Origin of the sequence: Pseudoalteromonas nigrifaciens (assembly GCF_002221505.1) — a bacterium.
In the GTDB taxonomy this organism is placed as follows: Bacteria; Pseudomonadota; Gammaproteobacteria; order Enterobacterales; family Alteromonadaceae; genus Pseudoalteromonas; species Pseudoalteromonas nigrifaciens.
The window spans coordinates 2,359,775-2,475,117 of sequence record NZ_CP011036.1 but is presented as its reverse complement, the minus strand read 5'-3'; the positions used below and the strand labels follow the sequence as shown (position 1 = coordinate 2,475,117).

101 protein-coding genes, 7 tRNA genes, 1 other RNA gene and 4 pseudogenes (2 of these 113 running past the window's edge) are annotated in these 115,343 nt (G+C 40.4%); 66 read left to right on the top strand and 47 right to left on the bottom strand.

Features of this window, described 5'->3' with window-relative positions; translation table 11 throughout:
* From PNIG_RS11840 to PNIG_RS11830, 3 genes and pseudogenes are all read left to right on the top strand, one after another.
* A protein-coding gene (locus PNIG_RS11840) for a SurA N-terminal domain-containing protein (protein WP_089368565.1) crosses the window boundary here: on the top strand, positions 1-498 show its 3' end. It extends 1,404 nt beyond the left edge of the window; the window shows 498 of its 1,902 coding nt (coding positions 1,405-1,902); its start codon lies beyond the left edge, outside the window; its stop codon occupies positions 496-498.
* Between the two features lie 257 nt (positions 499-755).
* Positions 756-881 (top strand): annotated as a pseudogene (locus PNIG_RS11835) (transposase); the annotation flags it as partial.
* A gap of 90 nt (positions 882-971) precedes the next feature.
* Positions 972-1,946, top strand: a complete 975-nt coding sequence (locus tag PNIG_RS11830; RefSeq protein WP_089368564.1) for a transposase — start codon at positions 972-974, stop codon at positions 1,944-1,946.
* 314 nt (positions 1,947-2,260) lie between these two features.
* On the opposite strand, the gene PNIG_RS11825 is transcribed toward PNIG_RS11830, so the two are convergent.
* Genes PNIG_RS11825 through pspF form a run of 6 tightly spaced genes read right to left on the bottom strand, consistent with a single transcriptional unit; the run spans position 2,261 to position 8,670 of the window.
* Complete coding sequence (locus tag PNIG_RS11825) at positions 2,261-3,022, bottom strand: ATP-binding cassette domain-containing protein (protein ID WP_011328713.1); 762 nt, start codon at positions 3,020-3,022, stop codon at positions 2,261-2,263.
* Positions 3,022-4,014, bottom strand: coding sequence for a peptide ABC transporter ATP-binding protein (locus PNIG_RS11820; protein ID WP_089368563.1), 993 nt, complete (start codon positions 4,012-4,014; stop codon positions 3,022-3,024). The genes PNIG_RS11825 and PNIG_RS11820 overlap by 1 nt, the downstream gene beginning before the upstream one ends.
* Positions 4,015-4,908 (bottom strand): ABC transporter permease subunit, encoded by an 894-nt coding sequence (locus PNIG_RS11815; protein ID WP_011328711.1) that lies wholly within the window; start codon positions 4,906-4,908, stop codon positions 4,015-4,017.
* Positions 4,895-5,929 (bottom strand): ABC transporter permease, encoded by a 1,035-nt coding sequence (locus tag PNIG_RS11810; RefSeq protein ID WP_089368562.1) that lies wholly within the window; start codon positions 5,927-5,929, stop codon positions 4,895-4,897. The genes PNIG_RS11815 and PNIG_RS11810 overlap by 14 nt, the downstream gene beginning before the upstream one ends.
* Positions 5,929-7,536: an ABC transporter substrate-binding protein gene (locus PNIG_RS11805; RefSeq protein ID WP_011328709.1), complete on the bottom strand. Its 1,608-nt coding sequence runs from the start codon at positions 7,534-7,536 to the stop codon at positions 5,929-5,931. Before PNIG_RS11805 ends, PNIG_RS11810 begins: the two co-directional genes overlap by 1 nt.
* 48 nt (positions 7,537-7,584) lie before the next feature.
* Positions 7,585-8,670, bottom strand: a complete 1,086-nt coding sequence (gene pspF, locus PNIG_RS11800) for a phage shock protein operon transcriptional activator (protein ID WP_086997934.1) — start codon at positions 8,668-8,670, stop codon at positions 7,585-7,587.
* A gap of 185 nt (positions 8,671-8,855) precedes the next feature.
* On the opposite strand from pspF, the gene pspA reads away from it, so the two are divergent.
* The 8 genes and pseudogenes from pspA to PNIG_RS11760 all read left to right on the top strand — a co-directional run bounded on the left by pspA (position 8,856) and on the right by PNIG_RS11760 (position 15,491).
* Entirely contained in the window at positions 8,856-9,515 is a 660-nt protein-coding gene (gene pspA / locus PNIG_RS11795; RefSeq protein ID WP_041454499.1) for a phage shock protein PspA, read from the top strand.
* Positions 9,516-9,600: 85 nt separating this feature from the next.
* Positions 9,601-9,834: an envelope stress response membrane protein PspB gene (gene pspB, locus PNIG_RS11790; RefSeq protein WP_089368561.1), complete on the top strand. Its 234-nt coding sequence runs from the start codon at positions 9,601-9,603 to the stop codon at positions 9,832-9,834.
* Positions 9,831-10,232: pseudogene (pspC, locus tag PNIG_RS11785) on the top strand (envelope stress response membrane protein PspC). Before pspB ends, pspC begins: the two are co-directional and overlap by 4 nt.
* A gap of 56 nt (positions 10,233-10,288) precedes the next feature.
* Entirely contained in the window at positions 10,289-11,710 is a 1,422-nt protein-coding gene (locus PNIG_RS11780; protein ID WP_086997937.1) for a YcjX family GTP-binding protein, read from the top strand.
* Complete coding sequence (locus PNIG_RS11775) at positions 11,707-12,732, top strand: YcjF family protein (protein ID WP_011328703.1); 1,026 nt, start codon at positions 11,707-11,709, stop codon at positions 12,730-12,732. Before PNIG_RS11780 ends, PNIG_RS11775 begins: the two co-directional genes overlap by 4 nt.
* 157 nt (positions 12,733-12,889) lie before the next feature.
* The gene (gene megL / locus PNIG_RS11770; protein WP_089368560.1) at positions 12,890-14,071 is read left to right on the top strand and encodes a methionine gamma-lyase; all 1,182 of its coding nucleotides are present in this window, start codon (positions 12,890-12,892) and stop codon (positions 14,069-14,071) included.
* Positions 14,072-14,309: 238 nt separating this feature from the next.
* Positions 14,310-15,107, top strand: coding sequence for a phenylalanine 4-monooxygenase (phhA, locus tag PNIG_RS11765; protein WP_011328701.1), 798 nt, complete (start codon positions 14,310-14,312; stop codon positions 15,105-15,107).
* A gap of 39 nt (positions 15,108-15,146) precedes the next feature.
* A complete protein-coding gene (locus PNIG_RS11760; protein WP_011328700.1) occupies positions 15,147-15,491 on the top strand; it encodes a 4a-hydroxytetrahydrobiopterin dehydratase in 345 nt (114 codons plus the stop codon).
* 168 nt (positions 15,492-15,659) lie between these two features.
* Here PNIG_RS11760 and PNIG_RS11755 read toward each other — a convergent pair whose 3' ends face one another.
* Positions 15,660-17,687 carry a BCCT family transporter gene (locus PNIG_RS11755; protein WP_089368559.1) on the bottom strand — a complete coding sequence of 676 codons (2,028 nt, stop codon included), beginning with the start codon at positions 17,685-17,687 and terminating at the stop codon, positions 15,660-15,662.
* A 32-nt stretch (positions 17,688-17,719) separates the two neighbouring features.
* Complete coding sequence (locus PNIG_RS11750) at positions 17,720-18,481, bottom strand: IS5 family transposase (protein WP_089367531.1); 762 nt, start codon at positions 18,479-18,481, stop codon at positions 17,720-17,722.
* Between the two features lie 285 nt (positions 18,482-18,766).
* Between PNIG_RS11750 and PNIG_RS11745 the strand changes: the two genes are divergently transcribed.
* Entirely contained in the window at positions 18,767-19,342 is a 576-nt protein-coding gene (locus PNIG_RS11745) for a hypothetical protein (protein ID WP_147207655.1), read from the top strand.
* 141 nt (positions 19,343-19,483) lie between these two features.
* On the opposite strand, the gene dapD is transcribed toward PNIG_RS11745, so the two are convergent.
* From dapD to map, 3 genes are all read right to left on the bottom strand, one after another.
* Positions 19,484-20,314 carry a 2,3,4,5-tetrahydropyridine-2,6-dicarboxylate N-succinyltransferase gene (dapD, locus tag PNIG_RS11740; RefSeq protein WP_011328697.1) on the bottom strand — a complete coding sequence of 277 codons (831 nt, stop codon included), beginning with the start codon at positions 20,312-20,314 and terminating at the stop codon, positions 19,484-19,486.
* Between the two features lie 9 nt (positions 20,315-20,323).
* Entirely contained in the window at positions 20,324-22,942 is a 2,619-nt protein-coding gene (gene glnD / locus PNIG_RS11735) for a [protein-PII] uridylyltransferase (protein ID WP_089368557.1), read from the bottom strand.
* A 68-nt stretch (positions 22,943-23,010) separates the two neighbouring features.
* The gene (gene map, locus PNIG_RS11730) at positions 23,011-23,796 is read right to left on the bottom strand and encodes a type I methionyl aminopeptidase (RefSeq protein WP_089368556.1); all 786 of its coding nucleotides are present in this window, start codon (positions 23,794-23,796) and stop codon (positions 23,011-23,013) included.
* Between the two features lie 271 nt (positions 23,797-24,067).
* Between map and rpsB the strand changes: the two genes are divergently transcribed.
* From rpsB to PNIG_RS11660, 14 genes are all read left to right on the top strand, one after another.
* Positions 24,068-24,796: a 30S ribosomal protein S2 gene (gene rpsB, locus PNIG_RS11725; protein WP_011328694.1), complete on the top strand. Its 729-nt coding sequence runs from the start codon at positions 24,068-24,070 to the stop codon at positions 24,794-24,796.
* A 103-nt stretch (positions 24,797-24,899) separates the two neighbouring features.
* Entirely contained in the window at positions 24,900-25,751 is an 852-nt protein-coding gene (tsf, locus tag PNIG_RS11720) for a translation elongation factor Ts (protein WP_011328693.1), read from the top strand.
* 157 nt (positions 25,752-25,908) lie between these two features.
* Positions 25,909-26,658, top strand: coding sequence for a UMP kinase (gene pyrH / locus PNIG_RS11715; protein ID WP_011328692.1), 750 nt, complete (start codon positions 25,909-25,911; stop codon positions 26,656-26,658).
* Positions 26,659-26,708: 50 nt separating this feature from the next.
* The gene (frr, locus tag PNIG_RS11710) at positions 26,709-27,230 is read left to right on the top strand and encodes a ribosome recycling factor (RefSeq protein WP_011328691.1); all 522 of its coding nucleotides are present in this window, start codon (positions 26,709-26,711) and stop codon (positions 27,228-27,230) included.
* Positions 27,231-27,395: 165 nt separating this feature from the next.
* On the top strand, positions 27,396-28,175 hold the full coding sequence (locus PNIG_RS11705) for an isoprenyl transferase (protein WP_011328690.1): 780 nt from the start codon (positions 27,396-27,398) through the stop codon (positions 28,173-28,175).
* Between the two features lie 20 nt (positions 28,176-28,195).
* Positions 28,196-29,062, top strand: a complete 867-nt coding sequence (locus tag PNIG_RS11700; protein ID WP_011328689.1) for a phosphatidate cytidylyltransferase — start codon at positions 28,196-28,198, stop codon at positions 29,060-29,062.
* On the top strand, positions 29,059-30,264 hold the full coding sequence (gene ispC, locus PNIG_RS11695; protein WP_011328688.1) for a 1-deoxy-D-xylulose-5-phosphate reductoisomerase: 1,206 nt from the start codon (positions 29,059-29,061) through the stop codon (positions 30,262-30,264). The genes PNIG_RS11700 and ispC overlap by 4 nt, the downstream gene beginning before the upstream one ends.
* A gap of 1 nt (position 30,265) precedes the next feature.
* Complete coding sequence (gene rseP / locus PNIG_RS11690; RefSeq protein ID WP_011328687.1) at positions 30,266-31,624, top strand: sigma E protease regulator RseP; 1,359 nt, start codon at positions 30,266-30,268, stop codon at positions 31,622-31,624.
* A 96-nt stretch (positions 31,625-31,720) separates the two neighbouring features.
* Entirely contained in the window at positions 31,721-34,192 is a 2,472-nt protein-coding gene (gene bamA / locus PNIG_RS11685; RefSeq protein WP_011328686.1) for an outer membrane protein assembly factor BamA, read from the top strand.
* A gap of 11 nt (positions 34,193-34,203) precedes the next feature.
* Entirely contained in the window at positions 34,204-34,722 is a 519-nt protein-coding gene (locus PNIG_RS11680) for an OmpH/Skp family outer membrane protein (protein ID WP_041454497.1), read from the top strand.
* A gap of 7 nt (positions 34,723-34,729) precedes the next feature.
* Positions 34,730-35,752, top strand: coding sequence for a UDP-3-O-(3-hydroxymyristoyl)glucosamine N-acyltransferase (gene lpxD / locus PNIG_RS11675; RefSeq protein WP_011328684.1), 1,023 nt, complete (start codon positions 34,730-34,732; stop codon positions 35,750-35,752).
* 27 nt (positions 35,753-35,779) lie between these two features.
* Complete coding sequence (gene fabZ / locus PNIG_RS11670) at positions 35,780-36,232, top strand: 3-hydroxyacyl-ACP dehydratase FabZ (protein ID WP_089368973.1); 453 nt, start codon at positions 35,780-35,782, stop codon at positions 36,230-36,232.
* A 2-nt stretch (positions 36,233-36,234) separates the two neighbouring features.
* Entirely contained in the window at positions 36,235-37,005 is a 771-nt protein-coding gene (gene lpxA / locus PNIG_RS11665) for an acyl-ACP--UDP-N-acetylglucosamine O-acyltransferase (protein ID WP_011328682.1), read from the top strand.
* Between the two features lie 153 nt (positions 37,006-37,158).
* Positions 37,159-37,548 (top strand): septal ring lytic transglycosylase RlpA family protein, encoded by a 390-nt coding sequence (locus PNIG_RS11660; RefSeq protein WP_089368555.1) that lies wholly within the window; start codon positions 37,159-37,161, stop codon positions 37,546-37,548.
* On the opposite strand, the gene cydC is transcribed toward PNIG_RS11660, so the two are convergent.
* The 5 genes from cydC to PNIG_RS11635 are packed head-to-tail and all read right to left on the bottom strand — an operon-like array spanning position 37,545 to position 43,938.
* Positions 37,545-39,284 (bottom strand): thiol reductant ABC exporter subunit CydC, encoded by a 1,740-nt coding sequence (cydC, locus tag PNIG_RS11655; RefSeq protein WP_089368554.1) that lies wholly within the window; start codon positions 39,282-39,284, stop codon positions 37,545-37,547. The genes PNIG_RS11660 and cydC overlap by 4 nt on opposite strands.
* A complete protein-coding gene (cydD, locus tag PNIG_RS11650) occupies positions 39,277-41,052 on the bottom strand; it encodes a thiol reductant ABC exporter subunit CydD (RefSeq protein WP_089368553.1) in 1,776 nt (591 codons plus the stop codon). Before cydD ends, cydC begins: the two co-directional genes overlap by 8 nt.
* On the bottom strand, positions 41,042-41,206 hold the full coding sequence (gene cydX, locus PNIG_RS11645; protein ID WP_011328678.1) for a cytochrome bd-I oxidase subunit CydX: 165 nt from the start codon (positions 41,204-41,206) through the stop codon (positions 41,042-41,044). The genes cydD and cydX overlap by 11 nt, the downstream gene beginning before the upstream one ends.
* 12 nt (positions 41,207-41,218) lie before the next feature.
* The gene (gene cydB / locus PNIG_RS11640) at positions 41,219-42,358 is read right to left on the bottom strand and encodes a cytochrome d ubiquinol oxidase subunit II (protein WP_089368552.1); all 1,140 of its coding nucleotides are present in this window, start codon (positions 42,356-42,358) and stop codon (positions 41,219-41,221) included.
* The gene (locus PNIG_RS11635) at positions 42,355-43,938 is read right to left on the bottom strand and encodes a cytochrome ubiquinol oxidase subunit I (protein ID WP_011328676.1); all 1,584 of its coding nucleotides are present in this window, start codon (positions 43,936-43,938) and stop codon (positions 42,355-42,357) included. Before PNIG_RS11635 ends, cydB begins: the two co-directional genes overlap by 4 nt.
* Positions 43,939-44,272: 334 nt before the next feature.
* Here PNIG_RS11635 and lpxB point away from each other — a divergent pair, with 334 nt between their 5' ends.
* The 6 genes from lpxB (at position 44,273) to PNIG_RS11605 (ending at position 52,300) form a co-directional block, all read left to right on the top strand.
* Positions 44,273-45,430, top strand: a complete 1,158-nt coding sequence (gene lpxB / locus PNIG_RS11630; RefSeq protein WP_089368551.1) for a lipid-A-disaccharide synthase — start codon at positions 44,273-44,275, stop codon at positions 45,428-45,430.
* A complete protein-coding gene (gene rnhB, locus PNIG_RS11625) occupies positions 45,420-46,022 on the top strand; it encodes a ribonuclease HII (protein ID WP_011328674.1) in 603 nt (200 codons plus the stop codon). The genes lpxB and rnhB overlap by 11 nt, the downstream gene beginning before the upstream one ends.
* 2 nt (positions 46,023-46,024) lie before the next feature.
* Complete coding sequence (dnaE, locus tag PNIG_RS11620) at positions 46,025-49,516, top strand: DNA polymerase III subunit alpha (protein WP_089368550.1); 3,492 nt, start codon at positions 46,025-46,027, stop codon at positions 49,514-49,516.
* Positions 49,517-49,532: 16 nt separating this feature from the next.
* Positions 49,533-50,492, top strand: a complete 960-nt coding sequence (accA, locus tag PNIG_RS11615; RefSeq protein ID WP_011328672.1) for an acetyl-CoA carboxylase carboxyl transferase subunit alpha — start codon at positions 49,533-49,535, stop codon at positions 50,490-50,492.
* A 138-nt stretch (positions 50,493-50,630) separates the two neighbouring features.
* Entirely contained in the window at positions 50,631-51,938 is a 1,308-nt protein-coding gene (tilS, locus tag PNIG_RS11610; protein ID WP_089368972.1) for a tRNA lysidine(34) synthetase TilS, read from the top strand.
* The gene (locus PNIG_RS11605) at positions 51,938-52,300 is read left to right on the top strand and encodes a hypothetical protein (RefSeq protein ID WP_089368549.1); all 363 of its coding nucleotides are present in this window, start codon (positions 51,938-51,940) and stop codon (positions 52,298-52,300) included. Before tilS ends, PNIG_RS11605 begins: the two co-directional genes overlap by 1 nt.
* 90 nt (positions 52,301-52,390) lie before the next feature.
* On the opposite strand, the gene PNIG_RS11600 is transcribed toward PNIG_RS11605, so the two are convergent.
* A complete protein-coding gene (locus tag PNIG_RS11600; protein WP_089368548.1) occupies positions 52,391-53,287 on the bottom strand; it encodes a GGDEF domain-containing protein in 897 nt (298 codons plus the stop codon).
* A gap of 128 nt (positions 53,288-53,415) precedes the next feature.
* Between PNIG_RS11600 and PNIG_RS11595 the strand changes: the two genes are divergently transcribed.
* Entirely contained in the window at positions 53,416-55,389 is a 1,974-nt protein-coding gene (locus tag PNIG_RS11595; RefSeq protein WP_089368547.1) for a monovalent cation:proton antiporter family protein, read from the top strand.
* A 38-nt stretch (positions 55,390-55,427) separates the two neighbouring features.
* Here PNIG_RS11595 and PNIG_RS11590 read toward each other — a convergent pair whose 3' ends face one another.
* Positions 55,428-56,573 carry a patatin-like phospholipase family protein gene (locus PNIG_RS11590; RefSeq protein ID WP_011328667.1) on the bottom strand — a complete coding sequence of 382 codons (1,146 nt, stop codon included), beginning with the start codon at positions 56,571-56,573 and terminating at the stop codon, positions 55,428-55,430.
* Between the two features lie 172 nt (positions 56,574-56,745).
* On the opposite strand from PNIG_RS11590, the gene PNIG_RS11585 reads away from it, so the two are divergent.
* The 3 genes from PNIG_RS11585 (at position 56,746) to PNIG_RS11575 (ending at position 59,671) form a co-directional block, all read left to right on the top strand.
* Positions 56,746-57,615 (top strand): DUF3014 domain-containing protein, encoded by an 870-nt coding sequence (locus PNIG_RS11585; protein ID WP_089368546.1) that lies wholly within the window; start codon positions 56,746-56,748, stop codon positions 57,613-57,615.
* Between the two features lie 138 nt (positions 57,616-57,753).
* Positions 57,754-57,850: signal recognition particle sRNA small type (gene ffs / locus PNIG_RS11580), an RNA gene on the top strand.
* Between the two features lie 327 nt (positions 57,851-58,177).
* On the top strand, positions 58,178-59,671 hold the full coding sequence (locus tag PNIG_RS11575) for an acetyl-CoA hydrolase/transferase family protein (RefSeq protein ID WP_011328660.1): 1,494 nt from the start codon (positions 58,178-58,180) through the stop codon (positions 59,669-59,671).
* Between the two features lie 227 nt (positions 59,672-59,898).
* On the opposite strand, the gene PNIG_RS11570 is transcribed toward PNIG_RS11575, so the two are convergent.
* The 6 genes and pseudogenes from PNIG_RS11570 to PNIG_RS11555 all read right to left on the bottom strand — a co-directional run.
* Complete coding sequence (locus tag PNIG_RS11570; protein ID WP_089368545.1) at positions 59,899-60,303, bottom strand: DUF6691 family protein; 405 nt, start codon at positions 60,301-60,303, stop codon at positions 59,899-59,901.
* A 3-nt stretch (positions 60,304-60,306) separates the two neighbouring features.
* Positions 60,307-60,720, bottom strand: coding sequence for a YeeE/YedE family protein (locus PNIG_RS11565; RefSeq protein ID WP_089368544.1), 414 nt, complete (start codon positions 60,718-60,720; stop codon positions 60,307-60,309).
* Between the two features lie 3 nt (positions 60,721-60,723).
* On the bottom strand, positions 60,724-61,263 hold the full coding sequence (locus PNIG_RS20195; protein WP_244181036.1) for an OmpP1/FadL family transporter: 540 nt from the start codon (positions 61,261-61,263) through the stop codon (positions 60,724-60,726).
* A 26-nt stretch (positions 61,264-61,289) separates the two neighbouring features.
* Entirely contained in the window at positions 61,290-61,586 is a 297-nt protein-coding gene (locus PNIG_RS20190) for a hypothetical protein (RefSeq protein ID WP_244181035.1), read from the bottom strand.
* A 124-nt stretch (positions 61,587-61,710) separates the two neighbouring features.
* A complete protein-coding gene (locus PNIG_RS20185; RefSeq protein WP_244181034.1) occupies positions 61,711-61,962 on the bottom strand; it encodes a hypothetical protein in 252 nt (83 codons plus the stop codon).
* A 229-nt stretch (positions 61,963-62,191) separates the two neighbouring features.
* Positions 62,192-62,383 (bottom strand): annotated as a pseudogene (locus PNIG_RS11555) (MFS transporter); the annotation flags it as partial.
* A 126-nt stretch (positions 62,384-62,509) separates the two neighbouring features.
* Between PNIG_RS11555 and PNIG_RS11550 the strand changes: the two are divergent.
* Positions 62,510-64,702, top strand: coding sequence for an exonuclease domain-containing protein (locus PNIG_RS11550; RefSeq protein WP_089368543.1), 2,193 nt, complete (start codon positions 62,510-62,512; stop codon positions 64,700-64,702).
* Here PNIG_RS11550 and PNIG_RS11545 read toward each other — a convergent pair.
* The 5 genes from PNIG_RS11545 to dinG form a co-directional block, all read right to left on the bottom strand.
* On the bottom strand, positions 64,691-64,852 hold the full coding sequence (locus PNIG_RS11545) for a YbaM family protein (RefSeq protein WP_086999303.1): 162 nt from the start codon (positions 64,850-64,852) through the stop codon (positions 64,691-64,693). The genes PNIG_RS11550 and PNIG_RS11545 overlap by 12 nt on opposite strands.
* On the bottom strand, positions 64,842-65,117 hold the full coding sequence (locus tag PNIG_RS11540) for a late competence development ComFB family protein (protein WP_089368542.1): 276 nt from the start codon (positions 65,115-65,117) through the stop codon (positions 64,842-64,844). The genes PNIG_RS11545 and PNIG_RS11540 overlap by 11 nt, the downstream gene beginning before the upstream one ends.
* Positions 65,118-65,257: 140 nt before the next feature.
* Positions 65,258-65,866, bottom strand: a complete 609-nt coding sequence (locus PNIG_RS11535) for a primosomal replication protein (RefSeq protein ID WP_011328651.1) — start codon at positions 65,864-65,866, stop codon at positions 65,258-65,260.
* Position 65,867: 1 nt separating this feature from the next.
* Positions 65,868-66,644, bottom strand: a complete 777-nt coding sequence (locus tag PNIG_RS11530) for a TSUP family transporter (protein WP_011328650.1) — start codon at positions 66,642-66,644, stop codon at positions 65,868-65,870.
* A 2-nt stretch (positions 66,645-66,646) separates the two neighbouring features.
* Positions 66,647-68,722 (bottom strand): ATP-dependent DNA helicase DinG, encoded by a 2,076-nt coding sequence (gene dinG / locus PNIG_RS11525; RefSeq protein WP_011328649.1) that lies wholly within the window; start codon positions 68,720-68,722, stop codon positions 66,647-66,649.
* A 59-nt stretch (positions 68,723-68,781) separates the two neighbouring features.
* Between dinG and PNIG_RS11520 the strand changes: the two genes are divergently transcribed.
* The 5 genes and pseudogenes from PNIG_RS11520 to radD all read left to right on the top strand — a co-directional run bounded on the left by PNIG_RS11520 (position 68,782) and on the right by radD (position 78,031).
* Positions 68,782-71,127 carry a DNA polymerase II gene (locus PNIG_RS11520; RefSeq protein WP_089368541.1) on the top strand — a complete coding sequence of 782 codons (2,346 nt, stop codon included), beginning with the start codon at positions 68,782-68,784 and terminating at the stop codon, positions 71,125-71,127.
* 370 nt (positions 71,128-71,497) lie between these two features.
* Entirely contained in the window at positions 71,498-74,140 is a 2,643-nt protein-coding gene (locus PNIG_RS11515; protein WP_089368540.1) for a TonB-dependent receptor, read from the top strand.
* A 61-nt stretch (positions 74,141-74,201) separates the two neighbouring features.
* Positions 74,202-75,149 (top strand): class I SAM-dependent methyltransferase, encoded by a 948-nt coding sequence (locus PNIG_RS11510; RefSeq protein ID WP_089368539.1) that lies wholly within the window; start codon positions 74,202-74,204, stop codon positions 75,147-75,149.
* A 798-nt stretch (positions 75,150-75,947) separates the two neighbouring features.
* Positions 75,948-76,139: pseudogene (locus PNIG_RS11505) on the top strand (hypothetical protein); the annotation flags it as partial.
* A gap of 140 nt (positions 76,140-76,279) precedes the next feature.
* The gene (radD, locus tag PNIG_RS11500; protein ID WP_089368537.1) at positions 76,280-78,031 is read left to right on the top strand and encodes a DNA repair helicase RadD; all 1,752 of its coding nucleotides are present in this window, start codon (positions 76,280-76,282) and stop codon (positions 78,029-78,031) included.
* A 36-nt stretch (positions 78,032-78,067) separates the two neighbouring features.
* Here radD and PNIG_RS11495 read toward each other — a convergent pair whose 3' ends face one another.
* The gene (locus PNIG_RS11495) at positions 78,068-78,403 is read right to left on the bottom strand and encodes a ribonuclease E inhibitor RraB (protein WP_011328642.1); all 336 of its coding nucleotides are present in this window, start codon (positions 78,401-78,403) and stop codon (positions 78,068-78,070) included.
* 201 nt (positions 78,404-78,604) lie between these two features.
* On the opposite strand from PNIG_RS11495, the gene PNIG_RS11490 reads away from it, so the two are divergent.
* The 3 genes from PNIG_RS11490 (at position 78,605) to PNIG_RS11480 (ending at position 84,996) form a co-directional block, all read left to right on the top strand.
* Entirely contained in the window at positions 78,605-80,332 is a 1,728-nt protein-coding gene (locus PNIG_RS11490) for an autotransporter assembly complex protein TamA (RefSeq protein WP_089368971.1), read from the top strand.
* A complete protein-coding gene (tamB, locus tag PNIG_RS11485) occupies positions 80,332-84,009 on the top strand; it encodes an autotransporter assembly complex protein TamB (protein WP_089368536.1) in 3,678 nt (1,225 codons plus the stop codon). Before PNIG_RS11490 ends, tamB begins: the two co-directional genes overlap by 1 nt.
* 90 nt (positions 84,010-84,099) lie before the next feature.
* Positions 84,100-84,996, top strand: coding sequence for a peptidylprolyl isomerase (locus PNIG_RS11480; RefSeq protein WP_089368535.1), 897 nt, complete (start codon positions 84,100-84,102; stop codon positions 84,994-84,996).
* A 38-nt stretch (positions 84,997-85,034) separates the two neighbouring features.
* On the opposite strand, the gene queF is transcribed toward PNIG_RS11480, so the two are convergent.
* Positions 85,035-85,880: an NADPH-dependent 7-cyano-7-deazaguanine reductase QueF gene (gene queF / locus PNIG_RS11475; RefSeq protein WP_011328638.1), complete on the bottom strand. Its 846-nt coding sequence runs from the start codon at positions 85,878-85,880 to the stop codon at positions 85,035-85,037.
* 59 nt (positions 85,881-85,939) lie between these two features.
* Between queF and syd the strand changes: the two genes are divergently transcribed.
* Positions 85,940-86,479: a SecY-interacting protein gene (syd, locus tag PNIG_RS11470; protein WP_089368970.1), complete on the top strand. Its 540-nt coding sequence runs from the start codon at positions 85,940-85,942 to the stop codon at positions 86,477-86,479.
* Positions 86,480-86,576: 97 nt separating this feature from the next.
* Here syd and PNIG_RS11465 read toward each other — a convergent pair whose 3' ends face one another.
* The 3 genes from PNIG_RS11465 to PNIG_RS11455 form a co-directional block, all read right to left on the bottom strand.
* Positions 86,577-87,350, bottom strand: coding sequence for a Zn-ribbon-containing protein (locus PNIG_RS11465; RefSeq protein WP_011328636.1), 774 nt, complete (start codon positions 87,348-87,350; stop codon positions 86,577-86,579).
* Positions 87,351-87,366: 16 nt separating this feature from the next.
* Positions 87,367-87,630 (bottom strand): hypothetical protein, encoded by a 264-nt coding sequence (locus tag PNIG_RS11460; protein ID WP_011328635.1) that lies wholly within the window; start codon positions 87,628-87,630, stop codon positions 87,367-87,369.
* Between the two features lie 121 nt (positions 87,631-87,751).
* Complete coding sequence (locus PNIG_RS11455; RefSeq protein ID WP_011328634.1) at positions 87,752-87,988, bottom strand: DUF2789 domain-containing protein; 237 nt, start codon at positions 87,986-87,988, stop codon at positions 87,752-87,754.
* 278 nt (positions 87,989-88,266) lie between these two features.
* Here PNIG_RS11455 and PNIG_RS11450 point away from each other — a divergent pair, with 278 nt between their 5' ends.
* Positions 88,267-88,908, top strand: coding sequence for a GNAT family N-acetyltransferase (locus PNIG_RS11450; RefSeq protein ID WP_089368534.1), 642 nt, complete (start codon positions 88,267-88,269; stop codon positions 88,906-88,908).
* A gap of 673 nt (positions 88,909-89,581) precedes the next feature.
* Here PNIG_RS11450 and PNIG_RS11445 read toward each other — a convergent pair.
* Both PNIG_RS11445 and PNIG_RS11440 read right to left on the bottom strand, forming a co-directional pair.
* Positions 89,582-89,881 (bottom strand): DUF3301 domain-containing protein, encoded by a 300-nt coding sequence (locus PNIG_RS11445; RefSeq protein WP_011328632.1) that lies wholly within the window; start codon positions 89,879-89,881, stop codon positions 89,582-89,584.
* Entirely contained in the window at positions 89,882-90,910 is a 1,029-nt protein-coding gene (locus PNIG_RS11440) for a DUF3549 family protein (RefSeq protein ID WP_089368533.1), read from the bottom strand.
* A gap of 210 nt (positions 90,911-91,120) precedes the next feature.
* Between PNIG_RS11440 and PNIG_RS11435 the strand changes: the two genes are divergently transcribed.
* The 4 genes from PNIG_RS11435 to PNIG_RS11420 all read left to right on the top strand — a co-directional run bounded on the left by PNIG_RS11435 (position 91,121) and on the right by PNIG_RS11420 (position 93,796).
* A complete protein-coding gene (locus tag PNIG_RS11435) occupies positions 91,121-91,441 on the top strand; it encodes a YqcC family protein (RefSeq protein ID WP_089368532.1) in 321 nt (106 codons plus the stop codon).
* On the top strand, positions 91,434-92,198 hold the full coding sequence (gene truC, locus PNIG_RS11430; RefSeq protein ID WP_011328629.1) for a tRNA pseudouridine(65) synthase TruC: 765 nt from the start codon (positions 91,434-91,436) through the stop codon (positions 92,196-92,198). Before PNIG_RS11435 ends, truC begins: the two co-directional genes overlap by 8 nt.
* Before the next feature lie 3 nt (positions 92,199-92,201).
* Positions 92,202-92,645, top strand: coding sequence for a flavodoxin (locus PNIG_RS11425; RefSeq protein WP_011328628.1), 444 nt, complete (start codon positions 92,202-92,204; stop codon positions 92,643-92,645).
* A 77-nt stretch (positions 92,646-92,722) separates the two neighbouring features.
* Entirely contained in the window at positions 92,723-93,796 is a 1,074-nt protein-coding gene (locus PNIG_RS11420) for a phosphotransferase enzyme family protein (protein ID WP_011328627.1), read from the top strand.
* Positions 93,797-93,840: 44 nt separating this feature from the next.
* Here the strand turns inward: PNIG_RS11420 and PNIG_RS11415 are convergent, their stop codons facing one another.
* Both PNIG_RS11415 and gloB read right to left on the bottom strand, forming a co-directional pair.
* Positions 93,841-95,424 carry a LysM peptidoglycan-binding domain-containing protein gene (locus PNIG_RS11415; RefSeq protein WP_089368531.1) on the bottom strand — a complete coding sequence of 528 codons (1,584 nt, stop codon included), beginning with the start codon at positions 95,422-95,424 and terminating at the stop codon, positions 93,841-93,843.
* Positions 95,425-95,580: 156 nt separating this feature from the next.
* Positions 95,581-96,354, bottom strand: a complete 774-nt coding sequence (gene gloB, locus PNIG_RS11410; RefSeq protein ID WP_011328625.1) for a hydroxyacylglutathione hydrolase — start codon at positions 96,352-96,354, stop codon at positions 95,581-95,583.
* Positions 96,355-96,407: 53 nt separating this feature from the next.
* Here gloB and PNIG_RS11405 point away from each other — a divergent pair, with 53 nt between their 5' ends.
* Positions 96,408-97,175, top strand: a complete 768-nt coding sequence (locus tag PNIG_RS11405; RefSeq protein WP_089368530.1) for a class I SAM-dependent methyltransferase — start codon at positions 96,408-96,410, stop codon at positions 97,173-97,175.
* A 21-nt stretch (positions 97,176-97,196) separates the two neighbouring features.
* Here the strand turns inward: PNIG_RS11405 and rnhA are convergent, their stop codons facing one another.
* Positions 97,197-97,661 (bottom strand): ribonuclease HI, encoded by a 465-nt coding sequence (gene rnhA, locus PNIG_RS11400; RefSeq protein WP_011328623.1) that lies wholly within the window; start codon positions 97,659-97,661, stop codon positions 97,197-97,199.
* A 68-nt stretch (positions 97,662-97,729) separates the two neighbouring features.
* Between rnhA and dnaQ the strand changes: the two genes are divergently transcribed.
* The 9 genes from dnaQ (at position 97,730) to PNIG_RS11355 (ending at position 100,699) form a co-directional block, all read left to right on the top strand.
* On the top strand, positions 97,730-98,443 hold the full coding sequence (gene dnaQ, locus PNIG_RS11395; protein ID WP_011328622.1) for a DNA polymerase III subunit epsilon: 714 nt from the start codon (positions 97,730-97,732) through the stop codon (positions 98,441-98,443).
* A 9-nt stretch (positions 98,444-98,452) separates the two neighbouring features.
* The gene (locus PNIG_RS11390) at positions 98,453-99,823 is read left to right on the top strand and encodes a TIGR03503 family protein (RefSeq protein WP_089368529.1); all 1,371 of its coding nucleotides are present in this window, start codon (positions 98,453-98,455) and stop codon (positions 99,821-99,823) included.
* Positions 99,824-99,921: 98 nt separating this feature from the next.
* Positions 99,922-99,998 (top strand) — tRNA-Asp (locus tag PNIG_RS11385).
* Between the two features lie 26 nt (positions 99,999-100,024).
* Positions 100,025-100,101: transfer RNA gene (locus PNIG_RS11380), tRNA-Asp, on the top strand.
* Between the two features lie 41 nt (positions 100,102-100,142).
* A tRNA-Asp gene (locus PNIG_RS11375) sits at positions 100,143-100,219 on the top strand.
* Positions 100,220-100,252: 33 nt separating this feature from the next.
* Positions 100,253-100,329 (top strand) — tRNA-Asp (locus tag PNIG_RS11370).
* A 38-nt stretch (positions 100,330-100,367) separates the two neighbouring features.
* Positions 100,368-100,444 (top strand) — tRNA-Asp (locus PNIG_RS11365).
* A gap of 47 nt (positions 100,445-100,491) precedes the next feature.
* A tRNA-Asp gene (locus PNIG_RS11360) sits at positions 100,492-100,568 on the top strand.
* Positions 100,569-100,622: 54 nt separating this feature from the next.
* A tRNA-Asp gene (locus PNIG_RS11355) sits at positions 100,623-100,699 on the top strand.
* Positions 100,700-100,807: 108 nt separating this feature from the next.
* On the opposite strand, the gene PNIG_RS11350 is transcribed toward PNIG_RS11355, so the two are convergent.
* Positions 100,808-102,748 carry a S9 family peptidase gene (locus PNIG_RS11350; protein WP_089368528.1) on the bottom strand — a complete coding sequence of 647 codons (1,941 nt, stop codon included), beginning with the start codon at positions 102,746-102,748 and terminating at the stop codon, positions 100,808-100,810.
* A gap of 191 nt (positions 102,749-102,939) precedes the next feature.
* Positions 102,940-105,399 carry an acyl-CoA dehydrogenase FadE gene (fadE, locus tag PNIG_RS11345; protein ID WP_011328618.1) on the bottom strand — a complete coding sequence of 820 codons (2,460 nt, stop codon included), beginning with the start codon at positions 105,397-105,399 and terminating at the stop codon, positions 102,940-102,942.
* Positions 105,400-105,712: 313 nt separating this feature from the next.
* Between fadE and PNIG_RS11340 the strand changes: the two genes are divergently transcribed.
* Positions 105,713-106,477, top strand: coding sequence for a class II glutamine amidotransferase (locus tag PNIG_RS11340; RefSeq protein WP_058373720.1), 765 nt, complete (start codon positions 105,713-105,715; stop codon positions 106,475-106,477).
* 115 nt (positions 106,478-106,592) lie between these two features.
* Positions 106,593-107,027, top strand: coding sequence for a PACE efflux transporter (locus tag PNIG_RS11335; protein WP_089368527.1), 435 nt, complete (start codon positions 106,593-106,595; stop codon positions 107,025-107,027).
* Between the two features lie 115 nt (positions 107,028-107,142).
* Here the strand turns inward: PNIG_RS11335 and PNIG_RS11330 are convergent, their stop codons facing one another.
* The 5 genes from PNIG_RS11330 to cmoA form a co-directional block, all read right to left on the bottom strand.
* The gene (locus PNIG_RS11330; RefSeq protein WP_370446719.1) at positions 107,143-107,949 is read right to left on the bottom strand and encodes a DUF3108 domain-containing protein; all 807 of its coding nucleotides are present in this window, start codon (positions 107,947-107,949) and stop codon (positions 107,143-107,145) included.
* Positions 107,894-108,541, bottom strand: a complete 648-nt coding sequence (purN, locus tag PNIG_RS11325) for a phosphoribosylglycinamide formyltransferase (protein WP_011328614.1) — start codon at positions 108,539-108,541, stop codon at positions 107,894-107,896. The genes PNIG_RS11330 and purN overlap by 56 nt, the downstream gene beginning before the upstream one ends.
* Positions 108,541-109,593 (bottom strand): phosphoribosylformylglycinamidine cyclo-ligase, encoded by a 1,053-nt coding sequence (gene purM, locus PNIG_RS11320; protein ID WP_089368526.1) that lies wholly within the window; start codon positions 109,591-109,593, stop codon positions 108,541-108,543. Before purM ends, purN begins: the two co-directional genes overlap by 1 nt.
* Before the next feature lie 189 nt (positions 109,594-109,782).
* The gene (gene cmoB, locus PNIG_RS11315; RefSeq protein ID WP_089368525.1) at positions 109,783-110,751 is read right to left on the bottom strand and encodes a tRNA 5-methoxyuridine(34)/uridine 5-oxyacetic acid(34) synthase CmoB; all 969 of its coding nucleotides are present in this window, start codon (positions 110,749-110,751) and stop codon (positions 109,783-109,785) included.
* Between the two features lie 16 nt (positions 110,752-110,767).
* A complete protein-coding gene (cmoA, locus tag PNIG_RS11310) occupies positions 110,768-111,493 on the bottom strand; it encodes a carboxy-S-adenosyl-L-methionine synthase CmoA (protein ID WP_011328611.1) in 726 nt (241 codons plus the stop codon).
* A gap of 116 nt (positions 111,494-111,609) precedes the next feature.
* Between cmoA and PNIG_RS11305 the strand changes: the two genes are divergently transcribed.
* Positions 111,610-112,299 carry a DUF3334 family protein gene (locus PNIG_RS11305; protein ID WP_089368524.1) on the top strand — a complete coding sequence of 230 codons (690 nt, stop codon included), beginning with the start codon at positions 111,610-111,612 and terminating at the stop codon, positions 112,297-112,299.
* Between the two features lie 124 nt (positions 112,300-112,423).
* On the opposite strand, the gene PNIG_RS11300 is transcribed toward PNIG_RS11305, so the two are convergent.
* Entirely contained in the window at positions 112,424-113,680 is a 1,257-nt protein-coding gene (locus tag PNIG_RS11300) for an adenylosuccinate synthase (RefSeq protein WP_011328609.1), read from the bottom strand.
* Positions 113,681-113,801: 121 nt separating this feature from the next.
* On the opposite strand from PNIG_RS11300, the gene PNIG_RS11295 reads away from it, so the two are divergent.
* Positions 113,802-114,704: a LysR family transcriptional regulator gene (locus PNIG_RS11295; RefSeq protein ID WP_089368523.1), complete on the top strand. Its 903-nt coding sequence runs from the start codon at positions 113,802-113,804 to the stop codon at positions 114,702-114,704.
* A gap of 149 nt (positions 114,705-114,853) precedes the next feature.
* A protein-coding gene (locus PNIG_RS11290; RefSeq protein ID WP_089368522.1) for a DUF5924 family protein crosses the window boundary here: on the top strand, positions 114,854-115,343 show its 5' end (the start). Its footprint extends 524 nt past the window's final position; 490 of the gene's 1,014 nt are visible here — the first part of the coding sequence; the start codon lies at positions 114,854-114,856; its stop codon lies beyond the right edge, outside the window.

The following is a 115,343-nucleotide window of genomic DNA, read 5'->3' as shown; positions in this document are numbered from 1 at the left end:
GTTATTGTGGTGCGTGTTAATGAACATGAGCCAGCTGCCACTAAAGCACTAAGCGATGTAAGCGAACAAATTAAAGCCAGCTTAGTTAACGAGAAAACATCAGCGCTTGCTAAAGAAAAAGCCCGTACACTCTTTGCAGAAGTACAAGCAGGCAAGAGCTTAAATGACGTTGCCGCTGAGCAAAACCTAACAGTTCGCCAAGAAGCGCAGTTAACGCGTCAGAGCTATACTGTTTCGCCAGCTATTGTGACGCAAACATTTAAAATGGCTCACCCAACTGATTCAGCAATCGTTGAGCTAGTTAATTTAAATAATGGTGATGCTGCGATTGTTGCGCTTAAATCGGTAACGAACGCTGAAGTTGCAGATAATATTGATCCACAAATTCAGCAAAACATTACCATGGCACAAGCAAACAAAAACTACATGGTGTTTATTGAGTCATTAAAAGCTCAAGCGAAAATTAACTTACCAAATGTAGCGCAAGCCGCAGAGTGAAATTCGTAATTAAATAATTAAAAGGCGCTTTTTAAAGCGCCTTTTTTGTTTGTAAAAAAGCAGCTATTAGGAAAAGTAGTTATGAGTAAGAGCAGTTATTACTAAAAGAAGGTGCCAGATATCAGTAAGTGATTAACCGAATTTGGTATTTAGGTTTACAGTTGAAATATTTTTAATGCAGACACCCACCTTAATATTTGTAATATCAGTGTAATTAACTATGCTCTTTTTAGTGCAATAATTAAGCAGGGTGTCACATGGCTATCGCAAGAAAACGTCAGGTAAGTTTGGTCGATACAAAATACTATCACTGTATTTCGCGCTGTGTACGCCGTGCATTTTTATGCGGCGTAGACAACTTTACTAATCAATCGTATGAACATTATTTTTAATGCAGACACCCATCTTAATATTTGTAATATCAGTGTAATTAACTAAGCTCTGGTTAGTGCAATAATTAAGCAAGGTGTCACATGGCTATCGCAAGAAAACGTCAGGTTAGTTTGGTCGATACAAAATACTACCACTGTATTTCGCGCTGTGTACGCCGTGCATTTTTATGCGGCGTAGACAACTTTACTAATCAATCGTATGAACATCGCAGAGGGTGGGTTGAAAGCAAATTACTTGCCCTCGCTAACGTATTTTGTATCGATGTGTGCGCATATGCAGTAATGAGCAACCACACTCATTTGGTACTCTATGTTGATGATAAAAAAGCCAAGCGACTAACCGATAAAGCCATTATTCAGCGGTGGCACAGGCTTTGTAAAGGCACTGTTCTCACTAACAAATATCTGCAAGGTGAAGAGCTAAGTAAAATTGAATGGCTCTTTCTAAATGAAACAATCAGTGAATACCGAGAACGCTTAGCTAATATCAGTTGGTTTATGCGCTTATTAAATGAAGACATTGCGCGCAGAGCTAATAAAGAAGATAACTGTACCGGACGGTTTTGGGAGGGACGTTTTAAATCACAAGCCCTTTTAGATGAAGCCGCATTAATCGCCTGTATGGCATATGTTGACTTAAACCCAATAAGAGCAAAGGCAGCAACAACACCAGAAACATCAGAGCATACCAGCGTAAAAATACGCATTGAAAGTGCCACTGCAGGTAAGCAACCGAAGCAACTCCTGCGCTTTTCAGGTAAATCAAAAAAGCACATGGCGAAAGGATTACCATTTGCGCTTAAATCTTACCTTGAACTAGTAGAATTAACCGGGCGTTGTATACGCGAAGGCAAGAAAGGCCATATTGAGAGTACCACTTTACCCCTGTTACAAAGAGTAAACATTACCCCCGAAAACTGGCTAAAACTCACCACACAATTTAGTCGCGTATTTCATGGTGCAGTAGGTCGCCCAGCGTCACACGAAGGATACTGCGAACACCTAAACAGAAAGCGGCGCACCAACGTTAGTAACTGCGAAAAGCTACTGGCTTAAAATTTTACTTCAAAAACTCTCCGTAATTCCCTCTCACTGTGAAAGCACAGTATTTCGCATGCCTAAAAATGAATAAAAAGCAGTTAAATACAACGTTATCTGAATAAGCAGAGGTGTTTTAAAAATTAAGGATGCTTTTAAGCCTAGCAATGTTTGTTTAGATAAAGACTGAAGGGATTAATAATTAGAGTGGGTGTCATTTTAATTTTTTAACATTTTAGTTTTTCAGACGTTCAGGTTTAATTATGTTCTAAATCAAACCTAAACGCGTACTCTTTTACGTATTGAAGTTAGTTTTTTCTTGGACTTTCTCATCAACAACTCAATAATTTTTGCGTTATTTTCGATTGGGGATTTTGGAATATTGCTTCGGTGGGGCCGTATTCAACAATTTCGCCTCGTTCTAGTACTACCAGTTGGTCGCTAATATGGCGGACTAAACTAAGGTGATGGGTTATTAATATATAGGTTAATCCGGTTTCAAGTTGTAGCTTTAGTAATAAATTAACTATTTGTGCGCGTACAGAGGGGTCTAGAGATGAAAGTGCTTCATCGAGTACAACGACCTTAGGATCTAATATAAGTGCGCGAGCAAGCGCTACACGCTGTAATTGCCCTATGCTGAACATGTGCGGATAATATTGTTGATGATCTACTAATAACCCCACTTTTAACATGGTGCTGTCTATTTTTTCGGCGCGTTGTTGTTTGTCAAAATCGGTATTAAATTGCAGGCAATCATCGAGCATGTCGGCAATAGTCAGTGCCGGGTTTAGCGAGGTTGCTGAGTCTTGAAAAATCATTCTGATATGGCGACATTGTGGATCGCGAATGCCGTTATTTTCGATTATGTTGTTTTCGAGTAAAATTTGCCCGCTATCAGCGCTATCGGCTCCGGCAAGTAATTTTGCTAGGGTACTTTTTCCGGCACCCGTTTCACCAATTATGGCTATGGTTTCGCCTTTGCCAACACTAAACGAAATATTTTTAAGTACTGCAAATTTTTTACGGCTAAATAATCCAGCCCGTAAATTAAAGCTTTTTGATAATGCTTGTACTTTTAGTAAGGGTTGCACTATTTCATCTCCTTGATCAGCGGAAAATGACACGCATAACTATGCCCTTGGTGTTTAGTTAGCTTTGGCGCAATAACACATTCTCTTTGTGCTTGCGGGCAACGCGGCCCTAACCGACAACCAATTGGTAAATGTTGCAGCGTAGGAATGGTGCCTTTAAGCGCGTAAAAAGGCTCTTTATGCGCCAAACCATGTTCGTAATCGGGTAGGCTTTTTAGTAGTGCTTGCGTATAAGGGTGGCGTGGTTGGCTAAAAATACGATGCGTTGGGCCTGCTTCAACCATTTGTCCACAATATAAAACATGAATAGTATGCGACCAGTTAACAATTTCTTCTAGCTCATGAGAAATCATTAAAATAGACATGTTTTTTAACTGATTTAAGCTTTTTAACAATCTAAATACTTGTGCACGGGTGGTGCTTTCAAGTGCGGTGGTGGGCTCATCTGCAATTAATAATTTTGGCGTACGCGCAATTGCCATAGCAATCATCACTTTTTGGCACACCCCTTCTGAAAGCTCGTGGGGGTAGCTGCTAAGTATTTCTTCGTGGTTTTTAATACCGACTTTATGAATAAGTGCTTTTACTCTGTCTTTGCGCTCGCGATTACGCTTTAAGAAAAACCCTTTACTTGCTACCTCAGGTAAGGTTTCGGCTATTTGATCAAATATTTTAGCGGTAGGGTCAAGGCAGCGACTCGGATCTTGATAGATCATTGCTATGTCTTGGCTCACTACTTTACGGCGTTGTTCTGGGGTTAAACGCATTAAGTCTACCTCGCGCCAATGCACTCTATCAGCTGTTATTACCCAGCGTTCATTAAGCACTCCTACAATTGCTTTGGCGATTAAGCTCTTCCCAGAACCAGATTCACCCACCAAAGCATGTACTTCGCCTTCTTTTAAGCTAAAGCTCACTCTGTCTACGGCCCTAATAACGGTTTCAGAGGTATGTAATTCAATGGTTAAGTTTCGAACATCAAGTAATTGCATTTAATCAGCCTTACGCGCTTGTAAAACTTGGCGAAGTCCATCGCCTACTAAGTTTGTTGACAGTACCGCTAAAAACAACAGTACGCCTGGTAGGGCTACAGTCCAGGGGGCTAAATATATAAGCCCGAGGTTTTCGGCTAAAATTGCACCCCATTCGGTTGTAGGTGGTTGCGCGCCTAATTTTAAAAAACCTAAAGCGGCTATATCTAAAATAGCAGTAGAGAGCGCCATGGTAAAAATAACCACTATATATTCATATATATTAGGGTAAATCCCTCGCGACAATATATGCCAATTAGAGGCGCCATCGAGCCGATAAGCGGTGATGTAATCTTTACTCAGCTCATCTACAATTAAGTTGCGAATAGAGTGAATAAATTGCGGCAGCAGTGCCAAAATAATTGCCCATACGGTATTCATTAAACCTGGGCCTAATATCGCTATAATAATAATTGCCAGCAACAACGACGGAATAGAAAGCGTTATATCCAGTAAGTGATTTAAAAAACTGGAGCGAAGCCCACGACTAATACCAGCAAAAGTGCCTACGAGTAAGCCAATGACAGTGGTTAAAAACGCTGCAATAATTGATAAGCCAAATGTATACGTTGCGCCGTTCATTAATCTAGAAAGCACATCGCGGCCTAAATCGTCGGTGCCTAAAAGAAAACGTACGTCACCCATTTCGCGCCACGAGGGCGGAATAAGTAAGGCATCACTATGTTGCTGATTAACCCCATAAGGGGCTAAAAAAGGTGCACTGGCGGCCAGTAAAGCAAAAGCAATAAACACCCATAAACCAACGAGTGCAGGGTGGTTGGTTTTAAATTTTCGCCACAGCCGTGCTAGGGGCGATTTATTCGACTCTTCAGAAAATAAGTTAAACTTTGCCATGAGCTTGGTTCCGTGAGAGTGGGTCGAATAGAGTATAAATTAGCTCTGCGATTATGGTGGCAAAAATAATAAATAAAGAAACCGCCATTAAGCCACCTTGTATAGCGGGGTAATCACGCTGATAAATACTATCAATTAACCAGCGGCCAATCCCAGGCCACGAAAAAATAATTTCAGTGATCATTGCCAGCGTAATAAGCGTGCTAAATTGTAAACCAATTTGCTTAATTACCGGTAACAATGCATTACGCAGCGCATGGTGCATTATAAGTTGCCTGCGATTAAGGCCTTTTGCGCGCGCTGTTTTAATAAAGTTTTGATCCATTACTTTAAGCATAGATTCGCGAGTAAAGCGTATTAATACCGTAGTGGGGTACATAGCCAGTACTATGGTAGGCAAGGTAAGGTGGTGTAAGGCGTCAATAAAAGCCATGCCCTGGTACGGAAAGCTTGCCAAGCTAATATCAATTAAAATAAAGCCAGTAGTGGGTGGTATTTCATAGAGTAAGCTCATTCTTCCTGACATTGGAAACCAACCCAGTTGCAATGAAAATAGCATAATGAGTAATAATGCTAACCAAAAAATAGGCATGGAATAGCCTATCATAGTGGTAGAGGAAATAAGCTTATCGGGCCATTGTTTATAATAAGCAGAGGCTAATATGCCTGTAGGAACACCAATAACAACCGAAACAAACAGCGCGTATATACTAAGCTCGAGTGTGGCAGGAATTAAGTCGAGTATTTGCGAAAACACGCTATCTCCAGAGGCAAACGACAGTCCCCAATCACCTTGCAATATACGCCCTAAAAAAGCGATATATTGCATAAAATAATTACTATTATATAAATACTTATCTTCTAACTGGGTGTGTTGCGCAAAGTTATTACTGGGAATACCGCTTAAATTACTTAATGCATCGCCAGGAAATAAAAAGCTCAGTAAAAAAGTAAAAACGCTAAGCATTAATACCATAAAAACAAATAAACCAATGCGGCGTAAAATATAATCTAAGCGCATTATTTTTTCCTCGCATTAGCAAGCGAAATAGCACCAAATGGGCCGAGCGTTATGCCCTCTACATCAGCACTGCTTGCCTGAAAACGCATGCCGTGGGCTATTGGTATTAAAGGTAGCTCATTAATAATCATGCTTTGTGCAGCGTCATAATATTGTTTACGCAGTGCTATATCGGTTGTACTAAGCGCTTGGTTAAGTAAAGAGTCAAATTGTGGGTTACACCAATTTGCGGCATTTTTACCACTAAAGGTGGCCGTGCAACTTAGCAAAGGGCTAAAAAAGTTATCAGGGTCGGGCGTATCGGCAGCCCAGCCAAGCAGTACGCTGTCGTGTCGGTGCTCGCCAACACGCTGAATAAAGGTATTCCATTCGTATTCTATAATACTCACTTTAACCCCTATTTTACGTAAATCACTTTGCATTAGCTCGGCCATTTTACGGGCATTAGGATTATAAATACGACTCACTGGCATGGCCCAAATGTTCATGTTAAAGCCATTAGGTAAGCCAGCTTCAATAAGTAATTTTTTGGCTAAAGCAGGGTCAAAATTTGGAATGTTAGCTTGTGGTTCAAACGCCCACGAGGTGGGTGGTAAAATTGATTGAGCGCGAATACCATTGCCGTAATACACAGCCTGCATTATTTTATCTACGTCAATTGCATGAGCGAGTGCTTGTCGTACTCGTATATCGTCAAAAGGGGGGCGCTCAGTATTAAATGCCCAGTAGCCAATATTTAAGTTGGTTTCTTTTTCTACATTAATGTCGTCGCGCTGGGCTAAAATACTCAATTGCGCGCTACTTGGATGAGCGGTGACATCACATTCTTTGGTGAGCATTTTAGCTATACGCGTGGTGCCGTTAGGGGTAATGTCGTAAACCAATTGATCCAGTACCACGTCGTGTTTCCAATAAACTGGGTTTTTATAAAAGCGCACTAAATGGTCGCGCCTATACTCTTTATAAATATACGGGCCTGTGCCTACTGGGTAGTGATCAAACAAATTGGTTTGTTCGCTGGCTTTTAGTTGCATGGCATATTCTTGTGACAATACAACAGCAAAATCGGTGGCCATATTGGCTAAAAAGCTACTTTCGGCATTAAACAACTCAAACCGTACTTGATAGTCAGACACACGTACAATTTTACGAATAAGCTGATCAATTCCTACACTCTGAAAGTAAGGATAATTAGCATCGCCAACAAAGTGATACGGATTATAAACATCAAATAAGCGGCTAAAAGTAAAAATAACATCGTCGGCGTTAAAATCCCGCGACGGCGTAAAGTACGCCGTGGTATGAAATTTTACGTCTTTACGTAAGGTAAAAGTAATCGATTTACCGTCTTTACTCGTTTTCCAATCGGTGGCTAATTCACTTTGAAATTCAGCAGTAACAGGGTCAATGCTAATTAGGCGGTCGTATAATTGATTGGCAATAATATCTATAGTTGAGCCTGTCGTTGTTACCTGCGGATTAAACGACACAGGGTTTGCTTCAGCGCAATAAACTAAGCCTTGGTTTTTTTCTTTTAAGATTTCTTCTTTACTATCTATACACCCTATAAGGCTGGTTGATAGCAAAGCAAGTAATAATTTATGCACCTGCGTAACCTCTAACTATTATTGAACTATAACTAAGTAAACTGAAACTCACCCCTTGGTGTCGCTTGGGTATAGCAAGTTATATTTTTTCAGATAGCCACGTAATTGATGATACGTCAAACCCAGTACTTCTGCAGTTTTCTTTTGATTAAATTGGCTATGCTCTAAAGCTTTGTTAATCATTAAAATTTCAAAGTCGTTAGAGAGTTTTTTTAAGCTACATGGAAACTCAGTATTAATAGGCGCTGCACTTGGTAGTGCTTGAGCAACCGGCGCTGCGGCAACCGCTGGCTCAGGAGTATTAATGTTATTATTAACAAAAGCAGTAGGCTTTACTCGTGGTTTTGGCCTAAAACGGCTTTCAAATGGGTCTAAAATAATCTGATGAACGGGGATCTGTTCACTCCCATGGCGATACAAACTGCGCTCAACCACATTTTTTAGCTCTCGAATATTACCAGGCCAATCATAACTAAGCAGTGTTTCTGTGGCACTACGGGTAAAACCGCTAAACAATTGCCACTCTAAATCGCGCGCCATATTCATTGCAAACTGCTCTGCAAGCAGCATTATATCGCCTTGGCGTTCACGCAGTGGGGGAAGGGTTATTACATCAAAAGCCAGGCGGTCGAGCAAATCGCTTCTAAACTCACCTTGCTGTGCTAAATAAGGTAAATCTTCGTTAGTAGCGCACACTAAACGCGTATCTACTTTTATTGTTTGTTTACCGCCTACACGCTCAAATTCACCGTACTCTATAACGCGTAGCAATTTTTCTTGTACCATTTCGGAGGTGTTTGCTAGCTCATCTAAAAATAAAGTACCGCTGTTTGCACGTTCAAAGCGGCCTTCGTGGCGTTTACTAGCGCCAGTAAAAGCACCACTTTCATGGCCAAATAATTCACTTTCGAGCAGGTTTTCGTTAAGCGCCGCACAGTTGAGCTTTACATAGTTTTGATCCCAACGTTTAGATAAAAAGTGTAAACGTGCTGCAATTAACTCTTTACCTGTGCCACGCTCACCAATAATAAGCACTGGTTTATCTAGGTTAGCTAACTGCGATACCTGATCAAGTACCGATAAAAAGCTATCAGATTGGCCGAGTAAGTTATCTTGTTGGCGATATTGGCTCATATTTCCTAACTCTTAGTCATTTTTACTAACAGTTAGTGTATTTCATAATGGGAGATAACTAAAGTAATTTGTAATTTGAGTTTAACTCTATGAATAAATTATGTATTTTAACTTTTATAAAGTTGGCAAGCATATTGATACAGTTATAGCAGACAAACTAAGTTTAAATTATAGAGGTAAATGTTATGGGAATTTTTTCACGTTTTGCAGACATTGTTAATTCTAATATCAATGCCATTTTAGATAAAGCAGAAGACCCAGAAAAAATGGTTCGTCTGATTATTCAAGAAATGGAAGACACCTTGGTAGAGGTTCGCTCTACGTCAGCTAAAACACTCGCTGAGCGAAAAGAATTAGTACGTCGCGTTGATACACTTAAAGCGCAAATGAATGATTGGCAAGACAAAGCTGAACTAGCGCTAAGCAAAGATCGTGACGATTTAGCACGTGCCGCTTTACTCGAAAAGCAAAAGTCAGCCGAAGCTGTAGCCTCAGTCGAGGGTGAACTTGAGCATGTAGGCTCACACATCGAAAAGTTACAACAAGAAGTAACCACGCTACAAGAAAAGCTAGCAGATGCTAAAGCTCGTCAAAAAGCGATTATATTACGTCAGCGTTCGGCTGAGTCGCGCCTTGAAGTTAAAAAAGCACTTGATAGCTCAAAGGTAGAAGATGCACTTAATCGTTTTGAGCGTTACGAAACTAAAATAGATGGACTAGAATCTCAAATAGAGTCGTACGATTTAGGCAAAAAAACCTTAGCAGATGAAATTGCCGAACTGCAAAAAAACGAAAAGGTAGACGATGAGTTAGCTGAGCTTAAAAAGAAGCTAGCAGATAAGTAACGTATAGCTAACGCATACCAATAATAATATAAGGGGCCCATGTGCCCCTACTTAAAACACTAATACGGATAGTCAGGAGAGGGTTATGTTTGATCCAGAAATACTCGTAGCACCATTTATTTTATTTATGATTTTTGTAGCGCCATTGTGGTTAATATTGCACTACCGTAGCAAAAAACAAGTAAGCCAAGGGTTAAGTGAACACGAGCATCGCCAGTTATTAGAGCTTGCTCAAAAGGCTGAAAAAATGGCAGAGCGAGTTGAAACACTCGAAGCATTACTTGATCAAGAGTCGCCACAGTGGAGGCGTAAAGTATGAGTACCAAACGTGAATTATTAAGAGATCCGCAGCGCGGAAAAATAGCCGGCGTATGCGCTGGGCTAAGCGATTATTTTAATATGGAATTATGGTTAGTTCGTATTATATTTGTTAGTGCGGTATTACTAACTGGCGGCCCTTTATTTGTGGTAGCGTATATTGCAGCCTGGTTTATTTTAGATAAAAAAGAACCCACTAGCGCCTATAAAACAAATTCAACTAACTATGGCGATCCGCTAGAAGTGAAATTTAAAGTATGGCAAAAAGGCGAGCCACCGCGCCGCGCATTGCAAGACTTAAAATAGCGTTTAACACGCGTAGATACGCGCCTACAAAATATAGAACGCTATGTTACTTCTACTGAATTTACGGTGAGCCGTGAAATTAACAAACTTTAAAGGATTTAATAGCACGGCAACTACACATTAAACAGTAAGTGAAGTGCTAAACCATTATGAGTCGTACTTCATTTGCAAAAAAGACCTTTACCAGTATTAAAGGCAAAGCACAAAAAGCATTGCATCGCAGCTTAGATCAGCATGTAAAACTGGCTGTAACAGGTTTGAGTGGCAGCGGCAAAACAGCGTTTATTACCGCATTAGTTAAACACTTAACAAGCCAAGCGAGTGATAAAAACCTGCCTTTTTTTGATGTAATGCGCGAGCGCCGTCACATTGCCACTAAAGTAGTGCCGCAAGAGGCGCTTAAAGTGCCCACATTTAATTATACTCGAGCATTAAATGCGTTACTCCCCAGTGACGGCGAGCCAACATGGCCGCCTTCAACCGAGCGCATAAATACGCTGCGTTTAGCTATTAAGTATCAAAGTAACGCTGGGCTGCGTGGCCATTTTTCACCGCAATCAACACTTTATTTAGATATTATTGACTACCCCGGCGAGTGGTTGCTTGATTTACCTATGCTGGAGCAAAGTTATGCACAGTGGTGCGAGCTGCAATATCCGCTATTAACGCAGCATTTGCGGGTGCATACCTCAAGTGAGTTTTTAACAGCCGTTGAGCAACTCGACCTAAATGCGCCGGTAGATGAAAGCGCACTTGCGCATATTGCACAGCTTTATCAAAGCATGTTGGTAGGGCTTAAAAAAGACACTAAATTAGCTATGCTGCAACCTGGGCGCATGTTAATGCCAGGCGATTTACAAGGCGCGCCATTGCTATTGTTTTTTCCAGTATCGGGTGAGATAAATAGTAATAACCTAGTTGCAGGCTCTAACTTAGCGCATTTAATTAAACGCTTTAACGCCTACGTTAAAGAGGTTGTAAAGCCCTTTTATAACGAACACTTTCGCCATTTTGATCGCCAAATAGTGTTAGTGGATGTGCTTAGTGCCTTAAACGAAGGGCATGCAACCTTGCAAGAGCAAAGTAGTGTTATTAATCAGTTATTGGCGCACTTTAGTTATGGTGAATCGGGCTTTTTTAAACGCTTATTTAAACCTAATATAGATAAAATATTATTTGCCGCTAATAAATCAGATCATATAACCGCTAAGCATCATAAAGATTTAGCACTATTACTCGACTCATTAGTGCACGAGCAAAGTAATCATTTAAAGTTTGATGGTGTGCAAATAGAAACCATGGCTATGTCGTCAATTACCGCAACACAGCCGCGCCAAGTAACCGACAAAGGCCAAACGCTAGACTGCATTTATGGCAAGCCACTTAACGAGCCTGATTGGCTAACCTACTTACCGCCACAGCCGCCTAATAGAATGCTTAATAAAAGTGAATGGCCAGCGCAAGGGTTCGAGTTTTTATCGTTTTCGCCAATGCCAAGCCCAGATAAGCAGTTAAAACATATTCGATTAGATCATGTGATGCAGTACCTGTTAGGAGACAAGTTAGCATGAGTGAATCAAACCAAGAGTTTCAAGCAGGACGTCGTATAAATACCCAGAGTATGGAGCAAAACGAACCTGAATTGGCGCCTGCAAAAATAATTGAACATGGACAAAGTGATTACCAAGAAGATAATGACGAAGCGCTAGAGCCAGAAATTGACCTAGCGCCAGTATATAAAAAGTCAAAATGGCAAACGCTCAAAGGCATTTTTGTTGTTAGTTTTATAGTGCTGGTATTGCTAGAGTTCGCTTTTTCATTGGTACTGGCTTTTCAACAGTCGATTATTTTAGGCAGTATATATTTAACCGCTGTAGTGAGTGGGGTGTTGCTTATCGGGCGCTTATTATGGCGCGAATACCGAATGCTGCGCAGTTTAAAACGTAACCAGTTACATCGCCATGAAGCCGACAGGCTGTTAAATAGCGAGCAAGTAGGCGGCGCATTACCTTGGCTTGAAAAACTAAATAAACATCAGCAACTTGATAACTTTGAAACTTTTAAAAATCAAGTGGCAACGCATCACAGCGATAAAGAAATAATGACGCTGTACGCCAATAGTTTATTAATAACGCAAGATACCCAAGCTAAAAAGCTAATTAATCGCTTTGCAACTGAATCGGCGTTACTAGTTGCGCTTAGCCCGCTGGCGCTGGTGGATATGATGGCTGTGCTGTGGCGTGGTACTAAGTTAATAGAGCAAATAGGAAAAATTTACGGGATTGGTTTTGGTTACGCAAGTCGCATAAAACTGTATCGCATGCTAATAAAGCAAGTAATGTTTGTGGGCAGTGCCGAGCTTATTTCTGATTTAGCTGCAACCGCGCTAAGCGCCGAGTTATTAGGTAAGCTTTCAGGGCGAGCAGCACAGGGCTTAAGTGCCGGTATATTTACCGCGCGCATTGGCTACAAAGCAATGGAACTAAGCCGCCCATTACCTCGGCTTGAAAATAAACGCAATTTATTAAAAAGTACGGTACAAAATATTGCTAGTAAAATTATTAGCCGTAAAAAGCCCGAGACAACGGAATAAGCAGTATTAAGAAATACTTGGCAATATTTATGTACAGCTAAAAGTATAAATATTGCACAAGTAGCCATCTGAGCATCCGGGATGCTTGTGCTTTGAATGCCCATACGTTTTGATTGAAGGCTAATACCCAATAACAATCAAAATAAGAGAGTATTCAATGAGCAAGCATCATATAAACACCCAATGTATTCACGGCCCGCAAAAAGCAAACGACCCTCACGGCGCACTCACTTCTCCTTTGTATCAAACCTCAACTTTTCATTTTGAAAATGCAGCGCAAGGTGCAGCACGTTTTGCTGGCGATGAGCCGGGCTATATTTATACCCGCCTAGGCAACCCAACTACTACCGAGCTTGAACAAAAAGTAGCGCAATTAGAGGGCTGTGAAGCGGCTGCAGCAACGGCAACTGGTATGGGGGCGGTATCGGCCTCAGTACTTAGCTTTTTATCGCAAGGGGATCATTTAATTGCATCGAGTGCTTTATATGGGTGTACCTTTGCGTTTTTCTCGCACATGTTGCCGCGCTGGGGAATAGAAGTCACCTTTGTTGATATGACCAACGAGGATGAACTACGCGCTGCAATTAAACCCAATTCAAAAATGATATTTGTAGAAACGCCCATTAACCCCACTATGGCGGTTATCGATTTAGCATTAATTGGCGCCGTTGCAAAGCAGCACAACTTAATTAGCGTGGTCGACAACACCTTTTTAACGCCATTACTACAATCACCTAAGCAGTACGGTATCGATATTATAGTACACAGTGCTACCAAATATTTAAACGGCCATGGCGATGTGGTAGCGGGCATTGTATGTGGATCTATGGAGCATATAACGCTAATAAAAATGACGGTGCTTAAAGACATTGGCGCCACTATAAGCCCGCACGATGCTTGGCTTATTAATAGAGGTTTAAAAACCATCGCCATAAGAATTGAGCGCCACTGTATCAGCGCACAAACAATTGCCGAATACTTAGAAGCGCACCCACAAGTAAGTAAAGTTTACTATCCTGGGCTTAAATCGCACCCTGGATATAAATTTATTGGCAAACAAATGAAAGCGGCAGGCGGTGTTATTGCTTTTGAGCTAAAAGGTAGTTTGCAGCAGGGGGCGCAATTCATTGATAGTATGCGGCTTTGTACAATTGCCGTAAGTTTAGGCGACGCTGAAACACTTATTCAACATCCAGCCTCTATGACCCATTCACCTTACACACCAGAGGAAAGACTCGCTGCAGGTATTAGCGATGGATTAATTAGGCTTTCGGTTGGACTTGAAGATGTTAACGATATTATTGCTGATCTTCATCAGGCATTTACTCAAATAAATTAGAGTGTATTTAATTGTGTACGATATTTTGCATCTTTAAAGCTTGTAATTGCTAGGTTGTTTTAAATTATTTACTTGCGTGTAATTTTAAGTGTACAAGATGGCTGATCGTGGCTAATACAGATGTAGCCCAAGCTATTAAACTTTTGTTCACTTTTGCATAGTATGGCTGCAATCGGTATCCAAGTTACTTGGGTATCACCCTGACACCGGTTTCGGGTTAATCCCAAAGAAGGTACTAATGGCTAAAGCAAGTAAATACACCTCCAAAACACCAGATGAAAATGGCGTTATACATTGGAGCGATGAAGAAAATAAAATTTGGTCTGAGCTCGTAGCGCGCCAACTTGCGTGCATTGAAGGCAAAGCCTGTAACGAATATATGGAAGGTTTAAAAAAAATAAACCTGCCACACGATCGTATTCCGCAACTTAGTGAGCTAAACGAAGTACTGCTAGCCACTACCGGTTGGCAAGTAGCGCCAGTGCCGGCACTTATCGACTTTGATGAGTTTTTTCGGTTACTGGCCAATAAGCAATTTCCGGTGGCGACTTTTATTCGTAGCCGGGATGAGTTTGATTACCTACAAGAACCCGATGTGTTTCATGAAATATTTGGTCACTGCGCTATGCTTACTAACCCTGATTTTGCAGAGTTTACGCATAAATACGGAAAACTTGGCTACGCGGCAGAGAAAAAAGATCGTGTATACCTAGCGCGCATGTACTGGTTTACCGTTGAATTTGGTTTAATGCAAACCGATAATGGTTTGCGTATATACGGCGGTGGTATTTTATCAAGCCCAGGAGAAACCCAGTACGTATACTCAAGCACGCCAGAAATTACGCCAATGAGTGTATTAGATGTGCTGCGTACCCCGTACCGAATTGATATTATGCAACCGCAGTACTACACCATAAATTCGATTCATGATCTGTTTGATATATCGCAAATGGATATAATGGCTTTGGTTGAACAAGCAAAAGAACTTGGCTTGCACGACCCAAAATTTTCACCAAAAGAAAAATTAGCTAGTTAACTTTAATATAAAAAGTAACGCTAAAGATAAGGATTTAAAATGTCTTCATTAAGTGCACAAAAATGCGAAGCCTGTCATGCCGATGCGCCAAAAGTATCAGACGAAGAGCTAGCGCAATTAATTACCAAAATCCCTGATTGGGTACCTGAAGTACGCGATGGCATTATGCAGCTTGAGCGTGTTTACAAATTTAAAAACTTTAAACAAGCTATTGCGTTTACTAACAAAGTAGGCGACATGGCTGAAGACGAAGGCCATCACCCAGGTTTATTAACCGAGTGGGGCAAAGTAACAGTTACTTGGTGGAGCCATTCAATTAAGGGACTACACAAAAACGATTTTATTTGCGCCGCTAAAACAGATGACGTATTTAACGCGCTGTAATACCAAACTAATTGAGCAAACCAACAAAGGCACTTATTTTTAAGTGCCTTTTTGCTTTTTAGGGAAAATAAAAGGCCAAACACAGGGAGCTTAGGCTAGGAGGCCAATATGGATTATTTAGCCCTTAACTATGTGATGCAGATAAGGGCTAAATTGGGTTAGCGCAAATTATTTGTCGGTGTTTAGCATTTCGTCATGCTCAGTCATATCCCAAGGAAGCTCGCCTGGGCTGTTATCTAAAAAGTGCAAATAGTTTTCAAATTGGTCGAGAATATCTTTCACAATATCATCTTCGCTATAGCCAAAAATATCATACGACAAACCACCACGGCGTAAGTATACCTCTGCACGACAATACGTTTCAGTGTTATCTGTTTCAGGTTTTAGCTCAGAGTGAACAAAACTAGGCATTGCATGCTCTGTTAACCTTATGTCGTATACAAAGTCCATATGTTCATGGCGTAAAACAGTTAAGTGCGCGCGACATAAGTCGGCATCAAATACTACTTCAGCATGCCATTGTCGAGATTTTAATTCGGCTTGCACTTCTTTCATCGCTTTAGTCACTACTTGGTCAATAAAGTTATGTACTTTGCTTTTGTTTGGGTAGTCGATCATGGCTGCTAAACGGCGCTTCCAATGCGATAAATTTAAGTTTCTGCCGTTTAAAGTATGTGCTTGTAAACTGGTATCGCGATGCCCTTCAATTACAAGCGCACGCCATAGGCCAACAGTGGCAATTAGCATAATAATAGCAAAGGGTAATGCACTGGCTATTGTCATAGTTTGCAGTGCGCTGAGCCCGCCTGCCAGTAATAAAGCTGCAGCAACCGCACCTTCAAGAACCGCCCAAAATACCCGCTGCCATGCAGGAGTGTTTGCATTACCACCTGAAGCTAATGAATCAATAACGAGCGAGCCAGAGTCAGACGAGGTAACAAAGAAGGTGATAATTAAAAATACCGTTAATAGCGAAATAAAGAATGACCAAGGTAATACTTCAAATAATTGAAATAGCGCTACGGCATGGTTCGCTTGCACATCAGTAATTAAAGTGTCTAATCCTTCATTCATTATTAAATTGAGAGCCGTATCACCAAATATCGAAAACCATAAAAATGTGAATATGGTGGGCACTAACATTACCCCAACAACAAATTGCCTGATGGTGCGACCACGGCTAATTTTTGCGATAAACATACCCACAAAAGGTGCCCAGGCAATTGTCCAGCCAAATATAAATAAGGTCCAGTTACCTATCCAGTCGCTGCGACTATAAGCTTGCAAGTTAAAGGTACGCTCAACAATACCGCTTAAGTAACTGCCAGTATTTTGTAAAAAAGATTCTAAAATATGAATGCTAGGACCAATAAAAAATACAAACATCATTAAAGATATTGCCAAGGTCATATTCAAAATAGATAAGCGCTTAACGCCTTTATCCATACCTGCTACCACAGAGATGGTTGCTGCTGCGGTTATAATAGCAATGGCTGATATTTGCACTGTGGTATTTATAGGAATGCTTGGCCATAAATAATGTAGGCCCGCATTTATTTGCGTTACCGATAACCCCAAGGTCGTGGCTATACCAAATAGAGTACCTAAAATAGCAAATATATCGACCGCGTGACCAATTGGGCCATAAATTCTATCGCCAATTAAAGGATATAACGCTGAGCGAATTGATAGGGGCAAACCATGACGAAAAGCAAAGTAGGCAAGTACTAAACCTACAATTCCGTATATTGCCCATATATGAAATCCCCAATGGAAAAATGCAATTTGCATTGCTTGTTTAGCAGCGTTAACTGTTTCTGCCGCACCCGAAGGTGGAGATGCATAATGCAATACAGGCTCAGCAACACCAAAGTAGAGCAGTGCAACACCGTAGCCTGCAGAAAATAACATAGCAAACCACTCTGCAAAGCTATATTGCGGCTCTGAGTGATCGGGCCCTAGTTTTATGTTTCCCCAACTAGAGGCGGCAACAGAGACTATAAATACTAAAAATATAGCGACAGATAACATATAAAACCAGCCAAAGGTTTCTGTTATCCAAGTAAGGGCGATACTGAATGCTTTACCAGCAAGTTCAGGGTTACTGCTCGTACCTATCACTAAAAGGAGAATGATGAATACGGCAGGCAAAAATACGGGGAGTAAAATAGTTGAGCGTAAAGCTTTTGTTGTCATATTAGGGGCTGTTGATCTTTGTAGTACATATATCAATCAGCCCACATTGGTAGCCACATCATAGTAAATGCTAAAGCGAGCATTGAATGATAATTTCGTTCAAGCTTTTCATACCGCGTGGCTATCCCTCTATATTGCTTAATACGGCCAAATGCATTCTCAACCAAGTGCCGATATTTGTACATGCACCAGTCAATATCTTCATTGCCTACTAAACTGTTGCCCTTACGTGGAATAACGGGTGTAGCGTTATTATCACGAACAAACGCTCTCAGTTTTTCACTGTCGTAGCCTTTATCTGCGACAACCATATTACTTGTTGGGCAATTAGCTACGAGTGACTCTGCATGGACGATATCATGCGTATTTCCACAGGATAATTCATAATAAACAGGCAACCCTCCGCTATCGACTGCAAGATGAATTTTCGTAGAATTTCCACCTCGGCTCTTTCCAATTGATTCATTGTCAGCAGTTCTTGCACCGCAACTATGTTGATGAGCCCTGACAATACTGCCATCAATGAAGACCCAATCCATGTCCGCATCACGAGATAATGCGCGAAACAGTTCATTCAAAATCCCTTTTTTGGACCATAAATTAAACCGTCTGTAGATAGCACTCCAACGGCCAAAATCAGAAGGTAAATCTCGCCATGGAATACCTGTGCGCATCTTATACAGTATGCCTTCGAGCGTTTTTCTATGGTTGGGCTTATTATAAATTCGACCACTTAAGTACATTACTTTTGATAAGACATTCCATGTCCCGTCTGTTAACATTAATCTTGGCATGTAGGTTCGGTGTAAAGTTTTCTGGCGAATTCAATTATACCTTATCTTCATGCTGTTTGTTTTTCATACCACAAAGATCAACACGCCCTAGTCCTTAATATTTATTGCTAACTTTAATGTATGCTTAACTACCTTATTATATTCTGGGTGTGCTTGGCTAATTTAATTACTTTTAGCTACTTCAAGTAAAGTAAACTGGTCTGAGCATTATTTATTCAAAGTACCTTTTTGCTTTTTTATTACATATTTAATAGCATGGTTAAAACAATTAAAAAAACAGCCTTAATGACCCTATCTCGTTATCACCTTGCAGCGCTAATTATTACAGTGACCTTTATAGACTCGATGTTTATTCCGCCTGTATTTGGCATACAGTGGCACAGCCAAAAATTTACCTATGAGTTGTCTACTTACCTAGTTTGGATAAAGCTGATATTGGTAAGTATTGCTACTTATGTATTGATAAAAAGCATCAGTAAAACAAGCAAACATACTGTTCAAGCAAAATTAGTTAGCTTGCTATTGTTTATAATGGCAGGGTTGCAAATTGTAGCACTTGGGCTTACATGTATTTGGTATGTCATTGTGGGCAGTCAAGCGCAATTTTATCAGCAGCAGGAAAATATAGTAGCGTATACCAGCGATGTAGGTGCATTTGGCAGTGCGTATCATTACTTTGGTTATCAGTGTGTGGGTGAATATGGTTTTTATACATACATGCCAATAGCCACTATCGATTGGTTACGGGACATGTCATTTTATGAGAAAAACAATCAGCTAATTATTCGTTATTATGATTTTAAAACGAAAAATCAGCAGGTAAAACAAATAGACTTACATGGCTTGAGTTGTAATGGGTGATTGTAATACACAATGCCGGCTAAATAAAAAGCGCTAAACCCACAAGGGCTTAGCGCTTTTAAATACACAATTAAGGTTCAGCTAAAACACTTAACTTTAAAGTGTCGTTGGGTTTCGCTGCGCTCTACCCAACCTACTTAACTATTCATCATCAATTGAGCGGAGCAGGGCGTTGATGCCTACTTTTTCGCGTGTTTGCTGATCTACTTTTTTCACTATAATTGCAGCGTACAGGCTGTGGCTACCGTCTTTTGATGGTAGTGCGCCAGGGACTACTACTGCGCCTGCTGGTACGCGGCCGTAGTGAATTTCACCGGTTTCACGGTCATAAATACGGGTACTTTGGCTGATGTAAACGCCCATTGAAATTACCGCGCCTTCTTCAACAATTACACCTTCTACTATTTCAGAGCGTGCGCCAATAAAACAGTTGTCTTCGATGATGGTTGGGTTGGCTTGTAATGGCTCTAAAACGCCGCCTATGCCTACGCCACCCGATAAGTGTACGTTCTTACCAATTTGTGCACACGAGCCTACAGTAGCCCATGTATCAACCATGGTGCCGTCGTCAACGTATGCGCCAATGTTTACATACGATGGCATAAGTACCACGTTTTTACCTACAAAGCTGCCTTTACGCGCAACAGCATTAGGCACTACGCGCATGCCGCCCTGTTTAAATTGCTCCGGCGTGTAGTCGCTAAATTTAAGTGGTACTTTGTCGTAAAACTGATTTACGCCATCGTCCATTGCTTGGTTTTCGCGAATACGGAACGACAGTAAAACCGCTTTTTTAAGCCATTGATGTACTACCCATTCACCCGATATTTTTTCAGCAACGCGTGCTGCGCCACTGTCTAGCAGGTCAAGCGCGTCAATAATGGCTTGCTTTACTTCAACAGATACTGTGCTTGGGCTAATGCTATCGCGGTTATCCCAGGCGTTTTCGATCATCGTTTTTAAATCTGACATAGTGTCCTCTTATTCGGTTTCTGCGTTGAGTTTTTTACGCAATGCTTGATGAATTTTGGCTTGTTCTTCGTCTGTAAGTGCTTGGTACTCGTTATTAGAGACCACGAAGAAATCTTCTGCGCGCTGCCCCACTGTGGTGATACGCGCAGCGTGTATGTGTAATAAGTGTGCTTGAAAAACTTCGGCTATTTTAGTCAATAAACCGGGTATATCAATTGCTTGGATTTCAATTAGGCTGCGATCTTTACGCGGATGCGGGCGCAGCACAATTTTAGGTTTTATATTAAAGTCTTTAAAGCGTTGCGAGCGATTCTTTTTGAAGCGAATTTTTTTACGCGGCTCAAACAAGGCTTGCTCTAGGGCGCGTTTAATTGATTGTGCTCTGCCACTGGCAATTGGCTCGCCATTTACTTCTAAAATAACAAAGTTAAATAGTACGTAGCCATCTTTGGTGGTAAGTACTTGCGCGTGCTGTATTTGCGCCTTTTTAGAACCAATAACACTCACTAAGCGGGCAAATAAAGGCCCAGAGTAAGGGCTGTATACAAATACTTGGGTGCCACCGTGCATCGCTTTATTTGATACGATAACACTCGGTTGACTTAAATCTTCGCTATTAGCTAAATGCTGGCTGTGCCATGAAATTTGCTGTTCGCTAAAAGCGGTAAAGTAATTGGCTTTAAAGCGGCTCCAAATTAAATCAATTTGGTCTTCCATGTAGCCTAAGTTGAGTAATCGCTGTTTAGCTTGATGCTTTTTGTCGCGAATTTGGTCGCGTTGATCCATTGGATTTTCAAGCCCTAAACGCAGTGCGTGTTGCGTATGTAAGTAAAGCTCACGCAGCAGGGTGTTTTTCCAATCGTTCCATAAATTGTCGTTGGTGGCACGTATATCGGCAACGGTTAAGCAATATAAATAATCAAGTTGGCGCTCTGTTTTTACTCGTGTGGCAAAGTCTTTAATAACTCCAGGGTCGTTTATATCTTTACGTTGTGCGGTAACCGACATAAGTAAATGATTACTAACCAGCCATGCGATTAGTTTACCATCGGCGACAGAAAAGGCATGTAACTTTGCAAAGGCTAGTGCGTCAACAGCGCCCAGCTCTGAGTGGTCGCCACCACGGCCTTTGGCTATGTCATGAAATATACCCGCTAAATAAAGTAGCTCAGGTTTATCCATACGAGTGACTATTTCACTACAAATAGGAAATTCGCTGACACCGGTTTTATCAAAGTACTGATAAATATTATTTATTAATCTGTGGGTGTGCTCATCTACTGTGTAGGCATGAAATAAGTCAAATTGCATTTGCCCAAATATGTTTCGCCACTGCGGTAAATAAGCAGCCAGCATGCCGTGTTTATGCATTAAGGTAAACGCACGGCCCATACCATTGGGGTGCTTTATAAGACGTAAAAAAGCTTCGCGACAGGCAGCGTAATCTTGTAAGTCGCCTAGTAAACGGCGGCGCACTTGGCGAATAGTGCGAATAGTGCTGGGATAAATGTGCGTTATTTCTGGGTTGTCGGCAATATGCTCAAATAACATAAAAAGCTGATCGCGCCTAAAAAATACCGATGGGCTTTTTACTTTAATTTGATTGCCAATACGCTCAAAATTGCGATCAAGCTCTTGAATAATAGGTTGATGGTGTTTTGGCGAAATACTTTGTTCAAAGTACGCCAGCAGCATCAGGTTTAGCTCGCGTACGCGGCTCATTATTCTAAACAAACGCTTCATCATGCGCTCAACTGACGATTTACCATCGCTACCAAACCCCAGAATTTCGGCGGCTTGCGGTTGGTGATCAAACAGTAAGCGGTTTTCTGAGCGCCCTGCAGCCAAATGCAGCGCAAAACGAATATTCCATAAGTTTTCTAGGCACTCTGAAAGCTCTTGAAACTCTTCGTGAGTAAGGTAGCCATGGCTAATAAGCTCTTGTAGGGTTTCTGCTCTAAAGTGTTTTTTAGCAACCCAAATAATGGTTTGCAGATCGCGCAGGCCACCGGGGTTTTCTTTTATGTTAGGTTCGAGATTATACGCTGTGCCGTGGCATTTTCGGTGGCGTAAATGTTGCTCTTGTACTTTGGCTAAAAAAAACTCATTTGAGCGCCACACTGGCGTGTCAATTATGTGGTTTTTTAGCTTTTCAAATTCTATATGATTACCAAAAATAAGCCGGCTTTCTAATAAGCTGGTGGCAAAGGTAACGTCTTCACGCTTTTGCTCTATGGCTTGCGCTATAGTGCGAACACTGTGCCCAATCTCTAAATTGAGATCCCAAAGCATGGTAACAAACTGACCTATTTTTTCGCTGATTTCAGCGTTTGGTTGTTGTGTTACTAGTAGCAAAAAGTCGATGTCGGAATAGGGGTGTAATTCACCTCGTCCATAACCACCTACGGCTATAAGTGCTAGGTCGGGTTCGTGCGCTAAATCATAAACATGAAACAGTTTGATCAGCAAACGATCTATGAATTCAGCCCTGGCATTAATTAAATTACCAACCGGTTGTTTAGAAAACTCATTAAAAAGCCATTTATAAAAATAGCTAGAACAATCGCGATAATCACTAAGTTGCTCTGCGTCGCTAAGCAACTTTTTTACTTTGTTGGGTAATGCCACCGGGGCTGATTCCTTATTTATACGAGTTCATTTTGATAAATAAATAGCTATCAAGTTGAACGGGTATTTTAATGCTCAATGATCCTGTCGATTGTATCATCTGATCGTAGCGTTAAAATTTCAACACCATTTTCAGTTACTAACAAAGTATGTTCCCACTGGGCTGACAAGCTACGGTCACGTGTAACCACAGTCCAATCATCTTTAAGTAGTTTACATTGGCGTTTGCCCGCATTGACCATAGGCTCAATAGTTAAACACATGCCGGCTTTTAATACTTCGCCAGTACCTGCTTTGCCATAGTGCATTACTTGTGGCTCTTCGTGAAACCCTGCGCCAATACCATGGCCACAGTATTCACGAACAATTGAGTAGTTGAAGCTTTCAGCATATTTTTGAATTGCTTCGCCAATATCGCCTAAACGCACACCTGGTTTTACCATTTTAATGGCAATGTAGAGGCTTTCTTGTGTTACTTCTGCAAGGCGTTTACCTTGAATGTTAGGGGTACCAACATGGAACATTTTAGAAGTGTCGCCGTGGTAGCCATCTTTAATTATGGTAACGTCAATATTAATACTGTCGCCATCTTTTAATGGCTTTTCGTTTGGAATACCATGGCAAATAACATGGTTTACAGAGGTGCAAACTGATTTTGGAAAACCATGATAATTTAATGGAGCAGGGATTGCTTTTTGCACATTAACAATATAATCATGACAAATTGTATTTAGCTCATCGGTGGTCACGCCCGGCACTACATATGGGCCGATCATTTCAAGTACATCTGCCGCTAAGCGCCCAGCTACGCGCATTTTCTCTATTTCTTCAGGGGTCTTAATAATAGCGCTCATTGAAGCTCCAAAGTTGAGTTTTTAACATTTATCGCCGCACAATTTTTGCACGCGATGTTGAGTATTTAATTTTAATATGGTATAAAGCGCGCCGTCTTTTTACAAATAAATTCTTTAATGATTTTTTGTATTTAAGGCAAACACAATTTTATTTTAACACACACACGTATCGTCACATACACTTGGGTGCATTAGAAGTTTAAATACTTCGGTGTTGGTGCTATGGGATATGTGGAGGCCTAACCCTAAACAACTATAGAGGATCTATAAAATGGCAAACGTTTCAATGCGCGATATGCTTCAAGCTGGTGTTCACTTTGGTCACCAAGCACGTTACTGGAACCCTAAGATGAAGCCTTTCATCTTCGGCACACGTAACCGTGTACATATCATCAACCTTGAGCAAACTGTACCAATGTTCAACACTGCACTTAAGTTTTTATCTGGTGCTGCTGCAAACAAAGGTAAAGTTCTTTTCGTTGGTACTAAGCGTGCAGCAAGCGAAGCAGTGAAAGAATCTGCAATCGCAAGCGACCAGTACTATGTAAACCACCGTTGGTTAGGTGGCATGTTGACTAACTGGAAAACAGTTCGTCAATCAATCAAGCGTCTTAAAGACCTTGAAATACAAAGCCAAGACGGTACTTTCGAGAAGTTAACTAAGAAAGAAACGTTAATGCTTAACCGCGAAATGGAAAAGCTTGAGAAGAGCCTTGGCGGAATCAAGAACATGGGCGGTCTTCCAGACGCGCTTTTCGTTATTGATGCTGACCACGAGCACATTGCTATCCGTGAAGCTAACAACCTAGGTATTCCGGTTGTTGCAATTGTTGATACTAACTCGAACCCAGATGGCGTTGATTTCATCGTACCTGGTAACGATGATGCTATCCGTGCGGTAAGTCTTTACACTAACGCTGTTGCAACTGCGATCACTGAAGGCCGTGAGAACACACTTGTTGCTCAAGCTGAAAAAGATGATTTCGTAGAAGCTGAGTAATTAGCTGTCTTCAAGTCTTCATCTTTTAAAGGTGAAGACTTGCTATTCTTGTAGAGCGGGTAACCCGCTTATCTAAACCTGATTCAGATTTGAGGAATTACTAATGGCTGTAACTACTGCCCTAGTTAAAGAATTACGCGAGCGTACTGGCGCTGGCATGATGGATTGTAAAAAAGCGTTAACTGAAACTGATGGCGACATCGAGTTAGCGATTGAAAACATGCGTAAAAGTGGCGCGGCTAAAGCAGCTAAAAAAGCAGGCAATATCGCTGCTGAAGGCGCTATCATTATCAAGAAAAATGGTAATGTTGCAGTGCTAGTTGAAGTTAACTGTCAAACAGACTTCGTAGCTAAAGACGTAAGCTTTTTAGCGTTTGCTGATAAAGTAGCAGAAGCTGCAATTGCAGACACTGTGACTATCGAAGACTTACAAGCTAAGTTTGAAGAAGCACGCGTTGAGCTAGTAACTAAAATTGGCGAAAACATTAACGTACGTCGTCTACAGTACATCACGGGTGAAAACCTAGTTGAGTACCGTCATGGTGATCGTATTGGTGTTGTTGTTGCTGGTGTTGCTGATGAAGAAACACTTAAGCACGTTGCAATGCACGTTGCTGCATCAAGCCCTGAGTACTTAACTCCTTCAGACGTTCCTGCTGATGTTGTAGCTAAAGAACAACAAGTACAAATCGAAATCGCGATGAATGAAGGCAAATCTGCTGAAATCGCTGAGAAGATGGTTGTTGGCCGCATGAAAAAATTCACTGGTGAGGTTTCTCTTACTGGTCAAGCTTTCATCATGGAACCTAAGAAAACTGTTGGCGAAATTCTTAAAGAGAAAAACGCAACAGTTACTAGCTTCGTACGTGTAGAAGTTGGTGAAGGTATCGAAAGAAAAGAAGAAGATTTTGCTGCTGAAGTTGCTGCACAAATCGCTGCTGCTAAAGCTAAATAAGATTAACTATTTGTGTAGGGAGTAAAAAAGACATGCAATTAATGTGTTATTTGCTTTTGCTTCACAGCTAGAAATTCTTTAAAATAACCGCGCTTTTATGTTTAACATAAGCGCGGTTATTTTTTATCCATTTTTTATAAAAGTTGGCCCCAATACTATGACTATCAATCGTAAACCTATTTTTAGACGCGTTCTTCTCAAATTAAGCGGTGAAGCTTTAATGGGAGATGAAGGCTTTGGCATCGACCCTAAAGTGTTAGACCGCATGGCTCAAGAAATTAAAGAGCTCGTAGAGCTCGACGTAGAAGTGGGTTTAGTTATTGGCGGTGGAAATTTTTTACGCGGTGGCTCGTTAGCAGAAGCAGGCATGAATCGTGTTGTTGGCGATCACATGGGTATGCTTGCAACCGTAATGAATGGTTTGGCAATGCGTGATGCGCTGCATCGTGCATTTGTAAACTGTCGTTTAATGTCGGCTATTCCACTTCATGGTATGTGTGATGCGTACAATTGGGCTGAAGCAATTAGTTTATTAAAAACGGGCCGCGTAGTTATTTTTGCAGCCGGTACGGGAAACCCATTTTTCACTACCGACTCAGCAGCCTGTTTACGTGGTATCGAAATTGAAGCCGATACGGTAATTAAAGCGACTAAAGTAGATGGCGTTTACAGTGATGACCCAGTTAAAAATCCAGATGCGACACTTTATCGTCATTTAAGTTACAATGAGATAATTGAGAAAGAATTGAAAGTAATGGATTTAGCGGCATTTACATTAGCACGCGATCATAATATGCCATTGAGCGTATTTAATATGAATAAATCAGGCGCATTAAAACGTGTTATTATGGGTGAAGAAGAGGGAACCCTTATTTCTTCACAAGCCTCAGATGAAGTAATTAAATAGATTAGGATTAAACTGTGATTAACGATATTCAAAAAGATGCGCAAGAGCGCATGCAAAAGAGTGTAGCAGCACTGGGCAGCCAGTTATCTAAGATTCGTACTGGTCGTGCTCATCCTGCATTGCTAGATGGTATTATGGTGTCGTATTATGGCTCGCCAACACCGTTAAACCAAGTTGCTAACGTAACAATTGAAGATTCACGTACACTGGCTATTGGTGTATTTGATAAGTCACTTGCGCAAGCGGTAGAAAAAGCAATAATGGCATCTGACTTAGGTTTAAACCCTATGTCAGCAGGTTCAGTTATTCGTGTACCATTGCCAGCATTGACTGAAGAACGTCGTAAAAACTTAATTAAAATTGTTCGTGGTGAAGTTGAAGGCGGTCGTGTTGCAGTACGTAACATTCGTCGTGACGCGAATGGCGATTTTAAAAACTTATTGAAAGATAAAGATATTTCTGAAGATGAAGCGCGTCAAGCTGAAGAAGCAATTCAAAAGATGACCGATAAATTCATTAAAGAAATGGATACTCAATTAGCAGCTAAAGAAGCTGAGTTGATGGAAATCTAAGAAGCTAATACGCTGCACTTGGGGTAATAGATTGAACCTATTGCAAGTAAATTCAACGCAGTTAGCGTTAAAAATAGCCACTTGAAATAGATTTATTATCCCGAGTACAAGTTAAATTTATTAGTTTTGAAACGCCGGCTGGGGTATACTAGGCGGCGTTTTTTTATGGAATACTCAATATTTATGGTTCTAGATGCTGACACAATTTCACAGCAATGTTTACCTAAACATGTAGCTATCATCATGGATGGTAACGGGCGTTGGGCGCAAGCCAGAAATAGACCGCGTGTGTTTGGGCATAAAAAAGGTGTGGACGCAGTTCGTCAATCTGTACAGTTTTGTACTAAATTAGGGATACAATCGTTAACCTTATTTGCTTTTAGTAGTGAGAACTGGCGTCGACCTGAAGACGAAGTAAAAACGTTAATGGAGCTTTTTTTATTTGTACTTAGTAAAGAAGTTAAAAAGCTGCATAAAAACAATGTAAAACTGACCATTATTGGAGACTTATCGCGGTTTTCTGAAAGCTTACGCAGTAAAGTAGATACTGCTCAAAAGCTTACAGCAAATAATACCGGGCTGCATTTAAATGTTGCTGCAAATTACGGTGGACGTTGGGATATGGCTAATGCTGCTAAACAACTTGCAGAGCAAGTTGCACAGGGGCAATTAGACCCAGCCGATATTACAGAAGAGCGTATAGCACAGTACATGAGTATGGCAGATCAGGCCGAGCCTGATTTACTAATTCGTACTGGTGGCGATGTCAGAATTAGTAACTTTTTACTCTGGCAAGCAGCTTACGCTGAACTTTACTTTACCGACACACTGTGGCCTGATTTTAATGAAGCAGCATTTGCTGAGGCCATAGCGTGTTACGTTGCCAGAGAGCGACGATTTGGTTGTACGGGCGAACAAATAAAACAATTACTCGCTCAAACCTAAATAGAATAAGGGTCATAATTTTGTTAAAACAACGCATTCTAACCTCACTCGTGCTAGCACCATTAGCGCTTGCTTTGGTTTTTTACACCCCACTGACATTATTTAGTTATTTTGCGGGTGCAATTGTATTAATGGGCGCATGGGAATGGTCTGCTTTTATGGGGCTGTGCAATAAACTTAAGCGCAGCGCTTTTGTACTTTTAGTTGCCGCTTTGCTAGCGTTACTAAACCTGCACTGGCCAATCGAATCACTTTGGCAAGATGGCAAATTGGTAGGTGATGCAAATTACTTATTTACGCTGTCGTTTGCATGGTGGATTGTTGCTAGTTATTTAGTATGGCGCTACCCAGAAATGGCTAAAGCATGGAACGAAGGCATAGTAATGCGCGGTATTGCCGGATTACTAACGTTAGTGCCTTTATGGTTAGCCCTAAATACGCTGCGCAGTGCGCAATATACCGAATCTAGTCATTTTGGCTCTATGCTTATTTTAGTGGTTTTAGGAATCGTATGGAGCGCCGATATTGGTGCCTACTTTACAGGTAAAAGCTTTGGTAAGCGTAAGCTCATGCCAAAAGTAAGCCCAAATAAAACTATTGAAGGTTTAGCCGGCGGCGTTGTCGCTGCAGTTATATTTGTGCTTACATTTTGTCATTTTACCGACGTAGATTTAATTGTATGGCCAATTTACGCCATTATGACTGTGTTTATTGCCTTGTTTTCAGCGGTGGGTGATTTGCTTGAAAGCATGTTTAAACGCGAAGCAGGACTTAAAGACAGCGGTAATTGCTTGCCAGGACATGGCGGGATTTTAGATCGTATTGATAGCCTAACCGCAGCCGCACCTATGTTTGTAATGTGTTATGCGTGGACTTTGAGTTTATGAGTGAAAAGCAGCAACTGGTAATTCTAGGGGCTACAGGCTCTATTGGCCTTAATACCTTAGATGTTGTGGCAAGAAATACTCAGCAGTTTAGTGTTTTTGCATTAGCTGCTGGGAAAAATGCTAAAAAAATGGCTGAGCTATGCATTGCGCATCAGCCACGCTATGGCGTTATGGCAACACAAAGCGCTGCTAAGCAATTGTCGTTATATTTAAGTAATACGCCATGTAAAACGCAGATAATGCATGGTGAGCAGGCTATGAGCGAGCTGTGTGGGCATCCAGAGGTTGATGCTGTCATGTCGGCAATTGTCGGCGCTGCAGGGTTGTTGCCGACGTTAAGCGCAGTAGAAGCCGGAAAAAAAGTACTGCTCGCCAATAAAGAATCTTTGGTAATGTCGGGTCAGTTGTTTATTGATAAAGTAAAACAACACAAAGCGACATTGCTACCAATAGACAGTGAACATAACGCTATTTTTCAATGTTTACCGTATTCTCTACAAAATGCGCAAGGCGATCAACACCTGCAATCTCATGGCGTAAGTAAAATATTACTTACCGGATCAGGCGGCCCATTTTTAACCCGTGATATAAATACCCTTAAAGATGTAACCATAGCAGAAGCCGTGGCGCACCCTAATTGGTCTATGGGACAAAAAATATCGGTAGATTCAGCCACCATGATGAACAAAGGGCTTGAGTTTATTGAAGCTAAATGGCTGTTTAACTGCGACCCGAGTGATATTGATGTGGTTATTCATCCACAGAGTATAATTCATTCGATGGTGCAATATCACGACGGCTCAATTTTAGCGCAAATGGGTAACCCTGATATGCGTACCCCAATTGCCCATGCATTAGCTTACCCTGAGCGCATAAATGCAGGGGTTAAGCCGTTAAACTTTTCAGATATTAGTGACTTTTCGTTCACTAAACCTGACTTTTCTCGTTACCCTAATTTACAACTAGCGATTGATGCGTGTAGCGCAGGGCAAGGCGCAACAACGACAGTGAATGCCGCAAACGAGATCGCGGTAAGTGCATTTTTAAATGGTGAAATTGGTTTTACCGATATATACACAATAAATGCACAGACTCTCGAAGCGGCCACGTACACCAATGTGCAAAGCTTAGATGAAATTTTAGAGTGCGATAGATTAGCGCGTTTAAGCGCATCGCAGTTTATAACAAAAGTGACGCATTAATATGTTCGATTTTTTTTGGAATCTCGGCTCATTTATTTTAGCGCTGGGCATTTTAGTTACAGTACATGAATACGGCCACTTTTGGGTGGCGCGTAAAGCCGGCGTTAAAGTGCTGCGCTTTTCTATCGGCTTTGGTAAACCATTGCTAAAATGGCGTGATAAATACGATACCGAGTACGTTATAGCAGCCATACCTTTGGGTGGTTATGTAAAAATGCTCGATGAGCGGGTTGATGAAGTACCTGCAAATCAGCGTCATTTATCGTTTAATGCTAAGTCGGTACAAGCGCGTATAGCGATTGTTGCTGCGGGGCCCGTTGCTAACTTTATATTTGCTATATTTGCACTTGCCGTTATGTATATGGTGGGTGTGCAATCAGTAAAACCTGTTGTTGGCAGTGTGGTTGAAGGCAGTCGTGCAGCGCAAGCGGGATTAATGCCTAGCCAACAAATTATTAAAATTGGTGATGATGAAATTACCACCTGGCAAGACGCAACCTTTGCGCTTATGTCGAGTTTAGGTGATAAAAGCGTTGCAGTAACTGTACGTAACGAAAACTATCAGCAGCAAACAAAAATGCTCAATTTAGACGGCTGGAAACTTGATCAGCAAGACGTGCCACCATTGAGCTCTCTAGGCATAGTACCATTTAGGCCACAAGCAACACTTAGTATTGCTGCGGTTACTAAAAGCTCTGCTGCAGAGCTGGCAGGGTTAAAAATAAATGATACTATTGTGGCTGTAAATGGCGAAACAATAAGCAATTGGCAGCAATTAGTTAATCTTATTACCCAATCGGCTAACAAATCATTACAATTTAGTGTAAAAAGACAAGACACTATAAAAATAATATCGGTAATACCTCAAGCTAGGGTTAACGCTCAGGGCATAGAGCAAGGGTTTTTAGGGGTTGCACCAATAGTAGAAAAATGGCCGCAAGGTTATATAGAAACTAGACATTATGGCCCGCTCGATAGTATTGTGCGAGGTAGTAAAGAAACGTGGCGATTAATTACCCTTAGCTTTGATATGATAGGTAATTTAATTACAGGCCAGATTTCGGTTAAAAATTTAAGTGGCCCAGTAGGCATTGCCGTAGGCGCCGGGACTAGCGTAAGCTACGGTTTCGTTGCGTTTTTAAGCTTTTTAGCACTGATCAGTGTTAACTTGGGTGTATTTAATTTATTGCCCTTGCCAGTGCTTGATGGCGGACACTTAATGTATTACATAATTGAACTTTTTCGTAAAAAGCCAGTCTCTGAAAAGACACAAGAGTTTGGTTTTAAAGTGGGTGCGTTACTACTCATTTTTTTAACATGTTTCGCTTTGTTCAATGATGTATCGCGTTTGTCGTTTTAACGTGACAATGACTAATTAGAACCACGATTGTACAGCTCGTAAATTTACTTTTCGATGCTAAGCGGTAATACAGTTGTAAAGGATAAATATAATAAAATGGCTATAAAAAAACATTTGGTAGTTTCAAGTTTATTGGGTGCAAGCTTTGCAGCCCTAGGCCAAAACTCCTTTATTGTTGAAGATCTCAAAGTTGAGGGTTTACAGCGTGTAGCACTGGGTGCTGCATTAACGCATATTCCTATTAACGTGGGCGATAATGTTGATGAGTACACGATTTCAAAAACAATCAAGTCTCTCTACCGCTCAGGTCACTTTGACAATATAAAAGCGCTACGCGACGGTAATAACGTTGTTTTTAAAGTAACTGAACGCCCAACAATTAGCTTTATTGAGTTTGATGGCAATAAAGATATTAAAGATGAGCAGCTTAATCAGTCACTTGATCAGCAAAATATTCGCCAAGGCGAGCCACTAGATAAAACCGTTATTGATAATATAGAAAAAGGCTTAACTGAATTTTTCCACAGTATTGGTAAATACAACGCTAAAGTCGATATTAGTATCACTAAACTGCCGCGTAACCGGGTTAAACTTAAATTAAAATTTGATGAAGGTGATGCTGCATCAATTCGTCAAATTAACTTGGTAGGTAATGAACTTTTTTCTAATGAAGAGCTATTACAACTGGCTGAGTCGCAACAAGACTTACCTTGGTGGCAGTTTATGGGCAGCGACCGCTACCAAAAACAAACCATTGAAGGCGATTTAGAAAAAATTCGTAGCTTTTATTTAGACCGTGGTTACCTACGTTTTAACATAGACTCTACCCAAGTGTCGGTTAGCCCAGAGCGTGAGTCTGTATACGTTACAGCTAACTTAACTGAAGGGGTTAAATATAAAGTTAAAGGTTTTGACTTTATTGGTGACTTACTTGGTCGCGAAGACTTAATTAAAAGTGTTATTCCACTACGAGCGGGTGAGTTATATAACGGCTCAGTGGTTACCTCTTCAGAAGAATTTATAAAAAGCTACTTAGCGCGTTTTGGTTATGCCAATGCTGAAGTACGCACAATTCCGCAAATTGATGACGAAAATCAAGAAGTACAACTAACCTTATCGGTTAACCCTGGTAAGCGTGTTTATGTGCGCCGGATTATTGTTGGTGGTAACCAAAGTACTGCAGATGAAGTGCTACGCCGCGAAATGACACAGCTTGAAGGCGCATGGTTATCTAACCAAAGCTTGGAGCGTTCAAAATTACAAATTCAGCGTTTACCTTATATGGAAAAAGTTGATTTTAACGTTGTGCCAGTCCCAGGTGTTGATGACCAAGTAGATGTTGATTTTACTGTAAAAGAGCAGTCGGCTGGTAGCTTTAATGCCGGCTTAGCGTATGGCTCATACCTAGGTTTACAGTTTAATATTGGTGTAACAGAATCTAACTTTTTAGGTACTGGTAATCAAATAGGCTTTAATATTAATACCTCGCGTGGTTCTGAGCGTGTGAGCGTGTCTTATACCGACCCATACTTCACGCCAGATGGCGTATCGCAAGGTAGCAGTATTTTTTACAGTAACTACGATGCAAGTAAGTTTAGTTTGATCGACTATAAGTCGAAAAGCTATGGATTGGGGACTAATATAGGCTTCCCAATTGATGCGGTTAACCGCATTAACTTTGGTGTTCGTTGGATTCAAGAAGAGCTTTCAGATATTGCAGAGTACGAGCAAACGCGTGTACTGCGTGAAACCTTCTTAGACCAAGACAACCCAGATGCTGGTTTTGACTTTACTAAATATGAGTTAAGTGCTGGCTGGTCTCGCGTTACGGTAAACCGTGGTTTATTCCCAACAGCGGGCTCACGTCAAACGCTAAACTTAACAGCAACAACGCCGAATTCTGACTTAAAATACTTTAAGTTAAACTATGATTCGCGTTTTTACTGGCCAATATCGAACGACCATCGCTGGGTGTTCTCAACCCGTGCGGCGTTAGGTTACGGTAATGGTTATGGCTCAACTAACGGCTACGACCAAGTACTGCCATTCCAAGAATACTTCCGTATTACTGAAATGGAACTACGTGGTTTTGACCGAAATACAATTTTACCACGCGCAATTGCACGTATACCGCAATCAATTCCGGGTACACCTTTACCAGATGGCTCAACCACAGGTAATATAGGCGGCTCATCTGAATTTGATGTGCTAGTACCACAAGGTCGAATTGGTGGTAATGCTAAAGCGGTAGCAGGTATGGAATTAATTGTACCTACACCGTTTTTAGATGAAGAAAATACCAGTTCAGTACGTACCAGTTTCTTTGTTGATGCTGCTAACGTATGGGATACCGAGTTTAACGTAGACCGTTACCAAAATTTAGCAGCCGATGAGCGAGCTAAATTAGATGATTACTCTGATCCAATGCGTTTTAGGGTTTCAACCGGTTTATCATTACAGTGGATCTCTCCAATGGGTCCAATGCTGATTAGTTTTGCGTATCCATTGCAAAAAGAAGAAGATGACGATACGAAGACCATCAGTTTTAATATTAGTAACAGCTTTTAAAGGAGTTTTTTGTGAATAAATTATTTAAATCAACGGCAGTAGCTGTTTTAGCAACACTTATGATGGGCACCTCGGTAAGTGCATTTGCACATAAAGTAGGTATTGTAGACATGCAAGAAATCTACAAGCAAATACCACAAATGGCTAAAATTGAGCAATCTCTACAAACTGAGTTTGCAGAGCGCCGTCAAGAGTTAGAAAAGCTACAAGGCGATATTCGCTTTGAAGCTGAAAAGTTCAAGCGTGAAAGTACCACTATGAGCCAAGCGCAAAAAGATAAACTGCGTGACAAAATTCAGGGTATGCAAAAAAACCTTGCTGAAGTAGGTCGTCCTCTTGAGCAAGAAATTAAAGCACGCCAAAACCAAGAGCTTGCAAAAGTGCAGGGTTTAATTATCAAAACAATTGAAGACATTGCTAAAGATGGCGACTTTGATGAAGTTAAAGTTAAAGATACAACTATTTACTTTAACCCTAAAAAAGTAACTGATCTTTCTAATAAAGTAGTTGCTGCAGTGAGTAAGAAATAATTAAGTTATGCAAAATTATACGCTTTCGCAAATAGCGGAACTTCTAAGCGCCGAGCTGCAAGGTGATGGCGCTTTAGAAATAACAAAAATAGCAACACTTGCACATGCCCGCTCAGGGCATATTGCATTTTTAGCGAATAAGAAATATCGCTCGCAACTTGAAGTGACTCAAGCCAGTGCTGTCATTGTTAGTGAAGCAGATGCTCCTTACTTTAACGGCAATAAACTAATAGTTGCAAATCCGTATGTAAGTTACGCCAAGCTTGCGCAATTAATGGATACGACGCCACGCTCTGCCGCAACAGGCATTCATCCAAGCGCGGTTGTTCACCCAAATGCGACAGTAAGTAAAAGTGCCGCTATTGGCGCTAATACGGTAATTGAAAGCAATGCAATAATTAACGATAACGTACAAATTGGTCCGAACAGTTTTATTGGTGAAGGTGTTAAAATAGGCTCAGGCACTAAGCTTTGGTCGAATGTAACTATTTATCATAATGTTGAAATTGGCTCAGATTGTTTGTTGCAAGCCAATAGCGTTATAGGTAGTGATGGTTTTGGTTATGCTAATGAGCGTGGGCAATGGATTAAAATTCCTCAGCTTGGCTCTGTTATTATTGGTGATAAAGTTGAAATTGGCGCAAGTACTACAATTGATCGTGGTGCACTTGACGATACTATTATCCATAGTAATGTAATTATTGATAACCAATGCCAAATAGCACATAACGTTGAAGTTAACTCAGGCACAGCTATTGCTGGTTGTACTGTACTTGCTGGTAGCGTCACCATAGGTAAAAACTGCCAAATTGGCGGCATGACAGCAATTAATGGTCACATGAGCGTCTGTGATGGTGTTATAATTACGGGTATGAGTATGGTGACAAAATCAATCACCGAGCCAGGTATCTATTCATCTGGTATACCTCATACTACAAACAAAGAATGGCGTAAATCAATCGCTCACTTGCGTAACCTTTCTGAAATGAAAAGCCGTATTAAAGCACTTGAGCAATTAAATAAGCCATAAACGTTGAACACTAATGAGGATGCTATTTTGGCAAACGAATTAAATAGCCTTGATATTCAAGAAATTTTAAGTTTATTACCGCATCGCTACCCGATGTTATTAGTTGATAGAGTAATTGACTTTACACCTGGCAAATCTTTGCATGCTATTAAAAATGTGACTATAAACGAACCCATTTTTACCGGGCATTTCCCAAATCAGCCAATTTTTCCGGGTGTATTAATATTAGAAGCCATGGCTCAAGCAACTGGGTTACTTGGCTTTAAAACGGTTGAAAACCGTAGCGAAAATGAATTGTATTTGTTTGCAGCTGTAGATAATGCACGTTTTAAAAAACCAGTACTTCCTGGTGATACTATGCATTTACATGTTGAGTTTTTAAAAGAACGTCGTAATTTATGGAAGTTTGCAGCAGAAGCAAAAGTCAATGGCAAGCTAGTATGTAGCGCCGAAATTATGTGTGCGAGAAGAGAGTTTTAATTGTGATTCATCCAACGGCAATAATCGAACCAGGCGCGACACTAGGCAGCAATGTTTCAGTGGGACCATATAGTTATATTGGCAATGATGTTGTCATTGGTGATAACTGTATTATTGAGTCTCATGTTGTAGTTAAAGGCCCATCAACTATCGGTTCTGGAAATCATATTTTTCAGTTTGCGTCGGTTGGTGAAGCATGCCAAGACAAAAAGTACAACAACGAACCAACATCGCTCACTATTGGTGACAATAATATTATTCGTGAATGCGTTACAATTCACCGTGGCACAATTCAAGATCAGGGCGTAACCATTATAGGTAGTAATAACCTGTTTATGGCCTATACCCATGTTGCTCACGATGCAGTGATTGGCGATAATGTTATATTTGCTAATAACGCCAGTGTAGCAGGGCATGTACATATTGGTGACTGGGTTATTCTTGCGGGCAACTCAGGTATACATCAGTTTTGTAAGGTAGGCGCACATGCATTTGTAGGCATGTATTCAGCTATTAATAAAGATGTACCACCATTTGTTACCACTATAGGTATACCTGCAGGTCCAGTTGCAATTAATACTGAGGGCATGAAACGCCGTGGTTTTCAAAGCGATGAGATAATGGCTGTACGCCGTGCTTATAAAGTATTTTATCGTAAAAGCCTAGGTGTAGATGAAGCAATTGAGTCACTTAGCGAAGATGCGCAAAAGTATCCAGCAGTACAGTTAATGATAGATTTTGTTAAAAGCTCAGAGCGCGGTATCGTACGATAAACGCCTTTTAGCTTATATAAAAAACCACCTAAGAGTAATCGATGGTGGTTTTTTATTGCTTATTATTTATAATTATTAGTGAGTAATTCAGGATCAGCTCAGGCAAGTAGCTGTAGGCTAGTTGCTAATTATATCAATTACATCAGCTATTAAATGATACTTAAAAAACTCACTGTTACTTTTATTGCTATTATCCTTGCAGGTTGTAGTAGTCAACCACTTGTAAAATCAAGCTCAGGGGAGCTGACACAGCTTGGCAAAGCATCATTTTATGCCGATAAATACCAAGGAAGAACCACCGCAAATGGCGAACGCTTTGATCAGCAAGCAGCAACGGCAGCGCATCTTAAGCTGGCCTTTGGTACTAAAGTGAAAGTAACAAACCTAGCAAATAATAAGTCGGTAATAGTGAGAATTAACGACCGAGGTCCTTATATACGCGGGCGTATTATAGATTTATCGAGCAGTATGTTTAAAAAGATAGCCGACCCTAAAGTCGGCGTTATTGATGTGCAAGTTACCGTAATAGATAAAGCGAATTAAAAACGGATAGTAAGTGACGTGTAAGCAGGATCGCTAAGTAATTGCTGATGGGTGCCTTGTGCTATTACGCGCCCATCCTCTAACCAAATAATATTATCCATATGCTCAAGCAGGGCTGGATCATGGGTAATAGTAAGTACACTGGCGTTACTCATAACTTGCATAATGGCATGCATTACACTTTGTTTAGATTGATTATCTAGCCCTTCTGTTGGCTCATCAAGCACTAAAATAGCGGGGTTTTGCAATAAAGCCTGCGCAATCGCAATCCGCCTCGACTGACCTTGTGACACATTACGCCCACCGGTACCTAAGCGAGTATCTAACCCCGATTTTAACTCAGTAAACCACGGGCTAAGTTGTGCATGCGCTAGTGCATCTAGCATTTGCGCTTTAGTTGCATTAGGCGCTGCATAGCATAGGTTTTCTTTTAAAGTGCCATCAAAAATATGATGCTGTTGAGCCAAAATATTAATTAACCTTGCTCGGTTATCATTACTTAATAAATGCAAATCAACGCAGTTGCCTTGCTCACTCAAGGTAATATTGCCTTGTTGCAGTGGCCATAAACCGGTGAGTAAGTTAACTAAGGTGGTTTTACCGCTGCCGCTTCTACCAACAATGGCCACTTTTTGCTGCGGCTTTAGCTCAAAACTCACGTCATTTAATGCTGGGTGTTTATCGTAACAATAACTAATGTTCTTAAGTGTTAGTGAGGGATTTTGCAAAGCCAAATTATTATTTATAGCGGCATCATATTGCGTATTAGCATTTACGGCTTTATCTTCAAGCGTAAATAAACGTTCAGCTGCTTTTAACACATTTGGTAATTCAATAAACGCATTTGGCAGGAGTAACACACTCTCAAAGCTGGCGAGCACAAATAGGCTTAGCATTGCCAGCTCAACATTAACCATGGCATTACTGTAAACCAGGGGCGCTATGGTCACAATACTTGCGATCATGGCCAGTTGTACAACTAATAAACTTAAACCATCGGTATTAGCCAGCGCCTTGTGGCGAATAAACAGTTGCTGATTATACTGCTCGCTTAAATCATCGCACTTAGCAATTTGCTGCTTCCGAGCTTGATAAATACTCAGTTCTCTAAGGCCCGTTAAAGTATCGGAAAGCTCAGAGCGCAGCTGTGCACTTAGCTGTGTTTCTTTGTGGCTGTTTTTATTTAATTTAGCGCTAAGAAAAGCGGGTAAAACGATACCAATTAGGACAATGCCGGTAAAACAAATAAGTGCGACATCGGCGTTGTATGCCGACATAAACAGCATAATAATAGGTACACTTAATAGCGCAACTAACATAGGTAATAATACGTTTAAGTAAAACTTATCTAGCGCGTCTACATCGTTTTGTAGCCGATTAACTAAATCGGCGCTGCGGCTCATTGCTAAGTCAACATTATTGAGTTTACTGAGGGTAGAGAACACACTAACGCGAATTTCACTTAGCATTAAAAACGTAGCATTGTGAGTTACTAAGCGTTCTCCATACCGTGATGCGGTGCGTACAATCGCTAAAAAGCGAATAGTACCCGCAGGAGTAAAGTAATTCATTTGTGTACCGGCAAGACCGGCTGCTGCCATTGAGGCTAAAAACCAGCCCGATATAGCCAGTAACCCCACATTAGCAAGTACTGTAATAGTGGCTAAAAAGGTACCCAACAACATGGCTTTGTAGTGAGGCCGGCACAGTTTTAGTAAACGAATAAAGTTATGCATTAACTGCTCCTTGCTGGGCTGTTTGCAGTAAAGTGGCAAATTCACCAGCTTCAGCCGCTAAGCTATTAAAGCAACCTTGCTGAGCTATTTTGCCATTGTGCATTACAATAAGTTGCTCAGCATTTTTGACCGTATTGAGCCGGTGCGCAATAACCAGCACTAAATTATGTTTTGCATAATCAGCTATAGCATGTTGAATAACTTGCTCTGTTTCGCTATCAAGGTGCGCGGTAGGCTCGTCAAGTACCAATATAGGTGCTTGTTTTATAAAAGCACGGGCAAGGGCAATGCGTTGCTTTTGACCACCAGAAAGCCCCTCACCTTGCTCGCCAATTAAAGTATTAAAACCATCAGGCAGTGCCTTTATAAAATCCAAAGCACCTGCTTGCTTTGCTGCATGTTCAAGCTCTTGTAGTGTTGCATTAGGCTTAGCTAATTTAATATTGGCAGCAATAGTGTCGTAAAATAACGTGGCTGATTGCGGTATCCACGCAATGCGATTTTGTAATTGCCCAATATGTGCAGTACTTAAAATTTGCTTATTAATACTTATATGCTTAATTACCTCAGGGTGAAACCCTAATAAGCAATCAAATAGGGTACTTTTACCAGAGCCACTGGCACCAACAACGGCAATTAACCCTTTATTGGGGAGAGATAAGTTTATATTTTTTATCCCTTCATCACTATTTGGGTAGGTAAAGCTAAGGTTATTAACAGTAATTGAGCTTATAGTGGCGCTAATGTTGTCAGTAGTGTGTTCACTTTGTTGCTCAGGCAATGGGGCATTGAAAATAATTAGCATGTCGGCGGCGGCACTTATACCTTGCAAGCGCGCATGATAGTGGCTGCCTAATTGACGCAGCGGCAAATAAAATTCAGGCGCTAACAGTAAAACCACAAAACCAGTGGCAAAATCAAGTGTGCCAAAAAACAATCTAAAACCAATAATAACCGCTACTAATGCCACACTAATGGTTGCCAAAAATTCCAATGCAAATGATGATAAAAAAGCAATTTTTAATACGCTAAGTGTTGCGTGTCTAAAGTCATCAGATATTTTAGCAATTTGTTTTAGCTCTAAGCGAGTGGCGTTAAATAGTTTAAGTTGGGTAAGCCCTTGTACGCGATCAAAAAAGTAATTTCCTAATACCGCCAGTTGTTGCCAACGTTGTTGATTAAGCGCTTCGGCTTTTGAGCCCACTAAAATCATAAAAAAAGGAATAAGCGGCGCAGTTAATAAAAATATTAGCCCAGCTTTGTAATCTGTCGGAAAAATAACGATTAATATAGCCAGCGGAATAAGCGCACTGTAGGCAACGCCAGGTAGGTACTTAGCATAATAATCGTGTAGCGCTTCTACACCATTGTGCAATGTATTGAGGGTAGCACCTTGGCCATGTTGCTCTACATAGCTTGGCCCAAGCAGGCTAAGCTTATTAAGTAGGGTTTGGCGCATTGCCGACTTTATTTTAAGTGCAGCATAAGCGCTAAAGCGTTCACTTAGTGTTAAAAATACCGCGCGCAGTAAAATAATACCGGCCAAAGGCCATAATAAGTAGGTGATTTCAGCCAAACTATACTGTTCAAAAATTACATTATGAATAGCTTGAGCAAGTAAATAAGCACCTGCAATCATGAGTAATGCGTTAACAGTACCCAGTGCAATGCTTAGCTTTAATAGCATTGCAGCGGGTTTACTTTGACGCTTTAAAAAAGCGCGCAAAGACTGCTGTTGCGCGCGATCAGGGCGGGTGTTAGTCGTCATTTTTAGTTGTGTTAGTCTCTTTTAATAAATCATGCATTACTTGCTCGTCATCAGCAATACTGTCTTTATTTTGCTGAAACTCATACCACATTACATTTATTACACCTAAGGTACAGGCTAAAAGTACACCTAAAATCCAAGCGAAATACCACATAGTTTAGTCTCCTTAGTAGCTACCGTGAGGGTTGTTTTCTATTTCTTCTACCGTAACGCGGCGCCACATTTTTACGTAACACCAGATGGTGTAAGATAAAATAATTGGCACAAAAATAACTACGGCAACAAACATAACGTTAAGCGTCATATGGCTCGACACCGCATCCCAAATAGTTAAACTAATATTTGGGTTATTACTCGATGGCATAATAAAGGGGAACAGTGATACGCCTGCCGTCATAATAATGCCTATTAACATTAAGCTAGTTGAAGCAAGCCCTAATGCGGGTTTATTTAATTTAGAGAACAACAATGCACTGAGTGCCATTGCAAACGCTAAAATAGGGAAGGTCATAGTCCAAGGGCGCTCACTGTAATTAGTTAGCCAAGCCCCTTGCGCAGTTGTAACTACTTTTGCCAGTGGGTCGGCATGGCTTTGTGTATCCGGCATAGATACAATTTGATAACCCGTTAAATTAGCAACCCAAAAACCAGCTGCTGCAAATAGCACAATAAATAGAATAAGTGCATAACGACCATATTGCCCTGAGCGCTCTGCAACTAAGCTAGCAGTACGTAGTTGTAGCCACATACCTGCATGGGCTATTAGCATAGTAATACTAATTACACCTACTAACAGTGCAAATGGGTTAAGTAGTGCAAAGAACGAACCTTGGTAACTTACTCGTAAAAAATTATCAATGCTAAAAGGCACACCTAAAAATAGGTTACCAAAGGCCACACCAAATACTAATGCAGGAATGGCACTGCCAGCAAATAAGCCCCAGTCCCAGTTATTGCGCCAGCGTTTAGAGTCTACTTTGCTACGATAGTCAAAGCCCAATGGTCTAAAAAATAGTGCAAATAACACTAGCATCATAGCAAAATAAAAGCCTGAAAAAGCCGCTGCATATACCATAGGCCACGCGGCAAATAGTGCACCACCGGCGGTAATAAACCATACTTGGTTGCCATCCCAATGCGGGCCAATAGTATTAATAACGGTGCGGCGCTCTGAATCAGTTTTACCCACTAGGCGCAGCAGCATAGCAACGCCCATATCCATGCCGTCGGTAATTGCAAAGCCAATTAGCAGTATGCCTATGATCAACCACCACAGCATTTTTAATGTTTCATAATCAAAAATCATGATTGCTCTCCTCTACCTTCAGTGGTGTTATTAGGTAGTTCAAAGTGATACTTACCGGTATGTAGTGAGCTTGGGCCTTGCTTAATAAAGCGTAGCATTAACCAACCTTCAACAATGGCTAAGCCGGTATAAAATACAATAAACCCAGTTAAGCTAATTAAAATATCGTTTACCGTTAGCGTAGAAGTTGCTAAAAAGGTTGGTAATATTTCAGAAATAGCCCAAGGCTGGCGACCATATTCAGCCACAATCCAACCAAATTCAATGGCTATCCACGGCAGTGGAATACTTAAAACAGTAGCCCATAATAGCCAACGTTTTTGCTCAATAACTCGCTGCGCGTTATAGTAAAAAGCAAGAATAAACACACCCAGCATTAATACGCCACAGCCAACCATAATACGAAAAGACCAAAACATTGGGCCCACTTTAGGAAAAGAGTCTTTAACTGCTTTTTGAATTTGCTCTTCTGTGGCATCTACTACATCAGATGTATAACGCTTCAGTAATAGGCCGTAGCCTAAATCGTCTTTTAGGGTGTTAAATTTAGCGACGTTTTCAGGCGTGTCATCACCAGCGCGCAGTTTTACTAGGTATTCGTACGCAATCATACCGTTACGAATTCGCACTTCGTGTTGTTTTTCTAGATCGTTAATACCGGTCACTTGCTCATCGAGCGAGCGCGTTGCAATAAGCCCTAATGCATACGGGATTTTTACAGCGCCGTGAGTTACCTGCTTTTCTGAATCTGGGAAACCTATAAGTGTAAACGCTGCTGGGGCTTCTTCGGTATGCCATTCTGCTTCAATGGTGGCCAGTTTTACTTTTTGCACTTCGCCTACTTCATAACCCGATTCATCGCCGAGCAAAATAACACAAAAAATAGAGGCTAAACCAAAGCCAGAGGCGACTGAAAACGAGCGTTTAGCAAAGGCTAAGTCGCGTCCTTTTAAAATATAATAACCACTAATACCGAGCACAAACATAGATGCAGCAACATAACCTGCAGATACGGTATGAATAAATTTAACCTGTGCTACAGGGTTAAATACCAGCTCTGCAAAGCTGGTCATTTCCATGCGCATGGTTTGGTAATTAAACTCGGCACCTACTGGGTTTTGCATCCAGCCGTTGGCAATTAAAATCCATAACGCCGACATGTTAGTACCAATTGCCATTAAAAAGGTAGCACCTAAGTGCTGGCGTTTAGAGAGCCGGTCCCAACCTAAAAAGAACATACCCACAAAAGTTGATTCTAAAAAGAATGCCATTAACCCTTCAATAGCAAGGGGAGCCCCAAAAACATCACCTACGTAATGGGAGTAATAAGACCAGTTGGTACCAAACTCAAACTCCATGGTAAGACCCGTAGCCACACCAATTGCAAAGTTAATACCAAACAATTTTCCCCAAAACTTAGTCATATCGCGATAAATTTCACGGCCGGTCATAACGTAAACCGATTCCATAATAACTAAGATCCAAGTCATACCTATGGTTAAAGGTACAAATAAGAAGTGAAAGAGGGCGGTAACAGCGAACTGCAATCGCGATAGATCCACAAAGGTTTCATCTATCATGTTTAGCTCCTAATATGTGATGTAGTTACAGCACAAAGCAATAATTTGACGGGTGCGTTGATTTTATAAGGTTTCAGTAATTACTGAAAGTTACATTAGTATTTACTTTTGACCATTTGAAGTCAACATTTATATTAGCAAAACGCAATATAAGCGGTTAGTGCTTAATCAGTATCAAAAGCATACAGTACCTGGGCTATTTTTAGCAAATTTAAGCACTTAGTTTTAAGCATTTAATCCAATACGAAAACGCGGTAAACTAGTTTCAATTAACGCCCAGAGCCTGTTAACCCATAAAGGCAAACAGGCCCTAGTTTACGTGTGAAAAAATCAAATGAATAAAGATCAAAAACAACTACGAATTGGTATTGTGGCAGGTGAACTGTCGGGCGATATTTTAGGTGAAGGCTTAATTAAAGCACTTAAAAAGCATTTTCCCGATGCGATTTTTGAAGGTATAGCGGGCCCTAAAATGCAGGCGCAAGGCTGTAACACGCTTTACGACATGGATGAGTTGTCGGTAATGGGGTTGGTTGAAGTATTAGGGCGCCTACCGCGCTTGCTTAAAATACGTAAACAACTGGTGCAACATTTTATTGATAACCCACCTGATGTATTTATTGGCATAGATGCGCCCGATTTTAACTTGCGCGTAGAAAAACCCCTTAAAGACGCCGGAATTAAAACAGTACAATACGTAAGCCCCTCGGTTTGGGCATGGCGAGAAAAACGCATTCATACCATAAGTGCTGCTACTAACTTAGTGCTTGCATTATTACCGTTTGAAAAAGAATTTTACGACAAGCACCAAGTACCTTGTACATTTGTAGGGCACACATTAGCAGACGATATAGCGCTTGAGCACGACGACAGCAAAGCCCGCAAAGAGCTAGGTTTAAGCCCTGATGATAAAGTACTTGCCCTGCTACCTGGTAGTCGCGGCTCAGAAGTAGGCTTATTAAGCGAAACCTATATTAAAACAGCCGTGCAGTTACAAGCGCAAAACCCAGCACTTAAAATTGTGGTGCCATTGGTTAACGCCAAACGCAAAGCGCAGTTTACTGAAATTTTAAATGCTACTGCGCCAACGCTTAAAATTAGTTTGCTGGATGGGCAATCAAAACAAGCTATGCAAGCAGCCGATGCTATTTTATTAGCATCGGGTACTGCCACGCTTGAGGGCATGCTGTATAAAAAGCCCATGGTAGTGGGTTATAAAATTAAACCACTGAGCTATTGGATTTTTAAAACCTTATTTACCTTTAATATAAAGTATTTTTCATTGCCGAATTTATTGGCCGATGAAGAACTCGTACCCGAGTTTTTGCAAAGTGAGTGCAATATAGCTAATTTAACGCAAGCACTTACGCCTATGCTAAATACCGATAACCAAGCATTAAAAGCACGCTTTTTAGCGATCCACAAAAAAATTAGGTTAAATGCCAGCGAACAAGCAGCCAATGCTGTAGCGGAGTTAATAAATGCAAATTGAACGACCCAATGTAGCCCTTATTGCCGGTGTTGACGAAGTAGGGCGTGGCCCCCTTGTTGGCGACGTAGTTACTGCTGCCGTTATTTTAGATCCCTCAAAGCCTATTGCAGGTTTAGCAGATTCAAAAAAATTAACGGATAAAAAACGCCAAGCGCTTGCCATTGAAATTCAAGAAAAAGCATTGTGTTACGCGTATGGTCGTTGCAGCCCAACAGAGATTGATGAACTAAATATTCTGCACGCCACTATGCTTGCCATGACTCGCGCAGTAGAGGGGCTAAGCACGCAACCTGAATTTGTATTTATAGATGGCAACCGCCTACCTAAGTTAACCATGCCAGCGCAAGCAATAGTAAAAGGCGACAGCTTAGTAGCCGAAATTTCAGCCGCTTCTATTTTAGCTAAAGTAGCGCGCGACAACGAAATGGTAGAGCTAGATAAACGCCACCCAGAATATGGTTTTGCAGGGCATAAAGGCTATCCAACCAAAGCGCATTTTGCAGCACTTGAGCAATATGGCGCAATAAAGGAGCATCGTAAAAGCTTTAAACCAGTGCAACGTGTATTAGCGCAAGCCAAGGGTGAGGCGTAAACATGGCAGCTCCAGATTTTGTTCACTTAAGAGTTCACTCTGATTTTTCGATGGTTGATGGCCTTGCCAAAACCAAGCCAATTGTAGCCAAAGCACAAGAACTACAAATGCCGGCAATTGCTATTACCGACCAAATGAACTTATGTGGCTTAGTGCGTTTTTACGAAACAGCCCACAGCACAGGTATAAAACCTATAGTGGGTGCTGACTTTTGGCTACGCAGCCCTGAGTTTGAAAACGAGCCAAGCCGCATTACTATTTTAGCAAAAGACAATCAAGGTTATAAAAACCTCACTTTATTAATATCTAAAGCATATCAGCGCGGGCATGTATTTCATCGCCCGGTGATTGATCGTGATTGGCTAATAGAACTTAAAGCCGGGTTAATAATACTCTCTGGTGCAAAAGACGGTGATTTAGGTAAAGCGTTATTAAAAAATAATCCGAGTGTTATTGAATCGGTTGTTAGTTTTTATAAACAGCATTTTAGTGATAACTACTACCTTGAGCTGGTGCGAACTAATCGACCGCTTGAAGAAGATTACTTGCACATGGCGGTAGAGCTTGCTGCTAAAGAGCAATTACCCGTTGTGGCCACTAACGAAGTGGTGTTTTTAAAACCAGAAAACTTTGAAGCACACGAAATTCGCGTGGCTATTTTTGATGGTTATACACTGGATGATAAACGCCGCCCTAAACGATTTTCAGAAGAGCAATACTTAAAAACGCCAGAGCAAATGGCTGAGTTATTTAGCGACATTCCAGAGGCATTACAAAACACCGTAGAAATAGCCAAACGCTGTAATGTAACGGTGCAGCTTGGCACTTACTTTTTGCCAGATTATCCGACCGGCTCACTTAAAATTGAAGACTTTTTAGTTAAGGTGTCACAAGACGGTCTTGAAGAGCGATTGCAGTTTTTATTTCCTGATGAACAAGAGCGTAAAGAAAAACGCGTTGAATACGATGAGCGTCTAGATATAGAGCTTGGTGTAATTAACGAAATGGGATTCCCAGGTTATTTCTTAATCGTAATGGAATTTATTCAGTGGAGCAAAGATAACAATATTCCAGTTGGCCCTGGGCGTGGGTCAGGTGCAGGATCACTGGTAGCCTACGCGCTTAAAATTACCGACCTTGATCCATTGGAATTTGACTTGCTGTTTGAGCGGTTTTTGAACCCAGAACGTATTTCAATGCCCGATTTCGACGTCGATTTTTGTATGGATAGGCGCGATGAGGTGATTGATCATGTATCGGCCTTGTATGGGCGTAACGCGGTATCGCAAATTATTACCTTTGGAACCATGGCGGCAAAAGCGGTAATACGCGATGTTGGCCGAGTATTAGGTCACCCGTACGGTTTTGTTGATCGTATTTCAAAAATGATCCCAGGCGATCCTGGGATGACACTTGCCAAGGCATTTGATATAGAGCCACGCTTGCAAGAAGCCTACGATGGCGACAATGAAGTAAAAGATTTAATCGACATGTGTCGTATTCTCGAAGGGTGTACACGTAACGCCGGTAAACATGCGGGTGGGGTAGTAATATCGCCCACCACAATTACCGACTTTGCTGCTCTTTATTGCGATGACGAAGGTAAGTTTCCGGTTACTCAGTTTGATAAAAACGATGTAGAAACTGCCGGTTTAGTTAAGTTTGACTTTTTAGGCTTACGAACGCTGACTATATTGCAGTGGGCGCTCGACATGACCAACGAGCGCTTAGCGCGCACCGGTAAAGAACCAGTAGATATTAATACTATTCCGTTGGATGATAAAAAGAGTATTGACTTACTACTGCGCGCCGAAACGACTGCGGTGTTTCAGCTAGAATCAAGGGGCATGAAAGACTTAGTAAGGCGCTTAAAGCCCGACAGCTTTGAAGATATGATTGCTTTAGTAGCCTTGTTTCGACCCGGTCCGCTGCAATCGGGCATGGTAGATAACTTTATCGACCGAAAATTAGGTCGCGAAGAAATCTCATACCCCGATGCGCAGTATCAGCACGAAAGCTTAAAACCTATTTTAGAGCCAACCTACGGCATTATTTTGTATCAAGAACAAGTAATGCAAATAGCCCAAGTATTAGCAGGCTATACACTAGGCGGCGCCGATATGCTGCGCCGTGCTATGGGTAAGAAAAAGCCCGAAGAAATGGCAAAACAGCGTTCAACATTTGAAGATGGTGCGCGAAATAACGGCATTGACGGCGAACTAGCAATTAAGATCTTCGATCTGGTAGAAAAGTTCGCAGGTTATGGTTTTAATAAATCGCACTCCGCTGCGTATGCATTAGTGTCGTATCAAACACTGTGGATGAAAACCCATCATCCAGCAGAGTTTATGGCTGCGGTAATGTCGGCCGATATGGATAATACCGACAAAATAGTTATTTTGGTGGATGAATGTGAAAACATGAAACTCACCTTGCTCCCGCCTGATGTGAATGCAGGCGAGTTCAAATTTACAGTAAACCTGCAAGGCGAAATTGTTTACGGTATTGGCGCTATTAAAGGAGTAGGTGAAGCACCTGTAGATGCAATTTTAGAAGCACGCGCTAAGGGCGGACCATTTAAAGATTTATTTGATTTTTGTGCCCGTGTTGATTTAAAACGCTTAAATAAACGTGTAACCGAAAAACTTATTTATTCAGGGGCACTTGATCAGCTAGGCCCTGAAAAAACTCAATCAGGGCGCGCCACGTTATTGGCAAGCTTAAAAAGTGCCATGCGCGCCGCCGATCAGCACAATAAAGCAGAGTTATTAGGGCAAAGTGATTTATTTGGCTTATTAGCCACTGAACCCGATGAAGTAGAGCAAGCCTTTATTAAAGCCACAGGACTCACCGATAACGAATGGCTCGATGGCGAAAAAGAAACCCTTGGTCTTTATTTAACCGGTCATCCAATAAATCAATATCGCCGCGAGCTAAAATATTATACCAGTGGTAAATTGGTCGATTTACAGCCTACTAATCGCGATGTAGTATCTACAGCTGCAGGGCTTGTAATTTCGGCCAGAGTGCTTATTAATAAAAAAGGAAATAGGTGGGCATTAATAACTTTAGATGACAAGAGCGCCCGCATTGATGTACGCTTATATTCAGATGAGTTTGAAAAATACCAAGATATGCTCCAAGTTAATAATATTTTGGTGATATCTGGACAGGTCAGCTTTGATAACTTCTCTGGTGGTATTACAATGACCGCCAGAGAAATAAACACCATTGCTCAAGCGCGTGAAAAACGTATTAAAGCGATTAAAATGACGCTGAACATGGTGCAAGTCGAGGCAGGTTTCTTCGATAAATTACAAAAAGTACTCGAACCATATAAAATGGGAACGTGTCCGATCAAGGTTTATTACCAACGCCCAGATGCATTGGCGCAATTAACCCTAGGGATCGAATGGTGTGTTACGCCAAGTGACGACTTAATTCATAAGTTATCGCTAATGGCAGCGCAAGATGTAGAACTAGAATTTAACTAATTAGGTAGTTTAGAGCATGAGCCTCAATTATCTTGATTTTGAGCTTCCGATTGCAGAATTAGAAGTGAAAATTGAAGAATTACAAAATGTAAGCCGCGCTGGCGAATTAGACCTTGAATTAGAAGAGGAAGTCAGCAAGCTAAAAGAGAAAAGCGACCGATTAAAAGAGAAAATATTCTCTGAACTTGGCGCTTGGCAAGTATCACAGCTGGCACGTCATCCGTTGCGTCCTTATACTCGAGATTATATCGAGCGTATTTTTACGGAGTTTGACGAGTTTGCAGGTGATCGTACTTTTGCTAATGATCCGGCAATTTTAGGTGGTATAGCGCGTTTAGATGGCGAACCAGTAATGGTTATTGGCCAACAAAAAGGCCGTGGTACCGCTGAAAAAATTAAACGTAACTTTGGTATGCCAAAGCCTGAAGGATACCGTAAAGCATTGCGCTTAATGGAAATGGCTGAGCGTTTTAAAATGCCAATTATGACCTTTATCGACACCCCTGGAGCTTATCCTGGTGTGGGTGCTGAAGAGCGTGGCCAGTCAGAAGCTATCGCCCGTAACCTTAAAGTAATGGCCTCTTTAAAAGTGCCAACTATTTGTACGGTTATTGGTGAAGGTGGATCGGGTGGTGCGTTAGCAATTGGTGTTGGCGATCGTGTTAACATGTTGCAATACAGTACTTACTCAGTAATTTCTCCTGAAGGGTGTGCGTCTATTTTATGGAAAAGCGCCGATAAAGCCCCACTTGCTGCTGAAGCTATGGGTGTAACTGCTAAGCGAGTTAAAGAGTTAGACCTAATTAACAACTTAGTAGATGAGCCATTAGGTGGAGCGCACCGTAATTATGATGCTATGGCACGTAATTTAAAAGTGCGATTAAAGCGTGACTTAGCCGACCTACAAGCACTTTCGCTTGAAGAGATGCTTGATCAGCGCTACAAACGCTTAATGTCGTTTGGTTATTGCTCTTAAATTCTTTTAATAATTAGCAATAAATATTTAAAAAAGCCGCTTATGCGGTTTTTTTGTTTTAAAATGGCTAAAATCAAGTACCTAAAACTTAGTATTTTAAAATTATTGGCTAAATTATCTGGAGCTCAGGTTAAATTAATGCACACATCGCTTATTTATCAACAAGTAAAACAATCATTGGGTCAATATATTGAGCAAGGTCATAGGGTGTTTACTGTGGCACTTTCTGGTGGCGTTGATTCTGTGGTGTTACTGCATTTAATGCATGCTTTACGAGTGCAGGATCCTGCACTGCAAGTTTCTGCTATTTATATACACCATGGTTTGAGCCAGTATGCCGACGACTGGCAGGTTTTTTGTCAAACCCTGTGCAATGAGCTAAATGTGCCATTTCAAACGGCTAAAGTAAATATAGAGCAGCAGTCACGCACGAGCCTAGAGGCGCAAGCGCGCGATGCTCGTTACCAAGCATTAGATGAGCTAAGTCCACATGGCAGCATTATTTTACTTGGGCAACATTTAAACGACCAAATAGAAACCTTTTTACTGCGCTTAAAACGTGGCTCGGGTTTAAAAGGTTTAGGTGCAATGCAGCGCGAGCGCACTTTAACCAGCGGCCGATTATGTTTCAGGCCGCTGTTAGCGGTAAAACGCAGTGATATAGAAGCCTTTGCGGCGCAATATGCACTTAACCATGTTACCGATGATTCTAATACTGATGAGCGCTTTGAGCGTAACTTTATGCGCCAGCAAGTTGTGCCAATATTAGCAGCGCGCTTTAATGGTTTTGAACAATGTACCGCTCGCAGTATTAGTTTACTGCAGCAGCAACACGCTTTACTCAACGAATATACTCACATTGATTTAACGCAATGCGTTAATTCTCAGCAGGCGTTAAATATAAGTGCTATTGCCAAATTTACTCCGATTAGAACAGCCAATGTAGTACGTGCATGGCTAGAGCTATTTACTCATGTATTACCATCGCAAAAGCAGCTGGAGCAAATAATTAATCAGGCTATTGCAGCTAAAAGCGATGCACAAATGCTTATTGAGCTTAGTGATGGACAAATACGCCGCCATCAAGGGCATTTATATTTTGTTGTACCAAGTACGCAAATATTAAACAACACACTAATTACTCGCAGTGAGCTAAAGCTTGCCGATGGTCGCTTACTAAAAAAACACAGTGGCGTAGGAGTCAGAGCGCCAACTGCAGATGAGCAAGTAAGCGTGCGTTTTAATTGTAATAGTGCGCGCATCAAACCTTTAAAAAAACCAGGAAGTAATACACTCAAGCATTGGTTTAAAGATGCAAAAGTGGCTCCTTGGCTGCGTGCTAATGTGCCGTTAATTTTTTATAATGATGACCTAGTACAAGTGGTAGGCTATTTTATAAGTGCTAACCATAGTGATGAAAACGGTATTTATTGGGAGTGTAAATAATGAGTAAGGAGCCGCATGTAGGCTTATCGTTAGTAAATAAAGCACCACAAGGTATGCTAATTACAGCGGTTATTGCTGTGCTTGCTAATTATTTTTTAACGCTTGATATAGTGACATTAGGCTGCGCTATAGCGGGTGGAATAGTGTGCGCTAGTATTTTACTGGCTTATTGGTTAGGTAAAGGTGGGCTGTTTTTTATTTTAGGAGTGAGTGTACCGCTTTTGTTAGTGTTATTTACGCCACTTGCTAGCATTGCTGCATTACTTAATTTACTCAGTGGTTTCTTTTTTGGTTTCTTTTTTGGTTTTTGCATTGCGTTGGTTATGTATAAGTTTTTATCGGCAAAGTGGCTCCCTAAGTAGGTAGACTTATTAAAACTACTTAGGCAGCAATAAAAAAGCCTAGCGGGGGAAGCTAGGCTTTTTTATTTACAACAATATTAATTGCTGTACTTAATATGCTTTGGCGCAATTTCGTCCCGCTGCTTTGGCTTTATATAAACCCTTATCGGCTCGCGAAAAAACATCGTTTTCGGTGTCTTGGCTACTCGCTAAAGTAAAGCCAATACTGGTAGTAACTGAGTACTGCGCCATTATTTTTGAGTTTTTAACGCGTTGCATAATGCGCTCAGCTATTACTTTATTAGTAGTAAACTCAGGATCTTCAATGAGTATTGCAAATTCATCGCCACCAAATCTAAATACAGAGTCAGTGCCTCGAATAGAGCCATTAAGTACTAAGGCAAATTCTTTAAGTACATCGTCACCCACTTTATGACCAAAGTTATCGTTTACTTGCTTAAAACTGTCTAAATCAAGCAACATTAAACTAAATGGGCGCTGGTAACGGCGGCAGTTTTCAAGCTTTTGCAGTAAGGTGTCATTAAATTGACTTCTATTGCTTAGTCCAGTTAATGCATCTTTTGTGGCAAGTTTTAATACCCGGTTATACATTATCGCATTACGTAAAGGGTAGAGCAGCGCACTATGAAAATATTGTAGTTTTTTTTCTATGGCCACACTCAGTGGGTATTTACTAAAGTATATTAATTGCCCTAAATTACTGTTCTCTACATTTAAATCAAAGGTATAAGAAAGCGTATCAATATCGCAATCAGGCGTTTGCACTGTACCTAGCGCAGACTTGAACTGTATACCTGAAAAATTTAGCAGTTGTTTTGCAAATTTTGCGTAAATAGCTAATATATCTTCGAGTATTAAACTGGTTTGTAATTTTGCAGCTAGCTCTTGCGTTGCTGCCGGTTCATTTTTACGATAATGCTCAGCCGAAAACGGCAAAAACTCTCCGCGTCCAGCAATACGTTGTGTCAATATATGCACATTTTCCATTCAATTATTCCCCCGAGTATATGATCTTATAATACTAAGCGAATTTTATGCCACATTTAAAAACTGGCCGATAAATTGATGATTGCTATAGTTAAGCATGGCTGTTTTTATAAGTAACGAGGTAATATTTGCAAAATATTAATACTCAAATTTTTACTTTATTAGTCGCTGCTGTCTTATTTGTATGGATTTTTAAGCGCGTAGGGCTACCTCCTATATTGGCTTATTTAGCAACAGGGGTTTTAGCAGGTAGTCACAGTGTTGGCTGGATGACGCAAACTCACGAAATGGATTTAGTAGCTGAACTAGGTATAGTATTTTTATTATTTAGTTTGGGGCTCGAGTTTTCTATTTCGCGCCTAATGGCAATGCGCAATATAGTATTTGGCTTAGGATCATTGCAGGTTGTAGTAACCAGTACAGTGCTTATTGTGATTTTATATTGCTTAAACTTTAGTTTGCTCACCAGTTTTACAATTGGCGTTATTATGATGCTGTCCTCAACTGCTGTGGTTGTTAAGCTATTAAAAGAAAACGGAGAGTTAAATCAACGCCGTGGGCAGCTCGCCATTGGAGTGCTTTTATTGCAAGACATTGCGGTTGTGCCTTTACTGATTATTTTACCTTTATTAGCCGCTACCGGATCGCAAAGTATTAGCTGGGCGTTAGCAGTAGCACTCACTAAGGGGGCGTTTGTTTGTTTACTACTTTGGGCTATAGGTAAATGGATTTTGCCTAAAGTATTTAATGAAATTGCGTTAGTACGTACCGACGAGCTATTTATGCTTACCACTTTGCTGGTAGCTTTATTTGCTGCCTTACTCACCTACTCATTTGGTTTATCTATGGCACTGGGCGCTTTTTTAGCAGGCATGATGCTAGGAGAAAGCCATTACCGGCACCAGCTTGAAGCAGACATTAGGCCATTTAGAGATATTTTAATGGGGTTGTTTTTTGTCACTGTCGGCATGCAGCTCAATGTAATGTATGTGCTTAATAATAGCTTACTTATTATTGGCGCATTAGTTGGGTTATTAGTATTAAAAATAGCGGTAATGGCAATAAGTGCTCAGCTAATGGGCGAGCGAAAACAAGACGCGCTAGCATGTGCATTTATGCTATGGCAAATGGGGGAGTTTGGTTTTGTACTTATAGCGCTAGGCGCTCAGCATCAGTTACTAACTAATCAGCAAGTATCGTTTTTAATTGCTTTAGGGGTGCTTTCTATGGCGCTTACGCCCTTTTTAATTGATAAAACACCTTTTATTTTAAAGCGTATTGGCGTGCTAGATCGTGCAAGCCAAGCGTGGGAAAGTGAACCTAAAAGCAGCACACTGTATAGTGATCATGTCATTATTTGTGGCTTTTCACGGGTGGGGCAAACGGTTGCACGTTTTTTAAAACCAGAAGCCATTGATTATATAGCAATAGAAAGTAATCCAATTTTAGTTCAAGAAGGTAAAGCGGCTGGTGAGCCTATATTATTTGGCCATGTTAAACAAAAAGATATTTTAAAATGTGCGGGAGTAGAGCGAGCACGTTTAGTCATTATTACCTTTACTGAGTTTGAGCAAACGCAAATAGTAATAGATGCAATCAAGCAAGTTGCCCCAGAGGTAAAAATACTAATAAGAACCAAAGACGACAGTCAGCTGGAGCGTTTAAAAGAACTGGGGGTTACCGAAGTTGTGCCAGAAACCCTTGAAGCTAGCTTAATGTTGGTTTCGCATGTTTTGTCTATGTCGGGGGTACCAATGAGCCGTATTATTCGCCGTGTTAGCACCGAAAGGCATAACCGTTATCAATTATTGCAACGCTTTTTTACCGGTGAGTACCTTGATGTAGACGAAGACGCGCATGAACGCCTTGAATACTTGCATGTAATAGCGCTACCCGATAAAGCTTTTGCGGTTAATAAAAGTATTGCGGCGCTTAATTTAGCAAAACGAAAAGTGTCTATAAAAGTACTGCGCCGACAAAATAATGAAATAGAGAACCCATCAGCTCACACTATATTACTAGCCAACGATATTTTAATACTGCAAGGTAAACCAAGGCGCGTAGAGCGAGTAGAGCATTATTTATTTGATGGTATTGAGTAAGTTACTTAGATGATGCAGGGCGAGCATGCATCAGCGCCCTAATCTAGCTCTAAAAACTTACGTATTTCAGGCAGCTTTTTCATGCCATCCTCATAACCAATTTGTATTAAATGTTGAGTATAACGTTTTTCAAATAATAAATAGCTGGTTAAACTCGATTGCGAATGTTTTTTAACCCCTATGATCCTAAGCAACACTTTAATTGCCCATGGCATATCGTCGTAGTACTGCGCGGCAATAGCATTAAAGTTTTGTGATGGGTTGATCACGCAGGTTTCTATGCGCTTAAGTTCTTGGTGTTTATCGCGAGCTGGCAGCAAGCCTAAGGTGCGGTTAATTCGCTCTAGCCGTTCTAAGTCAGATTGCATAGTGTCGGTAAACACGCTGTCGAGTAAATGCCCTGCAACCGAAGACAGCCCAGGGTAATGAGCAGAGTAACCCACAGGGTGTAACTCTTTAGGCTGCTCAACACCAATAATGAATATTTTTTCAGCGCCTAAATGTATTGATGGGCTTAGAGGCGATAACTGATGTATAGAGCCATCACCAAAGTAATGGTTATAAATATTTACACTAGGAAACACCATAGGAATGGCGCTCGAAGCCATTAAATGCTCAACATTAATACGCGTAGCGCGGCCCTCACGTTTAGCGCGTTGCCATGGTAGGCGTGTATTAGATTGATAAAACGCCACCGAATCACCAGTAGTATAACTAGAGGCGGTAATCGAAAGCGCTTCTAAGTAATTGTGATGTAAATTGCGTTCAATGCGATGTAAATCTAATATTTCGTTTAATAATTTACGCAGTGGCCGATTGTTTAATAAACTCGCAGGCGGATGATTTATATGTTCTGACTGAAAACTGGTTAAAATATTACGAGTAATATGACCAAATACACTTAAAAAATCACTTTTATACACCATAGAAGTAGAAAAGTTCTTCCATACAGACTCGAGCTTTCTAACTGCTAAGTGCGCGCAGGAGGCATAGCAAGCTAGCGCCGCAGAGTTTATAGCCCCAGCAGATGTACCATTTATTACTCTAAATGGCAGAGGCGCTGTTCTAGGCATGCTATGAGCTAATGCTTTAAGTACGCCTACTTGATAAGCAGCGCGTGCGCCACCCCCTGTTAATAGAAGGGCAACTTTGGGTTTGTTAGGATCAACTTGCTTGATTTTCATATAAGGGACTAAACTGTTCTACGTCTTTACTTTATTTATTTACTTTAAGTCTTTAAGCTAGAAGAATCAAAGGATACCTTAGCTGCTTTTAATATTATTTACTGTAAGCTATGAATTAAACTCATTTAGAATACTCTAAGTGATATTGCATTTTAATTTTAATGGAGTTCGTATGTCAGATAAACTATCAGCGTCAGATGTTCAAAAACGTCCACCTAATAACAATCTACTTTTTGCCATTATTATTTTAGTGGTACTCGTATGCGCCGCTGCATTTGTATTGCTTAAGCCAAGCAACGAGGCAGAAGTGCTTACTGAGGTTGAGCCAGCACCAGTAGAGCAGCCTATGATGGAGTTAAAGCCAGAGAATGATCCTGTTTTAGATGTTCCATCAGTATTGCCAGATAAACCGCAAGATTATGAAATGCCAGCGCAGCGTGATGCCGAGCCAGCAGCCGTGCAATTACCACCACTTGATGAAAGTGATGCAGTCGTTGTGGCAAAAATGGATGAATACTTAAGTGATTCGGTAATGGAGCTAATGATTACCGATGATGTTATTCGCCGTGGTGTCGTGTTTGTTGATAATTTAGCAAAGGGCAAAGTTGCTACAAAACATACACCAGTAATAAAGCCAGAAGAAAAATTTAGTGTCACAGAAGGTGATATTTTAACTATCGATCCTAATAGTTATGAACGTTACACCCCGTATGTAAAAATATTTACTAGTATGAGCGCCGCCCAAGCCGTGCGTTTATTTGAAGAATATAAACCGCTTATTAATAATGCCTATACAGAAATTGGTTACGGCGATAATGAGTTTACTCAAACGCTTGAAGATGCAATCGACTTATTACTCGATACACCAGAGCCAGAAGGTAACTTACCATTACTGCGCGATTCAGTAACCTACCAATATGCATTTGCAGAGTGGGAGCAATTACCCGCTGCACAAAAACAGCTTTTACGTATGGGCCCAGAGAACATGAAAAAAGTAAAAGCGGCACTGCGAAATATTAAAGCGCAGTTAGAGAGCAAATAGTAAACATAAAACAGTTTAAAAGGCCGCGATTGTATATGAAGTATGCAATCGCACTTTCTTTTTCGATTATCCCTTGAATAACGTAGCAAAAGTAGAGATAATCCTTCCCGCGCCAACCAAGGCCCTCAATGGTAGTCTTATTGGTCCTCTCGCAACACTAGCAGGCGAACCTGGTCAGGCCCGGAAGGGAGCAGCCACAGTTTGTGACGTGTGTGCCGAGATGTGGCTGGTAAGACTGCCACCCAAATTCCTCATTTGGGTGCTATAAACTAATTACTTATAATTAAGCCAATTTTTCAACTACATTTTATTCAATTTATTTCTCTCTCATTATTCTACTTTTTTCTAATTTTAATCCCATACTTTAAATACTCACTTAAAACTTACGCTATATCAGCATATTAAATTTATATAAATGTTCGTACATTAAAGTAGATTGCTACCACCAAGGCACTTTATTCTGTGTTTGCGTAACTTAATTTAGTAAATGCGACCTAAGTCTAGATTGCGAAGTGCGCTGTAATACTTAAAATAACGCCAAATTAAAAAGGGGCTCAGTAGTATGCAGTTAGAACGTATCCGCAATAGCAATCTGCACCAAAAAGTAATGTCAGCAGAACAAGCTAGCCAATTTATTAAAGATGGAATGACAGTAGGCATGAGTGGCTTTACTCGTGCCGGTGAAGCTAAAGCCGTGCCAAGAGCACTGGTTGAGCGTGTTAAAAATAATCCAATGAAAATAAACCTAATGACCGGTGCGTCGTTAGGTAATGATTTAGATAAACTACTTACAGAAGCGGGTGTGCTAGCCCGCCGTATGCCTTTTCAAGTAGATAGTACATTACGTAAAGCGATTAATAACGGCGAAGTAATGTTTATTGACCAGCATTTATCAGAAACCGTTGAGCAGTTGCGTAATCATCAATTAACTATGCCTGATGTGGCGGTTATTGAAGCGGTAGCAATTACTGAAGAAGGCCATATTGTGCCTACTACTTCGGTAGGAAACTCTGCAAGCTTTGCTATTTTTGCTAAAGAAGTGATTATTGAAATAAATATGTTGCACAGCCCTGAACTTGAAGGCTTGCATGACATATATATTCCTTCGTATCGCCCTGTGCGCCAACCAATTCCTTTAACTAAAGTAGATGATCGTATTGGTAGCACGGCTATTCCAATTGATCCTGCTAAAATTGTTGGCATTGTTTTTACTAATCAGAGCGATTCGTTTTCAACAGTTACCGACCCTGACGTAGATACAGCGGCTATTGCCAGCCACTTAGTGAGCTTTTTTAAAGAAGAAGTAGCACAAAAGCGTATGGCAGAAAACCTAGGGCCATTACAAGCAGGTATTGGTAATATTGCTAACGCGGTAATGATGGGATTGTTAGATTCTGATTTTGAAGATTTAACAATGTACTCAGAAGTATTACAAGATTCGACCTTTGATTTAATTGATGCCGGTAAACTTAAATTTGCTTCAGGCAGTTCAATTGTTTTATCAGAGCGTTGTAATGCAAAAGTATTTAATAACCTATCAGAATATAAAGATAAATTAGTGTTACGTCCGCAAGAAGTGTCGAATCACCCTGAAATAGTACGCCGTTTAGGGATCATTGCCATTAATACTGCGCTTGAGTTTGATATGTACGGTAACGTAAACTCAACCCACGTTTGTGGTACTCGCATGATGAATGGTATTGGCGGCTCGGGTGACTTTGCACGTAATGCGCATTTAGCGATATTTGTTACTAAGTCGATTGCTAAAGATGGCGCTATTTCGAGTGTAGTACCTATGGTAAGCCACGTTGACCATAACGAACATGACGTTGATATATTAGTAACCGAGCAAGGCTTAGCCGATTTACGCGGCTTAGCGCCACGTGAACGTGCTGTACAAGTTATTAAGCACTGTGTGCACCCAGATTACCGTGACGCCATGCTAGATTACTATGAGCGCGCTTGTAAGCGAGGCGGACACACACCTCATTTATTAGAAGAAGCGTTTAGCTGGCATATTCGCCTTGAAGAGCAAGGCAGTATGAAAAAAGCCTAATAAATATAATCCCAAATTGCGCCAATCCATACAGTTAATCTGTTTTGGGTTTAATTAAACGCTCCTTTTAGGGGCGTTTTTTTAGCGCTACTCTACACAATTAATTAGCCACTTAGTCTTGAGTATTAAAAGGCCTAAATTCGGATAATAAGTGCTGGCTAATTACCTTTAAGTAATCCATTAACACCAGTATTAATGGATTACTTAAACAGCCTCTAAAATCAAACTTAAGTAAGCTTTTTAGTTAGCCACATACCGCCTAGCACGGCCGCAAAAAACAACAAAAATTCCACTTTAAAAGACACTAATTGAACCAAGCCAGGGCCTGGGCATATGCCACTTAAACCCCAGCCTAAACCAAAGAGTATTGAGCCAGTAATTAAGCGCGCATCAACTTTTTTCAAATCACTTAAGTTAAATGATCCTGAAAGGAGTGGCTTCTCTTTTTTTGCAACCCATAACCACGTAAGCATCATTATTAGCATGGCAACAGCCATCACTATAATTAAGCTTCCATCCCATTGGTTTCCAAAGGTAAGAAAGTTAATTACTTTAGCGGGGTTTGTCATACCGCTAATAATAAGCCCTAAGCCAAATATAAAGCCTATAACAACCATCATAATTGCTTTCATTACTTATCCTACCAGGTTTGCTGTAATAATGGCGACGAGCATAAATGTACACATTGCAACCCAAGAGCGGGTAGAAAAACGCGACATGCCGCACACGCCATGGCCACTTGTACATCCATTAGCTAAAGTTGTACCTACGCCAACTAAAAGCCCCGCAACAATAATAAGCCAAGGCGACAACTGTAATTCGCCTTCTAATAAAGAAGGCGCAAATACTCTTACAGCTACACCTGCTAACAACAACCCTAAAATAAAGTATAACTGCCAACGAGAGCCCGAATTTGCTTTAGCAAATACAGACTTAACAATGCCCGAGATGCCTGCAATTTTTCCGTATAAAACCAGTAATAACGTACACGCTATACCTATTAATGCACCGCCTATTGCAGCCGACACTGGGGTGAATTCTGTTACCATTTTTTAAATTTCCCAAACAATAGAAACACCTAAACCGGTTTGTTTCATTTCGATTGATACTTGCTGATTCGGCGCTAAGTAGTTAGCACCTGTTACTTTTTTTGCTGGCGAATAAAAAGCCATAGCGTTTAATTGTACCTTGTTGGTAAAAGAATGGCTAAAGCCCGTTGTAAAATGCCACTCTTGAACGCCTGGCGCTAAAATATTTAATATAACTTGGGACGAAGGAATAGGTTGCTCGGTGTAAGACACCCCAAAGCGAATCTTTTGTTGCGGTGTACGCTGCCACTGATAACCAAGCTTATAAATAGTCATATCGTTCCAGCCAAATCCAGCGCCGGCGTTAGCTCCTAAAGGCGCTGACATTAAGTTATTGATTGGATTTGCAATACTTTTTACTTCGCTGTAATTGATTTTTTGCCAATCAAATACCACCTGATTACTGGGTGTAAGCTTATAAGCTGCACCAAGTTGAAACGAACTTGGCAGATCAAATCCGCCTTGCTCTGCAAACAAACCTTTATAGCTATCAAACTCTTCCATCGACACTGCTGAGCGGTAACTTGCGCCTAAACTAAGCGATGAGTTAATTGCATGGCTTTACCTAATTGAACACCAAACCCTGTACTTGTATCTGTGCCATTATTAGTAAGCGCTTCTGGTGATTGCGAAAAAGGAGCAAAGTTTTCAAGCCCTTGTGCTTCAAACTGTTGCACCACGTAAATGGGGGATACACCAAGGCGTGTTTGTTCATTCAACTTATAGCTTAAGGTTGGGCTAATAAAGAGTTGCTTTAAATCAACGCCTGCCATACCAGCGTAAAAGGTGCCTTCAGGAGCGGACTCTGCGCTGTACTCGGTATTCATACCGCCGTAATATTTACTTTTTCATTTAATTGATGACCAATAGCAAATTCTGGAATTGCAAACACGGTGTTGTCGCTTTTTTGTGTTTTTGCTGCAAGATAAAATGCGCCAGGGTAAAAAGTATCTACTTTTGATGCAGTGTATTTTCGCCCAGGAGAAAAAGCTCTAAGCCCAGAGATAGCTGTGTTCCGTTTGGTAAAAAGGTTGCTGGATTATTAGCGCCAGACATTAGCTCTTCTGACAGCGCTACACCTGCGCCAGCCATACCTTTGTGGGTCATGCCGTAGCCGTGAGTAAAATAACCATTCGTAGCAAATGTACTAAATGAGCCCAACGCGCACGTTAAAGCTAAGCCTGATATTAACTGTTTTTTCATTTTGGTAGACACATAAAGTTGCAATTGGCGGACAATAGCTAACTTTTGATATTCTAAAAAGGAATTTAAATAGATTACTTATAATAAAAGGCAATAGAACAATGACCATAAAGTTAAAATAAATGAGCATAGATTGCTATTTAACCTTTAGGTTATTTAAATCGCCATTATTAAATGGCGCTATTGTATGTAAAGGCAAAGCGGCGACTAATATCACCGCTTTTAAAAATCACATAGATTCGAGCGTTTTACCGCGCGTTTCTTTAATGTATTTAACAACAAAAAACAGGCTTATAAGTGCCGATAACGCATAAAATCCGTAAGCACCGGCAAGGCCTATATTGGCAAGCATAATAGGGAAGGTCATAGTAATTGCAAAGTTAGCAATCCACTGCGCACTGGCGTCCACAGCAAGGGCTGCAGCATCATAATTAGCGTAAGAAATAATATTATTAGCACTATTAATGGTGCTAAATCTAATCCTAATTAACGCCTGATAACTCAAAGCATTACTGGTTACAACTTTAAGATTGAATAATAAGCATAAATGCTAGATACTGTTTTTATATACAGCCATGGCAATGTTATGAAAAAAGAATTACCAGCAAAATACTATTTAGCGCATTTTAGAGAGCTTATTGAGTTTGTAACAAGTAAATGTATGCACTTACTTGAGCCCAAGCACAGCGAATTTATTAATAAAATTAATCAGCTTGATGAGCAAAGCCAGTGTATGTTGGCGCGCGTGTATTCGCGCAAACCCTATTTAGTACAAGCGCAGTCCCTCACTTATGAAGAAATAATCTCGCCGCATCAGGCTATTTATACGCTAAAAAAAGCAGGTATTTTATTTGAGCCGAACGAGCAGCATTATTCACAGCTTTTGGCGCACTTAACCAAACCTGCTTTACTAGAGTTACTAAGTAATTACGACGAACAAATAAGCTATAAAAAGAGCGCCGCTAAAGGCGCGCTGGTGAATAGTGCCCGTGAGTTTTTTAAAAGCTGCCCGCACGAGCTTGCACCGCTTTATAGCCAGTATGTAATTAATAATCGCAGCGATTATTATGAGTATTTTGAGTTTTTATTTGCAGGTAAACTAAGCAGTGGTGATGTGAATCATCAAAACCGTTTTGTAATGCGAGACTTAGGTTTAACCGCTACGCGTGAAGGGCATAGCGAGAGCTTATCGCGCTTTGAAACGAAGGCCGAGGGGCAATCAAACTATTTATTAAACCGTTACCGATTAGCATTTAAAAATATAACTGATGAGAACGATTACGTTGCTTTAGCGCCGCAGGTTCTAGTGCAAGCTGCGTATGGTGCAATAGCTGTTGCGCTTAAAAATAAGTTATTAGTACAGCTTTTTAAACAGTTAAAAAACACCAATAGCGAACTTGCTTTTAGTTTACTTGAAGGGTGTGTTGATGATAGCGAAGCACACGAAATTCAAATAAGAGAGCAATACAGGCTTGGTAATAAACAGTGGGTAAAAGCACGCTTAGAAGCCATTATTGAAAATCCGCTAACGGATGATTTACTGTATTTTGCTGACGACTTTTTAATGCGTAAATTTAATAAGCAAACGCGTTCGCGTTTAAGCACTATGCTTGCTGACACTCAGTGCGTACTCGAAATTGACGAATTATACCGAGGTGAAGTAGAGCAAGGCGTAAACGATTATTACACTGGCCAAGGTATGCAGGTATTTAATACCGAAAACACATTGTGGCAAAGTTTGTTTGGTTTAGTATTTTGGCACGAATTATTTATTGATACCCCTTATCCGCTATGCAATGAGTTTGATATTTATCCGCAAGTATTAAGGCTTGGTAATTTTTATGCAGCGCAACCAGCGCAAATAAATGAGCGCTTAGCACAGTGCCAAACACCTCAGGCATTACTTAAATTAGTATGTAAAAATGCAGCGCAATACTTTGATCAACCTAACGGTTTATTTAAATGGCATAACGAGTTATTACAACCACTAGAAGCGCTGATTTTAAATAGCCCAATTGAGGCGTTAATCGATCACTTAACCAATATGAGTAAGCATTATTTACAGCTAAAAGACGGCTACCCCGACTTAATGGTTATCCATAACGGCAAAGTACATTTTGAAGAAGTAAAAGCCCCAGGCGACAAGCTAAGGCGAAATCAATTAACGACTATAGATAACTTAAAGAGCAGTGGTTTTGAGGTACATATAGCCGTTGTTAAATGGTTTATAGATCCCAACCGCATTTACAGCGTAGTTGATTTAGAAACGACAGGCGCATTAAAAGGCGGTAACAAAATAACCGAAATTGGCTTAGTTAAAGTACAGCATGGCAAAGTAATCGATACCTGGACTACTTTAGTTAACCCACAACGACATATACCCGGGTTTATCACGTCGCTAACCGGTATTAGCGATAGCATGGTAAGTAATGCGCCAGTATTTGCAGATATAGTAAAACCTTTAATGGCTAAATTAGCGGGAAGCATTTTTGTTGCGCACAATGTTAACTTTGACTACGGGTTTATTAAAAAAGAGTGCGAAATGGCAAAGGTGCCTTTTAAAATGCCCAAGTTGTGCACTGTGGTGGAATCGCGTAAAGCCTTTGCGGGCTTAAAGTCGTACTCGTTGGGTAATTTGTCAAAGCACTTTAATTTAAACTTAACCAGCCATCACCGAGCGCTTGCCGATGCAACCGCCACAGCGCAGTTGTTACTGTTAATTCAAAAATCACAAAGCTAGCTTATTACTCTGCTTTTTTTCGAAGTCGCTTTTTACTATTTCGAGTGCTTTAAGTACTTCATCAGGAGCAACGTCGTGTTGCTCTAGTAGCATAATTAAATCGACTGCGAGTTTTATATGGGTTGGTGCTTGTTGTAGATTATTGCTCATGCTGAGGTTTCTTTTTTGCAATTTGGCTAATTGCTACATCAATGGCTGTTTGCACCCGCTGTTGCATATGCATACGCTCTGTTTGTGATAAATAATAGGCCATATCTACGTCGGAGCGAATATAGCGCGCAGGCAGTTGATTTAAAACAGTACAGCAAAAATCGGCCATTACATCATCAGTATACTGTTCATTAAGTTTGCGATTAATTATTTCTTCTAAAACAAATTTTTCATAAAAGTTATGTATATCTTCGTGTAATTGCATATTCCACTCGCTCGTTTTTAATCCATTTAATTGAGTTTATACCAAGGAACAGTATAAATCGAGGGGATAGCTTTACAGCTATTTATTAACGGTTAATTAGTTAACGGCTTGATTGGCATTGTGAAACATACTTAAAGTGTTTAGCGAAGTTGTTGTTTTTCTACACGCTGTATTTTTTCTTCGGTGGCTGAAATCGCTTTTCTACAGCGCCCTAAGCGTGCATGCGTTGTTAATATTTCCAAATTTAGCTTTTGTGCTTTAGCTGGAGTTGCTTTATCCATTTGCATTTTACGCTCTTCAATCATTAACAATAATCGGCGTTCAAATTCGTGGTTTTGTTTAAGTTCGTCATAAAGCTCATGAGATGATTGTATTACTTGTTGCACGGCTTGTTTATAAACAGCTTGTTTGGGGCGCGGTTTATAGTGACTTTTATTTTCTTTTATCCAAATAGGGGTTGATTTAATAACATTAAAAACAGCTTGTACTTGTGTTGCTATACGTTCAAGTGCGTAGGTGTATGCATGGCGATGCTCACTTGGTGGTAAAGACGATACTTCGTCTTCTATTTCGGCTACATAGTCGGCTAGGTTCATACTTTTAGTACTAAAAACAGCACGGTCAAATAAGCTTGGTTGCGCTTGCATATAACGGTTTTTAGAAAACAGTTTGGCTTTATCAAATTGCTCGGCTTGCTGCTTTAAGGTTGCAACTTGTTGGCGTAGTTTATCAAAAGCGGGTGAGTGCATATTAAAAGTAAGCCTCGTAAATAAGTTTTAGTGCTAATAATATAACCATAGTATTAAATACTGGGCGAATAAACTTGCTGCCAAAGCGTATTGCTGAATGCGCGCCAAACCATGCGCCTAGCATGATAAAAAAGCCCATAGTAATACCCAGTAAAAAGTTAACATGGCCTAATGCTACAAAAGTAATAAGTGAAATAAAGTTAGACACAAAGTTCATTGAGCGCGATAAACCACAATTTAGCAGTAGGTTCATTTTATATAGCATGCCGTTTGAGGCGGTCCAAAAGGTGCCTGTACCTGGTCCTGCTAAGCCATCAAAAAAACCTAAGCTTAAGCCTTGCAGCCACTGCTTTATTTTCATTGTTTGCGTAAGCTTAGGTAGCTCACTTCCCTCTGTGGTACTTAAACTACCAAACAAGCTATAACAGGCTACAACAATTATAATTATAGGTAATAATTTATTTAAGAAGTCGATACTTAAATGATCAACTATTAAAGTGCCTATTAATGCGCCAATGGCGGTGGCAAAAATAGAGGCTAGCCAAAACTTAGGGTTAAATAAGTCTTTTTTATAATAAGTATAACTTGCAGTTAAAGAGCCAAAGCTTGCGGCTAATTTATTTGTGCCAAGCGTTAAATGCGGTGGTAAGCCTGCTGTTAATAAAGCAGGAACCGTTAACATACCACCACCACCGGCGATGGCGTCAATAAAACCTGCGGCAAGTGCAACGGCACATAAAATAGCCCAGGTTGTTGGATCGAGTGCAAGTTCAAACATTATTAATAATCTATCTGTCTTTTAAAAGGAGGTAAGGTGTCGAGCATTGCTTTGCCGTATCGCTTAGTGATCAAGCGCCTATCGAGAATAGTTATACAGCCAGCATCGCTTTCTTTACGCAGCAGTCTACCACAGCTTTGTACCAATTTCTTTGCCGCATCGGGAACGGTTATTGATAAAAAAGGATTGCCGCCTTTACTTTGTACAAACTCGGCTTGCGCTTCTTCAATTGGCGAGGTGGGTACGGCAAAAGGAATTTTTGTAATTATTAGATTCTCTAGGTATTTTCCTGGTAAATCAAGGCCTTCTGATAAGCTTTGAGTGCCAAATAAAATGCTACCTTTGCCTTCATCAATATTTTTAGTATGTAATTTAAGCATTGCCTCACGCGACATTTCGCCTTGTACTAATAAGTTAAAACCTTTTGTTCTAAGAAACTTTGATACATGGTCCATTTGCCAATAAGAAGCAAACAATACTAGGTTGGCTTTTTTGGTGTCTAAATACTCAGGTAGAGTATTGGCTAAGTGATCGCTAAATGCTTTATCGGTTGGTTCAATTTTAGAAACCGGAATACGCAAAGTTGCTTGATTAGGGTAGTCGAAAGGCGAGGGCACTTTAATAAATTTAACGCCTTCCTCTTTGGCCAGGCCTGTTTCGTAAGCAAAATGATCAAACGAGCCTAAAGCACTTAATGTAGCCGAGCATAAAACTGCGCCCGCGCACTCGCTCCATAGCTTGTCTTTTAAGTAGTAACCTACTTCAATAGGGCAGTCGCTTAATAAATGGTCATGGTGGTTTTTATACTCAAGGCGCTTTATCCACCTAGCATGGGGTGTGCCTTCACCTTTATTTGCATAGCTAAACCACAGCTTATTTAATTGCTCTAAACGATTTATGTATTGCCCGCTCTCGCCTAAAATAGGGTCGGCTACGTAGGGTTTTATATCGCCGTCGCTTACATCTTGGGTTAGCGTGTCATGCATTTTACTTAAGCAGCGCAGTGCATCTTGCGTGGCTTCGCTTATATCTTTGGCTTTACTGTGTAGTGACTGTGGAATTTCGCCATTTTCGAACCTGTAAGTATCATCTTTTGAATATTCAAAGTCAGCATTATCGAGAATGTCGCGTACTACTTTTAAATCTTTGTTGGCGTCGTTAATGCTATCGCAAAGCTTAAAGTTTTGCCCGATCGCCTTTTGACCCACTATTACTTTAGCCATTTTGCCGCTAAATTTAGTGAGCTTATCGAGCCACTCTATAGTGCCTTTTATTGTCGCCGCCGCAGATGAAAAGTCGCGAGTGATGTGTGCTAAATGGTGTGCTTCATCAATTACATAAATAGTGTTGTCGGGTTCGGGTAAAATTTTACCCCCGCCTAAGTCTAAATCTGCAAGCAATAAAGAGTGGTTGATCACCAGTACATCCATTTGCATTAATTGCTGGCGGGCAAGCTGAAACGGGCAGGTTTGATGCGCTTTCATTTGGCGCTGGCACGAATGTTTATCGCAGGCTATTAATCCCCATACTTTATCGGGAACCGTGTCGGCCCAGCTATCTCTGTCGCCTTGCCATTTTTTAGTTGTATAAGCGGTGTAAAGCTCATTTAAACATTTGGTTTCCATTACGCTTAAAGGGGAGCTAAGCGTAGGCATAAATTCCATTTGTGTTTGGCTATCGCCGTTAACCGCATTGTGTAGTTTATGAGCGCAAATATATCGCTGGCGACCTTTTACTAAATCAAACTTAAAACTAAGCCCTGAATGCTTTTTAAAAAAAGGTAACTCTTTGGCTATTAACTGCTCTTGCAGCGCAACTGTGGCGGTTGAAATAACTAATTTCTTTTTTTGTGCTAGCGCAAGTGGCAAAGCGCCTAAACAATATGCCAGAGACTTGCCCGTGCCTGTACCTGCTTCTATAACGCAAATACGTTGTTTTTTGTGATATTCACCCGCTAGCGTTTTTGCTATTTCGGCAACTAAGTAATTTTGGCTGCTACGCGGGCGGTAATCACTTAGGTTATTAGCCACATGCTGATGTACTTGCCTAATAGTTTTTTTTAATGAGCTCGATAGCATGTGATGATTACCTAAAGTATGTATATAATTACAGTGTATATATTAAGTGGGATCGGACATTGACACAAGCAATCTATCAGGGCTTTATTTTATCAAGGCAACAATACTCGTCTAAAAACAGGCAGGGCCTTACTTTGTGTTATTGGTTAAGCTCTGAGTCTGGGCCTATAAAGGTGGTTGTTGAAAACCAGCAAGCCGTATTTTTTATTGCGCAACAACAACTTCCTCTTGCACAAACGTTATTAGCCAAAGCCAAAATAAAGGTAAGTTTTAAAGCGGTTAATATGCGCCACTTTAGTGGTGTTGACTGCACAGCCTGCTATTTTAACGACAGTAGTAGCCTTTATAAAGCAAGAGCCCAGCTTGAGGAGCAAATAAATATATACGAAGGCGATATTCGCCACAGCGACCGATTTTTAATGGAGCGCTTTATTAAAGGAGGAGTGTGGGTAACTGGAGAGGCGCTACAAAAAAATGGCTTTATCGAAATTACTCAAGCAAAACTAAAAGCTAATCCAAACTATACGCCACAGCTCGCGTCGCTTTCATTAGATATAGAATGTAACGGGGAAGGGGTGTTATTTTCGGTTGGATTAGTTGGCAATGGCCTAGATTGTGTATTAATGATTGGCGAGCCACAGCCTCACAGTAACACATTTAATATTGACTGGTGCGTTGATGAAATAAATCTACTGCAAAAATTACAGCGCTACATTACTAGTAACGATCCGGATGTGATAGTAGGTTGGAATGTAATTGAATTTGATTTTAGCGTACTTAACGCGCGCGCAGAAGCATTAGGACTGGTGCTTAATTTAGGTAGAGATCAACAACCTTTAACAATTAGAACGGGTCATTACACCCGGCTTACTTTACCTGGGCGCAGCGTAATAGATGGTATAGATACACTAAAAAATGCCACTTATCATTTTGATAGTTATTCGTTAGCTAATATTTCTTATAAAGTGCTGGGCGAGTCTAAGTTAATTCAAGCTGATAATCGCCTTAGCGAAATTATTCGTCAATTTAATCACGACAAGCTCGCACTTGCCGCTTATAACCGCCAAGATTGTATATTAGTAAATAGAATTTTTGTTAAGTTAAAGCTATTTGAATTTGCCATAGTAAGAACGCAACTTACGGGGCTTGAACTAGAGCGTATGGGCGGCTCGGTAGCTGCATTTACCAACCTATATTTACCCTTATTACATCGCAGTGGCTATATTGCACCTAATTTAGGCGATCATGGCTTATCGTTTGAAAGCCCGGGCGGTTATGTAATGGAGTCGACTCCTGGTTTATATGAAAATGTATTAGTGCTCGACTTTAAAAGCTTGTACCCGTCAATTATGCGCACTTTTTGTATTGATCCATTAGGCCTTATAGAGGGGCTAAACTCTCCCGAAAGCGCGGTAGCAGGGTTTAACGACGCACTATTTTCACGCGAGCAGCATCACCTACCCAAATTAATTAAGCACTTAACCCGTACTCGCCAAAAAGCCAAAGACACCAACCAGCCAATGCTTTCTCAGGCAATAAAAATAATAATGAACAGCTTGTATGGCGTATTAGGCTCTAAAGGTTGCCGGTTTTACGATCCAAGGCTCTCAAGTTCAATTACACTTAGGGGGCACGAAATCATGCAAACCACCCGAAAATGGATTGAAGAGCTAGGTTATGAGGTTATTTATGGCGACACAGATTCAATATTTGTAAACGTAAATGAGCGCTTAAACGCCACACAGTGTAATGAAATAGGCAATGATGTGATGCACATTATTAACAAACGCTGGTCTGATAGCATTAAAACTCGTTTTACGTTGACCAGTTATTTAGAAATAGAGTTTGAAACCCATTACAGTCCATTTTTTATGCCAACCATAAGAGGAAAAAAAATAGGCTCAAAAAAACGTTACGTTGGCCAAATTGATAAAAACAACGCCAAGCAGCTCATTTTTAAAGGAATGGAAACCGTGCGCAGCGATTGGACCCAGTTTGCTCAAGAGTTTCAAACCGAACTTTTTAAAACATTATTTGATCAACAATTTGAAATAGAGCAATTAAACAACATTATAAAAAGCTACACTAAAAAACTATACGCAGGGGAGTTTGATAAAAAACTTATATACCGTAAACGTTTAGGCCAAAATTTAAGTGACTATGTAAAAAATATTCCCCCGCATGTGCAAGCAGTAAAAAAATATAAAGCGAATAACCCCGACTTTGATGTAAAGCGCGGCCAAATAATAGAATATGTTTATGCTATTAATGGCGCTGAAATTTACAATGCAAATAACACCCTCAATTACCCTCTTTATATACAGCGGCAGCTAGAACCAGTTGCCAATATGATTCTAAGCGCACTTGGCGTACTGCCAAATTCAATCCAAAGTACTTTGTTTTAAGCTTAATAATCAGTAAAAATTAAAGTGTAGAACTGATTAAAAAGCTGTTTACAAAAATTCACATGCCGAAAGTTAACAAGTATGATTTCAATTAAACTACAGTCGAAAACAATAATGAAGTAAACCACTTTAAAACAGTGAGTTATTTTTATTTTTTAATTTATAGCGAACATACCAAAAGTATTTTTGTAAGCGGACAGTACTAATAGCGGTGATTAAGTGTGATATATGATAATGACAAGTCACTTAAGGTTAATTTTATGTTGACCTTTCTGTTCTCATAGTATTATCATTGGTTGCATAATCATTGTTTATTCGTAATCAGATGATTAAATATAAAAAAATAAAATAGTATTCTTGGGAGAATCAAATGTTAAATAATCAAGTTTCAAAAGCAGTTCGCTTAGCAATCGCTTTTGGTGCAGCTTCAACAGCTGTATTTTCAGCAAGCTCAATTGCTGCTGAAGAAGGCGTAGAAAAAGTAGAGCGTATCGCTGTTACTGGTTCACGTATTAAAAGAACTGACCTAGAAGGTTCTGTACCTGTAACTGTTATCGATCGTGCTGCGATTGACTTTTCAGGACAAACTTCTGTTTCCGATTTATTACGTAATACAAGCTTTAACTCGGCGGGTTCATTTCGTCCACAGTCTGGTAGTTCTGCGCAAGGTGTTTCGCAAATTAACTTACGTGGTTTAGGTGCTTCACGTTCATTAATTTTGGTTGATGGTCGTCGTTTACCTAAGTCACCTTCAACTGGTAACTCACAAGATTTAAACTCAATCCCAATGGCGGCGGTTGAGCGTATTGAAATTTTATCTGATGGTGCTTCAGCAGTATATGGTTCTGACGCTATCGCTGGTGTAGTTAACATCATTACCAGAAAAGATTTTAACGGTATTGAAATGCGTATCGGTGCTTCAGAAGTAAGCTTACCGGAAGACGGTGGTGACCGTGAAGAAGGCTCTGTAGTATTTGGTGCTTCAAGCGATAACTCTTCTGTAATTGGTGGTGTTTCTTGGAACAGCCGTGACATTATTTATGAAAATGCTTACTCATGGGTACAGCCTGGTGCTTCAAGCTTTGGTGCAAACTGGGTAAAACCAAGTGGCTACGATGGTATTGGTGCTGATGGGGAGCCACTTAGTGGTGGTCTAAGTTCAATTTTATCAGCTAGCGCTTGTGATGGAATTGAAAACTTTTTCTCATCAGGTGATGATTTCTGTGCATATAACTTTAACGCGACAAATGCTAACGAAGCTTCTACATCAAATACATCAGCGTTCTTAAAAGCTAATTATGATATTAATGATGACTGGAGAATCTTATCGCATACTCTAGTGTCAAAAACTAAGTCTTTTGGTCGTTACGCGCCAACATTGAATGACGCAGGTGTTGGTGCTTTCATGTCTGCTGATAGCCCAAATAACCCAACTAACCCAGCTAGCCCTTTTTATGATGCTCCTTCAGATGGTCTAGGTGCACGTGAAGTTGGATATCGTCATCGTTTTGCTGCATTAGGTAACCGTGATAGTCAAGTTGATAACTGGTCTACTGACTTTATGATTAGTGTTGAAGGTCAAATCGGTAATGTTTTTGTTGATTTTGGTGCACGTAAAAACCAAACGAAAACGTATGAAATTGGCCGTGGTTATTTAATGGGTTCAAATGCAAGAACTGCAGTTGATAACGGTGATTACATGCTGAATGACCCATTTGGTACTCGTTTTACTACAGATGAGCAACGTAATAATTACGCTAAAGTACTAAATGGCTTGAATGTAACTACATCGCGAATTGGTACTTTCCAACAAGAAGAAGTGTTTGGCTCTGCTGCATTTGATGTAATGGAAATGAATGGTGGAACTCTACAAGCTGTTGTTGGTCTTGAATACCGTAAAGAAGATTATTCTGATACGTACGATTCATTATCAGAAGCAGGTCAAGTAGGTGGTTCTGCAGGTAATAGTGCTGGTGGTGGTCGTAATTTAACAAGTGCTTACTTTGAAGCTTTATTCCCAGTTATGGAAGGCCTAGAGTTGACATTAGCAGGTCGTTACGATGATTATTCTGATTACGGTTCAGATTTTTCACCTAAAGTTTCAGTAAAATATGATGTAACAGAAGAGCTAGTGCTACGTGCATCATATGGTGAAGGTTTCCGTGCACCTACGTTGGATATCCTTACAGCTAAACCAGCTCCAGGTAACCCAAGTGTATCTGATGATCCGTCATGTCTAAATTTAGGCCAGGCAGCAGGTTGTGATGTGCAAGTAAGTGCGATTACTTTAGCAAACGCAGAAATGGGTTCTGAATCATCAGAGCAAATTTCATTAGGTTTAGCTTACCAACCAACAGATTGGTTAAACTTTTCTGCTGATTATTATGAGATTGAAATCTCTAATATGATCCGTTTCTTTGGTGCTAATACAATCCTAACTCGTGAACAAACAGGTGACCCAATTCCTGCAGGTTTAGGTGTTAAACGTTTAAGCAATGGTGGTATTGACCTTATCACTCAGGGTTATGCTAACGAAGGTAAATGGGAAATTAGTGGTTTAGATTTAAATCTAAACACAACGTTTGACTTTGATGCAGCGGGTACATTAAAACAAACATTACAATTTAGTCATCAGTTTGAAAGTAAAATTGATGGTGGTCGTAATACACTTAAAGACACTGGTGAGCCACAGCAACGTGCTTCATTGTCAAACAGCTATGCAATACAAGACTTTGACTTTACTTGGAACATCAACATGATTGGTTCTCAGTATGAAGATGTATCGCAAGTAGCCGGTGGTGGTGTTGAGCGTACAGGTAATATTGCAACGTGGATCACACATGATTTACAAGCGACATATAGCTTCCCTACAGGAACTAAGGTGTCTGTTGGTATGCAAAATGCCTTTGAGAAAGAGCCACAGTTAAGCAGCTACGATGGACGTAGCTATAACTTTAACCTTTATGATGCTTACGGTCGTGTTACGTATTTACGTTTCTCACAATCGTTTTAATTTATAAAATAAGTTAAATAAAAAGGTGGGTTTAAAACCCACCTTTTTTTATGGGTAAAAAATGCAACATTGGAATTCATACTGGTCAAGGACCAAATCACTTAATAGTTTTGCAGAAGGGGAGCACAGCCAAGGTTATAAAGGCATTGTCGCAAATTTTTGGCAAACTATTTTTAAATCACTACCTGAATCAACTACAATTTTAGACCTAGCTACCGGGAATGGTGGACTGGCTGTTTTAGCACAGCAATTTAATGCAAGTTTTGATGTTTATGCATCAGACGCGGCAAACATAGCACCATTATCTCAACATGCCCCCTCAGATTCTAATTACAAACACCTCGAAAAAATACATTTTTATGGCAATATGCCCTCTGAAACCTTAGCGTTTGAGAACGTTCAATTTGATAGTGTTATAAGTCAATTTGGTTTTGAGTATGCAGAGCCCGCCGCCGCTCTTTTAGCGGTAAATAAGGCATTAAAACCTAATGGTGAATTTATTGCGTTAGTACATCATCAAGACTCATTTATTTCTACAGATTGTAAAATTGGGTTAAAAGTACTCAAAGACTTAAGTAAAGACAATGGTTTGTTATTGCAACTTCAAGACTTCGCTGATTTTTGTCAGTCTATTACAAATAAGGTAGAGCCGACTGCTGAGCAACAAGTTCAATTTAAGCAAAAAAATGTAGACCTGTTACAGCAAGTAAAATATCAGCAGAGTAAATGCAACAGTGAAGATGAGTTAGACTGGTTTAATTTGTTAGTAAAAGAGCTACTTCCAGCGATCATTGATTGGCCGAAAACAGACAGTAAAAGAGTAGAAGAACTCCGTGATAATTTATATTCTTTTCAGCTTCGCTTACAAGATCAACAAGCCGCATCGTGGTCAAACTCAGATGTTGAGTATATAAAAACCCTTCTGCAAGATAATTGGTCCAGCTACGAGTTCGATGTTATGAAAATAGACGCAGGTATTTTTTGTTGGGTTATAAAAGCACGAAAGTAAATTTAACATTGAATGTATTGTACTAATTTAAAAGTGTAAATTAGTACAATAATAAATAGCTATGTAGTTCTTCATTGCTGTTTAAATTAAGTAAAAAAGAGTTGTAAATTACTATCTGCTTATTACAACCAATTGTCCCTTCATTAATAACGCAACAGCCTGCAGGCTATTAATACTGTAGCGGTCTGTTTTAAATAGTTATCTTTCTGACTTGAGGCATATAAACCTCTGTCCCTCTGCTTATTTTATATAAGCTTTAAAGTTATTAATCCGCTAAGTGACTTTGTAGATATGTAGCAGCTACTATTACGCTTTTGTGCAGTTAAACTCAATTGTTCTATTTAGTTAGTAATATGTTACTGCTTTAGTATGGGCTGTTTTTCAATTTTAATGTAAAAGCTAGCTTAATAATTACTAAACCAAACATAATACAGAGATTAATTATAAGTAATATTACCTTTACTTCTATACCTTTATTTTTGCTCTATGCCCCGCCAAATATGAAAATCTGATTTTTATCAGTTAATTCATATACCCCTAAAAACTCAATTATAGATAAACAATAGTACCCACAATAAGTGCGGTAAATTGTTTATCAGATATTATTCATTGTGTTTATATGAATACATGTGCTTTGTAAATGTATGTAAATAAAGGCTGTTTTATGTTAACTAGGTGTTGACCTGATGGTGTACTTAGTAATACTCTTTAATTTGAAAATAGATGCTATGCAGAATACCGTAGCTTTATTTTTCATAAAAAATGATAAAAATAAAATAGAAATATAGGGAGAATCAAATGTTAAATAATCAAGTTTCAAAAGCTGTTCGCTTAGCAATTGCTTTTGGTGCAGCATCAACCGCTTTATTTTCAGCTGGTTCATTTGCTGCAGAAGAAGGTGAAGTTGTAGAAGAAGTAGAAAAAATTCAGGTTTTAGGCTCTCGTATCCGCACAGATAGTTTTGCTAGTGATACGCCTATTACTATCATTTAATAGATATAAATGTTTTATCGTAGTATTCCCCATTAAAATGAGTTTTAATTATGCGATTTAAAAACCGCGTAATTAATAATTACCTTTAAAGTTAAGTTATTTGCTAAAATCCCTCATTAAAATTTAATTGTTATCTCATGACCTACACCCTAAGACCTTATCAGATCGAGGCGGTTGAACGTACCGTTTTACACTTTAGAAAAACCAATGATCCCGCAGTGATTGTATTACCTACTGGCGCGGGTAAAAGCTTGGTAATTGCTGAGCTTGCGCGTATAGCTAAACAAAAAATATTAGTACTGGCGCATGTTAAAGAGTTAGTAGAGCAAAACTCACAAAAATATAAAAGCTTTGGGCTTGAGGCGAGTATATTTTCGGCAGGATTAAAAGAAAAATCGTTAAACCATCAGGTTACTTTTGCCAGCGTGCAGTCGCTATCGCGTAATTTAGATCAGCTTAATGAGCATTATTCACTGTTAATTATTGATGAGTGCCATAGAGTTAATGGTGATAAAAAAAGTCAATACGGTAAAGTTATTAATGCCTTACAAGCGCATAACCCTCAATTAAAAGTATTAGGGTTAACGGCAACGCCTTATCGGTTAGGTATGGGGTGGATTTATCATCATCACTATCATGGTTTTGTGCGGGGCAATAAAGACAGCCCATTTAAAAGCTGTATTTTTGAATTACCGCTGCGCTATATGATCAAACATAACTATTTAACGCCACCCAATGAAGTGGATGCGGCGATTAGTCATTACGACTTTTCGGCGTTAACCAGTGACGCATTTGGCCGTTATACTAATGAGGATATGAATGCGTTATTAAAAAACAGCGCACGCGCAACGCAGGCCATTTTACAACAAGTAATACAATATAGTGAAAACCGCCAAGGTATTATGATTTTTGCCGCTACGGTTATGCACGCAGAAGAAATTTTAAGCTATTTACCTCATCAGCAAAGCGCCTTAATTACAGGTGATACACCGAATAGCGAACGCGATAAAATAATTAAGCAATTTAAAGCCAAGCAATTAAAATACCTGGTTAATATATCGGTACTCACCACCGGCTTTGATGCACCTCATGTTGATTTTATTGCTATTTTACGCCCTACTGAGTCGGTGAGTTTATACCAGCAAATTGTCGGCAGAGGACTTAGATTAGCCGAGTCAAAAACAGATTGTTTGGTGATCGATTATGCCGGAAATGGTTTTGATTTGTTTCACCCTGAGGTCGGCGATAAAAAAGGCGATAGCGATAACGAGCCGGTACAAGTGCTTTGTCCTGGCTGTGGCTTTGCTAATATTTATTGGGGTAAAACTGACTCTACAGGAAAGGTTATTGAACACTTTGGTAGGCGCTGTAAGGGCTTGCTAGAAGATGATGAAGGTAATAAAGAGCAGTGCGATTATCGTTTTCGCTTTAAAGAGTGTGATGAATGTGGTGCGCAAAACGATATAGCCGCACGTAAATGCCACGATTGCGGTGCGGTAATGGCCGACCCTGATGATAAGTTACGCAATGCACTAAACTTAAAAGATGCACTCGTACTTCGCTGTAGTGGGTTAAGTGTAACGCAGCTTAAAAATGAGATGATTAAAGTAACGTATTTTGACGAAGACGGTGCAAGTTGCGATGAAGTTTACGATATTGCCAATAAAGGGGCGGCGTATATTTTTAATCGGCAATTTGGTAAGCGGGTAGGCCAAGGTCAAGCACCCGTAAAATTTAAAACAGCAGAGCAGGTAATTAACGCACAGTTAGATTTAATTGCGCCCGACTTTGTAATTGCGCGTAAAAGTAAAAAATATGGTTGGAAGGTAGCAGATAAGCTGTTTGATTATAAAGGCAGTTTTAGAAAAGCTAATCAGTTAAACCCTTAGGTTTAACTGATTTATAATTTAGTATGGGAATGCAGATTAAGCTTCTTCTGCGTCCATTAATCCCCAACCATCGCCGTAACCGTTAAAGTTATTAGCTATGCTTTCAATGTATTGCTCAGCTTGGCCTAATAGAGTGTGCTCAGGAACCATTTGTACTTGAGTAATTACTTCCCATACGCCAGTGTCTTGGCATTTTTCGAGTTCAGCATGCTGCACTAATGTATCGGCTACCACTTCTTTGGCAAACTTTTCTGCATCGCTTTGTTGCTCAAATAAAATATAAAAATCGACTTGGTGCATTTTACTTAAATCAATACCAGCGGCGGCTATTTCAGCTAAAAGTTGGCCATTTTCGTCATCAGGAAATTGCATTAAAAAACTCATTAAAATTATTGTGTACTTGTTAGGGCTATTGTAACCAAAATAAACGCTTAAAGCGTGCTAATTTTAATATTATAGATTGCATATTATGTCACTGGGTAGCTATTAAGTTAATGTAAGGCTCATTACGGCTATGATATTATAGAGTTGATGCATCGTTATATTTTAAGAATTAAAGGTAAGGATATTTACTTGTTTAATCAGTTTTTGCGTTACATGTTTATTTTTTGCATTCTTCTGAGTGCTCAGTCTGTTGCCTCTGAAAATGTAATAGAAGATTATGAGATTAAAGGGATAAATGACGATTTAGAAAAAAATGTTGCGCTTTATTTAAAACAACTTATAGGTGAAAAGCCGACCTTGACCCTGCGCCGCTATGCAAAAAAACAAGTCGAGAATAGTATTAAAGCATTAGGGTATTACGGCCCTAAAGTAGAGGTTAACTTTGATAAAGATGAGCGTGATTTGGTGGTTAGAGTTGAGCGAGGGCCAGCTACTCGCATCGCTGCAATAAATATTAGTGTAAAGGGGGCTGGCAAGCAGGACTCCGCTTTATTGGCAGTAATTAATAATATTACCCTAAAGCAGGGAGATATTTTAAACCACGGACATTATGACAGCGCGCATAAAAAAATAGAATCAATGCTGTTAGAGCTAGGTTATTTTGACGCTAAATGGCCTGCGCGTAAACTAGAAGTATCTTTGGGGAAACATAGCGCAGAAGTTACTTTTATTATTGAAACTGGGGTGCGTTATCAGTTTGGCGATATTGTAATTGCTAGCGATACACCTGCTGAAAAGTATATTCGTTCTTTAGCGCCTTTTGCCAAAGGGCAGCCTTATAAATCGACCCACATAGCCGATTATAATCTTGATTTATCAAGCACGCCTTATTTTACTAGTGTACGAGTATATGCAGATATAACCGAACGTAAAAATAACCAAGTACCTATAAAAGTAGATGTATTACATAAACCTGCAAATAGCTATGAAGTGGGTGGTGGCTTTAGTACCGACTTAGGCCCCAAAGTGCGCTTTAAATGGAGTAAACCATGGATAACGCAAGATGGCCATTACCTAGAAAGTAACTTAAATGTGTCTGAGCGACAACAAGATATTTCAATGGCTTATACAATCCCAGAGGATGATCCTAATGACGATTTATGGCGTTTTTCGGTTGGTTATAAACTTGAGGATGAATTAGCTAATAATATTTATAGTGAAATACTTACCGGGCAAGTACAACGCCAATGGTTAACTGATAATAACTGGGTGCGTACCGCTTTTATACGCCGCGACCATGAAACATATAGAATAGGTGACGACGAAGAAGAAAGCAGTGAAATGTTAATGCCGGGTATTAGTTATGCACGTAAAAAATCAAAAGGGGGAACAACCCCTTATTGGGGCGAACAGTGGTTAATATCTGCAGAGTTTGGCGTAGAAGATGTACTCTCTAGTACTAATTTGATCCGCGTGCAGTTACAAAACGCTTGGCTGAGAACTTATTTAGACCGCCATTTAGTGTTTTTAAAAGCGAACCTAGGTGCCATGTTGGTCGATAATATAGCTAATGTGCCGTATTCACTGCGCTTTTTTGCTGGTGGCGATCAAAGTGTGCGTGGTTTTGCGTATCAATCAATTTCACCCGAAAACGATGAAGGGCAGCTAATAGGGGGTAAGTACTTAGTCTCTGGTACTGCAGAATACAACTATCAGTTTGCGCAAAATTGGCGGGTTGCTTTATTTGTAGATGGAGGTACTGCAACCAATGATTTTTCGGATAGATTTGAAGTAGGTGCTGGTTTTGGTTTTCGTTATTTAACACCTGTAGGTCCGGTTAGAATTGACCACGCTTGGGGACTTACCAAAGAAAGTAAAAGCACCCGTTTGAGTATTACTATAGGGCCTGAAATTTAATGACTGTATTTAAAAAAATAACTGCAAGTGTCAGTGCTGTTTTAGTCATACTGCTAATAACCGTATTTTGTATATTATTTACTGCACCCGGTAATCAATTTATTGCTTATAGTGCAAACAAGTTGGTTGATGGTTTAAATATTGACATTAAAAACGGTCGGTTTTTATATAACGATGTATTTAATGTTAGGTATAACAATAACGGGGTAGATTTTAATGCCCAGCAACTAAAGCTTAATTTATTTTGGTGGCAGTGCGACGGTATTTGCATTGATAATTTAAGTGCTAATACAATGGCCTTAACTTTGGAGCAATCAACTGAAGCAGTTGCAGAAGAGCCATCTGAGCCACTAACTAAAATTACCTTACCTTTTAATATCGCTGTTAAAAATATAGCTGTAAAAGTATTTACTTTAGAACACCCAAGCGCCAACGTGCGTGTTGATAACTTTAAGTTATCGGCAAAAGCGATGGGATCAGAGCTTGTAGTAAAAAGCTTAAACATACCTAAAATACTGGTTACGCTAAAAGAGCAAGCCCAATCCCAGCAATCACAAACAGCATCAACGGCAATTACGCAGCTTCCAGCACTGCCTAATATCGAATTTACTTCACCACTGGATATAACCATTGAGCAGTTTGATATTGATAAAGTGGCTATACAGCAGGGCGAACAAGACTATGAGATAGAAAATATAGCACTGCAAATGACTGTAGAAGATGCCAAAATAAATTTATATTCTTTAGCGGCTCGTTATCAGCAGTGGCAATTAAATACACAACTTAACACAGAGCTTGCAGGTAATATGCCGCTAAAAGGTCATATTGTATTAAAAAGCCCGCAACACCAAGCTGACTTATCACTCAGTGGCGACTTGGCAAATTTAAACGTTGATTTAGAAACCACCGGGCAATTTCCGCTTAGTTTAAATGCCAATGCTAATTTAAAGCAAACAAACTACCCATTTACAGTTAAAGGCAAAATAAACCAGTGGCTGATCGACGCACAAAGCGAGCAGTTAACGCTACGTAAGGTTAACTTAAGTGCGCAGGGCAACGCAGATGACTATCAACTTAGTTTAACTGCAACGAGCCAGTTAGGCGCGTACCCGGCCGTTGATTTAAACACACAATTAACGGGCACGCTTACCCATGCACAGCTTTCTACATTGTCGGTTAAGGCCAACGACAGTACTGCAAAAATAAATGCCAATGTTAACTGGCAACAAGGTATACAAGCAGATTTTGCAGGGACGCTATCGCATTTAAAAGCGCAATACTTAACAGATGCAGTAACGAGTGATATTTCTGGGCAGTTTAAAGGCTCATTTAATGCACAAACGGATACTTGGCAACTGAAAATGAATAATACCAAACTCACCGGCACACTTAACGACGTGCCATTAGAGTTTGCCGCAAACTTTAGGCTAGATAATGCATTAAAAGCTAATATTGATAGTTTTTATTTAAGCAGTGGTAAAAATAAATTAGAACTCAATGGCCAAATAGATAGCAAATGGTTAGTAGATGGCAATATAACATTACAAAGTGATGAGCAGGCTAATATGCCATTTATTGCAGATGGTAAGGCCAATATAGCCCTTAGAGGTCAAAGGTTAACACCGTCGGTTGACTTAGCATTAATGCTGGAACGTTTTATTTTTGATGAAATAAATATAAGTAAGTTATCTGTTAAAGCTGATCTTGATACAGCGGCCGATTGGCAAACTAATATTGCAATAGATGTTGGTTCGGCTTTAGTTGCTGAGCAACAAATTAACAGTGTAAAAATAGATGCAACAGGGGATAAAAAAGATCATCAACTTACCGCATCTGTTGATGCGCAACAAGGTGCAGTTGAGTTTGAAGTTAATGGTCAACTTACCAATGCGATTTGGCAAGGTGCATTGAGCAATGTGCAGTTAAGCGATAAAAAGCTAAGCTTTAACAACAGTAAAAAAATTACACTTAACGTAAACACCCAAACAGGCGATTTTGATGTAAGTAAGCACTGCTGGCAATCTGCACAAAGTGAGTTGTGTATCGACACTTTGTCGCAAAATAAACAGTTAGGTCAATTCAATGCTAAATTAAACAATTTAGCACTTGAGGAACTAAAGCATTTACTACCTGATAATGTTGGTGCAGAAGGCGCTTTAACAGGGGAATTTGTTGCAAACTGGCAAGCGAGTGCGCTGAAAACATTACGCGCTTCTTTAAATTCAAATAACTTAATAGCCAAATACAATTCCGAAGAAGATAACTTTCGTTTACCAATAGAAACGCTTAGTGTGAATGCATTTACTGATTCTCAAACAGGTAAATTAACAGCTAACTTAAACTCTAGCGTGTTAGGTGAAATTACCACGCAAATTAATGTAGATGACATACAAAACACGCAAGCGTTAAGCGGTAATGTAAACATAGATAAAATATTATTTTCTAACTTGCAGCCATTTTTAGACACTATTGAGCAGCTCAAAGGCAATATTAGCGGTAAAATTGCATTAGCAGGTACATTAAAAGAGCCACTCCTTGAAGGTGAAGTAAATATTGATGATATTAATTTACAAGGTGAACAACTACCAATAGCACTTGAAAAATCGAATGTGAGTATTTTATTTAACAAAGCGACAGCAACAATTAAAGGCCTTTTAACAGATCCCCAAGGCGGGAATATTAAATTAAATGGCGACATAGATTGGCAAGGTGAACAACCAGCCGTTAACGTTGCAATAGTAGGTGAGCAATTTTATGTACGTGCTCAGCAAGGAGTCGTTTTTAAAGTATCTCCAGATTTAAAAATTGGTTTGGCTAACAACGCAATAAACCTTGTGGGTGAAGTAATTGTCCCTTATGGGCGAATTGAAATAGAAGAGCTGCCAGAGGGCGCTGTGCAAGTTAGCGATGACGAAATAATCGTTGATCAAAAAACCAAAGCGACTAAAAAAGTGCCATTTGATTACGATATAGATTTAAAACTGATTGTAAAAAATGACGTGAAAATTGAATCATTCGGTCTAGAATCTAAAGTAGAAGGCGACTTGGCGATTAAAATGAGCCAAGGAACTCCTATTATTGCCACAGGCGAGCTTAAGTTAGTAAACGGTACATACTTAGCATTTGGCCAAGATTTGTTAATTCGTACCGGCCAGGTTGGCTTTAGTGGCTCAATAGAGCAGCCTTACTTAAATATTAAAGCCATTCGTAATCCCGAAAACACCGCCAATGGTGTTATTGCTGGGGTAACGCTTACAGGTAATGTAGAGCAACCCAGGCTAAAAGTGTTTTCGGAGCCAGCGATGGATCAGGCACAAGCTTTGGCCTATTTACTCAATGGCCAACCATTAGGCGAGGGCGATAGCTCCACCGATGCTATGCTCACTCAGTTGTTACTTTCGCAGGGGGTTAGCCGCAGTGAAGGGCTGGTTTCTAAAGTGGGTGAAACGTTTGGTTTGTCGGATGTTAGCCTTACCTCTAAAGGCAGTGGTGAGCAAACAAAAGTAGAAATATCAGGCTATGTGGCACCGAGCTTACAAGTAAAATACAGTGTTGGTATTTTTGACTCCCTTAGTGAAGTGGCAATACGTTATCAGCTGCTTTCGCAGTTTTATATCGAAATAACCAGTGGGCTATATCAAAACGTAGATATACTTTATAAGTTTGATTGGGACTAATAATTACAGGTTAAAGCAGATGTTAGTAAGTAATAACCAAGCTTAAGGATAAGACCCTAATGTAAAACTATAATAATAAGGCGCTAATTTATGAAAAAGTACCTGTTAACAGTGGCCGCTGCGATGTTATTAAACGGCTGTGCTGGACAATATAAACAAAGCATTACCACGCAACAAGGTGAGCCTAAAATAAAGCACACTGCCAGTGACGTTATTACTAAAGCCGCCGAGGACGAGTGGCGAGTGGTTAACCCACAAAATATTTTAAAAATAACCTTACCCACAGGCGCCACTTATATTGAGCTTAATCCGCAGCTTGCTCCAAAGCATGTAAAAAATATTAAAAAGCTTGCGCGAGAAGGCTTTTATCAAGGAACGAGTGTTTATCGCTTTGTTGAGGGATTTGTAGCTCAAGGTGGTGCTAGCAGTGCTAAAAAGATTATTAAGACTGCAAATAAATCACTTTTGGCCGAGTTTTATTTAACCACTAAACAGCCGTCGGCAATTACAGCCCTTGAAGGTGATGGTTATGCACCTATAACTGGTTTTTTAAATGGTTTTGCGGTTGCTCAAAACGCACTACAAACCCAAACTTGGCAAGTGCATTGCAGCGGCATATTTGCAATGGCGCGAGATAACGATATAAATAGTGCAAGCACCGAATTCTTTATCACTATAGGGCAAGCGCCACGTTATTTAGATAAAAACACCACTGTATTTGGACGCGTACTTGAGGGTATAGAGCATGTTAACCGCTTAGAGCGTACCGCTCGCAATGATAAAGAATTTAACCCAATAACAGATATTCAAGTACTTGAAGACATTAATAACAGTGATAAAAGTGTTTTTAAAGTGATGAAAACAAACTCACAGGCATTTAAAAACCTAATTGCGGCAAGAAAAAATCGCTCTGAGCCTTGGTTTGTACATACAGCTAATTATATAGACGTGTGCGGTGTGGCTATTCCCACCAAACGTAGTGAATAAAAAAGGAGCCTAGGCTCCTTTTTTATTACAATAAACACTTATTGGCGGTTAATTTTAACTGCAAATGGCGTGTCGTTATTATGAGTTGAGCGATACGGATTTATATCAAGGCCACCACGGCGCGTATAGCGAGCATAAACTTCAAGATTTTTAATGCTGAGCTGAGTGCTTAAATCGCTATAAATACGCTCCACGCATTGTTCATGAAACTCATTATGGGTTCTAAACGAAATTAAATAGCGCAGTAACGACTCTCTGCATATTTGCTCACCTGTATAACGAATAATTACACTTGCCCAATCGGGTTGTGAGGTAATTAAGCAGTTAGACTTAAGTAAGTGGCTATGCAGGGTTTCGGTTACTGTTTTATTGCTTTGCGATTTTAGAGAATGAGCGTCAATATCGTAGTTATCAATTTCGATATCTAAATCATCAATACACTCACCAGGTAATGGGGTGTAAGGAAGGCAGTTATACTCATCTGCATTGTATAAAGTTACCTGCACTAAGCTGTTAACCACGGCGGTTAGATCTTTAACTAAATGCTGTTTCACTTCATCACGGCTGTTAAATCGAGTTTGGTTAAAGCTATTTAAATACAGTTTAAACGACTTAGATTCAACAAGATGACTGCTTTGGCAGGCAAAAGTAAATACAGCGATAGCGACTTGCGGCTTGCCTTTGGCGTTTAACCACGACAGCTCGTAACCAGTCCAAATGTCTTGGCCTTTGAATGGTAAAGCGGCTTCGTCAATATTTAAAGCATCTCTATTTAGCTTGCGTGCAATTGGAAAAAGTAAGCTTGGAGTATATTGATCTATATATTCAGTTGATTGGCCTAACACACTGCCTTTAAGGTCGGGAGAATTGCTGTAATCTGTCATGTTTGCCCTTAAATAGTTACAATAGCGGCATTATATCTAATTTAAATGAGTTTCATAGTATGTCTGTTGTATTGCAGTTAACCCAGCTACACCAAAGGTTTAATGACAAAACCTTAAAAAACACGCAAAAACATCCACTTATGGTGCACGATGAACAATGGCCAAGCCCATGTGAAATAGGTAATGTTGATCAACAAGGTAATATTCAGTGGCAAGCTGTGCTGCAGCAACCTGCAGGCTCGCTTAATGATTTAGCTAAGGCATTGGATGTTACATTTCCAAGTGGCTTAAATGCGCTTTATGGGCATATGTATGGTGGCAATATTCAAGCCAGTATTGATGGTCACCAAGTTGAATTGTTACAGGCATGGAATAGCGATGACTTTGATTTATTGCAACAAAATATAACTGGCCACGTTTTAATGAAGCGTAAACTTAAACAACCTGAAACAGTATTTATAGGGTTAACAGCACAAGATGATTTGTTAGTAAGTGTGTTATTGCACAGCGGTGAAGTGTGCTTAGAGTACGTAGGCAAAAAAACGCATCATGTGCTTGCTGCCAATATAGAAGAATTTTTGCAAGCGCTTGAGGTTTAATTAAAACAGGCGTTAATTACCTTAAAGCGATTTAGTATAAAGTATTAGCTCGGAATTAATTTTAATATCGAGCTAATACATTAATAATATCTTTAACTTATTGAAAGTCCCACGATATGTTAGACACTAAGGCACAGGGCTCACACCTAAAATCAAATAATCCAAACCAGGATTCAGGTAACCTCCAATCGCCATTACAGCTTGGGCATTTACGCTCTAGTTCAGAAGTTTTATCGGTGCCACCTACGCGGTATATATAGTAATACACAGGTTTTTTAGTTAAAAAGCTAATTCGTTTAGTAATGTCTTTACCGCGGCGGAATAAGTCGCTTTTAATACTCGAAATTTCTTCAAGAGCAGGAAACTCACAGCGTGTTGCGCCATTAATTTGAATTTGATCGCAGGCTTGCCAGTCTTCCTGCCATTTAATTAAGGTTTTATAATCACCATTAGCAATTGCTGGGATCCGAAATAGCGGTACCGGTAAAAAGTCGTCACCACAATAAAGTGGGCTACAAGTATGCACATAAGTGGTGTATAAAATATAGCTAGAAGGCTCGGCGCAGCAATCAGACCCATTAGAATGAATATCTTGACCAATAATTTTTACTTTTGGCGCAAGTAAACCAGCGCTGTGCAATTGCTCAATGCTGTGTTTTACAAATGGACTATTGTTAAGCGGGTGCATGGCATCTTCGTTTGGGCACATAACACGGGTAATAAAGTAACCATCCTTTAAAACAGTAGGAAATTCTTCGCCCATTATTTGGCCATTAAAACGTAGCGCATTAACCAAGCGATTAATAGCTTGTTCGGCTTTCTCTAAAGTGGTGTCTTGGTAGCAATCAAAGGTTAAATCAACAACGAACATTTATAGTCTCGAATTATTATTTTTCTAGCAGGGTAAGTAACCGGTCGAGCTTTTCTTCAATTCTGTCTAGCTGCGAAGTTTTAGAATCGCTACTACTCGGTTGTACTTGGCTTTTCATTAAGTTATAAATTGAATCTGGATTGTTTTTATACTGACTCACCGCCGCAATAATAACAGGCATAGGCACAGGCTTAATTAAACGACTTTTAGTAAGCGCGACAGTAGGTACTTTGCCTTCATCAAGAAGGACTTTAATTGCATCAAATACAGCAGCATTCATTAGGTTTATAACTCTTTAGTATAAATAGGTACGCAGCATGAAGCTGCTGCGTGGAGGCTATAGTAACAATAAATAGGGAGGGGCACATTAAATGTCCCAAATTAAATCAATTACCTTAAAATTAATTGCCTTGGCGAAGGCGTACATCAAGCTCATCAATAACTTCACTCCAATCACTGTCCTCTGCGAGTGATTCAGCTAAAAAATGCTGTTGAGATTCATCCCAAAAAGGTGCATCTTGTATTAACGTTGTATCTTCAATCGCATGGGAAGCAATAAAAGCATCAATCTGAGCTTCAGAACTAGGTAAGCCAAGTTGTGCAAACAGTGTATTTATATCGTGCTTTGTTGTATCCATGTTGTGCTCCTAGCGTGTCAAAATAAGATTATAAATAAACTATAGCCTAAGCCAGCTAAACTCACGCTGAATTTACCATTAATAACTTTACAGCTATAGTTTAGAAAGTAAGTAAATAAAGCGCTTATTTAGAGAACAAATATAAATTTATTATGTGTGTAAGTTGTAGCTATGAGTAAACCCAATCGCATTAAGTTAGTGATTATAGCGCCAAGCTAATGGTTTAATCATAAGGCGAAAATAATGATGTGTTGTTCTAATACAAAAAAGGAATAATAATGACTGTGACCACCCAAGCCGATACATTTAGCGTACAGTATTTAGCCGCAGAAGATATAAGTATTGCCGCGAGTTTAATTTATCAGGCGTACCACGACGATCCTATTTTACAAACTATGCTCAATTACGAGCAAGAGAGTAAATCGGCCTACGAAAAAAAACTTCGGTCATTAATTCGCGAAGAGCTAAGCAGCTTTTGGCAAGAAAAGCAGCCGCTTATTGGTTTATATCGTAACGATAAGCTCAAAGCCGTTGCCTGCGTGTTCGAATCAAACAGCCAATTACAGGCGCAGCGTTATTGGCATTGGCGCTTAAAGCTAATGTTAAGTGCTGGTTACTTACAAACCAATCAACTAATAGATAAAGAGCAAACAATTAGAGATGCACTAGAGCAGCAGGGCAACTACTATTTTTTAGCTTTTATTGCGGTCGATCCGCATTTTCATGGCCAAGGGTTTGGGCGTTATTTATTAAGAGGCCTAAATGACCTAATTCAATCTAATGCTGAGTCTACAGGTATGGCGGTGTTTGTAACGCGCAAAGAGCATACTCAATTTTTTAAAACCGAAGGGTTTGAAAGCTTTAAGCAGCTTACTTTTAATAAGATTGCGGGCGAATTGTTATTTAAGTCAAAAAACTAAATTTAATTTAGGTTATAAGGTAGCCTGCATTGGTGGTTTACATCCCAAAACGGACATATGACCGTGAGATATATCTCACATCACTGTGCGAGTTGTCAGTTTAAATTGCATTGAAATAGTTATTCCTTACCTATTTGATTGATATGTAAGGTTATTTTTATAGTTTGTGTTTTTTAATATAAATGCCATTTAATAATTAACAGCTAGGTACTATATCTACTAGCCATTTGCTTTAAACTTTACTTTGTCAAGACGACACAGCTCAATGATTGAGTGATTGCCAAGGATACGGAAGTAGGCAACATAGCAGACGCTAGCAAGAAGCAAAACGGACAAGTTAACACGGATGCAAGGATGAGTAGGAAAGTGCATGATGCGCTTAAGTGGCAGGAGCTACTAAGGGATAATCAAGGATGGCGCTACAGGAAGTAGCCGGAGCGTTAGTTTACGCAGGACAGCCAAGGTGGCAAGAGGATATTGCAGGATGCAATGTGAGGGTGAACAAGGTTGTTTGCTCGTTCAGAGGATGATAATACGGATTACACAGGTAAAGGATACCTAACAGGATGTTTGTCAATTGGGGCGTAACTTTAGTTACGCCTTAGTTTTTTGTGTTTTACTTATTTTTAAATTAAACCTTACCCTAAATTAAACTTTTAGCGCAGTATAAAGGTTATATTTTATGCGGTGGAATAACCACACTTTTTAAATACTCATTTTCCATGATCAGTATTCCCTGATAGGCATTTTCGCCATCACTTGAAAACTCAAAAATAAATTCGCTTTTCACTCCAGGTTTACCACTTTTTAAAAAGCCAAAGCGGCGTTTACTACAGGCAACGCTCATTAATTGCACCTGCAGTTGTTCGCTTTGGCGTTTAGCATGAACGTTCGCCGCCTCGGCTACCTTTCGGTTTAGCCAAAATAAGTAAATTACACTACCAATAAGTATGAACGTCCATAAACTTGCCATTTAAGAGAATAACCTTCCAATTGCACGCGCGAGGGTTTCGCTACGATTTTCTTTACGTAATAAGCCTAATAAATGCGGGCGAATGGTGGGTATTGCAACTAAATCAGCAAAAACACTCACAAATAGTTCAGTAATTTGTTGATGGTGTGCACAGTTGTCCATAAATACATGCAAGCGTTCAGGGTCTTCTAGTTGTTTAAAACAACGCCCAGCAATAGTGAGCAGTACGTCAGCATCTTGATTAACCGATGAAGTTAATACGCTATCGACCAATTGGGCGGTTAAGCCTTGCGCTTGCGCTTTAGAAAGCGAACGTAGCGCTACTGTAACAGCAAACGGGTCGTTATTTTTTATAGCCGCTTGGCCGAACTCTACTAGTAATTGACTTAATGAGGGCGGTATTTCTACATGCTCAAGCATGGCGCTAAGGGGCTGTAATACCTCAACGGGCAAATGAGGCCAGGCTTTTTGTAAATTAGCTAAGTTAGTCTCATTATCGAGGCGCAGTGCAAAATCGGCAATGCCTTGTAATGCCACACTTTGCCAATTTTCAAAACCCAGCTTACCACTAAAGTACAGCTGCGTATGCTCGTAATACTGTGATGCAGGTTGTTTTAATAGTACTTTAAGTTGCGCATTAAAGGCTGCTAATTTATTAGCGTTTGGTGTAAAAACATAAGGATTGTTATCAAGTTTACCATCGGCTTGCTCACCGGTAAGTTGTGTGCCGAGTGCTTCAATTACCATGTCGGCAAAGTGATCGCGACTCGCACTCACCAGTTTGCTTTGCTCATCTACTGGAAATTTCAAAAACCATACATAAGGTTCTTTACTCGCTTTACTATCCCAAAACTGAATAGCTAACCACGCATGACCAGCAAGCGGATATGGGTAAGGGACTTGTGCTTGCTCTATGGCTAAAAATTGTTTTTTATCAAGCTTAGTTATGTGTCTACCAATATCAAACGCGCGCCACTGAGTACCTGCATTATCTAAAAGCTGCCCTAATGTCGCTATTTGCTTACTCATCGTTTTCTCAATTGTTTTTACTACAAAATTGCGTCAATTATACGCCATAGCAAAGGTTGAGGGAACCGCGCTTATAGAGTTTGAGTTTTGATTTTGCTAAATAACTGAGCAAGCGGGGGTAATATTAAGCGGGTATTTTCAGTTACTATAATTTCCCTCTTAATAAATACAAATGGTATTATTACTTCATCTAGTTTTAAGAGGGCGGTTATGTACCAGCAAACCCAAGCTTATTTAGTGCAGTTAAGGGCACTTTTAAAAAAGCATCAGCTTTGGCAAAATGAGCCAATAGCAGTAGAAGCATTACAATCAAACGTGCCTTTTTGTCACGACACCATGGCATTTGAACAATGGTTACAGTTTGTATTTATTGAAAAAGTTGAGCAGCTAATTATTGATAAGCAGCCATTGCCGCGCAACTTTGCAATTGCTCCTATGGCACAAATGACGCTTGCGAGTAAAAAAGGCAGCGATGAAATTATTACTCTGTTAACAGCTCTCGATGCCTTTTTAGGAGATCCAAATGAGTGAGCGCCCAATACCAATTGAGTATGGCGAACTGACTATCTTGTATCAGGATGAAAACTACGTAGCCATAGATAAACCCTCAGGCTTATTAGTGCATCGTTCGTTTTTAGATAAGCACGAAACCCAGTTTGCTATGCAAATGCTGCGCGATCAACTTGGGCAGCATGTTTTTCCGGTACATAGGCTCGATAGACCCACATCGGGGGTGTTACTGTTTGCGTTAAGTTCAGAAGCGGCCCGCGATATGAATCAGTTATTTATTGAAGGCACTATTAGTAAACGCTATTTAGCCTTAGTACGTGGTTTTGCACCCGAGTCGGTATTTTTAGATAAACCACTAAAAGAAGAGCTGGACAAAATAGCAGATAAGTTTGCCGATCAAGACAAAGCGCCACAAGAAGCGCAAACTCAGTTTAACTGCTTGCACCAAGCAGCCTTGCCTATTCCTATTGGCAAGTACCCAACGGTGCGCTATTCCCTCGTAGAATGTTTTCCTAAAACGGGGCGTAAACATCAAATTCGTCGGCATTTAAAGCATTTATCACTGCCTATCATTGGCGATGTAAACCATGGTGATAATCAGCATAATCAATTTTTTAGGGAGCATTTTGAGCTGCGCAGATTAATGTTATTTGCAACTGAGCTTAGCTTTGTGCACCCTTATAGTAATGAATCAATAACAATTAAAGCGCCACTAGGTGATGCAATGCTCAGCATTTGCAAACAACTAGGTTGGCCAGATGAAGAAAAGGATTATTAATTAATGGCACATATTAGTATTTTTGTAGGCAGCGTATATGGCGGTGCAGAGCGTTTAAGTGACGAAGTAGCCACAACAATAGAGCAAGCTGGGCATGGCGTTACGGTATTTAATGAGCCAGTGTTGAGCGACATTCAAAGTGCATCACATATTTTAATTATCACCTCAACAACCGGCCAAGGCGATGTGCCTGATAACTTGGCTGATTTTTATAATCAGTTAAATAGTACTTTTCCTATGTTAACCGACAAGCCATTTGGAATTATTGCCATGGGCGACAGAAGCTACGGCGACACCTTTTGTGGTGCAGGGCGCAGCTTTGATGAATTATTACGTGACTTACAAGCTAAGCCTGTTGGTAACCGCTTAGAAGTTGATGCCTGCGAAGACTTTGAACCTTGGCCGGTTACCGAGCCGTGGTTAAAAAATTGGCTTAGTAAGCTTTAATTATTAATAAAGGTGAGTGTTACCCTAAGCTCACCTTTATTATCTGAGTTATTTTATTTTTAGGTAGCAAAATAGCTATGCAGCTAAATCCCATCGCGGTTCATTTGTCTGAAAGTTTTGGCGTAGGCAATCAGCATATCAGTATCAAACCAATCGGTAGTGGGCTGATCAATAGTACATGGTTACTTAGCACTGCTAAAAAGTCGCTAGTAGTACAAAAGCTCAATGTTGATGTGTTTCCTGAGCCCGGTTTACTCGTAAAAAATGCCCGTTTAATAGAGCAACACCTAACTAGCAAGCAGCAATTGGGTGAGTACAACTTAGATATTATTCGCCACGTAGCGACTATTAATAATGACTATTTAGTTAACTGTGATCAGGGGGTATGGCGAGCACTAGAGTTTATTGGTGGCAGTTACAGCGACGATGTAGTCACTAATGCTACCCAAGCGCAAACTGCGGCGAATGCCTTTGGTCAATTTGCTGTGGCGCTAGAGGATTTTGATGCAGAACAATTGCACCATGTGATCCCTGACTTTCATAACTTAGCCATGCGTGCACAGACGTTTAAAACTGCAGTTAGTCTTGACCCAGAGCAGCGCTTAGCTAGTTGCCAAGCTGAGGTTGATTTTTGTTTATCGCAATTTACACTCATTGATGAACTCCAAGCATTAGCAGGATCTATACCGGTAAGGCCTTGTCATAACGATACAAAAATAAATAACATGCTGTTTTGTGAGCAATCACATAATGCTAAAGCGGTAATCGATTTAGACACTTGTATGCCAGGGTATTGGCTTTACGACTTTGGTGATATGGTACGCACCTTTTGCTCACCAGAGCAAGAAGACTCCACCGATTTAAGTAATGTAGGTGTGCGCGAAGAAATATTTGCAGCCATAGTTAAAGGTTACGTAGAGCCATTAAAAGGCCTGATCACCGAGCAAGAAAAACAAAGCTTTTGGCTAGGTGCTAAAGTGATGACCTTTATGATAGGCCTGCGATTTTTAACAGATTATATTGATGGCGATAATTATTTTTCAATCAAACATGCCAATCATAATTTAGAGCGGGCGCAAAATCAGTTTGCGCTTTATAAAGATATTATTGCAAAACAAAGCACCCTTAAAGCAATATTAGCACAAGCCTAAAATAACTAAGGCGCTATAAGCGCCTTAGTTTTACCTGTTGCAGTTTAACTGCTTCTAACATCTACTTTTAATTTAAGCTTTTGCCCCGGCTGTAAATACTTTTGTCCGGCTAAACTATTCCACTTTATAATGTCGTTTACAGTTAAGTTAAACTTAGACGCAATACGCGCTAACGAATCACCACGGCGCACTTTATACGTAATTGTACGATGCGTAGTGTTTGCTGCTGTCTTTGCTTTATTAGCAGATTTATATACCGTTAGCTTTTGATTTAAACGCAATGTGGCGCTTTTCTTCAGCTTATTCCACTTTGCAAGCTCATCCATAGTGACATCGTATTCACGACTAATATCCCACAGCGTATCACCACTTTTAACCGTATGCGAAAGCTTAGTACGGCTGGTATTATTAGCCGCAGAGCGCATTTGCTCTGGTAAATGTTCGCTATTAATTGCGCCATCAGTTAGTGGCACTAATAGTTGCTGACCGACTCTAATTGTATTTGAGCTTAACTTATTTAATGATCGGATTGCACTGGTGCTGGTGGTAAACTTTTTGGCAATAACCGATAAACTGTCGCCACGCTCAACCGTATATTGCTGCCAGCGTAAGCGGTTTTTAATATCAGTATTAGCTAATTTTTGACTAAACTGCTCAGCTTTATCAACCGGTAATAGTAAAGAATGCGGGCCATTAGGATCGGTTGCCCAACGATTAAAACCAGGGTTTAACCTATACAACTCAGTGAGTGTTATATCGGCCATTTCTGCAGCGAGTGCTAAGTCAATTTGCGAACCAATTTCAACTACTTCAACAACTTGTGCATTTATAATAGGATTCCACGTCACGTTAAAGTCATCTGAGCGCTTTAACAAGTCGGCCAGTGCTAATAATTTTGGTACATAGGCGGTGGTTTCGCTAGGTAAATCAAGTGACCAAAAATCGGTCGGCAAGTGTTTTTTGCGATTCTTTTTAATCGCGCGCAACAAGCGACCTTCACCCGAGTTATAAGCTGCAATGGCATTGAGCCAATCGCCCTCAAGGGTTTTGTGTAAATACGACAAGTAATCAAGCGCAGCGCGAGTTGATTGTACTATGTCGCGACGCCCGTCATACCACCAGTTTTGCTTTAAATCGAAACGCTCACCGGTTTGTGGCATAAATTGCCAAATACCCGACGCTGTGCGATGCGAGTAACCAAACGGATCAAAAGCACTCTCTACAATAGGCAGCAGTGCAATTTCGATAGGCATTTCACGTTTTTCTATTTCTTCAACAATAAAATGCAAATAAGGTTCGGCACGCTTCGAAATACGATTTAAATAAGATTGGTGCTTTGCATAATAGTTACGCTCGGTAACTACGGGGCGATTTTGCGGCACCTCTATTGAAAGCTGGTAACGAATACGCTCCCATACATCATCAAAAATAGGTGCTTCAGTGTCAGTATCTTTAACGTGTTGATACTTGGCGCTGCTCATTAATGCATTGCTAATATCGTGTGGACTTGCGCCTCCAAGCTGCTTATTTGCTTGAGTTGCGGCTTGCGAGTCAGTGTTTACGTTTGTTAACGTTTGACAGCCGCTTAGTGCTAATACTAAAACCAGTAATAGGGGAGATTTATTCATAAATACCAATACATGGGGTAAAAAACTCGGCGAATACTACCCGTTATGAGCTAACATTGCCACTTGTGACCTTTTAAAACACTTAGCAATAATCAAATGCTAATTTTAACTTTTTGATTGCTAAACAAAAAGTACATGTGGCTATTGGTTAGCGGATTAAAAATGGTCTTTGAACTTTCTCAGACCCGCAAAGTTTTCCCAAGGTTCATTGTTTTTTGTAACCGAGCAAAATTCTTTTGGTAATAGTTCAGTAATGTTAGGTAAATCGCTGCGCATAAAGGGGTTTATTTTTAGCTCTTGGCCGATAGTGCTTGGTAAAGTAATTTCATTTTTGCTGCGCAGTTCATCTACTCTTTTACTATAGGCAAGTAGCTCTGGGTTACGCGGTTCAATGGCTGTTGCAAAAGCGAGGTTAGCTTGAGTGTATTCGTGAGTACAGTAAACTTTGCAATCAGCAGGTAATTCGCGCAGTTTATTAAACGAGTGCCACATTTGCTCTGCAGAGCCTTCAAATAAACGCCCACAACCACCACTAAATAAAGTATCACCAGTAAAGGCAAGTTGTTCATTAACATAACAAATATGATCTAGAGTATGCCCGGGTGTCGCTATAATATTAAAAGCAGTATTAAGCACTGTAATACTTTGGCCATCAGTAAGTTGCTGAGTAATCCCCTTAAACGGGCTGTTAGTTGGGCCGTATACAGCAATATTTGGGTTTTCGCTAACCAGCTTTGCTACGCCATCGGTATGGTCGTAATGATGATGGGTAATTAAAATACCCGCCAAGGTTAAATTATGCTGCGCCAAATAATCAAGTACTGGCTCTGCTTGGCCCGGATCGACTACCCAAGCTTGCGTATTATTGCTTGTAGTTAAGCACCAAATATAATTATCTGAAAAGGCTTTAATTGCTTTGACTTGCACCATGTAACGTTGCTCTATAAAGTGACAGTTAACACCTAGTATAACGAGCTCATAAAATGAAACCAGCCCTTAGTTTTCAAGAAGGACCTAAACCGTTGTCATGGCAGCAGTTTCCTCATGGGGATTATTTACGCTGTGAGATTGAACGTAAATTAGCGCCGTGGCTCCCCCGTATGTTTGGCTACCATATGCTTAAGTTAGGTAGTTTGAGTGGCGAGCTAAACACCAGTAAATGTTTAATAAAACACCAAGTGTGCGTAGCGCAAGCGGGCGCTCACACCGGCGTTATTGCCGATATAGACGAATTACCATTTTATGAGCACACTATTGATGCATGTATTTTAAGCCATTGCTTAGAGTATCACTCAGATCCTCACCATATTTTACGCGAAGCACATCGCACTTTAATTCCAGGTGGGTATATTGTGCTAACAGGCTTTAATCCGTTTAGTTTATGTGGGCTTGCCCAATTACTGCCATTTAGTGGCCAGAAACTGCCATGGACAGGGCGTTTTTTTACCCCTGCACGGGTTAAAGATTGGCTAAATTTATTGGGATTTGAAATAGTGAGTGATGAGCGCTTTATTTACTCATCACTGGCGCGAGGTAATAGATTGTCGCGTTTTGCGTTTTGGCGTAGCTTTACCAAACAATACTTAAAACCTATGGGCAGTGTTTACATGCTGGTGGCACGTAAACGTGTTGCACCGCTCACACCCATTAAACCTAAGTGGCATGCTCGCCCGCGCTTTACAACAGTAGAAGGGGGCCTTAGACAAACCTCAAAGCAACACTTAAAGCATTGTGAGCAAAATAAAAAGTAATTTGGTATGTGCTAATCAGCTTTAAGGTTGATAACCTACATCATCGAGTAAATCTTTACTGCCAGCGGCATCGCGCGCTAAGTCATCTACAATTTCATTGTATTTATGACCGCTATGCCCTTTAACCCATTTCCAGGTTACGGTGTGTTTAGCGCACGCTAAATCGAGGCGTTTCCATAAGTCGACATTTTTTACTGGTTTTTTAGCTGAGGTTAACCAGCCGCGCTTTTTCCAATTCGTGATCCAAGACTCAATACCTTGTTTCACATATTGGCTATCGGTAGTGATATTAATAACACATGGGCGAGTTAATACTTCCAGAGCCACAATTGCCCCCAGCATTTCCATGCGATTATTAGTTGTTAGTTTATAACCTTGACTCAATTTTTTTTCATGTTCGTTATAAATCATGAATATACCATAACCACCGGGGCCTGGATTACCTAAACACGAACCATCGGTATAAATCTCTACGGTTTTTTCCACTGTTTTACCTTGATATTATGTACAATAAAGTGATTATAGAAAGATACCAGAGTCAGGATTAATTCGATATGGCACGCAGACAAATAGTTTTAGATACAGAAACCACCGGCATCGACCCTAAACAAGGGCATCGTATTATCGAAATAGGGTGTGTTGAATTAGTAAATCGCCGCTTAACCGGCAATAACTTTCATGTGTATATTAACCCGCAGCGCAACAGTGAAGAAGAAGCAATAGATGTTCACGGTATCACTAATGAGTTTTTACGTGATAAACCATTGTTTCATCAAATTGCTCAAGAGTTTTTTGATTATATTAAGGGTGCAGAACTGGTTATTCATAATGCGCCGTTCGATATTGGCCATATGGATAACGAATTTTCTCTGCTTAACCAGGGCTATCCTAAAACGGCCACTTTCTGTCAAGTACTCGACACGCTTAAAATGGCGCGTGACTTGCATCCAGGACAAAAGAACAACCTAGATGCGCTATGCCGTCGTTACGACGTAGATAACGCTAAGCGAACCTTGCACGGCGCATTACTGGATTCTGAAATATTAGCTGACGTTTACCTAGCAATGACTGGCGGACAAGTTAAGCTAAATTTGAATCAAAATAAAAATGACGATACCGATCAGCAAAAAGGCGGAATACGACGCTTAAGCGCCCAAAGAGCACCTCTTGTAGTATTAAGCGCCAGTGAGGCAGAACAAGCTGCACACGAAGCACGATTAGATATTGTTAATAATGAAGGCGGCCACTGTATATGGCGCGCTGATTAAGGCCATATTATGAAAACCTTTTATTTGGTAACCGCATTAGTATCTGCTAGTTTTTTTGCAACCAGCGCATATGGCGTTAAACAAGTTGAAGTACTAAAGCGTGATGGGAGGCAAAATGAAATCCCTTTATTAGATAATCGTTTTCGTATTGATAGTAAAGTAGCTGAAATAACCTTACTTTTTTTTAGAAAACCAGGCTCACCGGCTGTTATTTTAGTAAGGCCCGATGGCAGTAAATATTTTGCTACCGAATCAGTTAAAAACCCTGACTTAAGTTGGCATGACGAGCTTAGTTATGATTTGGTTACCATACGCAACCCCATGGCTGGCCCTTGGCAAGTTATAGGTAATATCTTACCCGACAGCCGCATTGTCGTATTAGGCCAGGTATCACTTGAGGCAGAGCCGTTACCGGAAATGCTGTTTCGAGGCGAGACAATAAAAATCACCGGAAAAATTTTAAATGACGGTGCTCCCATAAATGCCAATCTATTTAGAGATGTCGTTACCTTAAATGTTGATTTTGTAAGTACTAATAGTGCAGAGGCTGCTAATTTTGGAGCCAGTACTCAAGAAGTCGCTGAATTTAAAGATGATGGCCGAGGGTTTGACGAACGCCCAAACGATGGCGTTTTTACGGGCGAGTTTAAATTAGACTTTCCCGAAGGAGAATGGATCCCCGAACTCTACATAGCAACCCCCTTATTACAACGTCGAATAGTGCAAAGCAGCATTGTGGTACATTCTGCCCCAGTAAGTTACGACATGACGCTAGCAGAGCAAGAAAGTAACGAGCACCTTTTAGCTATTAATTTAGATGACACAATAGTTAAGCCAGAAACCGTAATTATGCAGGGTAAAATTTACTACCCTAATAACGAAGAGCAAATGTTTAGTATAGAGTCGGATGCACAACATACGAGGCAGTTAGCAATTAAAAATTATGGTTGGGGTCGATATAGTGTCGAGCTGTCTATTTTTGGCACAAATATAAAGGGTCGTGAGTTTATGGCAACGCTGCCAACGTACAAATTTGAAATTGCACGCCCAATAGAAGCGGTACCAGCAGTTGATCCAGCGACCATAATTCCACCTGATTTAATGATTGAGAGTGAACCCGTAGCAGAAAAAATAGCGAATTGGGTTTTACTCAGCTTAATTATTGTTGGAAATCTGTGCGTTTTATTAATGGGTTGGCTGGCAATTCGTATTTTTGTACAGAAAAAATCGCTTAAATTTAAAGTGAAGCTGCCTTTTATAAATAAAAAGACAACAACAAATGACGATGTTGGTAATTCTGAAAAAAAGCAAAGTACTAAAAACGGCTCAAAAAATGACAAAAGCGGTGAAATTTTAAACCTTTCGATGACAGATGACTAAAAAACCTAAATAAAAGCGAAAAAGCCCTTGACGAAATAGGGGCTGGTTCGTATTATTCACGCCGCTGTCAGGGGAGACTCAAACAGCAACGAAAATGTGGAGTGGTAGTTCAGTTGGTTAGAATACCGGCCTGTCACGCCGGGGGTCGCGGGTTCGAGTCCCGTCCACTCCGCCAATTTTCGAAAACTTGTAAGCAAAACTGGAGTGGTAGTTCAGTTGGTTAGAATACCGGCCTGTCACGCCGGGGGTCGCGGGTTCGAGTCCCGTCCACTCCGCCAACGCTTACACAACATATGGTTGTAAAACATATTCTTATTCTGGAGTGGTAGTTCAGTTGGTTAGAATACCGGCCTGTCACGCCGGGGGTCGCGGGTTCGAGTCCCGTCCACTCCGCCAATAAGAAAAAAGATAACAGTTTAAATATACGCTGGAGTGGTAGTTCAGTTGGTTAGAATACCGGCCTGTCACGCCGGGGGTCGCGGGTTCGAGTCCCGTCCACTCCGCCAACTATTTAAACATTGTTATAGTATAAAATTTGTATGCTGGAGTGGTAGTTCAGTTGGTTAGAATACCGGCCTGTCACGCCGGGGGTCGCGGGTTCGAGTCCCGTCCACTCCGCCAACAAATTAAGTAATACAAGTAAAGTAAAAGTAATATGATATCTCTGCGGAGTGGTAGTTCAGTTGGTTAGAATACCGGCCTGTCACGCCGGGGGTCGCGGGTTCGAGTCCCGTCCACTCCGCCATTTGATATCAGTAACAAAATTAGTAAGTGCATTACCCCATGCACATACCACTGCGGAGTGGTAGTTCAGTTGGTTAGAATACCGGCCTGTCACGCCGGGGGTCGCGGGTTCGAGTCCCGTCCACTCCGCCACTTGTTATTTCCTCAATAACAAGTTGAATACAATCAAAATCATAAATTACATTTCTTAGCACATAAAAAAGCCCACAAAAATGCAGGCATAAATTAATCAGTGCAAACTTATTCAGCTTTTAAATACTGCTCTAAAAATTTCAAGTAAGCGTTTGATGCCGTGATCCGATTTTCTTTTTTGCTAAAACCATGACCTTCATCGTCAAACAATACATACTCAACTGGTACGCCATTGGCTTTAACTGCAGCTACAAGCTCATCACTTTCAACTTGTAACACGCGCGGATCGTTAGCGCCTTGAATAACCATAAGTGGCTTAATGATGTTTCTAGCGTGGAATAACGGTGAAATGGCGCGGTGACGATCCCCGTCTGTTGCCGGATCGCCCATTTCGTCGTACAGCGACTTTTTAAAGCTCTCCCACCAAGATGGAATAGAATTAAGTGTACGTACCCAGTTGGTTACTCCAAAAATATTAATCCCAACTTTAAACTCTTCGGGTTCAAAGGCAAGGGCTGCCGCGGTCATAAAGCCGCCATAGCTACCACCCATAATGCCAATTTTATCGGTATCGACCCACTCTAAGCTCTGTAAATGTTTTTTGCCGTATACAATATCTTGTAGGTCATCGGTGCCGTGCTTTTTATCATCTAAATGAAAAAAGGTTTTACCATAGCCCGAGCTGCCTCGATTATTAACTGCAAAAATGGCATAACCATGATTTACCAAATGCTGTTGCATCGCACTATAACCGGTACGGCTTTGTCCGCCTGGCCCACCGTGCACCCAAATTAACGCAGGCACTTTGTTGGTGCTACTCGCTTGCTTGGGTTTATATAAAACACCTGGTATTTCTAAACCATCAAAGCTCTTAAAGCGTACTATAGTGCTTTGCACTAAATCGTTTTGATTAATTTTTTTACTGAGGGTATTAGTTAATTGCTGCGTGTTATTACTGCCTACTTGCCATACAAATAAATTACTAGGTGCAGTGTCTGAATTTAAATAAAAGGCCATGCTTTGCTCATCAGCTGAAAAGCTCACACCCCGTAAATTACCTGCCGGTAGCTTAGGCATGGCAATTTCTTTATTCGTTTGCGTATCGATCACGGTTACTTTAGTGCTGGCATCGGCGTTCACACCACTTACCTGGTAGCGCCCCGACGTTGAAAAATAAATAAAGCTTACGTCCCAGTCATCGGCTAAAGCTGGGCTGTGCTCGCCAGAAGCTAGGTCATAACGCCACATCTGCGAAAACTCACCTTTAGCGTCTGTAGAGTAGTATAAGTATTTGTTATCGGCAGAGAAGGTTTCAGGGCTGTATTGAGCAGGTGTATGGTGTTTTGAAATTAACTGTGGCTTTAGTGTTTTAGTATAAGTATCTAAAATAAAGGTATCGCTGTCTTTGTTGCTATTACTTTTAGACAGCGCAATAAAACGACCATTTGGGCTTATTGCACCTACATTTAGTCCTAAAGTATTTTGATAAACAGGCGTTACTTTATAGGTTTTACTATTAACGCGATATAAATCCATAAACTTAGCATCACGCTGATTGCTGGTAATAAAAAATTGGCTGGCATTTTTAGTGAAGCCGGCAAAACTAGCACGGGTTTCATCCCCTGGGGTTAAGTCTTTTACTGTGCCGTCAGTTTCGCGTACATAAATATGAAAGCGTTCGTTACCGCCCGTGTCTTTTGTAAACAACACTCGCTCATCATTTGGAAAATAGCGGATAGGGTAGGTACTGTCGGTAAAATCGGTTAAGCGAGTTTTGCCGCCTGTTTGGACATTAACCTCATATAGGCTGTAAATGCCACTTTCATCACTACTGACTAAAATTTTATCGCCATGGGGTGAAAAGCTACTCCCCATAATTGAGGTGGTATCAAAAAATGTTTCAGCTGAGTAGGTGCTCAGTTCTTTTACATGCGCTTTAGAGCTGGTTAGCGGGGCTGTATATGAGGATGAGTTGGTTGATTCACTGCAACCAGAGAGCGCTAGGGTAACTGCGCATGTAATTATTGTAAGTTTAATAATTTGCTTCATTGTTACGTTCCTTCACTGTTGTTTTTATAACCCGAATTTAGGTTAAAGTATTTATAGCAGTTTTACCTGAACAGTTTTTAAACGCAATAAGCAGCTGGTTTTATGTACAACAAAAGTGTATCAAAATCTTACACATAAAAAAGCCAGCACATAATGTGCTGGCTTTTATAACTTAAAAGTAGATGCTGGGCTTATTTAGCGGCATCAGTTTTTTTAGGTTTATTATTACGAGCTGCTTTACCAGCGAGTAAATCAGCAGGATCAAAGTCGTCAACGTTTATAACGTCTAAACGAGCTTGTTCTACAGCTGCTAACTTGTCAGCTTCTGCTTGGCTTAAAATACCAGCCTCAAGACCCATTTGCGCTACTTTATCAAGCTGAAAGAATGGCAGTTTAAGGCCTTTTTCTTTACATACACGGTCAAATAATGGCTCAACTTCAAGTACGTCTTTAAGCGTTTGCTCTTGACGGCCTACAAGGTTAAGCGGCTCATTTGTTAAATACACATAGCTTGCCAAACGATTACGCGTTTCGCTAGGTACTTGTAGTATTTGCGCTAATTTGTGTTCAAGTTGGTCGGTAGGTTTACGAACCGGACGGCCAAACGGGAATAACAATACTTTTAATACGCCACGCAGTGGAGCAGAAGGCATGTTATTAATTAAATCAGCAAGTGCGCGTTGACAATGATACAGGTGATCTTGACAGCTCCACTGTACTAACGGGAAGTCTTCTTTTTTACGGCCTTCGTCGTTATAACGTTTAAGCGTTGCAGACACTAAGTATAGGTAGCTTAGTAAGTCACCTAAGCGAGCAGAAATACGCTCTTTACGTTTTAGTGAGCCACCAAATACTGCCATGCTAATGTCAGACATAAGTGCAAGTGATGCACTAAAGCGCGACGCTATACGGTAAAACTCAGCGGTTTCGTCTTTGTACGGCACACTTGTAAAACGAGCCCCCGTTAACGCGAGCCATTTAGTGCGCACAAGGTTAGACATGGTAAAGCCAATGTGACCCATTAATGCTTTATCAAATACGTTTAGCGCTTCTTCACGGTCTTCAATTTCGCACGCACCTAGTTCGGTAAGTACAAACGGGTGACAGCGAATTGCACCTTGACCATAAATAATCATATTACGGGTCAAAATGTTGGCACCTTCAACGGTAATCGCAATAGGTGCACCTTGATAACCACGGCCTAAATAGTTATTTGGCCCAAGCATGATGCCCTTACCGCCAAGTACGTCCATGGCGTGCAGGGTAGAGTCACGCATTTGTTCTGTAAGGTGGTATTTAATAATAGCCGAAACAACCGAAGGTTTTTCGCCTAAATCTACCGCACCGGTAGACATGCTTACTGCAGCATCAGAGCTATATGCATAACCAGCAAGTTTTGCTAACGACTCTTCAACGCCTTCCATTTTACCAATAGGTAAGCGGAACTGGCGACGAATACGGCTGTAGGCACCGGTTGCAACAGCAATCATTTTAATGCCACCGGCTGAGTTTGACGGCAATGTAATTGCACGGCCAACCGATAAACACTCAACCAGCATACGCCAGCCTTGGCCTGCCATATCTGGCCCACCAATAATGTAATCAAGCGGTACGAATATATCTTTACCCTGCGTAGGACCATTTTGAAACGGCACATTAAGCGGGAAGTGGCGACGACCAATTTCAACCCCTGGAGTATCGGTTGGAATAAGTGCACAGGTAATGCCAGGCTCTTTATTATCACCAATTAAACCATCAGGATCTTGTAATTTAAATGCAAGCCCTAGTACCGTAGCCACAGGTGCAAGCGTAATATAACGCTTGTTCCATGTAAGGCTAACACCTACAACTTCTTCACCTTTCCATTGTCCTTTACATACTACACCGTAGTCTGGAATTGAGCTTGCATCAGAACCTGCTTCTGGCGAGGTTAATGCAAAACATGGAATTTCTTGGCCACTGGCAAGGCGCGGTAAGTAATGGTCTTTTTGCTCTTTTGTTCCATAGTGCTGGAGTAATTCACCAGGGCCTAATGAGTTTGGTACGCCAACAATTGACGAAAGTAAGGTTGATTTACTGGTTAGCTTTTGTAGTACGCACGACTGTGCAAATGCTGAGAACTGTAAACCGCCATATTCTTTTTTGATGATCATGGCAAAAAATTTGTTATCTTTTAGGTATTGCCATACATCTTGAGGAAGATCGGTAAGTTCGTGTGTTGCTTCCCAGTCATCGAGCATACTACACACTACTTCAACAGGGCCATCGATAAAGGCTTGTTCTTCAATAGTTAGCTTAGGCACTGGATATTGGTGTAACTTTTTCCAATCTGGGTTACCACAAAATAAATCAGCTTCCCACCATGTTGTACCGGCATCAATGGCTGACTTTTCAGTATCAGACATGCTAGGCGTTACTTTTTTAAACATAGTAAAAAGAGGCTTAACAATATATTGCTGGCGAATACCAGTAACAGAGAGAGGCACCGCTATAATTAAAAATATTATCCAACTAATTAAACCAAAAGCACCCGCAAAGGTACCAATTAATAATGTTGCAATAGAAACACCAAGTGCGGTGTTCCAACTTGCTCTGTGGTAAACCGCTGCGCTGAGCAGTGCGATTAAACCGAGTGTAAATATGAGTGTCATTGCTAATTCCTTATTAGAGGTCAGACCACCTTAGTTAGAGTAGCGTTAGTAACGCTAAGTTTCAAGTACCTTACGTAGTTAAATTTTGATCGAAATAGCCGTACAAAAGCAGCTCATTTAATAGAGCCAACGTTAATAAAGTAAGTTACAGCTTTAGTCTATGCATTCATAGCAACAAAAAAAATATAATCTGATAGTAAAATTTTATTTTTTAAGTAAATATAGACGCCTGTACACATAACTAAATAGTGTACGCTTAATATAAAAATATAACGTTATTTATTAATACGTGGTTTAAAGGTTAATTTATTTTATGTGTGAATTGCTTGGCATGTCGGCGAATGTGCCTACAGATATTTGTTTTAGTTTTTCGGGGCTGCTAGAGCGCGGCGGTAATACCGGGCCACATAGAGATGGTTGGGGTATTACATTTTACGAAGGTAAAGGCTGCAGAACCTTTAAAGATCCGCAGCCAAGCTACCAGTCAGAAATTGCTAAGTTAGTTAAAGCATACCCGATTAAAAGTGTGTCGGTTATTAGCCATATTCGCCAAGGTAACCGTGGCAAAGTGTGCCTTGAAAACACGCATCCGTTTACGCGTGAACTGTGGGGGCGCGAAATTACTTATGCGCATAACGGCCAGTTATCTAATTATCATGATTTAAAGCCAGATCATTACCGACCTGTTGGCGATACTGACAGCGAGTTGGCTTTTTGCTGGCTGCTGGATCAAATACGCACTAAGTACCCAAATAAGCCTGAGGATATGGCATCAGTATTTCGTTATGCAGCAACGCTTTCGCATACGCTGCGCGAAAAGGGCGTATTTAATATGCTGCTGACCGATGGCGTATTTGTTTTAGCTTACTGTACCAATAACTTACATTACATAACTCGCCGTGCGCCCTTTGGAAAAGCGACGCTTATTGATGCTGACATGGTGGTTGATTTTAACGAAGAAACCACGCCCAACGATGTTGTTAGTGTTATAGCAACAAAACCACTGACTAACGACGAGCGCTGGAAAAAAATGCAGCCGGGTGAGTTTGTATTATTTAAGATGGGTGAGTTGATTTAAGCTTGTTTTTTGCCTTTAGCGCTTAGTTGAGAGCGCTAAAAATTGTTGTAGTAAAGTAGACGCGGGCTTTTATATTGAGCTGACCAAGTACATTATTTATTATCGGAATTATATTATGACTCCTAAAAAACGCCGTATTCTACAAGCTGTGTTGTATGAATTATTTGCCATTGCTTTTGTTGGCCCTATTATAAGTTTTATGTTTGATAAATCAGCCACTTCGGCGATAGGCCTCGCTTTTATATTATCTAGCGTAGCACTTAGCTGGAACTATGTATTTAACGCATTATTTGAGCGCTGGGAGTCTCAGCAAACAATAAAAGGTCGCTCATTCAATCGTCGCTTATTACACGGAATTGGCTTTGAAGGTGGTCTTGTTTTAATTTTAGTGCCTGTTATGGCGCTGTGGTTGAAAATTTCAGTGCTGAGTGCGTTTATAGCGAACCTTGGGTTTTTTGCATTCTTTTTTGTTTATGCAATTGTTTTTACATGGGCGTTCGATCGGGTTTTTGGCTTGCCTGCTTCTGCGCAGCAGCAAAGTGAGGCTTAATAAAGTTTAACTTTTAGATTTAATCGCGAAACAAAACGTATAAAAAAAGCGCGATTTGCATCGCGCTTTATATAAACTAATAGTAATAAAGCCATTTGTAGCTAAAAATAATTGCTTACTCTGGGCTTGTTACTTTTTTAATATCAGTAGGTGGGGCAATGACAGGTGTTGTCACGGTAAATGAGTTTATTTGCACTTCAAATTGCTCCATTCCTTTTTCACCTTTCCACATACGCACTAACATGTAATCCATTTCTGGTGCAAACCAAGCAAGTGCTTGGCGTTTGTCATTATCGTATAAGCGTTTTACTTTAATTGCTTCTACGTTGCCGATAGGTAATGAAATCATCTCTGTTGCAACAACTTCAAAATTGTAGTCGCGGCGATTACCTTTTTTATCGATTAATGGGAATGAAAAACTGGTTTCGCCTTTTTTCAAACCTTCGCGTACTTGCACCTGATACGAAATAGCATCTTGAAAGTCATCAGTCCATTCACATTCAAGCGGATATTCGCTGCGGCTACTGTTAACGACTTTTTTTTGTGCGTCAAAATCAATGTTGTAGTCTTTATCAGGACCAGTGCCGGTACGGATCATTGAATAATGATGCGGGCTCACTTTGCCATCTTTAAAGGTAAATTTAGAGGTTTCCTGGCGTGAGTCAGAAAAAATCATCCACTCAATATTGCTGTGATAGGTTAACTCGTAGTTATCGTCACTTATCTTTTTGAGTTCACGCACGGCTTCACCATGATTTTTACCTTTGCGTAAAATATCATACTTAGCTTCGTACTGTGTCAATTCGCCGGCAATAAGGCTAGTTGGAAGTAAAGTGCCCACACATAATAGCAGGGCACTTATTTTTTTATTGTGGGTACTGCGCGCCGTGTGCAGGAAGTTTTGTTTCGTCAAGAACTGCATAATCTGCTTCCATAGTTAGTCTGTGTTCACTGAACCATTTGACCACCAAAGGATAAATTATATGCTCTTGTTCGTGCACGCGTTTTGCTAATGTGTCTGCTGTATCATCCTTGAGTACAGGTACTTTTGCCTGAAGTATAACCGGACCTCCGTCTAGCTCTTCAGTTACAAAATGAACACTTACGCCATGAACATCATCATTTGCATCAATTGCTCTTTGGTGGGTATTCAGCCCCTGGTACTTAGGCAACAAAGATGGATGAATGTTCAACATTTTTCCAATATATTTTTGCACCAAGTTAGGAGTAAGAATACGCATAAACCCAGCTAATACAACTAGATTCGGTATAAAAGAGTCAATGATGCTCATTAACTGTGTATCGTAGGCCTCGCGCGAGTCAAAATCTTTATGACTCAGCACTTGTGTAGCAATGCCTGCTTGCTTAGCACGCTCTAGGCCATAAGCGTCTGCTTTGTTACTAATAACAGCCGCTATTTGCGCATTTATCTCGCCACTTTCACAGGCATCAATAATGGCTTGTAAATTAGAGCCACCGCCTGAGATTAAAACTACAAGACGAGTGGGTGCCATTACTTAGCACCACCTACAATTTCAACTTGCTCTTCGCCAGGCTTAGCGTCTTGAATTTCACCAAGGTGCCATGCGTTTTCGCCCAAGTCTTTTAACATGCTTAAGCTTTGTTCTAGTTTGTCGGCTGGAACAACTAACACCATGCCTACACCACAGTTAAATGTGCGGTACATTTCGTGTGTAGTAATGTTACCGTTTTCTTGTAACCAGTTAAAAATACTAGGCCACTGCCAGCTATCGCCTTTTACTACTGCTTTTGCAGAGGCAGGTAATACGCGTGGGATATTTTCCCAAAAGCCGCCACCGGTAATGTGCGAAAGCGCGTGTACGTCAACGTGCTTGAATAACTCAAGCAGTGGTTTAACGTAAATGCGAGTAGGTTCAAGCAATGTTTCGCCTAATGTTTTGCCTTCAAAATCAGCGCTTGTATCTGCTTTAGATACTTCAAGCACTTTGCGAATAAGTGAGAAGCCATTTGAATGCGGACCACTTGAAGCAAGCGCGATAAGTTGATCGCCCGCGGCTACTTTAGTGCCATCAATAATTTTTGATTTTTCTACAACACCGGTACAAAAACCAGCCATATCGTAGTCTTCGCCGTCGTACATACCAGGCATTTCTGCGGTTTCACCACCAATAAGGGCACAGCCAGAAATTTCACAGCCTTTACCAATACCGGTTACTACGTCGGCGGCCGTGTCTACGTCTAGCTTACCTGTTGCATAGTAATCTAGGAAAAACAACGGTTCAGCACCTTGAACAATTAAATCGTTTACACACATAGCGACCAAGTCGATACCTACAGTGTCGTGCTTTTTAAGATCGATAGCTAAACGTAACTTAGTACCCACACCATCAGTGCCGGCAACTAATACTGGTTGCTTATAACCTGCCGGAATTTCGCAAAGTGCGCCAAAACCACCAATACCGCCCATTACTTCAGGACGACGAGTTTTTTTAACCACACCTTTAATACGCTCAACAAGTGCATTACCAGCGTCGATATCTACGCCCGCGTCTTTATAGCTTAGAGACTGTTTTTGTTCGCTCACAGGTTTTCCTCAAAATAGTTGTTTTGGGTTGCTTAGAAACGCGCGTATTTTACAACAATTGCGTAACCGCGGCTAGCGTAAATATAGTATTGAAATAATTAACAGGACACTTGTCCGCTAATTGCTGGCTAAATAAACAAAAAAACGCCCTTAGGCGTTTTTTACTGTTTGCTGATGTTGCAGTTAACGCTATGCTTTAGCAGTTAAAATAGCACGTAGTGGTGCCGGGTAACCTTCAATGGTTTTACTGGTGTCGTTTGGATCTAAAAAGTCGACTAACGATTCGTTTTCCATCCAAGCAGTTTTGCGTTGCTCATCTAAGGTGGTAATCGCACAATCTTTCACTTGAACATCTTTAAAACCGACGCGCTCCATCCATAGCTTTAATGCTGCGGTGCTTGGAATAAACCACACGTTACGCATTTTAGCGTAGCGGTCGGTGGGTACAAGTACCGTATTTTCGTCGCCTTCAATGACTAAGGTTTCTAGGACTAACTCGCCACCGGGGCGCAGCTGTGCTTTTAATTGCGCTAAAAAGTCGATAGGCGAGCGACGATGATAAAGTACCCCCATCGAAAATACCGTATCAAATGCTTTTAACTCGGGTAGTGCTTCAACACCCAGTGGTAATAAATGCACGTTTTCGTCGGGGTTAAAGTGTTTTATAGCTTGAAACTGACACAAAAATAAGTCAGAGGGGTCAATGCCTACTACAAACTGAGCGCCTTCACCGCGCATACGCCATAAATGATAGCCCGAGCCACAGCCAATATCTAACACTGTGCGGCCTTTGAGTGGCTCAATATGTGGAAGCAGGCGATCCCATTTCCAATCGCTGCGCCACTCTGTATCTATTTCAATGCCGTGAACGCTAAATGGGCCTTTGCGCCATGGCATCATACGTTTTAATAAATGGAGGGTTTGTTTTTGCTCACCATCGGTCATTTCACCCGCTGCGCCAATTTTTACCTGAGTAGTAATATCAACATGTTGAGTTTTAACTTCAGGTAAATTTTTAAGCACTTTTTGCCATTTAGGTAAGTCGCCATGACTTGCCTCTAACTGCCAATGTTTTAATTGCGCAGGCAGGGTTTCTAGCCAGTGACTAAGTGGGCTTTGGGCAATAGCGGCGTAAAATTGGTTAAACCATTGAGACATAAATTACTTACTCTCTTTATTTAATTGCGATCATTGAGCAAAAATTAAAACATTGGTACCACGCCTGAGTTTGGCTAAAGCCAATATCTTTTAAGCGGGTAAAGTGCGTGCTTAGCGTATCTGGGCGCATTACGTTTTCAATAGCGGTGCGCTTTTGGCTTATTTCAAGCTCCGAATACCCATTATGGCGTTTAAAATCGTGGTGTAGGTCAATTAGTAAATTATCGCACAGCTCGTTTTCGGCTTTTATTTTTTCGCTTAACAGTAATACACCGCCGGGTTTTAAGTTGGCGTATATTTTTTCAAGCACGGCTTGGCGTTGTGCATGCGGAATAAACTGCAGCGTAAAGTTCATTGCCACCACTGAAGCATTTTGAATTTCAAGCTCGTTAATATCGCCTAAGGTAACGGTAACCGGTACTTCAGACTTAAAGCCTTGTAAATGTACCTTACAACGCTCAACCATAGCTTGTGAGTTATCTACTGCAATAATATGGCAGTTATCGGTGCGAATATTACGGCGCATACTTAACGTAACCGCACCCAGCGAGCAGCCTAAATCGTAAAGATTAGAGTTACTTTGCGCATACTCACCGGCAAGTTTACCCATAGTGCTCACTATAGTGGCGTAACCCGGCACTGAACGCTGGATCATATCAGGAAAAACTTCGACTACGTTTTGATCAAAACTAAAGTCTTTAACTTGTTGCTCAGAGGCATAAATACTGTCTTTAATGGTCACGAAGCCAGTCTCTTTGAAAATAATGGCGCTATTTTAACATTTTATGCTGGATAGTCAGTGATAAATTAAGTAGCTTGGCTAGAATAATGAAAAATAAGTATAAATGAGACTATTAAATGAGCAAAAGTAAAGTTATTAGCACCGATGATATATTAGCAACCCTTTGTCACTCGGTTACAGGGGTACTCACTTCGGCCAGTGGTAATAGTGTTAGTTACTCCGCTATGGTGCAAAAAATTACCCGTACTTGTATGCGCCCAGATATTGGCTGTTTTGTGTTATTTGATGGTGGCTTTACTGGCCTAGTAATTACTAATTTCACATCGCAAGCGGCAATGGAAATTTATGGCGATTACATGCGTAACATGGGCATGCCCGAAGAAGAAATAGCACATAGTCATTTGTCTGACGATGTATCAAATGTGTTAGGCGAGTTAATGAACCAAATAGTTGGCGACTTTACCTCTAAAGTACGCGAGCAATTACATACCTCTATTACCCAAAATCAGCCAAAAATGATGGCAATTAATAAACAGGTACAAATATCGGTAGATACCACAATGGATCGCCCACAAGCGCGCCGCGTAACGTTTACCACCAGTAAACAAAATATATTTTATTTAGAGCTGGCAATGGATAAAACTGAGTTTATTAAATTACACGACTTTGACATTATCGAAGCAATAGATCCCGACGATATTATCGAAAACGAAGCAAAACAAAAAGCAGAAAAAGCGAAAGTTAAAGCTGAAAAAGAAGCAGAAGATAGTGATGATGACGACTTTATGGCAGGACTAGGGCTGTAAGAATACGTTAAAATAATTATGTGGTTAAGGTCATAAAAACCAGCCAAGCGCAGTGTTGGCCTTTATTAATAACTGTTGGGTTGCATGATTTAACCCAACAGTTATTTAAACACAATAGCGCTATTTAGCGAATAATCATCTGTTCGCGCTCAGGACCAACAGACACCATAGTTATTGGTACGCCCATTAACGCTTCAATGCGCTCAACGTATTGTTGCGCTGCAATTGGTAGGCTGTCGAAGGTACGACAACCGGTAATGTCTTCATCCCAAGGTTGCATATTTTCATACACAGGGCTTAATGCAGCCGTTTGTGGCCAAATTGGGTTTTCGCTATGATCGCCATCATAGGCAACACAGATTTTTAAATCTTTCATACCCGATAAACAATCAATTTTGGTTAAGGCAATTTCGGTGGCAGCTTGTAGCTCAACACCGTTGCGCGTGGCAACTGCATCAAAGTAGCCCATGTCGCGTGGACGGCCAGTTACTGCGCCATATTCGTTAGCGCTTTCACGAAAATTGTCTTGCTCTTCCATTGCAGTAACTAAAGTACCTGTACCTACTGATGAGCTAAACGACTTTGCTACCGCAACAACACGTTCAGGACGAAGCGCAGGTAAACCGCTGCCTATGCCTGCATAAGCGGCCGTTACGTTTGAAGAGGTAGTGTAAGGGTATTCGCCATAAACTAAATCGCGACCGGCACCTAACTGAGCTTCAAATAATAAATTAGCATTTTGTTTTTGTAGTGCTTTTAACGGCTCTGTCACATTACAAATAAATGCACGCCAAGGCGCGGTAACATCGAGTAACCACTGCGTCATTTCTTCAGCTGTTTGTGAAAAATCACAACTTGGATATAAGGCTTTTAGCTGTGGCATTTTCCAATCAAGCATAAATTGAATACGCTCTAGTAAAACGTCAGGCTGATTTAACCAACCCACTAAAATGCCTTTTTTCATTACTCGGTCGCCATACGCTGGCGAAATACCTTGGCGAGTCGAGCCGTAAGCAGCGTCGCCTAAACGTAATTCTTCAAGGGTGTCTTCAAGGGCATGTAAAGGCAGACATAAAGTGGCACGATCAGAAATACACAGCTTTACATTAACGCCAGCGGCTTTAACTTCGGCTATTTCTTCACTTAAGGCGCTAGGGCTTATTACCATGCCTGGGCCAAGTACTGCTATGCAATCAGGATTAAAAATACCGCTAGGTAATTGGTGTAGTTTAAAGGTGCCAAAATCATTCACAACGGTATGACCGGCGTTATTACCACCTTGAAAGCGAATGCTTGCTGATGCGTTCTCAGCTAAAAAATCTACGATGCGGCCTTTGCCTTCATCACCCCAGTTTGCACCTACAACAACAATTGACGGCATAATTTAATCTCCAAATTGAACAAGCTGATATGATATGCGGGCTGTTAAAATAAGAGAAATTAATTATAATTATGATATCAATAAGGATTCCATATGGCGTGTGCAATATTAAGGAAGTGAGATGTTAGATATTCATTGGTTAAAAACCTTTGTTACATTAGCAGAGCTAAAGCACTTTGGTAAAACGGCAAGTGCACTGCACATGACGCAACCTAATGTGAGCTTGCATATTAAGCAGTTAGAAAAAATGACGCGGGTAAAGTTAATCGAGCGTAACCCCTTTTGTTTAACCCAAGCGGGTTTGCGTTTATTACAGTCGGGGCAAAAAACCTTATGGGAATTGAAGGTATGTCAGTCTGATCTAAATGCAATAAATAACTTAAGCCAAGGCACACTCACCATTGCAGCCAGTGATATTATTTCTCGCTTGTTACTCATAGAGCCTTTTCAGCTGTTTAAAACCCAGTTCCCGGGGATTGATTTTACCTTGCTTAATACCACCTCGTCACAGGCATCGGCGCTGGTTAAAAGTGCAGAAGCCGATTTAGGCTTTGTAATTGCTCAAAAAGAAAGTGAGCCACTGCATTTTAGTGAACTCCAACAGATAAAGTGGTGTGCGCTGGGAAATAATTTAGCGTTATGGCAGCAAGCAAAAAACGATGAAAGTATGGTACTCACTGAGCCGCCAACATTAATTTTATTAGGCCACGATACCCGCACCCGAGAGTTATTAGATAATGCGCTACCGTCTTTAAATTTACCGAGTTATCGGGTTATGGAAGTGGGTAGTGTTGATGCACAAATTGATTGGGCAGAAGCTGGTTTTGGCGTGGCAATTGTTCCTGAGTTTTCGCTGCGCTCTAAAGCTAATTTAACCAATACAGTAACGGCTTTACCGCAATTCCCAACCACCAGTTTAGGTTATATAGTGCGGCAAAATCAGGTGCTATCTAAGGCAATAAAACAGTTACTACACTGGGTAAATGAAGAAATTTCGCGCACCCATTTAAAACAACCAAAATAGTCATCACTTAATATTACTACCGATTATTATATTGTTAATAAGCTAAGGGGTTTTATGCTATTTATGTGTTGTTCAGGTAATTACTTTAAGATAAAACGCTTATGTTTTTAAGCGCTTTAGCATGCACACTTGTACGGACCCAAAATTAGATGGACTATTTTAAAAGTTTAATAACAAAATTTATAATCGCAATGCAACAGCGGCCGGGATTATTAGCGGTAATAGCATTTTGCTCTGGTGTGGCAAGTTATGTGTTAGTTGAGCGAAAAGAATCGTTTTCGCAATTTATTGCCATATTTTTGCTAGTGAGCTGGGTATGGTTAATTATTGATAACTGGTTGCGCGATAAAGTAGAGCAAAGATTTGGTGTCGCGGTATCGCCCAACTTTATGCGCTTTGCTTTACAAATGGTGCAACAAGAAAGCCTGTTTTTTGCTTTGCCATTTTTTTTAGCGGTAACGCAGTGGGATCACCCGCAAGCTATTTTTACCGCGCTAATGATAATGTGTGCAGTCATATCGGTAATTGATCCTTTGTATTATAAAAAGTTAGCAAAAAATCGCATGTTATTTGCGGTGTTTCATAACTTTGCATTGTTTGTCGTTATATTGGTTACTTTGCCTATTTTATTTAATGTAA

Excerpts from the sequence above, each read along its gene's own strand:
- PNIG_RS11515 (WP_089368540.1), top strand. The coding sequence starts at position 71,498 with ATGTTAAATAATCAAGTTTCAAAAGCAGTTCGCTTAGCAATCGCTTTT.
- PNIG_RS11545 (WP_086999303.1), bottom strand. The coding sequence starts at position 64,852 with ATGAGCAATAATCTACAACAAGCACCAACCCATATAAAACTCGCAGTC.
- cydB (WP_089368552.1), bottom strand. The coding sequence starts at position 42,358 with ATGATTTTTGATTATGAAACATTAAAAATGCTGTGGTGGTTGATCATA.
- lpxD (WP_011328684.1), top strand. The coding sequence starts at position 34,730 with ATGCAAAATTATACGCTTTCGCAAATAGCGGAACTTCTAAGCGCCGAG.
- PNIG_RS11760 (WP_011328700.1), top strand. The coding sequence starts at position 15,147 with ATGTCTTCATTAAGTGCACAAAAATGCGAAGCCTGTCATGCCGATGCG.
- PNIG_RS11495 (WP_011328642.1), bottom strand. The coding sequence starts at position 78,403 with ATGCAATTTCCTGATGACGAAAATGGCCAACTTTTAGCTGAAATAGCC.
- PNIG_RS11435 (WP_089368532.1), top strand. The coding sequence starts at position 91,121 with ATGTACCAGCAAACCCAAGCTTATTTAGTGCAGTTAAGGGCACTTTTA.
- PNIG_RS11810 (WP_089368562.1), bottom strand. The coding sequence starts at position 5,929 with ATGCGCTTAGATTATATTTTACGCCGCATTGGTTTATTTGTTTTTATG.
- PNIG_RS11480 (WP_089368535.1), top strand. The coding sequence starts at position 84,100 with ATGAAAAAGTACCTGTTAACAGTGGCCGCTGCGATGTTATTAAACGGC.
- purN (WP_011328614.1), bottom strand. The coding sequence starts at position 108,541 with ATGGCACCCACTCGTCTTGTAGTTTTAATCTCAGGCGGTGGCTCTAAT.
- PNIG_RS20190 (WP_244181035.1), bottom strand. The coding sequence starts at position 61,586 with ATGAATACCGAGTACAGCGCAGAGTCCGCTCCTGAAGGCACCTTTTAC.
- PNIG_RS11460 (WP_011328635.1), bottom strand. The coding sequence starts at position 87,630 with ATGAATGCTGCTGTATTTGATGCAATTAAAGTCCTTCTTGATGAAGGC.
- PNIG_RS11305 (WP_089368524.1), top strand. The coding sequence starts at position 111,610 with ATGAGCAAAAGTAAAGTTATTAGCACCGATGATATATTAGCAACCCTT.
- queF (WP_011328638.1), bottom strand. The coding sequence starts at position 85,880 with ATGACAGATTACAGCAATTCTCCCGACCTTAAAGGCAGTGTGTTAGGC.
- tsf (WP_011328693.1), top strand. The coding sequence starts at position 24,900 with ATGGCTGTAACTACTGCCCTAGTTAAAGAATTACGCGAGCGTACTGGC.
- pspF (WP_086997934.1), bottom strand. The coding sequence starts at position 8,670 with ATGAGCCAATATCGCCAACAAGATAACTTACTCGGCCAATCTGATAGC.
- pspA (WP_041454499.1), top strand. The coding sequence starts at position 8,856 with ATGGGAATTTTTTCACGTTTTGCAGACATTGTTAATTCTAATATCAAT.
- cydX (WP_011328678.1), bottom strand. The coding sequence starts at position 41,206 with ATGTGGTATTTCGCTTGGATTTTAGGTGTACTTTTAGCCTGTACCTTA.
- gloB (WP_011328625.1), bottom strand. The coding sequence starts at position 96,354 with ATGGTGCAAGTCAAAGCAATTAAAGCCTTTTCAGATAATTATATTTGG.
- PNIG_RS11300 (WP_011328609.1), bottom strand. The coding sequence starts at position 113,680 with ATGCCGTCAATTGTTGTTGTAGGTGCAAACTGGGGTGATGAAGGCAAA.
- PNIG_RS11425 (WP_011328628.1), top strand. The coding sequence starts at position 92,202 with ATGGCACATATTAGTATTTTTGTAGGCAGCGTATATGGCGGTGCAGAG.
- PNIG_RS11585 (WP_089368546.1), top strand. The coding sequence starts at position 56,746 with ATGTCAGATAAACTATCAGCGTCAGATGTTCAAAAACGTCCACCTAAT.
- PNIG_RS11745 (WP_147207655.1), top strand. The coding sequence starts at position 18,767 with ATGACCCTATCTCGTTATCACCTTGCAGCGCTAATTATTACAGTGACC.
- cydC (WP_089368554.1), bottom strand. The coding sequence starts at position 39,284 with ATGCATAACTTTATTCGTTTACTAAAACTGTGCCGGCCTCACTACAAA.
- PNIG_RS11530 (WP_011328650.1), bottom strand. The coding sequence starts at position 66,644 with ATGTTTGAACTTGCACTCGATCCAACAACCTGGGCTATTTTATGTGCC.
- PNIG_RS20185 (WP_244181034.1), bottom strand. The coding sequence starts at position 61,962 with ATGAAAAAACAGTTAATATCAGGCTTAGCTTTAACGTGCGCGTTGGGC.
- dnaQ (WP_011328622.1), top strand. The coding sequence starts at position 97,730 with ATGGCACGCAGACAAATAGTTTTAGATACAGAAACCACCGGCATCGAC.
- PNIG_RS11350 (WP_089368528.1), bottom strand. The coding sequence starts at position 102,748 with ATGAAGCAAATTATTAAACTTACAATAATTACATGCGCAGTTACCCTA.
- PNIG_RS11455 (WP_011328634.1), bottom strand. The coding sequence starts at position 87,988 with ATGGATACAACAAAGCACGATATAAATACACTGTTTGCACAACTTGGC.
- PNIG_RS11465 (WP_011328636.1), bottom strand. The coding sequence starts at position 87,350 with ATGTTCGTTGTTGATTTAACCTTTGATTGCTACCAAGACACCACTTTA.
- PNIG_RS11440 (WP_089368533.1), bottom strand. The coding sequence starts at position 90,910 with ATGAGTAAGCAAATAGCGACATTAGGGCAGCTTTTAGATAATGCAGGT.
- PNIG_RS11570 (WP_089368545.1), bottom strand. The coding sequence starts at position 60,303 with ATGAAAGCAATTATGATGGTTGTTATAGGCTTTATATTTGGCTTAGGG.
- PNIG_RS11510 (WP_089368539.1), top strand. The coding sequence starts at position 74,202 with ATGCAACATTGGAATTCATACTGGTCAAGGACCAAATCACTTAATAGT.
- cmoB (WP_089368525.1), bottom strand. The coding sequence starts at position 110,751 with ATGTCTCAATGGTTTAACCAATTTTACGCCGCTATTGCCCAAAGCCCA.
- frr (WP_011328691.1), top strand. The coding sequence starts at position 26,709 with ATGCAAAAGAGTGTAGCAGCACTGGGCAGCCAGTTATCTAAGATTCGT.
- syd (WP_089368970.1), top strand. The coding sequence starts at position 85,940 with ATGTCTGTTGTATTGCAGTTAACCCAGCTACACCAAAGGTTTAATGAC.
- pspB (WP_089368561.1), top strand. The coding sequence starts at position 9,601 with ATGTTTGATCCAGAAATACTCGTAGCACCATTTATTTTATTTATGATT.
- PNIG_RS11590 (WP_011328667.1), bottom strand. The coding sequence starts at position 56,573 with ATGAAAATCAAGCAAGTTGATCCTAACAAACCCAAAGTTGCCCTTCTA.
- PNIG_RS11390 (WP_089368529.1), top strand. The coding sequence starts at position 98,453 with ATGAAAACCTTTTATTTGGTAACCGCATTAGTATCTGCTAGTTTTTTT.
- PNIG_RS11535 (WP_011328651.1), bottom strand. The coding sequence starts at position 65,866 with ATGCACTCACCCGCTTTTGATAAACTACGCCAACAAGTTGCAACCTTA.
- radD (WP_089368537.1), top strand. The coding sequence starts at position 76,280 with ATGACCTACACCCTAAGACCTTATCAGATCGAGGCGGTTGAACGTACC.
- PNIG_RS20195 (WP_244181036.1), bottom strand. The coding sequence starts at position 61,263 with ATGGAAGAGTTTGATAGCTATAAAGGTTTGTTTGCAGAGCAAGGCGGA.
- PNIG_RS11660 (WP_089368555.1), top strand. The coding sequence starts at position 37,159 with ATGATACTTAAAAAACTCACTGTTACTTTTATTGCTATTATCCTTGCA.
- tilS (WP_089368972.1), top strand. The coding sequence starts at position 50,631 with ATGCACACATCGCTTATTTATCAACAAGTAAAACAATCATTGGGTCAA.
- PNIG_RS11340 (WP_058373720.1), top strand. The coding sequence starts at position 105,713 with ATGTGTGAATTGCTTGGCATGTCGGCGAATGTGCCTACAGATATTTGT.
- truC (WP_011328629.1), top strand. The coding sequence starts at position 91,434 with ATGAGTGAGCGCCCAATACCAATTGAGTATGGCGAACTGACTATCTTG.
- rseP (WP_011328687.1), top strand. The coding sequence starts at position 30,266 with ATGTTCGATTTTTTTTGGAATCTCGGCTCATTTATTTTAGCGCTGGGC.
- PNIG_RS11445 (WP_011328632.1), bottom strand. The coding sequence starts at position 89,881 with ATGGCAAGTTTATGGACGTTCATACTTATTGGTAGTGTAATTTACTTA.
- PNIG_RS11565 (WP_089368544.1), bottom strand. The coding sequence starts at position 60,720 with ATGGTAACAGAATTCACCCCAGTGTCGGCTGCAATAGGCGGTGCATTA.
- PNIG_RS11550 (WP_089368543.1), top strand. The coding sequence starts at position 62,510 with ATGCTAGATACTGTTTTTATATACAGCCATGGCAATGTTATGAAAAAA.
- dinG (WP_011328649.1), bottom strand. The coding sequence starts at position 68,722 with ATGCTATCGAGCTCATTAAAAAAAACTATTAGGCAAGTACATCAGCAT.
- dapD (WP_011328697.1), bottom strand. The coding sequence starts at position 20,314 with ATGTCAGATTTAAAAACGATGATCGAAAACGCCTGGGATAACCGCGAT.
- PNIG_RS11295 (WP_089368523.1), top strand. The coding sequence starts at position 113,802 with ATGTTAGATATTCATTGGTTAAAAACCTTTGTTACATTAGCAGAGCTA.
- PNIG_RS11775 (WP_011328703.1), top strand. The coding sequence starts at position 11,707 with ATGAGTGAATCAAACCAAGAGTTTCAAGCAGGACGTCGTATAAATACC.
- PNIG_RS11750 (WP_089367531.1), bottom strand. The coding sequence starts at position 18,481 with ATGCCAAGATTAATGTTAACAGACGGGACATGGAATGTCTTATCAAAA.
- map (WP_089368556.1), bottom strand. The coding sequence starts at position 23,796 with ATGAGCGCTATTATTAAGACCCCTGAAGAAATAGAGAAAATGCGCGTA.
- lpxB (WP_089368551.1), top strand. The coding sequence starts at position 44,273 with ATGAATAAAGATCAAAAACAACTACGAATTGGTATTGTGGCAGGTGAA.
- PNIG_RS11335 (WP_089368527.1), top strand. The coding sequence starts at position 106,593 with ATGACTCCTAAAAAACGCCGTATTCTACAAGCTGTGTTGTATGAATTA.
- PNIG_RS11830 (WP_089368564.1), top strand. The coding sequence starts at position 972 with ATGGCTATCGCAAGAAAACGTCAGGTTAGTTTGGTCGATACAAAATAC.
- ispC (WP_011328688.1), top strand. The coding sequence starts at position 29,059 with ATGAGTGAAAAGCAGCAACTGGTAATTCTAGGGGCTACAGGCTCTATT.
- PNIG_RS11330 (WP_370446719.1), bottom strand. The coding sequence starts at position 107,949 with ATGCAGTTCTTGACGAAACAAAACTTCCTGCACACGGCGCGCAGTACC.
- PNIG_RS11635 (WP_011328676.1), bottom strand. The coding sequence starts at position 43,938 with ATGATAGATGAAACCTTTGTGGATCTATCGCGATTGCAGTTCGCTGTT.
- PNIG_RS11605 (WP_089368549.1), top strand. The coding sequence starts at position 51,938 with ATGAGTAAGGAGCCGCATGTAGGCTTATCGTTAGTAAATAAAGCACCA.
- tamB (WP_089368536.1), top strand. The coding sequence starts at position 80,332 with ATGACTGTATTTAAAAAAATAACTGCAAGTGTCAGTGCTGTTTTAGTC.
- cydD (WP_089368553.1), bottom strand. The coding sequence starts at position 41,052 with ATGACGACTAACACCCGCCCTGATCGCGCGCAACAGCAGTCTTTGCGC.
- PNIG_RS11780 (WP_086997937.1), top strand. The coding sequence starts at position 10,289 with ATGAGTCGTACTTCATTTGCAAAAAAGACCTTTACCAGTATTAAAGGC.
- PNIG_RS11755 (WP_089368559.1), bottom strand. The coding sequence starts at position 17,687 with ATGACAACAAAAGCTTTACGCTCAACTATTTTACTCCCCGTATTTTTG.
- pyrH (WP_011328692.1), top strand. The coding sequence starts at position 25,909 with ATGACTATCAATCGTAAACCTATTTTTAGACGCGTTCTTCTCAAATTA.
- rpsB (WP_011328694.1), top strand. The coding sequence starts at position 24,068 with ATGGCAAACGTTTCAATGCGCGATATGCTTCAAGCTGGTGTTCACTTT.
- PNIG_RS11815 (WP_011328711.1), bottom strand. The coding sequence starts at position 4,908 with ATGGCAAAGTTTAACTTATTTTCTGAAGAGTCGAATAAATCGCCCCTA.
- rnhB (WP_011328674.1), top strand. The coding sequence starts at position 45,420 with ATGCAAATTGAACGACCCAATGTAGCCCTTATTGCCGGTGTTGACGAA.
- fadE (WP_011328618.1), bottom strand. The coding sequence starts at position 105,399 with ATGACACTCATATTTACACTCGGTTTAATCGCACTGCTCAGCGCAGCG.
- PNIG_RS11575 (WP_011328660.1), top strand. The coding sequence starts at position 58,178 with ATGCAGTTAGAACGTATCCGCAATAGCAATCTGCACCAAAAAGTAATG.
- PNIG_RS11820 (WP_089368563.1), bottom strand. The coding sequence starts at position 4,014 with ATGCAATTACTTGATGTTCGAAACTTAACCATTGAATTACATACCTCT.
- PNIG_RS11450 (WP_089368534.1), top strand. The coding sequence starts at position 88,267 with ATGACTGTGACCACCCAAGCCGATACATTTAGCGTACAGTATTTAGCC.
- PNIG_RS11600 (WP_089368548.1), bottom strand. The coding sequence starts at position 53,287 with ATGGAAAATGTGCATATATTGACACAACGTATTGCTGGACGCGGAGAG.
- dnaE (WP_089368550.1), top strand. The coding sequence starts at position 46,025 with ATGGCAGCTCCAGATTTTGTTCACTTAAGAGTTCACTCTGATTTTTCG.
- bamA (WP_011328686.1), top strand. The coding sequence starts at position 31,721 with ATGGCTATAAAAAAACATTTGGTAGTTTCAAGTTTATTGGGTGCAAGC.
- megL (WP_089368560.1), top strand. The coding sequence starts at position 12,890 with ATGAGCAAGCATCATATAAACACCCAATGTATTCACGGCCCGCAAAAA.
- phhA (WP_011328701.1), top strand. The coding sequence starts at position 14,310 with ATGGCTAAAGCAAGTAAATACACCTCCAAAACACCAGATGAAAATGGC.
- accA (WP_011328672.1), top strand. The coding sequence starts at position 49,533 with ATGAGCCTCAATTATCTTGATTTTGAGCTTCCGATTGCAGAATTAGAA.
- PNIG_RS11405 (WP_089368530.1), top strand. The coding sequence starts at position 96,408 with ATGAAACCAGCCCTTAGTTTTCAAGAAGGACCTAAACCGTTGTCATGG.
- PNIG_RS11540 (WP_089368542.1), bottom strand. The coding sequence starts at position 65,117 with ATGCAATTACACGAAGATATACATAACTTTTATGAAAAATTTGTTTTA.
- PNIG_RS11415 (WP_089368531.1), bottom strand. The coding sequence starts at position 95,424 with ATGAATAAATCTCCCCTATTACTGGTTTTAGTATTAGCACTAAGCGGC.
- PNIG_RS11705 (WP_011328690.1), top strand. The coding sequence starts at position 27,396 with ATGGAATACTCAATATTTATGGTTCTAGATGCTGACACAATTTCACAG.
- PNIG_RS11420 (WP_011328627.1), top strand. The coding sequence starts at position 92,723 with ATGCAGCTAAATCCCATCGCGGTTCATTTGTCTGAAAGTTTTGGCGTA.